Annotated in this window: 75 protein-coding genes; 22 read left to right on the top strand and 53 right to left on the bottom strand. The window is 39.0% G+C overall.

The annotated features are described in order from the left end of the window. Positions 1–129 precede the first annotated feature (129 nt). The gene (locus WA338_RS15575) at positions 130–1,959 is read right to left on the bottom strand and encodes an SLC13 family permease (RefSeq protein WP_273016279.1); all 1,830 of its coding nucleotides are present in this window, start codon (positions 1,957–1,959) and stop codon (positions 130–132) included. A 191-nt stretch (positions 1,960–2,150) separates the two neighbouring features. Between WA338_RS15575 and WA338_RS15570 the strand changes: the two genes are divergently transcribed. After that, positions 2,151–2,732 carry a Crp/Fnr family transcriptional regulator gene (locus WA338_RS15570; protein ID WP_009780067.1) on the top strand — a complete coding sequence of 194 codons (582 nt, stop codon included), beginning with the start codon at positions 2,151–2,153 and terminating at the stop codon, positions 2,730–2,732. Between the two features lie 111 nt (positions 2,733–2,843). Next, positions 2,844–3,587, top strand: coding sequence for an SDR family oxidoreductase (locus tag WA338_RS15565; protein WP_272985621.1), 744 nt, complete (start codon positions 2,844–2,846; stop codon positions 3,585–3,587). 96 nt (positions 3,588–3,683) lie between these two features. Here the strand turns inward: WA338_RS15565 and WA338_RS15560 are convergent, their stop codons facing one another. The 38 genes from WA338_RS15560 to WA338_RS15375 form a co-directional block, all read right to left on the bottom strand. Continuing rightward, a complete protein-coding gene (locus WA338_RS15560) occupies positions 3,684–4,058 on the bottom strand; it encodes a hypothetical protein (protein WP_009780069.1) in 375 nt (124 codons plus the stop codon). Beyond that, positions 4,042–4,506, bottom strand: a complete 465-nt coding sequence (locus tag WA338_RS15555; protein ID WP_009780070.1) for a hypothetical protein — start codon at positions 4,504–4,506, stop codon at positions 4,042–4,044. The genes WA338_RS15560 and WA338_RS15555 overlap by 17 nt, the downstream gene beginning before the upstream one ends. 132 nt (positions 4,507–4,638) lie before the next feature. After that, positions 4,639–5,478, bottom strand: coding sequence for an OmpA/MotB family protein (locus WA338_RS15550; protein ID WP_272985619.1), 840 nt, complete (start codon positions 5,476–5,478; stop codon positions 4,639–4,641). A gap of 164 nt (positions 5,479–5,642) precedes the next feature. After that, a complete protein-coding gene (locus WA338_RS15545; protein WP_009780072.1) occupies positions 5,643–6,095 on the bottom strand; it encodes an FKBP-type peptidyl-prolyl cis-trans isomerase in 453 nt (150 codons plus the stop codon). A 131-nt stretch (positions 6,096–6,226) separates the two neighbouring features. Further along, the gene (gene lepB, locus WA338_RS15540) at positions 6,227–7,798 is read right to left on the bottom strand and encodes a signal peptidase I (RefSeq protein ID WP_009780073.1); all 1,572 of its coding nucleotides are present in this window, start codon (positions 7,796–7,798) and stop codon (positions 6,227–6,229) included. A 52-nt stretch (positions 7,799–7,850) separates the two neighbouring features. Continuing rightward, complete coding sequence (gene dapB / locus WA338_RS15535; protein WP_009780074.1) at positions 7,851–8,552, bottom strand: 4-hydroxy-tetrahydrodipicolinate reductase; 702 nt, start codon at positions 8,550–8,552, stop codon at positions 7,851–7,853. Between the two features lie 3 nt (positions 8,553–8,555). Continuing rightward, a complete protein-coding gene (locus WA338_RS15530; protein WP_009780075.1) occupies positions 8,556–9,149 on the bottom strand; it encodes a DUF5683 domain-containing protein in 594 nt (197 codons plus the stop codon). After that, positions 9,139–10,044, bottom strand: a complete 906-nt coding sequence (locus WA338_RS15525) for a ParB/RepB/Spo0J family partition protein (protein ID WP_009780076.1) — start codon at positions 10,042–10,044, stop codon at positions 9,139–9,141. Before WA338_RS15525 ends, WA338_RS15530 begins: the two co-directional genes overlap by 11 nt. A gap of 2 nt (positions 10,045–10,046) precedes the next feature. Continuing rightward, positions 10,047–10,814 carry a ParA family protein gene (locus WA338_RS15520; RefSeq protein ID WP_009780077.1) on the bottom strand — a complete coding sequence of 256 codons (768 nt, stop codon included), beginning with the start codon at positions 10,812–10,814 and terminating at the stop codon, positions 10,047–10,049. A gap of 139 nt (positions 10,815–10,953) precedes the next feature. Continuing rightward, on the bottom strand, positions 10,954–11,835 hold the full coding sequence (locus WA338_RS15515) for an SDR family oxidoreductase (RefSeq protein WP_009780078.1): 882 nt from the start codon (positions 11,833–11,835) through the stop codon (positions 10,954–10,956). A gap of 21 nt (positions 11,836–11,856) precedes the next feature. Beyond that, positions 11,857–13,941 carry a methylmalonyl-CoA mutase gene (gene scpA / locus WA338_RS15510; protein WP_336094082.1) on the bottom strand — a complete coding sequence of 695 codons (2,085 nt, stop codon included), beginning with the start codon at positions 13,939–13,941 and terminating at the stop codon, positions 11,857–11,859. Then, on the bottom strand, positions 13,934–15,295 hold the full coding sequence (locus WA338_RS15505) for a methylmalonyl-CoA mutase subunit beta (RefSeq protein WP_273016280.1): 1,362 nt from the start codon (positions 15,293–15,295) through the stop codon (positions 13,934–13,936). The genes scpA and WA338_RS15505 overlap by 8 nt, the downstream gene beginning before the upstream one ends. Beyond that, on the bottom strand, positions 15,288–15,578 hold the full coding sequence (locus WA338_RS15500; RefSeq protein ID WP_009780081.1) for an FtsB family cell division protein: 291 nt from the start codon (positions 15,576–15,578) through the stop codon (positions 15,288–15,290). Before WA338_RS15500 ends, WA338_RS15505 begins: the two co-directional genes overlap by 8 nt. A gap of 61 nt (positions 15,579–15,639) precedes the next feature. Further along, a complete protein-coding gene (gene udk, locus WA338_RS15495) occupies positions 15,640–16,248 on the bottom strand; it encodes a uridine kinase (protein ID WP_272985610.1) in 609 nt (202 codons plus the stop codon). 208 nt (positions 16,249–16,456) lie between these two features. Beyond that, positions 16,457–16,870, bottom strand: coding sequence for a DUF6691 family protein (locus WA338_RS15490; RefSeq protein WP_009780083.1), 414 nt, complete (start codon positions 16,868–16,870; stop codon positions 16,457–16,459). Next, positions 16,870–17,427 (bottom strand): YeeE/YedE family protein, encoded by a 558-nt coding sequence (locus WA338_RS15485; protein WP_009780084.1) that lies wholly within the window; start codon positions 17,425–17,427, stop codon positions 16,870–16,872. Before WA338_RS15485 ends, WA338_RS15490 begins: the two co-directional genes overlap by 1 nt. Before the next feature lie 244 nt (positions 17,428–17,671). Next, positions 17,672–19,810 (bottom strand): glycoside hydrolase family 97 protein, encoded by a 2,139-nt coding sequence (locus WA338_RS15480; protein ID WP_336094077.1) that lies wholly within the window; start codon positions 19,808–19,810, stop codon positions 17,672–17,674. 182 nt (positions 19,811–19,992) lie between these two features. Continuing rightward, positions 19,993–20,358 carry a nuclear transport factor 2 family protein gene (locus tag WA338_RS15475; RefSeq protein ID WP_009780086.1) on the bottom strand — a complete coding sequence of 122 codons (366 nt, stop codon included), beginning with the start codon at positions 20,356–20,358 and terminating at the stop codon, positions 19,993–19,995. Positions 20,359–20,365: 7 nt separating this feature from the next. Then, positions 20,366–20,716, bottom strand: coding sequence for a DUF2200 domain-containing protein (locus WA338_RS15470; protein WP_009780087.1), 351 nt, complete (start codon positions 20,714–20,716; stop codon positions 20,366–20,368). A 31-nt stretch (positions 20,717–20,747) separates the two neighbouring features. Further along, positions 20,748–22,073, bottom strand: coding sequence for an ATP-binding protein (locus WA338_RS15465; RefSeq protein ID WP_009780088.1), 1,326 nt, complete (start codon positions 22,071–22,073; stop codon positions 20,748–20,750). Positions 22,074–22,078: 5 nt separating this feature from the next. Then, complete coding sequence (locus WA338_RS15460; RefSeq protein ID WP_336094074.1) at positions 22,079–22,900, bottom strand: N-acetylmuramidase family protein; 822 nt, start codon at positions 22,898–22,900, stop codon at positions 22,079–22,081. Between the two features lie 36 nt (positions 22,901–22,936). Further along, positions 22,937–27,490 (bottom strand): eCIS core domain-containing protein, encoded by a 4,554-nt coding sequence (locus WA338_RS15455; RefSeq protein WP_336094072.1) that lies wholly within the window; start codon positions 27,488–27,490, stop codon positions 22,937–22,939. Between the two features lie 12 nt (positions 27,491–27,502). Further along, positions 27,503–27,826 (bottom strand): hypothetical protein, encoded by a 324-nt coding sequence (locus WA338_RS15450; RefSeq protein ID WP_009780091.1) that lies wholly within the window; start codon positions 27,824–27,826, stop codon positions 27,503–27,505. 12 nt (positions 27,827–27,838) lie between these two features. After that, entirely contained in the window at positions 27,839–28,285 is a 447-nt protein-coding gene (locus tag WA338_RS15445) for a hypothetical protein (protein ID WP_009780092.1), read from the bottom strand. 10 nt (positions 28,286–28,295) lie between these two features. Then, entirely contained in the window at positions 28,296–29,822 is a 1,527-nt protein-coding gene (locus WA338_RS15440; RefSeq protein WP_336094069.1) for a contractile injection system tape measure protein, read from the bottom strand. A 3-nt stretch (positions 29,823–29,825) separates the two neighbouring features. Beyond that, on the bottom strand, positions 29,826–34,544 hold the full coding sequence (locus tag WA338_RS15435; RefSeq protein ID WP_272985596.1) for a hypothetical protein: 4,719 nt from the start codon (positions 34,542–34,544) through the stop codon (positions 29,826–29,828). A gap of 11 nt (positions 34,545–34,555) precedes the next feature. Continuing rightward, the gene (locus WA338_RS15430; RefSeq protein ID WP_272985595.1) at positions 34,556–37,258 is read right to left on the bottom strand and encodes a hypothetical protein; all 2,703 of its coding nucleotides are present in this window, start codon (positions 37,256–37,258) and stop codon (positions 34,556–34,558) included. Next, the gene (locus WA338_RS15425) at positions 37,252–40,335 is read right to left on the bottom strand and encodes a baseplate J/gp47 family protein (RefSeq protein ID WP_272985594.1); all 3,084 of its coding nucleotides are present in this window, start codon (positions 40,333–40,335) and stop codon (positions 37,252–37,254) included. The genes WA338_RS15430 and WA338_RS15425 overlap by 7 nt, the downstream gene beginning before the upstream one ends. Positions 40,336–40,338: 3 nt before the next feature. Beyond that, positions 40,339–40,752 (bottom strand): GPW/gp25 family protein, encoded by a 414-nt coding sequence (locus tag WA338_RS15420; RefSeq protein WP_272985593.1) that lies wholly within the window; start codon positions 40,750–40,752, stop codon positions 40,339–40,341. 10 nt (positions 40,753–40,762) lie between these two features. Next, positions 40,763–41,062 (bottom strand): PAAR domain-containing protein, encoded by a 300-nt coding sequence (locus WA338_RS15415; protein WP_272985592.1) that lies wholly within the window; start codon positions 41,060–41,062, stop codon positions 40,763–40,765. A 4-nt stretch (positions 41,063–41,066) separates the two neighbouring features. Beyond that, entirely contained in the window at positions 41,067–42,800 is a 1,734-nt protein-coding gene (vgrG, locus tag WA338_RS15410) for a type VI secretion system tip protein VgrG (RefSeq protein WP_272985590.1), read from the bottom strand. Positions 42,801–42,812: 12 nt separating this feature from the next. Continuing rightward, entirely contained in the window at positions 42,813–43,508 is a 696-nt protein-coding gene (locus tag WA338_RS15405; RefSeq protein ID WP_272985589.1) for a CIS tube protein, read from the bottom strand. Beyond that, entirely contained in the window at positions 43,509–43,670 is a 162-nt protein-coding gene (locus WA338_RS15400) for a DUF5908 family protein (RefSeq protein WP_164916923.1), read from the bottom strand. A 2-nt stretch (positions 43,671–43,672) separates the two neighbouring features. Continuing rightward, positions 43,673–44,107, bottom strand: coding sequence for a phage tail protein (locus tag WA338_RS15395; protein ID WP_272985586.1), 435 nt, complete (start codon positions 44,105–44,107; stop codon positions 43,673–43,675). Next, entirely contained in the window at positions 44,107–44,544 is a 438-nt protein-coding gene (locus WA338_RS15390; RefSeq protein ID WP_167596979.1) for a phage tail protein, read from the bottom strand. Before WA338_RS15390 ends, WA338_RS15395 begins: the two co-directional genes overlap by 1 nt. A 40-nt stretch (positions 44,545–44,584) precedes the next feature. Then, a complete protein-coding gene (locus tag WA338_RS15385) occupies positions 44,585–46,546 on the bottom strand; it encodes a phage tail sheath family protein (RefSeq protein WP_272985584.1) in 1,962 nt (653 codons plus the stop codon). A gap of 12 nt (positions 46,547–46,558) precedes the next feature. Beyond that, positions 46,559–47,410 carry a hypothetical protein gene (locus WA338_RS15380; RefSeq protein ID WP_272985583.1) on the bottom strand — a complete coding sequence of 284 codons (852 nt, stop codon included), beginning with the start codon at positions 47,408–47,410 and terminating at the stop codon, positions 46,559–46,561. Continuing rightward, complete coding sequence (locus WA338_RS15375; protein WP_272985581.1) at positions 47,407–48,009, bottom strand: DUF4255 domain-containing protein; 603 nt, start codon at positions 48,007–48,009, stop codon at positions 47,407–47,409. Before WA338_RS15375 ends, WA338_RS15380 begins: the two co-directional genes overlap by 4 nt. 218 nt (positions 48,010–48,227) lie before the next feature. Here WA338_RS15375 and WA338_RS15370 point away from each other — a divergent pair, with 218 nt between their 5' ends. The 4 genes from WA338_RS15370 to WA338_RS15355 are packed head-to-tail and all read left to right on the top strand — an operon-like array spanning position 48,228 to position 50,910. Then, on the top strand, positions 48,228–48,725 hold the full coding sequence (locus tag WA338_RS15370; RefSeq protein ID WP_272985579.1) for a hypothetical protein: 498 nt from the start codon (positions 48,228–48,230) through the stop codon (positions 48,723–48,725). A gap of 14 nt (positions 48,726–48,739) precedes the next feature. Beyond that, positions 48,740–49,399, top strand: a complete 660-nt coding sequence (locus tag WA338_RS15365; RefSeq protein ID WP_272985578.1) for a hypothetical protein — start codon at positions 48,740–48,742, stop codon at positions 49,397–49,399. A gap of 8 nt (positions 49,400–49,407) precedes the next feature. After that, the gene (locus WA338_RS15360; RefSeq protein WP_272985576.1) at positions 49,408–50,208 is read left to right on the top strand and encodes a sensor histidine kinase; all 801 of its coding nucleotides are present in this window, start codon (positions 49,408–49,410) and stop codon (positions 50,206–50,208) included. 54 nt (positions 50,209–50,262) lie between these two features. Continuing rightward, complete coding sequence (locus WA338_RS15355) at positions 50,263–50,910, top strand: response regulator (RefSeq protein WP_272985574.1); 648 nt, start codon at positions 50,263–50,265, stop codon at positions 50,908–50,910. On the opposite strand, the gene WA338_RS15350 is transcribed toward WA338_RS15355, so the two are convergent. From WA338_RS15350 to smpB, 3 genes are read right to left on the bottom strand one after another with little or no spacing between them, the layout of a single operon-like run. Next, the gene (locus tag WA338_RS15350; RefSeq protein ID WP_272985572.1) at positions 50,907–51,422 is read right to left on the bottom strand and encodes a DinB family protein; all 516 of its coding nucleotides are present in this window, start codon (positions 51,420–51,422) and stop codon (positions 50,907–50,909) included. The two genes, WA338_RS15355 and WA338_RS15350, sit on opposite strands and share 4 nt — an antisense overlap. A gap of 45 nt (positions 51,423–51,467) precedes the next feature. Beyond that, on the bottom strand, positions 51,468–53,924 hold the full coding sequence (locus WA338_RS15345; RefSeq protein WP_272985571.1) for a DUF5686 and carboxypeptidase regulatory-like domain-containing protein: 2,457 nt from the start codon (positions 53,922–53,924) through the stop codon (positions 51,468–51,470). 46 nt (positions 53,925–53,970) lie between these two features. Then, positions 53,971–54,435: an SsrA-binding protein SmpB gene (smpB, locus tag WA338_RS15340; protein WP_009780113.1), complete on the bottom strand. Its 465-nt coding sequence runs from the start codon at positions 54,433–54,435 to the stop codon at positions 53,971–53,973. Positions 54,436–54,545: 110 nt separating this feature from the next. Between smpB and WA338_RS15335 the strand changes: the two genes are divergently transcribed. Continuing rightward, positions 54,546–55,295 (top strand): DUF6503 family protein, encoded by a 750-nt coding sequence (locus WA338_RS15335; RefSeq protein WP_272985569.1) that lies wholly within the window; start codon positions 54,546–54,548, stop codon positions 55,293–55,295. Here the strand turns inward: WA338_RS15335 and WA338_RS15330 are convergent. Further along, complete coding sequence (locus tag WA338_RS15330) at positions 55,273–55,815, bottom strand: SixA phosphatase family protein (protein WP_272985568.1); 543 nt, start codon at positions 55,813–55,815, stop codon at positions 55,273–55,275. The genes WA338_RS15335 and WA338_RS15330 overlap by 23 nt on opposite strands. A gap of 117 nt (positions 55,816–55,932) precedes the next feature. On the opposite strand from WA338_RS15330, the gene WA338_RS15325 reads away from it, so the two are divergent. Both WA338_RS15325 and WA338_RS15320 read left to right on the top strand, forming a co-directional pair. After that, positions 55,933–56,118, top strand: coding sequence for a CsbD family protein (locus WA338_RS15325; protein WP_009780116.1), 186 nt, complete (start codon positions 55,933–55,935; stop codon positions 56,116–56,118). Between the two features lie 77 nt (positions 56,119–56,195). Next, positions 56,196–57,488 carry an anthranilate synthase component I family protein gene (locus WA338_RS15320; protein WP_272985566.1) on the top strand — a complete coding sequence of 431 codons (1,293 nt, stop codon included), beginning with the start codon at positions 56,196–56,198 and terminating at the stop codon, positions 57,486–57,488. On the opposite strand, the gene WA338_RS15315 is transcribed toward WA338_RS15320, so the two are convergent. Next, the gene (locus WA338_RS15315; RefSeq protein WP_272985564.1) at positions 57,485–58,120 is read right to left on the bottom strand and encodes a Crp/Fnr family transcriptional regulator; all 636 of its coding nucleotides are present in this window, start codon (positions 58,118–58,120) and stop codon (positions 57,485–57,487) included. The two genes, WA338_RS15320 and WA338_RS15315, sit on opposite strands and share 4 nt — an antisense overlap. Positions 58,121–58,250: 130 nt before the next feature. Here WA338_RS15315 and WA338_RS15310 point away from each other — a divergent pair, with 130 nt between their 5' ends. Then, positions 58,251–59,015: a YebC/PmpR family DNA-binding transcriptional regulator gene (locus WA338_RS15310; RefSeq protein ID WP_009780119.1), complete on the top strand. Its 765-nt coding sequence runs from the start codon at positions 58,251–58,253 to the stop codon at positions 59,013–59,015. A 32-nt stretch (positions 59,016–59,047) separates the two neighbouring features. Here the strand turns inward: WA338_RS15310 and WA338_RS15305 are convergent, their stop codons facing one another. Beyond that, positions 59,048–60,838, bottom strand: a complete 1,791-nt coding sequence (locus WA338_RS15305) for a mechanosensitive ion channel family protein (protein WP_272985563.1) — start codon at positions 60,836–60,838, stop codon at positions 59,048–59,050. Between the two features lie 320 nt (positions 60,839–61,158). On the opposite strand from WA338_RS15305, the gene WA338_RS15300 reads away from it, so the two are divergent. After that, the gene (locus WA338_RS15300; protein WP_272985561.1) at positions 61,159–62,694 is read left to right on the top strand and encodes a glycogen synthase; all 1,536 of its coding nucleotides are present in this window, start codon (positions 61,159–61,161) and stop codon (positions 62,692–62,694) included. Here WA338_RS15300 and moaA read toward each other — a convergent pair whose 3' ends face one another. The 8 genes from moaA to WA338_RS15260 are packed head-to-tail and all read right to left on the bottom strand — an operon-like array spanning position 62,695 to position 68,482. Continuing rightward, the gene (gene moaA, locus WA338_RS15295; protein ID WP_272985559.1) at positions 62,695–63,702 is read right to left on the bottom strand and encodes a GTP 3',8-cyclase MoaA; all 1,008 of its coding nucleotides are present in this window, start codon (positions 63,700–63,702) and stop codon (positions 62,695–62,697) included. Next, positions 63,695–64,612 carry a bifunctional molybdenum cofactor biosynthesis protein MoaC/MoaB gene (moaCB, locus tag WA338_RS15290; protein WP_272985557.1) on the bottom strand — a complete coding sequence of 306 codons (918 nt, stop codon included), beginning with the start codon at positions 64,610–64,612 and terminating at the stop codon, positions 63,695–63,697. The genes moaA and moaCB overlap by 8 nt, the downstream gene beginning before the upstream one ends. 39 nt (positions 64,613–64,651) lie before the next feature. After that, positions 64,652–65,080: a molybdenum cofactor biosynthesis protein MoaE gene (locus WA338_RS15285; RefSeq protein WP_272985555.1), complete on the bottom strand. Its 429-nt coding sequence runs from the start codon at positions 65,078–65,080 to the stop codon at positions 64,652–64,654. Positions 65,081–65,091: 11 nt separating this feature from the next. Then, the gene (locus WA338_RS15280; protein WP_272985553.1) at positions 65,092–66,135 is read right to left on the bottom strand and encodes a HesA/MoeB/ThiF family protein; all 1,044 of its coding nucleotides are present in this window, start codon (positions 66,133–66,135) and stop codon (positions 65,092–65,094) included. 9 nt (positions 66,136–66,144) lie between these two features. Next, positions 66,145–66,384 carry a MoaD/ThiS family protein gene (locus WA338_RS15275; protein ID WP_272985551.1) on the bottom strand — a complete coding sequence of 80 codons (240 nt, stop codon included), beginning with the start codon at positions 66,382–66,384 and terminating at the stop codon, positions 66,145–66,147. Further along, on the bottom strand, positions 66,385–66,963 hold the full coding sequence (locus WA338_RS15270) for a molybdenum cofactor guanylyltransferase (protein WP_272985550.1): 579 nt from the start codon (positions 66,961–66,963) through the stop codon (positions 66,385–66,387). A 3-nt stretch (positions 66,964–66,966) separates the two neighbouring features. Next, a complete protein-coding gene (locus tag WA338_RS15265) occupies positions 66,967–67,302 on the bottom strand; it encodes a winged helix-turn-helix domain-containing protein (RefSeq protein ID WP_272985548.1) in 336 nt (111 codons plus the stop codon). A 1-nt stretch (position 67,303) separates the two neighbouring features. Then, positions 67,304–68,482, bottom strand: coding sequence for a molybdopterin molybdotransferase MoeA (locus WA338_RS15260; RefSeq protein ID WP_272985546.1), 1,179 nt, complete (start codon positions 68,480–68,482; stop codon positions 67,304–67,306). A gap of 215 nt (positions 68,483–68,697) precedes the next feature. Here WA338_RS15260 and WA338_RS15255 point away from each other — a divergent pair, with 215 nt between their 5' ends. The 11 genes from WA338_RS15255 to pelA all read left to right on the top strand — a co-directional run bounded on the left by WA338_RS15255 (position 68,698) and on the right by pelA (position 90,918). After that, positions 68,698–71,034 carry an FdhF/YdeP family oxidoreductase gene (locus WA338_RS15255; protein WP_272985544.1) on the top strand — a complete coding sequence of 779 codons (2,337 nt, stop codon included), beginning with the start codon at positions 68,698–68,700 and terminating at the stop codon, positions 71,032–71,034. Between the two features lie 589 nt (positions 71,035–71,623). After that, positions 71,624–74,944: a SusC/RagA family TonB-linked outer membrane protein gene (locus WA338_RS15250; protein WP_272985543.1), complete on the top strand. Its 3,321-nt coding sequence runs from the start codon at positions 71,624–71,626 to the stop codon at positions 74,942–74,944. Positions 74,945–74,967: 23 nt separating this feature from the next. Beyond that, on the top strand, positions 74,968–77,082 hold the full coding sequence (locus tag WA338_RS15245) for a RagB/SusD family nutrient uptake outer membrane protein (RefSeq protein WP_272985541.1): 2,115 nt from the start codon (positions 74,968–74,970) through the stop codon (positions 77,080–77,082). Between the two features lie 14 nt (positions 77,083–77,096). Next, positions 77,097–78,335, top strand: a complete 1,239-nt coding sequence (locus tag WA338_RS15240; RefSeq protein WP_272985540.1) for a glycoside hydrolase family 88/105 protein — start codon at positions 77,097–77,099, stop codon at positions 78,333–78,335. Positions 78,336–78,452: 117 nt separating this feature from the next. Continuing rightward, the gene (locus WA338_RS15235; RefSeq protein ID WP_272985539.1) at positions 78,453–80,075 is read left to right on the top strand and encodes a glycoside hydrolase family 43 protein; all 1,623 of its coding nucleotides are present in this window, start codon (positions 78,453–78,455) and stop codon (positions 80,073–80,075) included. Position 80,076: 1 nt separating this feature from the next. Beyond that, a complete protein-coding gene (locus WA338_RS15230) occupies positions 80,077–81,945 on the top strand; it encodes a pectinesterase family protein (protein ID WP_272985537.1) in 1,869 nt (622 codons plus the stop codon). An 86-nt stretch (positions 81,946–82,031) separates the two neighbouring features. Further along, positions 82,032–84,446, top strand: a complete 2,415-nt coding sequence (locus tag WA338_RS15225) for a glycoside hydrolase family 95 protein (RefSeq protein ID WP_272985535.1) — start codon at positions 82,032–82,034, stop codon at positions 84,444–84,446. A 30-nt stretch (positions 84,447–84,476) separates the two neighbouring features. Beyond that, the gene (locus WA338_RS15220; protein ID WP_272985534.1) at positions 84,477–86,129 is read left to right on the top strand and encodes a glycoside hydrolase family 28 protein; all 1,653 of its coding nucleotides are present in this window, start codon (positions 84,477–84,479) and stop codon (positions 86,127–86,129) included. A 7-nt stretch (positions 86,130–86,136) separates the two neighbouring features. Further along, entirely contained in the window at positions 86,137–88,758 is a 2,622-nt protein-coding gene (locus WA338_RS15215) for a glycoside hydrolase family 3 C-terminal domain-containing protein (protein WP_273016261.1), read from the top strand. Positions 88,759–88,876: 118 nt separating this feature from the next. After that, on the top strand, positions 88,877–89,836 hold the full coding sequence (locus WA338_RS15210) for a pectinesterase family protein (protein ID WP_272985531.1): 960 nt from the start codon (positions 88,877–88,879) through the stop codon (positions 89,834–89,836). Further along, positions 89,836–90,918, top strand: a complete 1,083-nt coding sequence (gene pelA / locus WA338_RS15205) for a pectate lyase (RefSeq protein ID WP_272985529.1) — start codon at positions 89,836–89,838, stop codon at positions 90,916–90,918. The genes WA338_RS15210 and pelA overlap by 1 nt, the downstream gene beginning before the upstream one ends. Positions 90,919–91,007: the final 89 nt, after the last annotated feature.

The raw sequence follows: 91,007 nt of genomic DNA, 5'->3' as shown, positions 1-91,007 counted from the left end.
CAAACACCATATGTGGAAACCTTTAAATTTGCAGCATAAAAATTTGCACAAACCTTAGAATACAGACAGGCTTGCCATAATGTGGTTTACTGGCATCTGCTAAGGTTGATTACTGAAAGGTGGTTTAGTTTATAATAACGTAGCGAGTAGAAAGGTACCTGCTACACATAAAATGATTGATAGGATACCTCCTAAAATCAAAAAATGCTTGAAGCGATAAATACCAAGATTGTAGATCAATGTATTGGTTTGATATCCCACGGGTGTAAAAAAGCTAAAATTAGCCGCAAACATAACCGCCAGAATAAAAGGTTTAGCAGGTAGGTTGAGTCCGGATGCAACGGAAATTGCAATGGGTGCCATAATCACCGCGGTAGCATTGTTTGAAATACTTCCGCTAAGAATCATGGTGATCAAAAAAAGAGCTCCAAGAATAAACAAGTTATTTCTCCCTTCAAATAGGGCAAGTAAATGTTCAGAAAGCCAGAGGTCTGCACCGCTATTGGTCATTGCCACACCCAGCGGAATCATACCGGCCAGTAGAAAAAATATCTGCCAATCTACTTTATGATAAATTTTATTCATCTCAAGGCTATTTGTCGCCAAGAGTAATCCAATTCCTGTAAGTGAACTTGCTAGAATACTCAACAAACCGGAAGCAGCCATGGCGATCACGGCTAGTAAAATCGCTGCAGTAATATATTTACGCTTGTTATTTTTGGCTTTAAAAGGTTCGTGCATCTTTAAGATCACAATACCTTCAAGATTTTCCAAAGTATTCAACTCAGTTTGGGTAATCTCCAATAAAATGCGATCCCCGGGTTTAATGCGTATTTGATTCAGATCTTTACGGATAAGCCGCTCGGTGGTGTTCCTGATGTTTTTCCGTTTTTTAATAGCTATGGGTAAGGCGCCTTCAAGCTTAAGTCGTTTTAAATTATTGAGCGTGCTTCCTACAAAAGCAGAACCGGGCAGCACCAAGACTTCTATTAATTGAATTTGGGTTTCTTTGGACTCTTGTTCTGTTTTCTTCTTCTGATCTTTGGAGAAAGTTTCCGCAGTTTGAAGTGCTTTACTCGCTTGTGTCAGGTTCTCTTCTTGAGAGATACGCTCTATATTTTCAAGATCTGCCATCACGACCAGTTTATCTTGCTCTGCAAGCGTAATATATCTTCCTGGCGCATTGGTGACCACATGGTTGCGAATGAGTTTGAGCAAGGTTACCTCAGGATCTTTAAAAAGAAACGTATCCTGAATGGCTTTACCCACAAGCGGCGAGTTTGAGTTTATGGTGACGGTTGTAATCAGGTTGTTGATCTCGTAATCTACCTCTAAACGTTCTGAAACATTTTTCTTCGGAAGAAATTTTGAAGCAATGGTAACCACAACTATTCCTATTACCAGAAAGATCAAGCCAAACCAAGCAAATTCAAAAAAGCCAAGTTTTTCTATTCCGCGGTTTTGAGCCACAGAATTCACAATGAGATTGGTTGATGTTCCCATTAAGGTGCAGCTTCCGCCAAGAATTCCTGCAAAAGATACCGGTAGTAATAATTTACCCGCTGCTATTCCATAGCGCTCTGCAAGCTGAAAAATAATTTTTATAAAAACGATCACTACGGCTGTTGTACTTATAAAAGCACTTATACCGGCAGTTAGAAACATAAATGTGGGAATAAGCAGGAGTAAGGGGAAAATGCTCAAGCGCTGTAAACCGTCGGTAAACCATGCAATGACGCCATTATCCTCAAGCGCCACTGCAATGATCATCAAGGCCAAAACAGTGATCGTTGCAGTGTTTGAAAAACCACTTATACCTTCTTCGGGAGTGACTAAACCCAACAAAATCAAGGATACAATAATGAAAATAGCAATTTTGTCTACCGGAAATAATTCGGTGACAAATAAGAAAATAGTGACTCCGAGAATGATAAAAACTTCGAGTATTGCGAGATCCATACGATTAAAATAGAACGCTAAATTTACTAGGAAAGCTTAAAGCTTTTTGCCAAAGTTTATATAAACAATTAGTAAATCGTAGTTGAAGTATTATCCCTATTTTTAATCTTTGTGGTCATCCTTTGTTATTAAGGGCGCGTATTTTTGGCACCTCAGAAGGGTATAATACCCAAGATAATTTACGAGCAAATATGTTTGATTCTTTACGGAAGCACTTAGAACAGGTTATTGAAATTTCAGATCAGGAATTTGATGAATTTTGCGGTTTGCTTTCTCCGCAAAAATTCAAAAAAAGAGCTATCCTGATCCGTCCCGGCGATTTGGTTCAGTCAGAATTTTATGTGGTCTCCGGTTGTTTGCAAGTAGTTCATACTTCAGAAAACGGAGATGAGTCAATTTTACAATTTGCCATTGAAGATTGGTGGGTGAGTGATTTTGCTGCTTTTTTTAACGGTACACGGGCACGGTTGACGGTAAGCTGTATTGAAGATTCAACGGTGCTGGAATTGAATAAAAACTATCTCGAAGAGCTCTACGGACGAATACCAAAATTTGAACGTTTTTTTAGAATCAAATTAACAGGTGCTTTTGTTGCGCTCTATGAACGCATTCAGAATGGCTTAGAAAAAAACAGTACTGAACGGTATCAGGAATTCTGTGAGACCTATCCCAATATCGAGCAGCGCGTTCCCAACTATAAAATTGCGAGTTATCTTGGTATAAAACCAGAATCATTAAGCCGAATTCGAAGAGAACTTCAGGAGAAAACGTAATTCTTAACAAGGCTTAACAGGCTTTGTATATTCTTAACAGCTAAACCTAACATAGGTCAATGAACTCAAACGGGAAGGCTAAGTAAATTTGTCTAAACTAAAAATTAAATTATGAGTTTAGAGAACAAAACTGTGATCATAACCGGAGCCTCAAGTGGAATAGGAGAGGCGACGGCAAAAAAATTAGCCGGAGCCGGTGCTAAAGTTGTTATTACTGCACGACGTACAGAGCGCTTGAACGAACTTAAAGAAACTATTGAAAAAGAAGGTGGAACGGCTTTAGTCGTTACGGCAGATGTAACGAGTAAAGACGATTGGAAGAATATTATTGAAAAAACACACGAGACCTTTGGTAAAGTAGATGTTTTAGTAAACAATGCGGGACTGATGCCACTTTCTTTTGTAGAAAATTTGAAGACAGACGAATGGGACACTATGGTAGATGTAAACATCAAAGGTGTGCTTAATGGTGTTTCTAGTGTAGTGCCAGATATGAAAGAGAATAAATCAGGTCACATTATTAATATTTCATCTGTAGCCGGAAGAAAAATTATGCCTGCCGGATCTGTGTATTGTGCCACCAAATATGCGGTAAGAGCTTTGAGTGAAGGTATACGTCTAGAAATGGGACCAAAATATAATACCAAAGTAACTTCTATAGAACCAGGCTTTGTAGCAACCGAATTGACGCAAACCATTACTGATGATGATGTACAAGATATGTTATCACAGTTTGCCGACTTGAAGACTTTAGAAGCAGAAGATATAGCAAATTCTATACATTACGCCTTAACACAACCAGAGCACAGCAGTGTAAACGAGATCTTGATACGACCAACAAATCAGGATTTATAGAATATTCTCAATCTTATTATATAACCAAAAGGTCTGGCATTGCCAGACCTTTTTTTATTGACGCTGCCAAAGGATATAATAATCCCGGATTAGTTACTAGCAGATAAAGGCAATATTTAAGAGTCCTAATAATCCAAGAATCAGAGCTGTAATCCCAATGATTACTTGATACGGATTTAAAAATCCTGCTGCTTTATTGAAGAAATCTTGTAATGATGGGCTGTTCTGAAAAGTTCCTCCCAACAGTGCCAAGCCGGCAAGAATACCTACAATGTCTCTAAATGTACAGAAGGGTCTAAAGAGAAACCAAATACCTAAAATAAGGCATATGCCTCCAATGACGGCAGAAAAGGGGCGAAGAGCACTTGCAGCTTTAGTGAAGATTTGGGTGCTGCCGTCCCATTTGTCTAGTGTTGTTATTCCTAAAAGAATACCGGCGCAAATGAGTGCCAGTTCATAAAGTATTATCATGATGCTTTTGTGTTAGTTTCTCAAAATCGGTAACAGGATCTAACTTGTCACCTTTACGGATAAAATTAACCGCTTCGAGTAAACTCTCAAAAGAAAAAATTTCTCCTTTATAAAAAAAACGTTCGATAACTAAATTATAAATGGCTGTTTTGCGGTAAGTAACAACAGCAAAAACCTTAAATAGATCACGTTTGTTTAAATAGGCCAACCAATCTTGGGGTTTAATAGAATAATCATGAACGCGATTCGAGATGTAATTCACTTGGCTGCCTTTATTTTTATAAAATTTTTCACCAACCTCAAGCACTTTTTGAGCTTTATCCCACTCAAATAATTCGCCTTCATTAATTTCTGAAATGATAAAGTCATCAAAAAAGTAAAATGACCCAAAATTAAAACGATGTTCTTCTCTTATTAAATGTATTAAATGGGTGTTCTTTACTTTCATAGTCTTCAGCATTTTCTTTTTAAATTATCAAATCTTCAAAGAGATAGAAAATAGTTTAACAGACTTATACGATTAAGTATTAAAAAAAAGCCACCATTCGGTGGCTTTTTACAAGTATTTCTAAATATTATACTAGTCGGTCGAACTTACCATCGATAGGAATTTATCTAAATTAGGTAAGATGACAATTCTTGTACGGCGGTTCTTAGCACGATCTTCTTTAGTGGCATTATCTACAAGTGGTAAGTAACTACTGCGTCCTGCTGCGATCAGTTTAGCAGGATCAACATTATACTTGTCTTGTAACTCTCTAATGATCGCTGTAGAACGCTCTACTGAAAGTTCCCAATTGTCTTTAATGTAAGCACCGGGTTTTACCGTTTGGTCATCCGTATGACCTTCAACCATAACTTCGATTGCAGGTTCTGAATTGATGACATCTGCCAGGCGTTTTAATAAACCGTCTGCTTTATTACTTACACGATAGCTTCCGCTATTGAACAGCAATTTATCAGAAACATTGATCATTACCACAGTCTCATCGATATCGACCTGAATATCTTCATCTTCCCCCACAGAATCATCAAGATTCTTTTTAAGGTTATATGAGATCGCTAGGTTCATCGAATCTTCAAGACTCTTGGCTTGCGCCAATTCGTTTTGATCTACCTTGCTTAAGGTTTCACGCATTTTATCTTTAGTACTTTCAGACATAACAGCAAGATTTTCTACTAAGTCAAGCTTTTGATAGTTGTCATCTCTTAAAGAATTTATTTTGCTGTTGTAGTCAGCAACCCGGTTTTCGATGGCGCTGTATTTTGCTTCTAATTCTTCTTTCTCAACCTGAGTTTTGGTAAGCGAAACCCGCGTGTCGTCATATCTGGTTTCTAATTCGGTGTATTTTTTCTTAGACACACAAGATACAGTAAGTATGGTCGCGCTTAAAAGCGCAACAGTATTCATTTTTTTCATTATTCATAAATTTAGTTAGACCTCTATAACAGGTGCGTCCTAAATTTATTTTTTTCAAAATGCTATAATTCTGTTAAAGCATTTCGTCTAGCCTTATTGATTTGAATGAAAAAAGTCCGTAAACACAGATGTCTACGGACTTTCAAGATTTATTTAAAAAGCTATTATTTGATATCTACAACTTCCAGGTCAAAAATGAGATCCTGTCCTGCAAGTGGGTGATTGGCATCGATCACGATACTTTCATTACGCACTTCAGCTACACGAAGTTGACGCTCACTTCCGTCAGGATTTTTAGCAACTAAGCCCATTCCTACTTGAGGATCAATTTCCTGTGGAAGATCTGCTTTTGGTACTTCTTGAAAAAGATCTTTACGCACTTCGCCGTAGGCTTCTGCTTCTGGGATCGTGATCGTTTTCTTTTCACTAACTCCCATATCAATAAGACCTTTTTCAAAACCGGGAATGATTTGTCCCTGACCTAATTGAAATTCTAAAGGTTGCTTATCTACAGAGCTGTCAAAAATTTGACCATTTGTTAATTTTCCTGTGTAATGCACCTTTACGGTATCGTTATTTTTTACTGTACGTTGTGTATTTTTTTCCTGTGTTTCCATAGTGCGGAAGCTATAAAACAGGCTGTGCAATCCCTAAGCAATTGTGTTAAAATAAAAATTTTTATCAGTATAAAAACAAAAAGCATCAAACCTTTAAAATTTGATGCTTTTACGTGTTATTTGTTTAAATATTAGGATTTTGCTTTCCTGATCTTTATGACTTTTGAGATTACAATATAGCCAACTATGGCAATAATAAAGTAAATAAAGTAAGAAACCGGCTTGCCATCGCCACCAACCGTCGTAAACAAGCGTTCCCAACGAATTTTTTCCATAATACCGGTGCCATTACTGTCCCAACTAAACCAAATAAATACAGGTTTACCTACGATATGATTTTCAGGAACAAAGCCCCAAAAACGACTGTCTTCACTATTATGACGGTTATCACCCATCATCCAGTAATAATCTTGTTTAAATGTGTATTCGGTAAGTGGTTGACCGTTTAAGGCAACTTCAGTTCCATTTACAGTGATCTCGCGTTGTTCTCCCATTTCTTCACCCTCATAAACTTCAATTAGACGTTTATAAAGCGGAAGGTTTTCAACAGTAATTGGCGCTGTAGCTCCAGCTTTAGGAATATAAAAAGAAGCCATCTGATCGCGATTTCCTAAACTAGCATTCCCTTTCGGAAAGATAGAAGCATCTTTTTGACCTGGATCTGCAATTAACCGTTCAAGGGAAGCTACATTTGGATGATTGCGGAAGCGCTCTGCATTTTCAGCAGTAAGCGCCTGAGTATGAAATTGCGTTGAATTATAGAACGAAAGATTAGTTATCTTATATTGATCGTAAAGGTTCTTTGCATTAAATCCGCCACCTTTTGCTGTACCTATATAACTGTATTGTGGTTGTGCACGGCCAGGTAATTCCAGAGGAGCATTGTTTACAAAAACTTTTCCGTCAACGATTTTCAAACTATCCCCAGGTAAACCTACCGCACGTTTTACATAATTCGATTTTTTATCTATGGGTTTATGATAGTATTTTCCGTCATCCAAGCCGTAGAAGCGATTTACCGTATCTACCGGCCAGCTAAACACCACAATGTCGCTGCGCTCAATATCTTGAAACCCCGGAAGTCTAAAGTAGGGGAGTTGGGGTTTGTCTAAATAGGATTTGATCCCTACACCCGGAATGGTGTCATGAACCATCGGGAAACTTACGGTCGTCATTGGCGTACGTGCCCCATAATGAAACTTACTTACAAAAAGAAAATCTCCTATGAGTAGAGTGCGTTCTAATGAACCGGTAGGAATCGTAAAAGGTTGCATCACATAGGTGTGTACAATGGTTGCAGCCACAACTGCAAAAAGAATAGAACTAACCCACTCACCAACAGCACTTTTAGGCACTAATGAGCGCTCTGTTTTATAGGTTACCGGCGCAGCATAATTTAAATAATAGAGGTAGAAGCCCAGCGTGACAATAACAAGTACTGTGTCTGTCGTTGAGTTTTTACCAAAGCTTCTTGCAGTTTCTACCCAAATTACCGGAAACATAATCAGGTTTACGATGGGGATAAAAAGAAGAATGGTCCACCACCAAGGGCGACCAATTATACGCATTAGAATAACCGCATTATATATGGGAACGATAGCTTCCCAAGCCTGACGTCCTGCTTTTTTATATAATTTCCAGGTTCCTAAAAAGTGGATGACCTGAACCAGCAGGAAGAATAAAAACCATTGCATCATTGTCATAGGTTCGTATGTTTTGTTGTATTTGTATGTTTTTCTAGTAAGATGTTACTCATTATGATAAATTGAGTACATCTTTCATACTATAAACACCTGTTTTATCTTTTAACCATTCGGCAGCGATGATTGCACCTAAAGCAAAACCATTGCGGTTATGTGCCTTATGTTCGATAGTGATCTCATCAACTTGACTTTCATATTTTATAGTATGCGTTCCTGGAACTTCACCTTCGCGTTCTGCTTTAATGGTGATTTTGTTCGCTTCTTGCTCATCAAGAATCCAGTCGTTTTTCTCTGAATGCTCCAAAATCCCTTCTGCCAACGTTATTGCGGTTCCGCTAGGGGCATCTAATTTATGAATATGATGTACTTCTGTCATAGCTACATCATAGTCTTTAAGCCCCTGCATCATTTTGGCAAGCTGCTTATTCAGTTCAAAAAAGATGTTTACCCCTACGCTAAAGTTTGAGGCGTAAATAAAAGCCCCTTTATTTTGCTCGCATAGCGAAACCATCTCGTCATACTTATCAAGCCATCCCGTGGTTCCTGAAACTACCGGAATATTCGCTTCAAAACAGGCTGTGATATTTGCTACGGCAGCAGAAGGAATACTAAAATCGATAGCAACTTCGGCACCATTAAAATCATAAGAGTCATCAGCGGCATCGATGGTTTTCACGATCTCGTGACCGCGATCTGTTGCGAGTTGCGCTATAGTTTTTCCCATACGGCCATAACCAAGAAGGGCAATTTTCATAATCTAAAAAGTATAAGTGATACGCATCCCAAACGTGTTTGAGTAGTCAAATTCATTGCGTTGCATAAATGGAGCAAAGCTCAATCGGTCTTCCACTTCATATTGTGAAAGGTGAGCATCTACGTTTGCTTCAAGTATTTGCAATACATACAACCCTGCGGTAATGAGTATCGATAGTTCTTTGTTTCTTCGGTAAAAATCCTGGGCTCTCAACAATTGATCTTCTGTGAATAATTCACGCGTATTCCCATTTTCATCTACTATAGTAAATTCATCCATACGTCCTGCAATACGATCTTTGTATGCGGTACGATATTGTTGAAAGAGGTCGTGATTGTAAACGGCAATTCCTACACCGGTACCAATAGCACCGTATACGATAGGAATTTTCCAGTAATCTTTATTGTAAGCTTGTCCTAATCCCGGAAGCACCGCAGCGTAAAACGCAGCTTTGGCCGGTTTAAGCGCATCATATTCTTGAAAAGCGGCATCTATTTCTTCGGCTTCAATTTGAGGTTGTTCCTCAGATGGCGTTGATTGGCTTAAAGCTATACTGCAGAAAAGGAGGCAAGTAAATAGTATTAATTTATTCGGCACCAGATATTAATTTTTTAAGTCGCTTAAAATCTTCTTCTGAAGAAAACGGAATTATTAGTTTTCCATTGCCTTTTTGAGCAACTTTTACATCTACTTTGGCTCCAAAGTAAGAAGCAAATTCTTTTTTTCCTTCCTGAATGAAGTCAGGAACTTTAGATTTAACCGGAGTTGACTTCCCTGATTTTTTCCCTTCTTTATAATTTTTTACAAGGGCTTCTGTAGCTCTTACCGAAAGTGAATCCTGAAGGATCTTCTCGTATATATCGAGTTGGTCTGAAGTATTTTCAATATTAATCAGCGCACGACCGTGGCCCATAGACAGAAAACCATCACGCATTCCTGTTTGAACGATCGGGTCTAATTTCAACAAACGCAAATAGTTAGCAATCGTAGATCTGTTTTTACCTACACGCTCGCTCATTTGCTCTTGGGTAAGATTGATCTCTTCGATCAAACGCTCGTAAGAAAGTGCAATTTCTATGGGATCAAGATCTTCACGTTGAATGTTTTCAACAAGAGCCATCTCAAGCGACTCTTGATCATTAGCGATACGAATGTATGCCGGGATGGTCTCTAGACCAACTAATTTGGAAGCTCTAAAACGACGCTCTCCAGAAACCAATTGGTATTTACCAAACTCAATTTTACGAACGGTTATGGGTTGAATGACACCCAACTCACGAATGGACGACGCAAGCTCTTTTAAAGCATCTTCATTAAAACTGCTTCGGGGTTGAAACGGGTTTACTTCAATATTGGCAAGTTCTAGCTCTACAATATTGCCTACAACCTTATCTGCGCCTTTATCACCGGCGGTTTTTATATCATTGTCAGGATCTTTCAATAAAGCTGAAAGACCACGACCCAAAGCTTGTTTTTTAACTGCTTTAGCCATCTTTACGCGTCATTTTTAGTAATTATCTCCTGAGCTAAACTTAAGTAATTTGCGGCACCTTTGCTGCCTGCATCGTAATTAATTATGCTTTCACCATAACTTGGTGCTTCACTCAAGCGAACGTTTCTTTGGATAATGGTATCAAAAACCATCTCATCAAAATGCTTTTGTACTTCATCAACCACCTGATTTGAAAGTCTCAAACGAGAATCAAACATCGTTAATAAAAGCCCCTCAATATCTAATTTTTGATTGTGGATTTTCTGAACACTTTTGATCGTGTTCAACAATTTACCAAGACCTTCAAGTGCAAAATATTCACATTGAATAGGTATAATCACAGAGTCTGAAGCGGTAAGTGCATTGAGTGTTAATAATCCCAATGATGGGGCACAATCAATCAAGATGTAGTCATAAGAATCTTTCAAGTGTCTTATGGCACGCGCCATCATATATTCGCGTTGATCCATATCTACCAATTCGATCTCGATAGCTACCAAGTCGATATGTGCAGGAATCAAGTCGAGATTTGGAGACTCGGTCTTCATAATGGTTTCTTCGGCCTTGCTAGAATGTTCCAGCAGCTGATAGGTACCCATCTCGATCGTTTCAACATCTATACCCAATCCCGATGTGGCATTTGCCTGAGGATCTGCATCAATTAAAAGTACTTTTTTCTCAAGCACGCCTAGCGAGGCTGCAAGGTTAACCGATGTTGTAGTCTTGCCTACACCACCTTTTTGATTAGCAATTGCTATAATTTTGCCCATAGAGTATATTGAGGTATTGCACAGCGAAAATACGATTTATAACGGGCAATTAAAATGCTTTTTGTTAACAGGTTTTAATAGTTTTAGGAGAATCACTTTTATAAAACACAGGATTCGAGTTTAAAAATTCTTAAATCCTTTATTTATTGCGCTTTGCTTTAACCATTGCCTCCAATTGATCCCATAATTCTTCTGGAATATCTTGTAATAAATTGAATTGTCCCGCACCTTCAAGCCATTCACCACCATCAATGGTCACAACTTCACCGTTGATGTACGCTGAAAAGTCTGAAACTAAATACGCCGCGAGATTGGCAAGCTCCTGATGTGCTCCAACTCTGCGCAAGGGTACTTTCTTAGACAGATCAAATTTTTCAGCAAGATCTCCCGGAAGAAGCCGTTCCCAAGCACCTTTGGTAGGGAAGGGGCCAGGAGCGATCGCATTAGAACGTATACCGTATTTGGCCCATTCTACCGCTAGTGAGCGTGTCATAGCAAGCACTCCGGCTTTTGCCGTAGCACTGGGAACCACATAAGCAGAACCGGTCCAGGCATAGGTCGTAACGATGTTTAAGATGGTTTTGTTGGTTACCTTTTTATCAATCCAATGCTTACCAAAGGCGAGCGTGCAGTTTTTACTTCCTTTTAAGACGATATCAATAACCACATCAAAAGCGTTGGCAGAAAGTCTTTCAGTTGGAGAAATGAAATTACCTGCGGCATTATTCAACAGCACGTCAACACTACCAAATTGCTCAATTACCGCATCGCGCATCGCGACGACTTGCTCATAATCGCGTACGTCGCATTGCACCGGAAAGCAGGTTCCACAGGTTTCAGCTTCTAAAGCTTCGGCAGTAGTTTTAAGTTTTTCCAAATTTCGCGAAGTAATAGCAACCTGAGCCCCTAACTCCATAAAGTATTTGGTCATTGCTTTTCCCAGACCGCTTCCGCCGCCGGTTACCACAATTGTTTTTCCTTGAAGCGCATCGTCACGCAGCATTTTATTTTTAAAATTCATAGCTTTTATTTTTAGAGGGAATCAATCTTCAAAACTCTGCAGCAAAATCTCTAAAATAGAAATTGCTGCTTCACTTATTTTGGAGCCGGGTCCAAAGACTGCAACTGCTCCTGATTTAAACAGGAACTCATAATCTTTACGCGGAATCACACCGCCCACAATGACCATAATATCGTCGCGGCCTAAGTCTTGAAGGTGTTGAATTACCTGTGGAACCAAAGTTTTATGGCCGCCGGCTAAGGAGGAGATACCAAGAATATGCACATCGTTTTCTACGGCTTGTTTAGCCACCTCTGCCGGAGTTTGAAATAACGGACTGATATCAACGTCAAAACCTACATCTGCATAACTTGTAGCTACTACTTTTGCGCCTCGGTCGTGACCATCCTGACCCATTTTTGCGATCATAATGCGCGGGCGTCTGCCTTCGAGTTTAGCAAACTTATTGGCCAGCTCTTGGGCTTTTAAAAATGTCTGATCCTGTTTTACTTCTTTACTGTACACTCCGCTAAATGATTTTATTTGTGCTTTATAACGGCCAAATACATCTTCGAGCGCTTTTGATATTTCGCCTAAAGTCGCACGTTCTCGTGCCGCTGCAACACTTAAATTTAGCAAATTCCCGTTTCCTGATGTTGCACAAGCTGTTAATTGCTTCAGGGCTTCATCAACTTTTTTCTGATCTCGTTGGGCTTTTAGGTTTGCAAGACGTTCCAATTGTTGCTCACGAACTTTAACATTATCCACCTCAAGAATAGCGAGTTCATCCTCGTGTGCTAAAGCAAATTTATTGACACCAATGATGATGTCTTTTCCGCTATCTATGCGCGCTTGCTTACGTGCTGCCGCTTCTTCAATGCGCTGCTTAGGAATGCCTTTCTCAATAGCTTTGGTCATTCCGCCTAGTTTTTCGATCTCCTCGAGATGTTCCCAGGCTTTATCTGCAATTTCCTTAGTTAGTTTTTCAACATAATGACTGCCGGCCCAAGGATCTACTGTTCGCGTAATTTCGGTTTCTTTTTGAAGGTAGAGCTGTGTATTTCGCGCAATGCGTGCAGAAAAATCGGTTGGTAAAGCGATCGCTTCATCTAAAGCGTTTGTATGCAAACTTTGAGTTCCACCAAAAGCGGCCGCGGCAGCTTCAATCGTGGTGCGCGCCACATTATTAAAAGGATCTTGCTCTGTAAGCGACCAGCCACTGGTTTGACAATGTGTTCTAAGCGAAAGGGATTTTTGATTCTGAGGATTGAATTGTTTTACAATTTTTGCCCAAAGCATACGGGCAGCACGCATTTTTGCGATTTCCATAAAGTGATTCATTCCTATTCCCCAGAAAAAGGAGAGGCGCGGAGCAAAATCATCGATCTTTAATCCGGCTTCAATTCCTGTGCGGATATATTCGAGACCATCTGCCAAAGTATACGCTAATTCAATATCTGCAGTGGCACCTGCTTCTTGCATATGATAGCCCGAAATCGAAATGCTGTTAAACTTGGGCATATGCTCTGAGGTATATTTAAAAATATCAGAAATGATACGCATAGAAGGGGCTGGCGGATAGATGTACGTATTCCTAACCATAAATTCCTTCAGAATATCATTCTGAATCGTGCCTTGCAATTGTTTGGATTGAACGCCTTGTTCTTCGGCTGCTACGATGTAAAATGCTAAAACAGGAAGTACCGCGCCGTTCATCGTCATCGAAACGCTCATTTTGTCCAGCGGAATCTGATCAAACAATAACTTCATATCTTCCACTGAATCTATTGCCACACCGGCTTTTCCCACATCACCTTCTACGCGCTCGTGATCGCTATCATACCCGCGATGTGTAGCCAGGTCAAAAGCTACGGAAAGCCCTTTTTGACCGGCTTTTAAATTACGTCGGTAAAAAGCGTTGCTTTCTTCGGCAGTAGAAAATCCTGCATATTGCCTGATCGTCCAAGGTTTACGCACATACATCGTGCTATATGGGCCACGCAAGTACGGCGGAATTCCTGCAGCAAAATCCAAATGTTCTAAAGCTTCAGTAGAAGTATTCTTTTGAACCGAATCAGATTTGAAAGTATCTGTAATACGGAGATGTTGTATATCCTTTCTACTCATCTTTCAATCTTTTTTGTTCCATTTGTTCGGCTAAACGTTTTGGAATAATGGGTTCAATCAAGGTCTTACGCGGATTCATTTTTACAAATGGGTACAGTTCGAGTTCTGACTTCATTTTATCCTCGCTATTAATGAACGCATTAGTGCCTACCAAAACCTTTTGTTGTTCATCAAAAGCTTTCTGTTCTTTTGCAGCAGAATCCTTTATTTTCTTCTGAATTTTTCCTTCTATAAGTTGGGTTACCAATCCGCCGCCGGCTTCAATTTCTTTGAAGAGGGCTAAAGCCTTTTCTGCAAATTGTTTGGTGAGATTCTCGATATAATAAGTTCCATCTGCAGGATTTTCAATTTGATCAAAGTAACTTTCGTTCTTTAAGATCAGGAGTTGGTTACGCGCGATACGCTGTCCAAACTCATTGGTTTTATGATAAATCGCATCATAAGCGGTATTGCAAATAGTATCTGCAGTTCCCAGGATACCACTCATTGCTTCGGTGGTAGTGCGTAGCAGATTGGTGTTATAATCATAAAGTGTTTTGTTGCGTAATCCGGGAATAGCAAGAATATGACATTGCGTATTCAGGTTGTATTCATCAGCCAGCCTAGCAAAAAGTAAGCGTAAGGCTCTGAGTTTTGCAATCTCAAAAAAGTAATTACCCCCTAAGGCAACTTTAAAAGTTATTTGTTGGTTTCCTAAAAGAGCGCCGTAGTGATTGAAGTACTCATTTACGTGTGCAAGAGCGTAAGCAAGTTCTTGAATACTATGGGCTCCTGCATTATGATAAAGCGTCAGGTCAACGCCTATAACGTTATCGTTTTGGGGATTTAAAAAAAGTTGCTCTAAAGCTTTATGATCCTCTTTTTGAGAAGTATACCAGTTTCCTGAACATGCTAGATTACCCAGAATGTCAAGGTTAAGATGACATTGGAATCCTTTTGAAGCTGTTTGCTGCAACAGGGCCTCATTAAAGGCAGAATCTAAAAAGCTAAAGTTAAAATAGAGCACAAGTTCCTGTTGTGGTAATTGTTCAAGGAGTTGAGCAATGTCGAACTTGTTTTCAGCTTTAAAGAATAGGGCCTCCGCACCTTTGTCCAGTGCTTTTTTTGCTGTTGTAGCAGCTGTTTCAGCTTTTAAAATAAAAATCTCTTCTGCGATAGACCAGGTTTTGGGTTGGCCGGGGATAGGCAAAGCTTGAGTCTCTTCGCGGTGATAGAAAGGTTTAACCGAAATACCTTCTGCAGAATTCCAGACCAAGGTCTCGTTATATTCTGCACCATCAAGATCGTACTGGATCTTTTGTTTAAAGGCTTTTGCCGATACCGGTGAAAATTCAGAAAAAAGGGGTTTACTCATCATTTTTAGTTTTTAGGCTGTCTTCATATTCAATGATAAATAGTTCCTCGTTTTCCTTTTTCATATAATATTCTTCTCTGGCAAAACGCTCTAATTCTCGAGCGTCTTTTAGTTTATTGATCTGGTTTCGATCTGCTTTGATCTCCTGTTTGAAATAAGCTCGGTTACCTTCGAGTTTGTCAATCTCATCATTCAGTTCTTTGTGAATGAACCACGAATTGGTATCAAAAAAAACCATCCAAATGGTGAAGATCACCAAGATGAGCACGTATTTATTTCCCAAAATACGGAACCATTTTTTCTGACGAAGCTTTTTGAAAAAGGACACAGTTGAGCTTTTTGAATTATACCAAACGTTGATTTATAATACTACGAACGATATCTATCGCAACATTGTTATATCGGTTATAAGGTATGATAATATCTGCATATTCCTTAGTAGGTTCGATAAATTGTTGATGCATGGGTTTTAAGGTGGTCTGATAACGCGTTAAAACTTCTTCAAGGTCACGGCCACGCTCGGCAATGTCACGTTTCAATCTACGTATAAGACGCTCATCAGAATCTGCGTGAACAAAGATTTTAATGTCAAAAAGTTCGCGTATTTCAGGATGTGTTAAAATCAAAATTCCTTCTACGATAACTACTTTTCGCGGATGCGTGATCACTTTATCTTTGGTACGGTTGTGCTTTACAAAAGAATAAACCGGCTGTTCAATAGTTTCTCCATTTCTTAGCTGATCTAAATGCTTACAGAGCAATTCAAAATCTATAGATTTGGGATGGTCAAAATTAATTTTTACACGATCGTCGTAAGAAAGGTGTGAATTATCACGGTAGTAGGAATCTTGCGAGATTACCGTTACTTCACCTTCAGGTAATTCCTGAACAATTTGATTAACCACGGTCGTTTTACCGCTCCCGGTACCACCGGCGATTCCTATGATAAGCATAACTCTGAATTTTTTGCAAAAATAGGAAACTTAGACCATAAAGAAGCTTAAAAGCATTGGGGCTTCTCTTAAAAATAGCACGCAAAGCATTTGGGTGTGCTAAGTGTTGACCAACAGCAATATAGCCTTAAAAAAGAAAACTTCTCATAAGTCCTAGCGCATTAACTAAAAACTCAAGAGAAGTCTCAAATTATCAGTTGTACTTTTTCTAATGCGGAAGTTTATTTTTGACCATTCCGTAAACAAATGTGCCCAGGAGTGCGCCAAAAATAACGATGAGTATAGAAACATAACCTGCACCTGTAAGTACATACATAGGTCCGGGGCAGGCACCTGCCAACGCCCACCCTAAACCAAACAAAACCCCGCCAATAGCGTAGCGGGAAACACTCTTATTTTTTGGCTTAAGGTGCATGTCTTTGCCGCCTATAGCCTTTATGTTGAATTTTTTGATGATCTGAACGCCAATAACGCCCAGTACCAATGCAGAACCGATGATGCCATACATATGAAAAGCACCAAACTCAAACATTTCAAAAATGCGAAACCAAGATGCAGCTTCAGATTTGTACATTAAAATACCAAAAAAGGTTCCTATAAAGAGATATACTAGCGTTTTCATTATGCAAAAATTAAGGGAAAAATAAAATGAATCATCACAAGACCACCAACAAAGAAGCCTATAACAGCAATTAGAGATGGAAGCTGTAAATTACTCAATCCGGAAATGGCATGACCCGAGGTACAACCACCTGCATAGCGCGCACCAAAACCAACAAGAAACCCTCCAATGATCAAGATCAATAGGTTTTTAGGATTACTTAAAGCTTCAATGCTGAATAATTCTGTAGGTAAGTAGGCTTCTCCAGCGCTGTTTATTCCGTATCCCTGAAGGGTAGCGACCACGTCGTCTGCGATTTCAACCGTATTATTTGAGAGATACTGTGATGCAATGAAACCACCTATTACAGCACCTATCATAACGGTCAAATTCCAGCGTTCATTCTTCCAGTTAAACTTAAAAAAATCAGCTTTTTTACCACCACCGGCAGCAGAACATAATGTTCTTAGGTTTGAGGACATTCCAAATTGTTTACCTACAAAAAGCAGCACAAACATCGTAAGGGCAATAAGCGGACCTGATACATACCAAGGCCAAGGATCATAAATCCAATTCATAGTTTAGGGGTTTAAAATTCTTTGTTCATAGTTTTAACGATGCAAATAACCTAAAACTCGCAAGCTTTATACGTAACAAGTGTTACACTAGTTTTCTCGATTATCGAGATTGAATGCTGCGACGTTTCCTTTTAAATAAAACTGAATTTAAATGAAATGTTTTATGTGTTAGTTCTGAGGAGTTTGACTAAATAAAAAAGCCTTTGCAAGTGCAAAGGCTTTCTATTACAAAGTTTCAAAATTTTTATTCTGAATCCATCAGGCTTATAGCAAAACCGCCGCCGGCTGCCATTTGAATGGTATGTGTAGAATTTTTGGTCACTTCTTTTTCTTCAATCATATACTCTTGTGGATTATTTTCCCAATCGGCATCAGGACCATCTTTATAAATAAGGGCTTTATAGGTTTTATTTTCCTCTAGAAAATCAAAGTTTATCTTAAACGTTCTTGCGTTTTCATCAGTAATACCGCCTATAAACCAATTATCAGTTTCGCGCTCTTGTCTCGCAATAACTACATAATCGCCTACTTCGCCATCAAGAACTTTAGACTGTTGCCAATCAACGCCTACATCAGTAATGAATTGAAATGCCGGATGTACCTCACCATCAACCAAATAATGTTCGGGAAGGTCACACGCCATTTGAATAGGACTGTAAATCACTACATATAAACCCAACTGATGTGCAAGCGTAGTATTTACGCGATTTCCTTTCTTATAATCATCAAATTTGATGTTAAAAACACCAGGCGTAAAATCAATAGGACCAGAAAGCATTCGCGTGAAGGCGACTGTTGGCAAGTGTGCGGGTGGGTTACCACCGTCTGAGGCCCAAGCATTAAATTCTTGACCTCTCAAACCTTCGCGGGCAATAGCATTGGGATAGGTTCTGCGTTTTCCGGTCGCTTTTATAGGTTCGTGCGCATTGACTGCAATTTCTTTTTTTGCTGTTTCGTTTAAAACTTTTTGATAATGCTTCACCATCCACTGGCCGTGATGATATTCTCCTTTCGGAATAATTTCACCTACATAACCTGTTTTAACTGAGTTGATATCGTTTGCCTTCATAAAGTCGTAAGCAGCTTCCATCTGTTTCTCATAGGTGAGTGGGGCAGCTGACGTCTCGTGATGCATAATCACTTCAACACCTTTATCTTTTGCATAAGCCATTACTTCGTCAAAATCATAATCAGGGTAGGGTGTAATAAAGTCGAAAACGCCTTCACGGTCGTCGGTATTGATCCATTGATCCCAACCGGTATTCCAGCCTTCAACCAATAGTCCTTGGATCCCATTTTCAGCAGCAAAATCAATATATTTTTTAGCATTCTCAGTAGTTGCACCATGTTGTGAAGAACCTTTTTCTCCCACAGTGAAGGTATTCATGTCTTGGGTGCCTTCCATATCCCAGGTAGATTTACCGATGTGCATTTCCCACCAAATACCAACGTATTTCATTGGAGTAAAATAATCTACATTACCTAAGGCATTAGGATCGTTAAGGTTTAAAATCATTTTAGACTCGATGAGATCGCCGGCTTTGTCCGCTACTTGTATCGTGCGCCAAGGTGTGTTGAAGGGTAATTTAATTTTAGCTTTTCCGCCCAAACGCTCAGAGCCTACGAGTTCGCTCACCATTTTGTTTTCAGAAGGATGTATTTTTAAAGTCATTCCTGCATAATCGGTAAGATCAGCTTCGTGAAAACTCAAATATAAACCGTCTTCCGTTTTCATAGTTACAGGGGTGTTTACTGCGTTTTCTGGAATGTATGAAGCATTCAAATCTTCATTATTTGCTTTAGAAAGTGCATCTATTTCAGAAAACTTGGTCTCATTATAAAGATGCTCGTAGATATCCCAATCTCCCGGAATCCACCAAGTTTTATGATCGCCGGTTAAAGAGAACTCCGTGTTTTCATCAGTAATTAATAGTTCATCTAGATTGTCTTGCTGCGGAAATTCATAACGAAAACCCACACCATCGTCGTACACTTTGAAATGAATATTCAATTTTCGTTGCTCAGGAGTATTTTCTTCAAGATACACGATGAGTTCATTATACTGGTTTCTCACTTCAAGTTGTTCGCCCCAAGGCATAGCCCAGGTTTCATCTAGCCCGCCGGTTTTAGCATCTATAATGCTGAAATTTTTACTCAATGTATTCAGGTCTTTAAATTCAAAACCCATAGCAGAAGTATCTATTACAGTTTTTCCGTTGTGCTTGAGCGTGTAGGAAGGCTGACCATCTTCGGTTAGTTGGAAGGTGATTTGGTTTGAATCGTTAGGGGAGGAGACCTGTAAAGTCTCAAACTTGTTTTCTCTCTCGCAGGATGATAAACTTATAATAGTAAGCAAGGCGAAGGCGTATAAAAACTTATTCATAGTTGATAATTAAAAATAAAGATGGTAAAAACTGAATGTGTCTTAGATCTAGTATCAGATAAATTTCTAATAATGAAATAAAACCCTTCAGAAAATAGGCTATTTTAATTATTTAATAAAATTTAATCGTTGAAATTGAGGTTATTGTGATTTGAAGTCGCGTTTCTAGTAATACGTTAAACTCAAAATAACCCTAATTCATTTGGAGAATTTTTTTCGACTTCCTGCCCTATATCCCACATCTCAATGACCTTATTGTTCTGGAATTTAGAAATATGTACTACTACAATTTGCATTGTTTTCTTAGTCACCAGACTATGGGTGATGACCGTATCACCATCAGCATAAATTTTTTTAACCTCAAAACCTGTGTTAGGATTTGCTTGATGATCTTCTTTCATCGCTTGAATTAAGGCATCTCGTGAACCTTCGAAGTATTGATTGTGATGGATGAAATTCTCGGACACATATTTTGAAAATGCTTTATCAATATTGCCAAAGGCAACTTCCTTTAAGAACGCAGCAGAAATAAGTTTAAGGTTGGCCATGGCTTTCCTATTTTCTAAGAATTTTGTCCATAGATTTGCCCTTTGCTAACTCATCTATGAGCTTATCTAGATAGCGTACCTTTTTCATCAAGGGGTCTTCAATATTTTCAATGCGGTGCCCGCAAATTACTCCGGTAATCTTAGAAACATTAGGGTTGAGTTGAGGCGCTTCGTCAAAGAAGGTTTCAAAATTTGTCTTTTCAGATAAAATACGCTCCAAAGCGTTTTCATCATAACCGGTTAACCAAAAGATTATTTGATCAACCTCTTCTTTGCTTCGTCCTTTCTTTTCGGCTTTTGTGATGTAGTGCGGATAAACTCCGGAGAAGGCCATTGTGTCGATTCTGTGCTTTGCCATAGTGTGCCGTATAAGTCTTAATCAAATATAGCTAAAACATCTTTTCTTCTTTTTTGTATTCGCGCTTGAGTGCTCTGAGCAAAATGTCTTTAGTAATGATCTGGGTGTTTTGATCTAAAGCTTGTAAACAACAGTAATGCATAACATTGCTAATATGCGCACCCGTAATATCGTAGGTTTTTGCAATGATCTTTAGATCGATCGCTTTTTCAAATTTGAATCCTTTGGGCAGTGCTTTTTTCCAGAGAACCAAACGTTCCTCATATTCCGGCGGTGTAAAGTGAACCAATGCCTGAAAGCGTCTGGTAAATGCTGCATCAATATTATTTTTAAAATTGGAGGCTAAAATGACGAGTCCGGGATGCTCTTCTAAACGTTGTAGAAGATAGGAAACTTCTTGGTTGGCATATTTGTCATGCGCATCGCGCACTTGAGTGCGTTTACCAAAAATAGCATCGGCTTCGTCAAAGAAAAGAATCCAGTTTTTATACTGGGCTTTGTCAAAAAGTTTAGCCAAGTTTTTTTCGGTCTCACCGATGTATTTTGAAACTACGGTTGAAAGATCGATACGGTAAACTTCGCGGTCTGTATATTTTCCCAAGAGACTTGCGGTTAACGTCTTTCCTGTTCCGGGCGGACCGTGAAAAAGTACGCGATAGCCTTGCTTAAATCTGCTTGTCGTGTGGTGTTTTTGCTGAAGCGTTTCGTTATGTTTCAACCATATTTCAAGGTCCCGAATTTCTTGTCGGGTTTCGGCATTAAGAACCAAATCATCCCAGGTAAGTTGTGTTTCGATCTTTGAAGCAGGAAACTCAATGCTTAACTCAGGTTCTGGTATGTTACCTGTAATGAGCAAAGCCGTGTATTCAGCATCTAAAATCAATGCTCCACTCATTTTGGGTTCGTTCTTTTCGGGCTTTTCTAGTTGAATGATCTTATTTGCGATAAGTTTACTATGCTTATCAAAATATTGCCAGCTTTGGACTCTCGCTTCTATATTTACCCCTGCGATGAGAAACAGTGCAGTCTCTGCAGTGGGTAAGATGCCACGGTGATTTTTGCCTTGTATTCCTCCAAGTTCGGGAAGCTCGCCACCATCAGGGTAAACTTGATTCACACAAAATTTTAGAAGTTCTGGTGAAAGGTTAGGAGCCATCACAAGTAAGAGTATTGCGATTTCTGCAGAATCTAATTCTAAGACTATGATAAGTTGTTTTAATAGCGAGTCGGGGAGGGCTTTACGATCTAATTGTGGTGCTTCGTCAAAGCTCAAATCAGGATTTCTCAATCGCCAAATTACAAGCTCTTGCAAATGCTGCATAATTGTATCAAAACCTAAACGTTGTATTGTACTCATAAGGCTTATGAGTATTTAGCATAGGCTTTTGCCAGTTTAATATCGTATTTGTTTGCAGCGTAACCGGGACCGTTATAGCCTCTGGCGAAAGCTGCCCAATTTTTTGAGCGTAAATGTTTCAGGAGTTTATTGACCTCTAAAAACTTCCCAAAAGCCGCCAGATGTTCGCGCTCGTGTTCAAACATTTTTTCTACAAATGCATCAACCGAAGTATAGCCTAAACTTTTAAAATGATAGCCCATTATTTGAAACATCCCCCAAGATGCCGAAGCTTGAGCCGAAGCTTTAAAGTCAGGATGGTCACCTAAAGCCGCAGCTTTATTCATACGGTCGTATTCTCCCAAACCGCCCACATAATAAATGCGTGTCCATTTTTTATAAAGCACATTAGCGCTCTCTTCAGAAACATAGTTTTTGGGATCTATTCCTTTAGCTTCTAATTGTCGCCAAAAAATATGACCTTCAAAAAGAATACGCGGTTTATCACCTACCAGAAAACCTTTACCGTTACTCTCAATTTCATTGACAGCTTTTACCGCAGCCAATTCTAAGTCATAGCGCTGCGCGAAATCAATCAGATCTTGTTCACTAAGCAATTTTGAATTTGCATCAAAAATTTGATTTTCCTGAGCCAGCAGTTTACTCCAAGTCTTTAAGCCTACGATGCCGTCAACAACCAGATTATTTTTTTGCTGAAAGTCTTTAACAGCATTATTGGTGTCTAAGCCAAAATAGGTAGAGACGTAAACCTCATAACCTAATTTCTGCAGGAGTTCTTCTAAAAAATATACTTCTTGACCTCTAGAGCGATAGCGTAATGTTTTCATGGTGTTGATGGGTTAGTTTTTCAGACTTTAAATTAGTTATTTTTCTTTTAAAAGCTTGTTTATGAGATCTGTATATCCCGTGTCAATACCTATGCTTTTGGTGATGTTCTTTTCTTTCTCACCAGCTTCAGGATTATCTGAGTCCATAATTTTGCTATTAACTTTATAAAGCACATTTTGAAACTGTCCTGGTTTTCCTAAGATATCTTTTCTTACAAGTGTGGTAAGGTCGTTGGCCATATCTCTATTGATATCAGTCACCTGCAGTTCATTGTCTTTTTTAGCTTCTTCATTAATCATAGCTTGTAAAGCAGAACGATTTGCTTTTTCTCCTCGTATTGTAGCCTTTACAGACATATCAAAATTAGCTGTACGATGTGTCGAACTAGGGTTAGACAGAAGGTTGGCAATAGTATCTTCTTTACCTTTCATATCTTTTGTATTATATAGTGGTGAACTTGGGTAAATATTCATCGCACTATTTTTACCAGATCCTCCAAAGCGATCAGCGATAAGATGGGCATTGTGGAAACCTGCTTGTGCACTATCTGTTTTTCCTCTACCTCCACCAGTAGGCTTTAATTTGAGACGTTCTCCTTTTACTTGTCGTGTTTCAATTTCGTCAGGGCTGCCCTCTAAGGCCTGCGCGTAGGTAATGTCTATTCTAAATTTAGGATCAATCCCTTCTTTTATTTCTTTACCTTCATCATCATATTTCTTAGTATGATATTCGACAATATATTTTCCATTTTCTTCCCAGACTTTTTTCTTTTTTGGAATATAATTGGTGTGTTCTGGCGTACTTGAACCACTACTTGAACCTAACTTCAATTTTCCTTCCTCGTCAAAAGAGAGTTTAGGGAATGCATCGGAAGCTTCTTTTCGAACAATAATCTTTTTGTTATTGCTTGAGCTAAAATGATATCCACTGGTATTAACTAACGCTTCGTGATTTTGCCCATAGACGCTTAGCTCTGTATTATTCTTTTTGAGGTATTTTTTTCCTATCTCTTGTAACATTGCATTATCACCGGTTCCGACAGATCCTGGTTCTACTCCAATAGTTTCCAAATCATCTGCTGTAGAAATAAGCTTTTGTTCTAATTTCTCTTTACAGTTATCAATTTTAGTGGCGTCAGGTGCACCCTTAGCTTCTTCCTTGTTTATTTTTCTTGTAATTGCTCTGGTTTCACTTAAATAGGTATCAATATTAGCCTCGGCAACCAATCGTTTGTTTTTTTCTTCTCCATCATCCATGGCTTGTGTTTCTTGTTTTGCTTTGAGCAATCGCTCACCTACAAGCTGCTTTTCGCTTTGAACCATGATCTCTGTTTTTCCGCCTTTTTCCTCCAGAAAAACTTTGTGCGCTTTACCATCTTTTGTTTTAAAGCGTTTTTTGATACCTAACCAGTCTACAAATTTTCCAGCAGCTGCTTTTCCTTTACGCACTAATTTTGAAAACGCCTTCTTTGCCTTAAGAATCAGTTTATCAATAGCCTTGTCTATGCGTTGACGTATGCGCTGAATGAGGTTTTGTACTTTGCGAGCGAGTCCGCTGATGCCTAACAACGAAGCTAGGAAGCCAATGATTACGGGTACGGCACGCCCCAATGCTTCTTCAATTTTAGAGGCAATAGCCCCAACGTTTCCTGAAGCCACTGCTTTTACACCTTCGATAAATGCATTGACCAAAGCCATAATTTGACTTCCCCGTTCTATAAAGAATTTGACAATGTCGATGATCATCATCGCGGCTTTGACAAAGGCACCCGCCGGACTCATCAATCCTAAAACCCATTTGATTCCGGCGTCAACAACGGTGGTAATGATCATATCTTGTATGCCTTCGATCACCGTTTCTTTTAGATCAGTAAACTGTTCTTTAATGTATTCCCAAATACCGGCAATTCCTTCGGTTCTGATGATTTGAAAAAGTTCAAAACCCAGTTCTAAAGCTTGTACTACCGGTTCACCCAGAAGTTTTACTGCTTTTTGTCGCATATAATCCCAGGTGAGCCCGAGGACTTGCATTACCAGACTAAATATTCCTTTCAAGCTGAAGATGTCTTCCGGGATTGTAATTCCCATTGGCCCTAAGGCACCGGTTAACCACGTCACTAAACCATTCATCAAGTGCGTCATGATGTTGGTACCGAAATTCAAAAAGCCTTCTTTCACACCGCGTATCAAATTCATCAAAAACCCGATAGGATCAGATATGATCGCACCTATCGCTTCTAGTGCTGCACTCAATAAATTAGTGAGCATATTCTTGATATTGATGATCGTTTGAATGACGCCCATAACAGCACCCATCGCCATATCAATAAGTCCGCGATTTTCCGCTTGCATTTCTTCAATACGCGCATCTATTTCAGCAAGACTTTCCTGATATTGTTGTGCGAGAGATTCAATAAGTTCGTCTTGCTTGCTATTTACAGCATTTTCTAGGTCGTCAAACCTGCTTTGAATAGTTCCCGCGGCTTCCTCGGCGATATCCTGAAGCTCCTGAGGCTGACTTGCAACATAGTCTGCAATTTGTTGTTTGCCTTCAGTAATCTTGGTTTTTGCTTCGGTGAGTTTCTGAGCGATATATTCCGCCATACTTGTAAGCTCACTATCCATCGCTTCGATGTATTTTTCTCTGCCTTCTTCAAAAAAGGCATTGACTTCTTCGGGTAAACCGGTAAATGCATCTCCCACCCAAGTGACCGCACCACCTGGACCACTGTAGCGTTCAGCTTTATAAGCATCAATTTTGCGTGCTACATAATCCTCAAATACCTTCTTGGCCTTTTCTGCTGCAGTGGTAAACTTAGATGCAACCTGCTCTTCGAGTTCACTTAAAATAGTCTCAACTGCATTTTTTGTGCTTTCAAACAGCATATTGATTTCTGATGCAATGCGTTCTCGGGCAGCGCTGTTAGCAGTTGCTGTGTTTTGTTGCTCCAGTTGAGCACTTCCCAGCGAGGCAGCTCTGCTGTTATGCATAGCGTTAAGTTGGGAATTGCTGTTTTGCTGCGCAGAATTTTGTGCGGAAGTTAAACTTGCGTGCTCTGAGGCTCTAAATGCTGCAGGAGCTTGATTCGCGTGGTCACGAGCTTCGTTCGTTGCGTTTAATGCGTTACCGAAGGCAGGTTCGTTGCTGTTATGAAGCATATCGTCAGTGACTTGATTTGCCTCTAATTGCTGATCTATTTCATTTACGTTTTGTTGTAAAGGAGCCTGTACTTGACTGTCAGGACGGGGAGGAGGTGCAGCTGCGTTTGCGTTTACAGTTGCGGGTCGCTGACCTACGGGAGCCTCAGGAATGTTTGCAACCTCACGTTGTGCAACCGAATTAGGATCTGGTGCTGTGCTTGTCGCTTGGTTAATCGCTCCAGATGCTTGCTGACTTTCTGCATTGGCCATCCCAACTCCGGCTTGAGTGACCGAATCAATATCATTATTGCTCTCAAAGTCATCTGCCTCTTCTTCATTTGCCGGAAGTTGCATCGCCTCAATACGTTCCATCAGGCGATTTTTGAAACTTACAGCATCAAAAACTCCCGGTTCTTGCGCATTCATTACCTCAACTTGATTGGCTTGAGCACCGCCCATTTGTTCATTAGCAGCGCGTGGTGCAGCTGCCGCACCAGCTTGAGCAGAAACGTCGGCATCGGGCGTTGTTTGAGCAGCCCTTGATCTGTTTGTTATAGATTCGGTTAATTCCTGAAAGGCTTCATTTTCTTGAGCAGAAGTAGGGTATTTAGGATCTTGAGTTTCGGTTTGTGCTGAATTCTCTTGAGATTGAAACCCTTCTTTCTTTGTTTCTTCTGAATTTTGCTTCACAGGTTCTGAAATAGAATCCTGCTTTGGAACTGCTGTTTCCTTTGATGAAACAGTTGCCTTATTAGGTTTTACCGAATTGATTTTTATCGATTTGTTAGTAGCAATTGCACCTTGCTGAATCGTATGCGTCAATTCGTGTGCAAGCAAGCCATCACCTTCGGGTGATCCAGGCGTATATTTTCCCTCATTAAAGTAAATATCACGACCAGAAGTGAATGCTTGCGCTCCAAGATCTGCACTCATTTTTTGGGCATTGGCATCGGTGTGAATACGCACATCAGACAAGTTGGTGCCGAAATTCTGCTCCATTCTGGTTTGCGTAGCCGGAGCCATAGGTTCGCCATTATGCTTATTATTTTTTAACCGTTCCTGAATACTTGTAGATGGAGTGGCAGTAGTTTGCGATTTTGCTTGAAGGGTTTCTTCCTCATTTTCTTCAGTTTTAGCTTGTACTGTTTCCTCTTCTTCTTTTGCCTGAACAGTTTCTTCCTCTTCACTTTTTTTCTGAACCTGGTCTTCCTCCAGCGCTTTGAGTTGAATCCCCGGTTTTATGGTTTGTGCGAGCGGCTTCTGTTGGACTTTGGTTGCTGAATTTCCATGGGTGTTTTCAACAACTTGTTGCGCTACCGTATCTGCTTCCTGCTCATACTTATCTCCAGATTGCCCCATTTTGAGCTTTGCCTGAACTTTAAAAAAGGCAGCTTTAGAAGGTTTTTTGGTATCTGTAGACGGAGTTCTATTTTTAGCAAAAGCAGGCATAACTTAAACTTTTTACAGAATTAGGGTTACTGCTTTACTCACAATGAGTTTAATAGCGGCGTTCTTAAAAAGACCTATTTTTATCTTTGACACACCAGCTTTTTCAAGGGTTTGAATGATCAAAAGGTCTTTTTGACTTTGCAGTAAAAGTTCAAATTCTGCAGGAGTGATGGCACCTTGATTGAGTAATAAAACCCAGCGTTCTAATTTATCTTTTGACTGCTCTAAGAACAGATCAACATCGTTTTTAATAAGGCTGCTTTCTTCATCAAAGCGTTCTTTGACCAAATCAAGAATTCCCGCTTTTATCGATTTGTAGAGTTCTTTAAAATCCATAATTCAAATTTTTCACATCGTGATTAAGTCTAACAAAGCAAGCTTAGACTGTTCGTTCTTTTTATTTTCATAATTCGCCATCAGATCAAAGATCTTGGCAACTTGCGGCTTAAATTCAGCCTTAAAAGCAGTGCTTAAAGTGCCTTGTGTTTCCCATAAATCCAGAAATTGTTGGATGCTGCTTGCGTCGCTTTGCAAATACTGCCACATCTGTATGGTAATTTCATTCTTCGATTTAGCCTTTTCATAGCTTACCATCATATCAATTTTATTGATCAGTGCCTGAGCAGCGACTTTGTGTTGCTGGTATTCTTGATCTGAAACTTCAACCAGACTTAAGGCATTGGCTTTAGTCTCAAGGGTTTCAGTAAAACTGTATTGATCATAAAAAGAAGTGCCACAGCTCGATAGCAAAAAGCAGATGAGAAGGCTAGAACTTAATAATTTGAGTGTTTTCATAGCGTAGTATTTACCAGGTTACATAAATCATTTTTTTGAGCCAAGGGAGTTTTACCATAGACAGCCCCCAAGGCAATTGATCGAGTAGAATGTCTGCAGTTTGCCGCTCGATAAAGAGTTCGATTTTTTCATCGGTTGTGACCCATTTTCCAGAGCGGGTTAAAAATTGTCCGCGCAGTCCCGATGCCGTTGTATTTTTTAAGGCACTCCAATAGTTGAGTACGGTTTGAATGAGATTAAACGCTTCCTGTTTATGCTTTTCTAGCAAGACGCTTTCTTTTTTTATGGGGTACGAACTAGGAACACCACATAATTGTTTAGCGGCGCCAAGTTGCTGTTCACTTACATTTTCTTCACCTGTGGCAATAAAATGCAGTAATTGTACAACGAGATCATAATGTTCTTCAGCAATCTGTTTTTGCGGATTTAGTACACCTAATTCTTCAAATAAAATGGAGAGGAAGGGATGCAGCAAAATGAGACCGCAGTTGGGCAGAATCAAACCTTGAGATTCATCAGTTTCTACCGAATTGTTCTCGATTGATTGTTGTTGTTCAATAGTATCATCAGAATCAAGTGTTGGTCTTTGATGCTGAAATTTTACAGGAGTAGATTTCAGTCTTTTTTCGATCTCTTTTCTAGAGATATCGTTGCTTTTGTGGAAACTTATTTTTTCTGACGGCTGAAAAACCAAGGTCGCCTTTTCAAGATTTTGAAAAGAGGCTATTAAAACTGTTGGTGTAAAGCTTATATTAATTTTCAGGTTGAAAAAGTTAGAAAGACTCTGAAGCGTTTCAAGTGATAAACCGCTTTTTGATTTATAATGTTCAAAAAGCTTGATCAAGCGTCGTTCGCGTTCTAAAGCTGATAAGCGATCGTATTGAAACAGACTCGATCCTAATTCTTCAAATATGTTTTTTTCTTCAACTTTAGAGACTAAAGCGACCAAGCCATTGACTCTACTTTTCGGTATTTTTTTTAATTCGGCATAAGTACGCCAAACCGTCAACATAAATTTTGGATGCTCTGCAAATTGATATACTAATCGTTTTTGAGTTTCAGTTTTACTTAAACATTCGGTAAGTGAATGTGGCTGTGTTTCTTTTAAAAATAAAGTCAGTGCTACAAGATTCAAAGTTTCTCTTTCAGCAAAAAACCAAGGATACCTTCCATTTTCTAAGAAATAAATAAAAGCCTTATAGTTCCGCTCTTTTTTATCGTTAATCAGCTGATTGTTATTAGATAAGTCATTTCTATTTAAACTTAAAGTTTCAGTAGTTTTAGTGCTTATTTTACGGGTGATTTCCGATAAATTAGATTCTTTTAAAAAGTCTTTTTCAAAAGCGATAGCGACTTTATCTATAGTGTAAAACTCATCTGAAGTGTCTAATACGTCAAAAGCTTTACTTAAATGCGTACTGAGTTTTATAGTTATGAATTGGCCTATATTTTGTTTTAAGCGCAAAGCTTCCTCCATCGAGCTGCAATCGACTTCTACAAATACTTTATTGATGATATGTGTGGGCTGTGTAGTCATAGCTTAGCTTGTCCATCTCAGTAATTGATCAAAATGAATTTGATAGCGGTCTACTTTAAAATGAGCACTATACTCGTTAAGTAACGCGTACCAATTTTCATATTTAATTCCTTCAAGTAGACTTATGGCAATATCAAACTGTGGATTGAATTGGTTTTCAATTAAGTTTAAAATTGAGAAGATCAAGTCATTATCAAGAAACTGTTCGTCTCGGCAATAAATACTGAGATAAAATAATTCCTGCAGTTTGAGGTATAGGTTGAAATAAGGCTGGCGTTGTTCTGGTTTGTTACGGAATATTTGCTCAGCGATCTCAGAAAAAATTAGTTCTAATTTTTCTTTTAAACCGGTATCATAATCACCTTTGAAAAAGTCTGGCTGACTGATTAAAGCATCATAGATTTCTACAACTTGCTGCCCTATATCTCTGATATTTTGATCATCGATTTGTTTAAGTGCAGTTGTGAGCTCTTCCTTATTTTTATTCAGTTTTTCTAGCACTTCATTTGTGCAAGTATCAGGTTCTGGATCAGGTTCTGGATCAGGCTCGGGTGTTGGGTCTGGTTCTGGATCCGGATCAGGACTGTCTGTTTCTAAAGCCGGGATTATAACTTCTTGATATTCAGATTTAAGTGTGCCACAAGCTAAAGTTTTAACAACCACCTGTATTTTTAAGTGTTGCTCTCTTTCCTCTTGTGGAATTTCAAAAACAGGTTCTGCGGTGGATGCGAGTAGCTCTTCATCGTTAAACCAACTGAATTCTTCCGCCTGGATAGCTTCATTGACTTGTAAGACCATTACATTATCCTTTAATTCAGCCTCAAAACTTATGGTTTCCGGAGCATTATACACTTCAATGGTAATGGGATCAATTTCAGCAAAATAAATAGTGTGGTTGCCGGGACCTGCTTCGGCGGGAATAAAATACCAAGTATCATCTTCGTTGTATATCCCTTTTACGTCGTCATTTACAAGTTCAATTTCGCTTCCATCTGGAGTTATCGTAAACGGATGTTTATCTTCATCATTTGCGCAAAATGGGACATTCTCAATACTGACTCGTATTTCTTCCGGCGTATCGATAATAACTTCTAAGGTATATTCAATGGTCGTTGAATCACACAAATCGTTAGATAGCGTGAGTGTAACCGGTATTTCATGAATAGCACTATCAATACTTTGAGGAATAGGAAGATTCACTGTTGGACGTTCGTTAGAATAGGAGCTACCGTTTATGGTCCAATTAAAGCTAAACAAATCGGTATTGAAGTTATTCAGATTTTCGATAGTGAATTGAACGGGAGGTAACGTACTTCCCGGTAAGCCACTCACGCGCTCCGGATTTGTGGTTATGCGAGCTGCTGCTTTTTTGGTTGCTGTAAGGTTGGCTGTGGTCAATTGACCATTTACCGTAAACTGAATAGGTGTATCAAAGGCATTAAGCTGATACGGCGTAATAAAAAGTTCAGTTTCTGAAAAGCGAATACCTTCAATATTTTTATTGAGCAATGCTAAAATTCCATCGGCCGGACTTTTGGTAAAACCAATCTTAATTTCAGTTTCAGCATTGGTGTCTATACATATCCTACTTTGGTCTAGAATAAGGCTGCTGCTAGTCGCTGCGTCAGGAATTATAAAGCCTATAGGCGCACAATCTGAACAACACAAGTAAGGCAGTGCAAAATCTGCAACTACAGTGTTTCTGGGAATTTCTTTATCGTTGGAATTGCTTAAAGCACCCGTGTAAACCATAACGAAGGTTCCTCCAATGGGAACACCGGCTTTATGCTCAAGACCCGGATGTTTTCTCGCAAAGTTTGAGAAAATAAGTTCGTCAAGAATTTCTTCTTTTTTGGTCTGAATTTCATTCAGAATAATCTCTAAAGAAGATGCGGCACAGCAATTGGCTTCAAGACGGTCTAGCATAAACGTATAAAGCGTCTCATACCCAATATGTGTATATTCAGCTTTTGGATTGTAGAAGATCTCGTTGATGATCGCGCGAGACTTTTTAGCATAAGTACATAAGTCCTGCATCGCTGCACTGAATTTTTCTTTAAGATCATCGCTTACATCATCCAGATTTTCTGGAATGTAAGAACTTACGATCTGTAGACGTGAGAGAATTCCGTTAGGAATGGTAAAACCTACTTTCAACAGATTTTGTTGCTCAGGATCTATTCTGGGATAAAGTTCTTTTCGTTTAAGGTCTATGGCTTTTTCAATTTCGGTAGCGCTGCCAATAAATCCTTTATCAAGAATACTATTCATCACATAGCCAAGGTCTGTAGCTTCCTTTTTTAAATTCTCAGTAACGGTAGCATTCACCTTAGATTCTTTTACAAAGGGAGTGTAGGCCTTTACACCGGTATTGAGTAAAACATTAAAGCTAGATTCTGATTTCTTTTCAGTTTCCCTAGTGGATACTTTCATCAGTTTCGGCTGACTACTCACACGTTTAATAGCATCCTTAGTGTATATTTTAGCTTCATCTCTGTTGAGCACTTCAAGTTTCTCGCCTAAAACCAAAAACGGGGTTTGATATTCATTTAATACTTCTTCAATAGAAGCTCCTTTAGCGATGCTGTTTTGTGCTTTATCTAATAATGCAATTAAGGGTTCACGATCGCTTTTATCTCGTTCAGCTAACAAATCGGCATTGATATTAAGCTTTCCTAAAATGGATATTTGGTTATTAGAGAATAAAAAATCTTTTGGTTTTTTGATTTTATCCGGGTTAACCAAGACGTCTTTATCCAATAGATCATCGCGATCAAATTGCTCAAAAGCATAATTGTGATTACCTAGATCGTCAACATTGAAACCACTAAAAAACGCTGTAATATCTTTATTGATACAGTTTTGTTCTTCGCGCCAGGTTTTTAAATCGGTATGCAGGTAATTGAAATGACAATTGTATTCATCAAGATCGATGTCTTCAATTTCCTGATCAATATTGATCGCTTTTACGTCAAAATTGAGTCCGTACGTTTTCTTATACTGTTCTATTTCTTTTAAAGCTTCATCGTACGCCATACCGTGAATTCCTTCGATTCTTAAAAAATCAAAACTGCTTAGATCATATTTTAAAGGTTCCTGATAGGCGCTATGATTTGCTAAATACTTTTTATGATAACTCAACTGAAATGTTTCATTAAAGCTCTGGGTAAGTTTAAAATTCCACTGTAAGACCAAATCATCTGAAGGTGTATAGTAAAACGGAATAGCACCCCCGTCTGTATTTGAGGAATAACTTTGGGAAGGTGTGATTTCTAAACTCACAGGAACATTCCCCTCAAATGCTTTTAAGAGTAAGAGCATTTTGTGCAATAAGAATTCTGCTTTTTTAAGAGGAAGCCTGGCAGAAGCACCAACTGAAGCAGGGTAGAAGCGATGTCTATATTTTCTTAACCTTGATCTGTCGTTAGGTTTGCCTAAAATCAAATGCTTAGGAAAGGCTTCAATATCAGGACAACATTCACTTTGAATTTCTAAAAGCAATTCGCGTAGTGCATTGTAAACCGAAACCAAATCTGAAACGTGATCATATCGGTATTGTACATCAGTCATTTCATCCTCTACAACAGCATCCAGTGCTTTAATACTGGACTCCAGTAATGATGAAGCATTTGTGAAATTTAAGAGTGCTCCAAAATTCTCAAGTATAGTGGTTAAAGCTTCTTGCAACTGCGGAATTACAACTCTTATTTTTTCTTCATAAGTGTTTGCGAGCGCAACATAAGATTTAGTGTTAACCGTTGTTTCAGATTGTGTCTTAACACTATTTGAAGTAAAGGAACCAATTCGGTCAAAATTTCGCTCTAAGGTTTTTGCTCCCAGCGTGAGCGCAGGCTTTTTAGAAAAGTTGAAACCGCTTGTATAGTTCCCTATAATTTCTTTTTGATATTTACCGGTTAGCTGAAGGTCTTTTCTCAACTTGGATACATCTAACAAATCCATAAAATCAACCTTTATTGCCGTTTCAACCTCTTTTGCACCGCTGTTGAGTAAAACACGAGGCATTTTAATAGGCGCAAGCTTTTTATAGCTATCGAGAATATCATATTTGCGATAGATACTATCATTGGATAGCATTTGTTTCATATCTTCTTCAGCAACAAGTAAAACCCGTAATCGTTGAACTTGTTGTTCTCCTAAATTATCACAATTGGTTTCGGTACAAATGTCAGGAGTTTTAGGATAAGCTTCGAGGTAGAGCATCACCACTTTATCAGTTAAATCGAGTGTGGTGAGCGAACTATCAGTAGGTTTAGAATTTCCTTCAGAAACCAACTCGTAAAGCGGGATAGTATTTGATGAGTCGCTATCAGAAGTCCCAGCTTTAAAGGCTTTGTATCTGGCAAAATTATCATCAAAATTTCTGAAATGTGTATAGCTTACGGCTTCTTTCGCAAGGCTTTTAAAGGTGCTTGTTGATTGCGTTTCACTATCTGTGGTATTCTCTTCCGTGTTAACCAATAATTTGATTAAATCACCATCGGTAGTGATACCGCAGCCCGGAGTTATGGTAATGGTTTTATTGGCAGTATTCAAGCTTACTTCAAAACCACAGGTAATTCCCACCCCGTAAAGAAATACACGGGTTAGGCGGTGTTGATCCTCAAAGTATTCAAGAAATTCATTGAGTTGACCAGAAGTTAATACTTGGTCATCTACAAATGTTCTGTAATCTGGCGTTATTTGTTGAAGTAATGATCGCATAGCCATAGGTTTTAAAGTTTGCCAAGGTGGGTACGTCCCAGAATGACTTTTTGATTTGTTTTTTGCTCGTTAGCTTCAGACTCAGGGGGTGTACAATCGTAGAGGCGGCCTTGATGATAAATGGTGTGCAGACTGCTTATGATTTTATTCAGTGATGTAAGGGCGGCTTCGTCCTGTTTTTGACCACCGTTGGTCTTAGAAAGGAGCCAGTTCTTGTAGGCGGCTTCAAGTAAAACCATCTCGTTTTCTTCCGGTGGGTTTCCATCGGGGTCGGTGTAGTTTTTAGGGTAACCGATCCAGCATATTTTCGGTAGTATATGCGCAGGTAATTCTCTACAGATTAAATCCTCGACATATCTTCTAAAATCAATATTGCCAAAACGTTCGGTCCAACCTGGCAGTACGATACTCACTCTAAAGCTATAGGGATCAAGAGGTTCACACGCTTCTTCTATTTGTTCTTTACAGATGGGTAAAAATGTATCTTCTGCAGCTGTATTTTTGGTCACATCGGGTCGTAAAAGCATATGTTCTATTAAATACATCCCCTCATTACCACTAAAGGATTTGATCAGGTTAAGTACCGCTTTACTGGCTTTGAGTGCATTTGCTTTACTCTTATATTGGGCAATGCGCCGTGCGATGATATAATCTTCACTTTTAGTGTTGGTTACCGTTGGATTAACGAGAACGAAATACCATTTATCTGCATCCTCAGGATTCTTTTTCTTTATTTTTCTGAACTTATAATTGGCACTGTCTGTTGCATAGCGTTTAACCAGAATCAGCTCTTGATGTAAAGCTTCTAGCGTTTTATAATTTTTTGTTGCTGAAGATAAAATGGTTTTTGAACCGTCCTTGATGCGCCAGCGATACTCCAATTTATTATCGGAATCCTTCTCTTCGTAGATCTCGATATAATCTTCAGAAAGGTTTCTACGATCGATGTCTGTAATTCCAAGAAGGAGATACAAACGTTTTTGCAGTGCCGAAATATTGTCGGTATCCCATAAATTGGTTTCTGATTGTTGATACCAATTAAATGCTGCAGATCTTGAATAACTGGTTTCGGCATACTCGCTCAAAAAGCGTTCTTTTGTGGCCAGTACCGCATCATCGGCGAATTCTCCGTATATTTTTTGCATTAAGAAGGCATAATCACCAAAACTTTCTGCAAAACGCGCTAGTAAATGATCTAGAATTTCGTTTCGTTTTTTTTGATTACGATCATCAAAACCGGAGTAGAATAGTGCACTTAGTTGCTCCTCATCCTTATACTTTTCAGAATCTTTCAAGAGCTCTTGCAAGCCTTTGATGTCTGTAAGCGGTTGAGCGAAATAGTTTTGGGTCTTGGTTCCTTTTACCGCCAATACTTCGGAAACATGGCTTAAATGTTTGAAGTAATTTGCTAGGATTTGGTCAAAAAAGAGCAGATACGCCTTCAGTTGTTTTGCTTTCGCTTTATCTTCCGCCGAAGCGTTGCTTTTTAATCCGTACGGGCCAACCCCATAAACCTCGGGAAGATCGTTTTGTATGCTACTCGTTTCAGAAAGATCACTGTAATTGGCTTGAGGAATTTCTAGATGTTTACTCGCGTTACTTACTTTTAATAAATCCAGTTCTTCTGCCTCCTTCAGCTTTTCTTGAAAGGCTTCAACTTTTGCTTCATTTGGCACTATGGGAATAAAGCCTTTAAAAAAACTCCACGAACTCTTATCGCAAAGGGTTGGCTTCTTACCGTTATCAATACAAACCACCCAATTGTCAAGAGATGGTTTTTGATCGTTGCAGGCACCGATACTTATGGCTTTAATATTCTTGACGCCTTTAATAGTGTTGATGATGGCAATTAAATCACTTTGACGAACTTCTGTACGTAATTGCGCATTTTGAACTTCCTCATCAGCCAGAAAACCGTTTTCCAATAATGGACCGTTGAAAATCTCCTTACTTTCATATCCCATTTCAACGAGCTGCTTCAAGGTTTTAGGCCGTATACTCGGAGAAAAATAATTGTCAATAGCTTTAAGTAGAAGTGCTTTTACTTGATTTTCATCAGCCTCAGGGTAAAGCTCAATTTGTGCACAAACTTTAACCGGATGTTGAGTTACCTCAGTAATATGAATAAGATCTTCGCAAAGGTTACGATGCGCTTGATAGCGTCTCATCAGCTCAGGCCGCAGGCTGTTTATGCTGCGTGTTCCATCTAGATCAACAACGAGATCGTAAAGTCCGTTGAGTGATTTTACCTGTTCATCTTCAGCTTTCAGATGCGCATACGCAGAATTCTTTAGAAAGGAACGATAACTCAGTTTAGCATCTTTAGTATTGATATAAAGCTTTTTGTCATGCTTTAATAACCAGGCATTGCGCACGCCCGGAACGTCAATAAACAATTTACGGTAATCGAGATGCGTGACCGGTGAACATCCCAAAATAGCTGAAGCTTCATGAAATTGCTTAACTCCATTTTCTTCCTCTTTAGCAAGCAGCGCTTCTACCGGTAAACTCATACGTTGCCCGAGATCTGTAATGGCATAACACAAAGCCTCAAGTAGTGTAATTCCCGGGTCGTGGGTGTTATAATCTGTCCATAATTTGCTTCCTAAAGCTTCGATATAAGCAATGCCGCTTTTCCGTAGAAAATCAAAATCAAGATCATCGCGTGATGCGGTATCTTTCTTTATCGATATTGGTTTTTGAAGCGTTAGCATGAGATTTCGGTTTGATTTTCAATGATTGCGCAAGAGGTAGCAGCAAGCGCTATGTTGTGCATTTTGGCAGAAACAAGAATTGCCTTTGGCGTAGAAGGGATGATCTCATTTTTGGCCTTTTCCTGATGCATTAACACCACATCGGTTAGATAGTCTACATAGGGCAGCTGCTCAAGATGACTTATGAGCATACTTTTTATAACACTTACACCAAATATTAAGCTGGAAACATCTTCAAAAGCCCAAGGAGAAAGCCATTTTTTTATTGCTTCCTGCAATTCATTTTTATAATAGTAGTCATCATAACCTTTATGAAATTTCACCTTTAGTGAAACCGTAATGGGTTCGTAAACAGGATTTATAACTTGGGGCTTAACAAAGAATGAACTCCTGGCGTTTAGAAAGTCTTGAATTTCATTTAGAAGTGCCGTGCTACAGCGAGGTTCAAAAAGATCGTATGTGGGTTTGTTAATGGTGTTGGGAATAACCACTAAGGTTACATTTCCTGCTGATTTAAACTTTGTCTTGCAGGTATGATTGATGCATTTTACCTTATAAATGTCCGGAAAGTGTTGAAGAACAAGATGCTCATAATCCCAAAGCGTTAGGGCTCTGTCTTTATGGCGAAGACGTTCACTTATGCGTTTGTAGTAGGCCTCTTGAGATTCTTGAGTTTGACCATTAAAACTAGCATAAGGCTGTTTTACGCTTTTGATTTGAGCCAGTCTGGTATTTAATTTACTGATGGTCTCAGCTGGTAATCCATTTTTTAAATGATCTGTTGATGTGGTTGCTAATTGCGCTTTTGCAACTTGCGTATGAATGTTTAAAAACCTGCAAACGGCATCAAAATCACGTGGTGTATGTGCTTGTAACCAAATCTGACCTGATGGCAATAGACTCGATTCAAGTGTGCTGGACTCAGGAAGAGCGATCGTTACAATTCCCGTTTTTAAAAAGTTATCGGTTTCATCTCTAATTATTTCTTGTGTTGAAAGCGGCTTCCAACCTTCATCAGTAAGAACAGACCATTTTATCTTTTCATTTTCGGCAAATGATTCTTTTAAGGTGTTTTCGGTTCCTTCTTTTATTTCAAAAAGAAGATTGATTTGGTTGCCAGGTTTGGCATTGGTTAAACCTAAATGAAGAAAACCACCATGGTCGTATTTTGGAAAAAGTGAGGAGCTTTCAATAATTCCATAAGGATGTATTTGTAGAAGCTTTAGTTCATCTCCAGATTTTTCATCAATTGTCTTGCTTTTATAATCTAAATTTTGCGATGCGTGGTAGCTTAGCGCCAAAGATTCTAAAAGCGGAGTATAAGGCTCATTTGGGATGATCACCTCTGCATTTTGAGCAGCAAGAGCCAAAGCATAAAGTTTTGAATACTGCGCGTGGTAGAAACTTGTATTTAAAGAAATCTTGATCGCTTCCTCTTCAGCTTTTATTCCAGTAGCGCTTAAACTTTTTATATTGATGTCGGTTTCTGAAGATGCCTCCTCAAAAAGGGGATGTTCATTTTTTGAATAATTGGTAGAAAAGCTTTTGTTTTCATCACCTATAGTGATTTGTGCATTAAAATGTGCGCTGCTTTCAACAATTAAGTTTTCAGGATTATTGGTAAAACTTTCTGAAAGTTCAGTCAGATCCTGTAAATCGGTTTGGGAGTCTATGTTATAAATGCTTTTAACATAGGCTCTAGATGAATTGATCGTTCCGCTTCGGTATCCCAAATAATGGATTGCAAAATCATCAGGAAGATTAAGCCAATTCAATCTTAGATTGATTTCGTGCCAGTTTTTCTCATAAAGTTCCGGACATTTAATTTTGAAACTCGACTTTTCAAAGGGACGTGGTCCAAAAGGGTAGAAGGGCTTTGAAGCACTTAAATTCCCCACATCATTGCTGAGTTCGAGATCTGTTAAACCATCAACAGCTACTGTAACTTCTACTTCATTCAAGGAGCAATCCCCAAGTTGCTGTGCCAGATCATAAGCTTCAGGAGAAGTGATAGGAAGTTCAAACTTTACAACAGGATTTTCGTTAGAATAAGCTCCGCTATGAATATCAGCATTAAATTCTATTATTGACTTTTCTGTAGCTTCTATACGGAAAGCAAAATCTATAAAACCTATACCGGTACGCGTTATAAATTCAGGATAAAGGCTTTCGGTCTGTAGTTTAAATGGCCCCAACCATCCTTTTTCTCCTGTAATGTAAATGTTGATGAGCTCGATCAAAGCTTCTTCTGCAATGGTTTGATCTTCGTCAAATGAGGTATGAATACAAACTTGTCTTGTTCCCGAACTCATTTTTAGCACTGAAGCATTTACCGCAAACCCCAAGGTAGCATCAGGCAATGCGGGACGATTTTTAAAAGTATTGGGATATCCAAAGGGTAACCAGAAAGGTTCTTCTTTTAAATCTTCTTCAATACCGTCAAAACTGTTTGTTTTTTGGGTAGCCCTAATTACTTTTTCGGTAGGATCTTTATAAATGCTTTTAATACTTGTGAGCGTTGCTTTATTGAGAACTGTGGTTTGCTCGGTCTCATAAATCCGTGGAGTATTGTTTTCATCTTTTCCTGCTAAAAGCTGTGTTTGTTCAGGTAGGGCATATTGGTCAATATTCTTGGCAAGCTCAAATAGCAAATGCACTTGATCTTTTTGCGCCGGCCTCTTCTGTATCTGAAGTACTTCAGCATAATAAAAATCTAAGTGTCGCTGAGTTATGGCGTTGAACCGAAGTTTTGAATGTTCTAGGAGTTTTAAAAAGCATATGAATAGCGTGAGGTGCGGAGTGACATCTTTATTTATTTCTGCTTGATCTAAGAACGATTGAAGAGTTTCAGCATCTCCTGCCAAGAAAAATTTTTGCCAATCACCCGTTGGATTTTCAGGCGTATGTGTATTGAAAAAATGAATTTCTTTTGCAAAATTATGAGCAAGTTGCATATAATCTGTAAGTTCCAAATCATTCAGATTAACCTTTTTCGGGTCTAGGAATGTCGCAGATCGTTGCGCTTGAGAGGTGCCTCTCAAGTTCATTAAAAAAGTATCTATGCAGGTTGCTGTCATAATCTATTTTAATTCGGTTCCTTCATTGATGTAAAACGGGTAAACCATATTCCCTCTAGAATTGGTTAACCGCACCGTATAATGCACGATCATATGTACTTCTCCTTGAGCAATGCGTGTTTGATCAAAATCAATCTTATTGAGCTCAATGCGTCTTTCGTGATACAGAATAGCCATACGCACGCGGTCTGTTATATAAGTTTGCATACTCATATTGAGACCTTCAAAAACAAAATCACTCAAACTCGACCCGTAATTGGGCAGCATCACACGTTCGCCCAATTTTGTATTTAATAGAATATGGAGACTTTGATTGATATCTTCAATTCCGCTAACGGTCTTGACACTTTTATTCTCACTGCTAAACTCTGGAGGGAAACTCCATCCGGTACCTAAAAATGACTCTTCAATTTTCATAATCTTACTTTTATCCGCCTATATCAACTGTGGGAGCACCAATAGCAATACTGCCGCCGTGTGCTGTTGAGTCTCCCATTCTGGCCGCCGGCATTCCGCCAATCAAAACACTTGTTGAACCTGAAGCGATTACATCAGGAGGTCCTACGCAAACTGCATTGTCTCCAACGCGAGCTGCCGGCATTCCTTCAATAAGTACCGTAGGTTCTCCCGGACCTACTATGGGACCGCCTACGTGAGGCACAGGAGGTGTTCCCGGAGTTTGCATCGGGCAGGTATGCATATCGTTAAGTCGTGCTGCAAATGGCATAGGTTTAATTTATTTGTACTAGTGATCCTTTTAAAACAGCTACTGCAGAAGTTGAAAATTCGGCACCGGCAGCTCCTTCTGCTTTTAATTCTTGTTGGGCTTTTAGTGTAATATTTTGTCCTTCTAAGTTGAGGTCTCCTTGAGCATTTATTGAAATATCACCGCTACTGCTTAGGGCAATTCCATCGCTGTTGAGAGTGATCGTACTATTACCGTTATCATCAATAATGACTTCTTCTGTATCGTCGTTTATAAGCACACTGCGACCTCCCGGAGTTACAATAGAAACTGATTTGCTTTCATCGTTGAATAGCAACTGAATTCCGCTTTGGGTGAAAATTCCTTTTTCGTAATTGTCGTCTGAAGCTGTAAGCGGAGCAGGTTTTGCGCTGCTGTGTAATCCGCCTAAAATTACTGCGTCATTGGGGTCGTCATTGATAAAGCCTACAATGACTTCGTCGTCAATCTCAGGCCTAAACAAAATACCACGTTCTTCACCGGCATCCGGTAAGGCGATACGTGCCCAGATTCCTTCTTCAGCATTATTGATTATGGGAATTTTAACCATAATGCGTTCTTCGGCATTGGGATCATCCTGTATCTGGGTGACTTTACCTATTTGCAGGCCACTTACTGCAGGAACGATACCCGAAGCCGCAGGAGGATTCACATCAAAAGTTTCACTGAACCATTCCGGATTCAAACCATATTGAAGATTTGAGAACCAATTGCCCTCTGTGATTTCGTGGCTTACTGCGGTTATGTAAGCCTTTCCACTAAAGCGCGTGCCCAGGCCTTTCAATTCAACAGTTATTCCCGGTTTTGCAATTGCACTACCTTGCATTTTAATACGTCCTCTATTGTAGGATAGGAGGTGTAGCACCTTTTTAGCATCGGCCCATTCCTGAAGCTCTTCTTCGGTAAGGTTCCCACCGTGATCTAATTTATAATTGTCGAGACCAAGAATTGCTGCTAAATCTGCATTCGACAAATTTCCTTGTTGCACTTCACTAAGTTCTTGAGCTTCTTTTTCACTTACTTCTTGATTATTGCTGTTCCAGCTGTATGCTGTAATTGTTTTTAAAGCGTTACGCGCATCAATCTCTCCATCAAAATCATAAAGGTTGAGGCCATACTCAAGCGTGATAGCAGGATCTGCGGAAATGTCTGGTTTCTTTACTGTGACTGTTTGATCTTCTAGAAAACAAAGTTGACCGTTAATCTGTGCACGAAGGGCTAAAAAATCCCAATCTGAAGTCTGATATTGAATCAATTCGGGATGTACATAGGTTGAGCCTTCGACGGAAGCATTTATGCCAGCGTTTGACAGTATTTCTTCAATAATATCGCTATCGCTGCTCTCGTAGTAATACTTGCTTTTACGACCTAAAGTAAGCTTCACAGCTTCATGTTTACATTCTACAACTAGCACAGCAACCGATTCCCGAATTTTAATACTGTGGCGAATCACCTTACCTTTAAATACAGGCTCCACATCATTGGCGTAACCTGCTAATAGTTCGATCTCACTACCCGGAACAAAATCTTCAGACGAACTCAAATCAAAACTTCCACGAGATACGTCGCCATCAACCAAAACTATCGATGCATACGGAATTCGGTTAACTTCGTGATTGATTACCATAGACTTTACAGATAAAGAAGAACTTTTATCTGTGCCGTTTATCATCAATTTGAAACTAACAATTCCTGTATTTATGGTATTTGCAATGCTCATAAGTATGATGGATCAGGTTGTTTTTTCTAGAATAGGAGGAAAGAAAAGCTCTTGCCCCGGTCGTAATTTTCTAAAGTTGGTTAGCCCGTTTACTTGCGCTAGCTGTAAATAATATTTGGAATCGCCATAGATGCGATAGGCCATTAAGGGTAATGTATCGCCTTCTTCTACGGTGCGAATATGTGTTAGGTCTGGTGAATTTCTATTTTCATCTGCCAGACGCAATTCAGGGTCTATCGTCTCCTTAAATTTTGCTTTGATGACAGCCCTTAAGGGAGTTCCCTGAGGATTGAATAATTTGTATTCAATATTCATCTCAATTAAAATCCCTTTAAAAAGCAGACTGCCCCAACGGATTTCTAAATAATAGGGGCGATGTTCATCCCCAGAATATTCAAATGCTACTTCTTTAAATTGCTGAATATCATCGACCACTCCGGCGTCTTTATCTTGATTTTGATTGTGAGCAATTATGCCTGTACGATCAAACAAGAATTCAAGATCTAGATCTTTTGGAGGCATTTTTTCAAATCTGGGATCATTGCCACTAGACCCTGCAGCCTGATCATCATTGTATTCAATCTTGTACGCCAGCGTGTATTTTTCTGGATTAAGCAGAGATGTAAAAACTCCATCAGCTACTTTCTCACTATATTTTATATCGCTAAATGCGGTGATCTTCAATTTAAAAAGTTCTCCTAAGGCCATTTATCGTTCGTTTTTTCGTTCTTGAATACGCATAACTTGTTCTATGCATGCTTCGATGAGTTTTTCTTTTTTAGCAGAAGAGGTTGTCGAAGTCGCAGCGGTAGAGTTAGCGTTATCGCTAACATTAATTTTGATATGCAATTCTTTAATTTCAATGGGCATAATCAAGATTTAAAATAGTTATACGCTAGTTCTATGGTTTCTACAGCGATACTGTTTTGCTCTGCATTAAAATCTGAAACCGACCATTTTACGGGATACGCGTGAACTACATTCCAGGTCACCAGAGGTTCGTGTTCATTATTCAAAAGTTTGATCGTTACATCTGTAGGACTGAAATCAAAATTTTCTACAGCGTCCTTGCACCATTTAATAAGTTTTGAATCGCTTACGAGTCCGCGTTTGAGGACCAGATTAGGAAACTTGGTACGAACGGGTAATTTATGCTTAAACCTATTTTCTCCACCTTCGGCATATTCTTCCGTTTCTATATCTACTGAAAGTCCGCTCACAGATTGAAACTGGTGATCGATTTCTGGAGAAACCGCTCCAAATTCAACTTTAAAGTGAAAACCAACCGGCGGATAGTAGTTTGCCATTATGCACCGTTTTGTATTTCTAAACCTTCGTGCACAATCTCGATAGATTCTATAGCCACTTCATTGGCATCAGATTTCAAATCTGTTGACTGTACTTTTATAGGAAATGCATTTTTTACTTTCCAAACAACAACAGGCGCGTGCTCTTCATTTAGGAGACTGATAGTAATGTCACGTCGTTCTATGGTGTTGAGTTTTACACTATTCCACCAAGTGAAGTATTCATTGTCTGCTAAGAAAGTGCCGCGCTTCATCGTGATGTTGCTGTATTTTTGCATTCCCGGCATTTTAGTTTTGCTGTATTCCGGGCTTGCCCCGTGTCTGTATTCTATAGGTTCAATTTCCACATCAAGACCGGAGACTTCTGTAAAACCTACATTCGTTCCGCCCCAATCAACGAGGAAATGAAATTTTGCTAAAGGATATATTGCTGCCATTTTTACGATTTTTAATTACTAGGATTAGATGTTTAGTTTTTTATGATTCCTGCATTTTATGAGAGAATTTTAGGATGATGAATTCTGCAGGTCGTACTACTGCCATACCAATTTCGATCGCCATAATACCATTTAATATATCTTCAGCGGTCATCGTTTCTCCAAGCCCTACACGAACATAAAAAGCATCGTTAGGTTTTGCTCCGGCTAGAGCTCCGGCACGCCATTGAAGATTTAAAAAGTTTTCGATCATTGCGCGGACTTTTACCCAAGTGTTGGCGTCGTTACTTTCAAATACAAACTGTTCAGTTGCTTTTTTAACTGATTCTTCAACCATATTGAAAAAGCGACGTACAGGAACATAACGCCATTCGTTATCATTACCAGCAAGGGTACGAGCGCCCCATACCATAATACCTTTTCCGGTAAAGGGTCTAATAGCATTTATAGATTTTCCGGCAACGGTATCTACATTCAAGCCTTGCTGATCATCGTGATCTATAAGGTGTGTTACACCCACAACACTATTTAAAGAAGTGTTGGCTGGAGCTTTCCATACACCGCGGTTAGCATCTGTTCGTGCATAAACCCCCGCAATTGCTGCACCAGGTGGTAGCACGATGTATTCTCCTGCAATGGCACTTTTTATCGATTTCAGTGCCGGAATCATTTCGGTTGCGGCTGTTTCGTAAGTGCTTAAATAATTTGCTGTTGTGCTGCTGATATAGTCTAATGCCGATTTGATTTCAGTATAGAAACTACTCACCGTAGGGAGTAATGAAGCTATTTGGCTTGATTGACTTTCGCTATCTACAAAATAGGTTGTACTACTTGAGGATGGCGTATAATCCACGCCAGTTGTAGAATTAATTACATGGCTAGCGGTAAAAGTATCATTAAAACTTTTGAGCATTTCACCCATAGTCTCCGTAATGGTATGAATACTGCCATCAGTCAAACTTGTATTAAATACCGAATTTAAATGCGGTTGTAAGGCTTGGTCTGGAGGCGTTGCCGAAGTGTGTTTCAATTTATAATTATCGGTTCCCACTTCAACAATATCTCGTATAAAATCAATTGCATCAGCATAGAATTGAAAAAGACTGAGGAGGTTTGCGATGGAAGAACTCGTTGTGACCGTGGTAAGCAACTCCTGATATTGATTATCAACCGAGGAACTAGAGTCGGCAAGGTCACTCAGCTTTTCTGATACGAGTGCGCTGTCATCTATCAGTTCATCAAGTTGATTAGCAAGACTTTTTGCTTCTGCATCCTGAATCAAGTCAGCTAAACTAACCGAAACACCTCCTAAGCTTATTTCACCTTTTAAACTTTTGTAGTGAACGGTTCGCGGTAAATTTGCTTTTAACCAAGGTGTGTACGCAGCTCCATATTTTAGGCTGTTCATACCAGCGCCATTCCTAAAGGCACTTATATCTACCTCGAGATCTTCATTATCATTTTTAATACCTAACAAAGCAAAGCGATCACCTAATTTCCCGCATTGTTTTAATAATCCTTGATTAAAGGAGTCTAGATCAGCTTGATCTAATAAACAGGCATCGGGAGAAACTAAAATAGTCGGTTCATCTACCTTGGCGATTTTGGCTAAACCGCTTTCTAAATCTGTCAATGCAATATTATCTTCACCGCATTTGCCCACACTTACGATGTAGCAATCGCCGCCACCATTTGCGTAAAATAGCCTTAGCGCATCATACAAATAATAGGTATCCTCAATACTAAAGGAAGAGACCGATTTTGAAGCAGTAAGTTTTATGTCGCTAATATTAGCTTCAGGAGCACCTCCAAAGAGCGCCACAAACTCTAGCATAGAGCCGATTTTCTTTGGAGTTAGCAATAAATCGTGTTCGCTTTTATTTGAAACTTTATTAGTGTAACCTATAAAAGCCGGTATAGCCGTTTCGACCTGTGCTACCGAGGGAGGAAATACTGATATTTCTTCTACGTAAACTCCAGGCGTTTTGTAGGATGATGCCATAATAGAAAGTGTTTAATTAATATAGATGTTAGAATATGTTTTATTTATGGTGCCGTCGGGGTTACGTTCTTGAATAATTCTGCTGGGATTGGGAGCGGGGTAGTCGGTATTACCTTGATTTACTGGGATAATTCCATTTTTTACTAGTGGCATTTCGTCGGGATCCGTTGAAAAAAGTAAATTTTTTGAGCTTCCTGAAAAGTAGCGCCAGATCGTTTTGCGGTTATGAAAAACGATTTTAAAGTGTGGCATTACCTGTGGAAGATTTCCGTTATTGAGTATTAAATTCAAGCCTGATCTTGAGTTTCGCATTTGTAAAGAAATCAAGACGAGTTTGTTTATTTTCAATTCTGGGTATTTCTTGTAAAGATGCGCTTGCATCAGTGCTGATGTACGGTGATTTTTTGCATTAGAGGAATTGTTGTAAGGAGCAATAAATACCGGATCTGCAGCATTATAAAGCGTATTATAATTACTTATAAAAAGCGGAAGCTCGCTAGAAACATCTAAATCGGTGAAATTGAAGAATTGAGCGTCTGTAAGCTGTATATAAAAGTCAAGTATAAGTTCTGGATCAAGCGTTACCAATGGCTTAAAAGTAGTAGGGTCATCGCTTACTTTTTCAGTTTCAGTAAGCACTAAAAAGCCTTCCTGAGTTTGCTTCAGTAACATTCTATGATTTTTGAGAAGTGCCGAAGTTTGTGGAGTAGGTATGACCTTTCCGAAGCTATTCCAATTGTAGTTAGCCAATTGTTTTTTCTGAAGGAGTTCGTTATCATCAAACGCAGTTAAACCATCATCTAAAAAATATTTGTGATATATGGCAACCTCAAATAAAGGGCGATATTGTGACGCAATACTCATGACGTGATCTGATTATATTGTGTATGAACCTGCGTAAGTAAAGCTCCTTCATCCTGAATATGTTCTCTTTGGAGTTTGATAATGTTGAGTTTGTACATCGCCGCCGGATAGGCTTTACCGCCGAGCATACTCCAGATATAATTGAGTTCTTCAAAGGAAGGTGTAAAAAGCTCTGTGGTAAATTGAAACTCGGTAACCGACTGCATCACTTGAGTATTGCGGGAAAAAAGTGTGTTTTTATGATTAAAACTGTTCTTCCCTTGAAAGAAACTTATGATTGAGGCTAAAGAACGAAGGGAAAACGCATAGTCACTTCTGTTACACGTAAACAGGATATAAGCATTCAGATTTACCGGCGCATTACGATAAACAGGTTTACCGGCTTCTATCGTGTAATTGCGTTGGTTTTTGAGCGCCATCTCTTCCTGAAGATTGAGTAAAGAAAGAATGACTTTATTATCTAGAGGTTCATTATCTCTATTTGTATTATCTATAAAATGAGCAATAGAATCTAATACTACAATATTAGATCCTAAGCCCATCTCTTCGAGATAATTTGCTACTTGCTCTCGTAATATTTCGAGCGATTCGTAGAGCATAAATTGGAGAATTTAGATTTTTTGCACTTCAAAGCTAGAGATATAATTTGTTGATTTTCAGTGGTTAATTTCCTGAATCCGTATGCTGTATAAAACCCTTTTTTAATTTCAGTATTTGCCCTAAGCGCAATGGGGAATTTCCCCCTATTTAACCTGCTGTCAATCTATTTGTTAGCAAAAGTTTTACTTTAGTTTCACTAATTGAAAATTCTAAAACTATGCGCAACACGCTATTTATTATTTTATCGTTGTTCGCTGTATCTACTTTTATAAGTTGTGCAGAACAAGGTAATTCGAGTAAACCTCCTGAAGGAGTAATTTCTATTGAAGAGGCTAAAATTCTAGACCGAACCTTTACTAAGACCAGAGCTAATGTGATTAACGAAGCTATTGGGATGCCCGACAGCCGATCAAGTTGGTGGTCTATTGAAGACTTGGAGCAATACATTGCTTATGCCAAAAGTTTAGCTAATGAAAAAGGCTACTCAGTAAATGGATTGCGTGTGTATTATGGGGCGTATCCTAAGGATCATCATGATGAATCGGTAGCAGGATATTCTACCTTATTTATTGTCCCGACAGGAGTAAAAGCTGTTTCTAACGAAGCTTCAATGATTAATTTTAATGCATATCTTCAAACAGATGAAGAAGATTTAGATGTGCCTCCACTAAATATGGGACATTTAAGAAAACCACCACCAGAAGATTATCAATAATTAAAAATAGGGCTATGGAAGCATTGAGCTCCTATTCTCAGTATTTAGAACTTATAGCCCTTGTAATTGGTATTATAAGGTATAAAGAGTTTAAAAATCACAAATTTAAATACGTACTCTATTTTTTGTTTTATGTGGTTGTGAACGAGTTTGTTGCTGGGTTTTCTTATGAACTATTCAGTATCCCAAATACACTACCATATAATATTTATATTTTAGTTCACTTCGCTTTTTTCCTAGCGTGGTTTCATTCAATACTCGCATCTGCACAGCGTAGAAAGATCATTAAAGTATTTTTTATAATTTATGTTGTCTTTTGGTTTGTAGATGCGCTCTTGAGTGGATCGATAGCTGATAATTATCTATCCTACTCGTTTTCTTTAGGTACTTTATTGTTGATCGCTGCAGTTGCTTTTTATTTTGTAGAAATGTTAAGCAGAGAAGTAGTGCTCAATATTACACAGTCTCCCTATTTTTGGGTTTGTTTTGGGATTCTTATTTATTGCGTAACCTACTTGCCATTTTATATCACACTGATCTTTTTTCTACAAGAGAATCCCGTTATACTGAGCGTTGTTTTATTTTTAATCAACTGTATTCAGTATTGTTGTATTGCGATTGCATTTATAAAAGCAAATCGTCGTACTATTGAACATCCGCTTGAAACCAATTGAGCGTAGTTATGAAACTCACGTTTGATGAAAATATCTCCCAATCTTTTGAGCAGCTCATTATTGTTTGCTCTCTTGTTCTTTTAGCGTTTTTGATCGTTGTAGTTTTTTTATTTGTAGTTTTTCAAAAACGTAAAATTAAATTTATTACCGAGCGCAACGAAGCAATTCTAAAATACCAGGAGGAAGTAGCACGTACGCAGTTGGAGATTCAAGAAGTAACCTTAAAAAATGTAGGTAGAGAACTTCACGATAATATAGGCCAGTTGCTTTCCGTCGCTAATTTGGAGCTCAACATTTTCACTTCAAAAAATAAACTGAATTCAGACGACGACCTCACAGAAATCAAAGGGTTGATTGGTAAATCACTACGTGAGATCAGAGCTTTATCCAAGAATCTAAATAATGAAGTTATTCATCAAGTGGGACTTGTTGAAAGTACAAAGAACGAACTCAATCGTCTTGAACGTCTGAAGTTTCTTAAAACAGAATTTACACTCGAAGGGAATGCGTTTGATTTGCCTAAGGATGATATGGTAATTCTATTTAGAATTATTCAGGAATTTTTAAGCAATGTCATAAAACATGCAAAAGCCACCCATTTAAGTATCTGTTTTTTATATACCCCAAATGAACTTAAAATTACCGCCGAAGATGATGGTGTAGGCTTTGAAATTGAAAAAATCACGAGGAGTTCTGGCCTTGTAAATATGAAAAGCAGAGCACAATTAATTGCTGCAGATTTTGATATTCAATCAGAGAAGCAGAAGGGTACTTTATTGCAAATCAAATACCTAAAGAAACAAGTATAAATAATAATGACTACCTTTAGTAAAGAAGTTAATCAAACTAATAAGACAATCTCTATGGAAAATTGTATCGTAGGTGTTGTTGATGACCATGTTCTTTTTGCACAGTCGTTGCAGGGCCTTATAAATAGTTTTGATGGTTTTGAAGTAGCCTTAATGGCGCGTAATGGCAATGATCTTATCAACAAATTGAGCACGGTGAATAAAGAACCAAGTATTATTCTTCTCGATATAAATATGCCTATTATGAATGGTTTTGAAACCATAGCTTGGTTAAATGAACACAAGCCAAACATTAAGGTGATCACCCTTTCTATGGATGATGATGAAGAGACGATAATTAAAATGCTTAAGGCCGGGAGTAAAGGTTATTTACTAAAAGATATTCATCCAGATACCTTACATCTTGCTCTTACCGAAGTGCTCACCAAAGGCCATTTTTATACCGATAATGTGACAACAGCACTACTTCGAGGTGTCTCAAAAAAGGATGAGGAATCTCTTTTAGAAAATTTTTCTAGCAGAGAACTTGAATTTATGGAATTGGCTTGTTCTGATAAAACATATAAAGAGATTGCCAATGAGATGTGTCTAAGTCCTAAAACGATCGATAATTATAGAGACACATTATTTAAAAAGCTAGAAGTTAAAAGTCGCATAGGTTTGGTGCTCTATGCGTTAAAAAACAAAATAGTAAATAATTAATTGGCCTTTACAAAACTCACAGTAGCGATCAATTGACCCAAGTGACGCTGACTGTGCTCTGCAGCGTGAAAGAGTAATCCAATTACTGTAGAAGGCAATTCTTTTCGGCCTACAGTTCTAGCACTTTTTATGGTAGACTCATCTAAAGTTTTAAAATAGGCCAGTGCTTGTACCACTTTTTGCTGAAAATTTGCAATAAGTTCTTCGGTGGTACTGGTTTCATCTTGTATTCCTTCTGATTTTAAGTAATCAAATTGCTCTTGGGTTAAAGCCCTGCCTTGAGCGTAGCTAAGCATTCTATCCAAAACACCGGTTAGATGTTTCAAATGAAAACCTACCGAAGCTCTTCCTGCTGGTTTCTCCCACAATTGCTCATCCGGAAATTCATCTAACCAGTAGGGTAATTCTTCAGAGGTCTGTAGCAAAGCGTGGGCAGCAGGTTGCAAAAGCTGTGGTATTTCTTCAATAGGACCACGAAGCCAAACTTCAGGTTGTTTCAGTTTCTTTGTCATTGAAAATAGTAGTTAAGATTCTATTATTTGAGAACTGTTTTAGTTTTAAAAACTAAGACCGAAAACAAACGCACCATCTTTGTTTGGTCCGTTGAATGATCTTACATAATCCACACGTAAGAATTTAAATTTTCCGAAGCCTAGATTTCCAATTCCTGCCGAAAACTCGTAATACGGTTTTTGCGCTGTATAAAGTGTATGTCCGGCTAAAATAAGATTTGCATTTAATGCACGTATTCCTGGTATTTTTCCTAGAACAAAACCTTTAAAATTATGTTCTACGTGCCCTTCAAAATAACTGGTATTGGTACTAAAATCGTAATACGGAAGTAAATTAAATCCGTTTAAATGGCGTCCATCTAGCTGCACTCTCGTCTGATTGCCTTGAAAGTGCTGGTAGTCTACAAAACTTATGTCGTCTGCATTGAACAAGGTTCCTCCACGTAAAGTGTATCCAAAATTTCCCTTATTTGAAATATCAAATTCTTGCTTTAATTGAGCTGCAACCTGAGTGAAATTATAAGCCGCATCAGAAGCAGCAAAAGTTTGTTCAAGATCTAATGTCAACGTAGGGAATTTAGATTCATTCATATTGAATTTACCATCAGGATAACTCATATACTTCTGGCCAAAATTGATAACTGCTCTTGCATTGAGTTTTGCCAACTCGTGAGTTTGTATTGCAGCGGTATTGAAATCTTGTGGTAGCAAAGGGTTGTTAGAAGTATATGCGACAGGATTTTTGATCCAAACTTGATCTGTGGTATTAAATAAGGGGGAGCGCTTTTCATAGCCCGCATTGGCGTAAAGCTGAAGACCATTTACAAGCTCTTCACTGTAACTGAATCTTGCATAATCCAATTCATATAATTTTATATAATTCCGTTCCCAGAAAAGTGTCGAAATACTGTTTACAAGATTTGAAATGGGGTCTCGGGCATTAAACTGCTGGACTTTGGTTCCTCCTTCGATGGCAAAAGTACGATTGTTGATTCGGTTAAAGCGTTTGGCTATACGGCTGGTAAAGCGCAATTTATCATCATCAATCCCATAGTTTGCATTAAGATTGGCATAGGTTGCTTGGGTAGAGTTCTCAGACCACGTATTGTAAAATAAACCTGCTGTAGCGTTAAAACCTTGAACAGTATTGAAATTGAGCGTAGTCAACGGACCGTTATAACCCACACGCCAGCGCTCATAGGAATTGGTATAACTATAGCCAAGTAACGGATCTAAAATTCCGGGGGTGTTTTGCACGCGATCAACAGAATCTTTATAGGGTTTAGACTCACGAATTTCCTGAATACTGTCTTTAAGCGTGTAATCTGATCGTTCTTCAATAGTAAGCGGAATGGGACGTATTTTGTTCCAGAAAATACTGTCTTTTTTATTGGCTTCAGGTTTAAAACTTAGTACTTCATTGGTAAATGTACTGCGATCAAATTCGGGCAAAAAGTTATAATTACTGTAGACTGCTGTAAATCTTCCATTACCTCCAAAGCCAAAAAGTTTAAAGCTAAAATCAATACTCTGCGAGATTTTCACCCATAAATCGGTTTGGCTGTCGTATTTAAAATTATGTTTAAAAACTAGCGATTCTACAAAAGGTACTTGAATCGCAGCTCCCGTAGTTGTAAGTTCTACACCATAAAGTTGCCAATCATCTTCGACGATGTAAATAACACCTTGAAATATGCGATCATTAGCTCGCTTGGGTGTTACTTCTATTTTGTTGATCAGTTTGTCACCTTCTCTAAAGGTTCCTATAAGTTTATACCGATAATAATTAAAAGCGTTATCAGCTAATGGTGAGATCAACTGAGTATTTATCTCCAAGGTATTATTATAAAAAGAATATTCTGCTTCTTGCGCACTATTGAAACTAAAACCGTTATCATCACCACTTACTTTACTAGCGGTTATGGTTTCTTTAAAATCATCGGGTGCATGATAGGCGATCTTCGAAATGGTCTCACTTAAATAAACAATACCTGTTCTTGTCGAATCTAAACCGCCTCCCAGATCACCTATTTCCTGACCAAGAATTTTCTCTGGAGCATTCTCAACTCGCCATAAACCTCTGGAGTAGAAGTCTGCGGTATACGCGTTTTGTTTTTTTAGTATCTCGGGCTTTTTTGCAATTACAGCCTCAACGATTCGATTTGCGGGATTTTCATTGGCGTTGATCAGTACTTCATCTAAAGAGGTCGTTTCTTCAGTTAAGGTGACGTTGAGTGTATACGGAAATGTCTCAACGCTAACAGTCTTTTCTTGAGTAGTATATCCTAAAAATTGAAAAACTAGCGTATACGTTCCCGGAGCAGAGATGTCTAATTGATAAATTCCATCCCCATTGGTCGTGGTACCTCTAGCATTATTTTTTAGATAGATGTTTACAAAGGAAAGAGGTTCGTCATTTTCACTGGTTACCAATCCGTTGATTTGGCTATTGGCAGAACAAGTGATCAATAAAAAGAAGCAAAAAAGTAGCTTTTGGATCATAAGAGAAGTTTTATCTAAAGACGTAAGCTACTTTATGCGTGTTGCATTAATTGTTGAAAGCCTTTTTAATTTGTCCTAAACGTTTTTTAGAATCACGTTCTTTGATGGCTTCGCGCTTATCATACAACTTTTTACCTTTTGCCAGTGCAATTTGCATTTTAGCAAGTCCGCGATCGTTTATGAATAGGCGTAGTGGAACAATAGTCAATCCGCTATTACGCACTTCTTTATGCAGTTTATTAAGCTCTCTTCGGTTTAATAAAAGCTTGCGACTGTTTTTCGGATTGTGATTAAAATAGGTTGCGTGCGAGTATTCTTGAATCGTCATATTGATCACAAACAATTCATTATCCTGAAATTCACAAAAGCTCTCTGCAATAGATGCTTTTCCCTCGCGTATCGATTTGATTTCAGTACCGGCAAGTTTTATTCCGGCGGTATATTTATCAAGCAGCTCATATTCAAAGCGTGCTTTTTTATTTTTGATGTTTATGGTATTTGCTTGTTTCATAGATTTTTTGGCCTTCTAAGTGCTTGCACACTTTATTACAAAAATACTAATTTCTACGCGGGCTTTCTATTGCTTTAAATATCTTTAATTTTGTGCTTCAATTTTAAGAGATGAAAAAACTAGTTCTACTTTTTATACTTACGCTTTTAACTGCTTGTAACGAAACGTCCAAAGAATTGGATGCAGAGGCTATTGTAGCGCACGCGATTGAGGCCGCCGGCGGAAAAACAATAGATACCGCCTTGATTTCTTTTAAGTTTAGAGACAAATTTTATAGTGCTGATCGAAATAACGGAAGATTTAAACTGGAGCGTTGCACAGATCCCGGCTGTAAAGACACTTTAGACCAGTTGAGTAATTCTGATTTTAAGCGTTTTATAAATGAGACTGAAGTTGTTGTTCCTGACAGTTTGATTACTTCACTATCGGGCGGTGTAAATTCGGTACATTATTTTTCGGTTTTACCGTATGGATTGGATGCTGAAGCCGTTCATGCTGAAAAAGTAGGTCAAGCTAGCATCAACGGAAAAACCTATTTTGAGATCAAGGTAACCTTTAGCGAAGAGGGTGGAGGTGAAGATTTTGAAGACACCTATATGTATTGGATCAATACCGAAGATTTTTCGGTAGATTTTCTAGCTTATAATTATCACGTTAATGAAGGGGGAACCCGTTTTAGAGAGGCCTATAATGAGCGAACGATTAACGGGGTGCGCTTTGTAGATTATCGCAACTTCAAGCCACAAGAACAATTTCCGCCTTTGCAATCCTTAGACAGTTTATTTACAACAGGAAATCTTGAACTGCTGTCAAAAATAGATTTAGAACAGGTTGAAGTTAATCCTTGCTCCAGCTGTTAAAATCTTTGATTTCTGCAGTAGCAGAACCATTTTTTACTCGAACCACATAGAGGAAACCATAAAGAGCATCATCGATGTCATCATATTTAGGTTCTCCTAGAATTTCATTTACAAATGCCGGTGTTGTATTACTATGGCCAACGACCAAAACGGTTTTACCTGCTGTTTCCTGCTGAAATGCTGCACTGTACAACTCGGTAGGATCATACAATTGCACTTCCAGATCATTAGCTTCTGCGGTTGGAGCTGCTGTTTTTAAGGTTCGTTTATAATCTGTACTGTAAACCGCGTCAAAAGAAACCTCCTTTAATTCTTCTGCCCAAAATTGCGCTCTTGCTTGTCCGGTCTCATTCAATTCAGGATCAGAACCGGCGTTTGGGCCGCGCACTTTATCAGCGTGTCTTATAAGATAATAGGTTGCATCTGCCGGTTTTAAAGAAGCAGACGCGGTTTCTTTTGCCTTTTCTTTACAAGAACATAGCACGAGAAAGATTGCTAGAAATGCGATAGTGTTTTTCATAGGTTCCAATTTAGACAAATTTAACTCAAGCCGCATAAACATTAGCGTTTTATTGACGCACAAGGGCAGAAGCAAAATGTAATTTTAAGTAATACTAATAACAAAAAATATAAAGCTATGAATTCTGATCAATTAGAAGGAAAATGGAAACAAGTAAAAGGAAAATTCAAAGAAGAATACGGTGACGTTACCGAAGATGATACGACGCATGCAGAAGGTAAATTTGACCAGATGCTAGGAAAGCTTCAGGAAAAAACCGGTAAAACTAAAGAAGAGATCAAAGATTGGATCGATAAGCAATAAGACTTAATTCAATCAATAGAAATCAACCGCTAGCAATAGCGGTTTTTTTATTTTCTAAACTGTAATTTCGCAGCGCTATGCGCAGTATTGAAACAAGAGAAATCCCTGCATCTTTTGATGTTTTGTCTAGATTGGTAAATTGGGCTAATCGGGCGACAGTAAGTTGTTTGCTTACCTCAAACCAAAACAAAGACCGTTATGGTGCTTTTGATATGTTGCTGGGTGTAGAGGCGCATACACAGCTTGTAACTTCAACAGGCTTAGCTTTTGATAAGTTGTCTCAATACAGAAAGAAAACTCAGGACTACATTCTGGGATTTCTCACCTATGATTTAAAGAACGAACTTGAAGATCTAGATTCTAATAATCCGGATCATTTAGAGTTTCCTGAGCTCTATTTTTTTCAGCCTGAAAAACTTGTTAAGCTTAACGGCAATCAAATCACTTTTATGTATTTGCCACACGTTGCACATGAAATAGAAGCCGATTATCAAGGGCTATTATCGCAACACGAATTCAAAAATCAAGCTGCGCCAATAACAAAGCCTAAAATTCAAGTGCGTTTTAATCGCGATGCCTACTGCTCACAGGTTAATAAAATGCTTGATCATATTCACCGCGGTGATATTTACGAAGCCAATTTTTGTCAGGAATTTTATGCGAAGGCTGCTATTGACCCTGTAAAAAGCTTTTTACATCTTAATGAGATTTCAGAAGCGCCTTTTGCTGCTTTTTTTAAGAAAGATGTGCAATTTGCTTTGTGCTCCTCTCCCGAACGCTTTTTAGTCAAAAGAGGCACCAAACTGATAAGTCAGCCAATTAAAGGAACTGCTCCAAGGCACATGGATCATAAGCTAGATACTAAACTTGCAAGTATGCTCGCTCAAGACGCCAAAGAGCGTTCAGAAAATATTATGATTACCGATCTCGTACGAAATGATCTGTCTAAAAATGCGCGTAAAGGAAGCGTTGTTGTAGAAGAGCTTTGTAAAGTCTACAGTTTTAAGCAGGTGCATCAAATGATCTCTACGATAAGTGCAGAAGTTGATCTGCAAGAAGATCCTGTCGAATTATTGAAAATGGCATATCCTATGGGAAGTATGACTGGTGCCCCAAAGGTTTCGGCTATGCAGATCATTGAAGAATTAGAAAATCACCAGCGCGGACTTTACAGCGGCAGTATAGGTTACTTTGAACCCAATGGTGATTTTGATTTTAACGTAGTGATTAGAAGTATACTTTATAATGCCGCAAAACCTTATGTTTCGTTCTCGGTGGGTAGTGCGATCACTGCTCCGGCCACTGCATCAAAAGAATATGAAGAATGTCTCCTAAAAGCCAAAGCGATGCGGGAGGCACTCGAGATTTAATCCAGATCTATCAATTCAATCTTATTTCGCTGAATTTTAATACGTCCTTCGAGTTCCAGCTTTTTAAGTAATCTAGAAATAACCACACGAGATGTGTGAAGTTCGTAGGCAATATCTTGGTGTGTACTTGTAATGGTATCGCTTTGTACTAGTTTTTGTTTGTCTCTGAGGTAGCGTAATAGCCGCTCATCCATACGCATAAATGCGATACTATCGATTGTGTCAAGCATCTCCATCAAGCGGTTTTGGTAGCTGTCAAAAATAAAATTACGCCAAGACTTGTATTTTGAACTCCATTCTTCCATCTTTTGAATAGGAACCATAATCAATACGGTATCCAACTCAGCAATTGCGCGTATTTCACTTTTGCGTTGTCCGCGATTGAAAGAAAGCGTCAAAGCACACGTGTCGCCCTTTTCTAGGAAGTAGAGTAGAAGTTCATCACCGTCAGAATCTTCTCGAAGAATTTTAATCGCTCCTGAAATTAACAAAGGCATAGCGGTCATATACTGACCGATTTCCATAAGTTTTTCACCTTCAGTCACTTCTCTTAAAACGCCAACTTCTGCAATTTCTTTTAGAAGTTCAGGTTCAAAAATATGTGCATAATGTTGCTTCAGTAATTCTTCCATAGTTCAAATGTAAACCGAAAATATATAATTATGTCTTCAGTATTACGCGGAAAACTTTAAAAAAGGGTTAAAGTGCTTGTGCTGTATTTATAATCTTTTAAATTATCTCTTAGACAAAACTAACTAGAACATGGCAGGACATAGTAAATGGGCCAATATTAAGCACAGAAAAGGAGCCCAGGATAAGAAAAGAGCAAAACAATTTACGCGAGCGATCAAAGAGATTACCGTTGCGATTAAAGAGAATAATCAGAATGGAGACCCCGATTCTAATCCAGCCTTGCGTAACGCAATACAAAATGCCAAAGGTGTAAATATGCCTAAGGATACGATCGAGCGTGCGATTAAAAAAGCTTCAGGAGCAGATGCCGATAGTTATGAGCAAATGACTTTTGAAGGTTACGGTCCACACGGAATAGCTTTTTTTATAGAATGTACTACGGATAATACTAATCGTACTATTGCTTCGGTACGCTCTATATTTTCTAAAAATGGTGGAAGTTTAGGTACAAACGGTTCGTTGGAATTCTTGTTTGACCGAAAAGGTGTATTTACGCTTGATAAAGCGGTTATTGAACGTGATTGGGAAATGCTTCAACTAGAATTGATCGAAGGAGGAGCGGAATCTTTTGAAAATCACGAAGATGTTTTTGTGATTTATACCGAGTTTACAGATTTCGGTAAGATGGCTCAGCACCTTGAAGAATTGAATATTGAAACTAAAAACGCCGAACTACAGCGCATTCCATTGAATACTGTTGAATTGCCCATAAATCAAGCACAACAAATTCTCAATCTAGCTGAAAAATTTGAAGACGATGACGATGTTCAAAATGTCTTCCATACCCTCGAACTTTCAGAAGAATTAGCAATGGCGCTAGATGAAGAGGAGTAGGTTTTAAGTCATTTTCTTCTGTAAAAGGGGAATTATTCCTCCTTTTTCTCTTCTTCCTTTGTTGGATCTGTTTCAGATGTTTGAGTTATCAAGGTGTTTTCAAATTGAACACGAGATTTTGAAAGATGTTTTCCATCTTCTAATGAACAGATATAGGTAATGAGTTTTTCACGCAGTCTACAATGTAGATCCCAAGTTGTAGAGGCATCTTTTGAACTACAAAGCGCTCGTAATTCTAATGCTTTTTCTGTAACATCTACCACTTGCACAGTCGGCGGATTTTCTTCATCCCAATCTTCTTCAGCTTCTAGAAGTTCTACAAATTTATTGCGTACGAGATCAACATCTATTTTATAATCTGCATATAAAATTATAGGTCGCACTTGATGCGCGCTGGTCATCGACCAGTTTTCAAAAGTGTTACTGATAATAGTTTTGAGCGGAACAACCAATCTGCGTAAATCCCACGTGCGCACAACCATATACGTAAACCGAATATCTTCAACATAACCCCAATCATCTTTAATGATCACAGTATCGCCTATACGCGCCGGTCTGGTGATCGCAATTTGAATACCGGCAATGATATTTCCTAAGGTACTTTGAGCGGCTACACCTAGTATTACAGTAGCTAAACCGGCAGAAGCAATAAGTGAAATCCCTAATTTTTCTAACGATCTAAACTGTGAGAGAATCACCGAGATACCTACGATAATAACCACAAAGGTAATTACCCTGCGCGCTACAGAAATATAGGTCATCATCATTCGGGCTTCATTGTTCTCTTCGGGATTGGCATCACCTATTTTAGTCTCAGCAACATAAACCATGAACGAGTCTATAAAGCGCATGATGAACCAAGTGATCGTACCAATGACAGCGATTAATAGAATGGCGTAAAGCGTGCTTGCAAAACTACCTCCAAAGGAAATAAGTTTGTTAAGCGAAACGTAAAAAAACAACACTCCAATGGCCCAACCTGCAGGAGTCGCCAGTCGCTTTGCGATTGTATTTACCCAAGCTTTTTTCGATTTTCTGAAGAGCTTTCTAAAAATTCCAATACTTACTCTTCCTAAAAAATAGCTGAGTAGAATGAGAATGATGGTTCCTACAACTTTCCAAACAGGCATGTTTAGGAAGCGTACGCGTGCCCAATCGGGCATCATTCGGTCTAACTCTCGCGGACCATAAGCTTCATATAGTCCGTCTATATTTTCAACAGTATTTGCAGAGATCAGCCAGAATGCGCCAAACTCTTTATACTTTACCCGTTGAAGTCGTAGAACAACGTCTTTTCCGTTAAGATCCACTTCGCCAAAAACCACGCTACGCATCGGTTTTCCGGCAATCGCTTGGTTGGTTGTTGTGCTTATATCTATTTGTCCATCCGGTCTATCAGACAAGCTTCCCCAATCAATTTTCACACGCTGATTCAAAACGAAATAGAGTTTTTCGGCTAAAGTCGCGGCTTGTTCTTTTGAGAGATTGTCTGGAAGCAAGTTTAAATTCAGCGCATATGAAGCATCTTGAAAATTAGCATTTCGCGCTTTGACAATAAAATGTTCCAATGTAGCCTGAGGCGACTGAAAATTGAAGTTATTGGGTGGAAGCCCGATGGGTCTGTTTAAGCGATTTAAAACAAAATACGCATCATTATATTCTTGAATGGCATTGGGCAAATAATCTCCTTTCTGAGGAACTGTGGCTTCGCTAGAGGGTAAGTCTTTACCAGAAACGGTGGCCGTACTATCCTGTGCGTTACACAGAATAACATTCAAATTTAACAATAGAATAAAGAGAAGGTAGAATTGGTTAGATTTCATAATCTGAAATTTACGGTCAAATTTTCACCTCAAGTATTAGGGTTTCGTTAAAAACTGAGTTGAATACTAACGTAGTGTAAAATTTCACATGCTTTTATGAATAATAAATGTATATACGACGTTTATTTATGATTGAAATATTATTTTTAGTGATGCATAGCAAGTACATAGCAGTAAATTATATAGCGGTTTTAAGCAACATCAACTTATCTTAGTTAATTAAGCATATAAATAAAATGCTTTTACAAAGTAATATTGCTCTAAGAAGCTATTTAGTTTGCTTAAAAATAGAGGGTAACGCATAAATTTTAATTCAGTAGATGAAGAATTTCTTATTTGTTTCAGCCGAAAATGATGCTTTGGCAAATTGTAAAGCCGGCGGTATGGCAGATGTTGTTAGAGATGTGCCCAGGCAAATCGCTACTACCGGCGATCACGTTCACGTGGTAGTACCTGCGTATAACCGACTTCATAAAAACGGGTGCCTTATTTCAGAATTGAAATTTAATATTTGCGGGGAAGCAACCGTCGCCACCATTTATGAGGTCGCTCCTAAAAAGAAAATTGAAGGAATCACCCATTATGTGATTGATCATCCTGAGATCGTTGAAGGCAACATCGCACATATTTATAATGATGATCCTGAAGAGCCTTTTTTTACTGATGCAGTTAAATATTTTATTTTTAATACAGCTGTTGCTCAAGCGGTAAAACAGAATATTTTTGATCACGTAGATGTGGTGCATTTACATGATTGGCACACAGCGCTTTTGGCATTTCATAAAGCCTTTCATCAGGATTTTACCATATTAAAAGAGAGTTGGTTTGTATACAGTATTCATAATTTGAGTTTACAAGGAATCAGACCGCTCAACGATAATTTTGCTTCGATCAATAATTTCTTTCCAGAGTTGGGTTATGACTATGAGAAGATCAAAGATCCACGTTATAATGATTGTATCAATCTTATGGCGGTTGGGATCAGACTTTCTGATAAAGTACATACGGTGAGTCCGTCTTATATGCAAGACATCATGCGACCTAGTCACAAGCCTGAATTCATTGGGGGAGAAGGATTGGAAGAAGATTTGCGCATTGCTTTTGCTGAAGGCAGACTTCACGGGATCCTCAATGGCGTGAATTATAAGAATATGCGCGTTGCGAAAAAAGGCAATTTGTATGCAAATATTCTCATTCAGATCTTTAAATGGATTCAGGAAGAATCTAAAAAATACAAATCAGATATTCTGGCTAATACTGGCGAAAAAGTAGTGCATCTGCTACTGAATCCGCCGAGTTTTGTTGCTTCGAGTGTCGCGCGAATGACCGAGCAAAAGTTTTACTTCTTCAAAAGAAACCCGGAAGCATTAAAAGAAATCCTTAAAAATTTAGAAGCTAAAAACGGCATTTTCATTCTTTTAGGAACAGGCGAGCCCGAATATGAACGCTTAATGCGTGACATCAGTTATGAGCACGCCAATTTTATTTTTATCAATGGGCAATCTGAAGATATAATCGACTCTATTTACCTAGAGTCTAATCTTTACTTTATGCCAAGTCTTTTTGAACCTTGCGGGATCAGTCAGATGCTCGCTATGCGCAATGGCGTGCTTTGTTTGGTGCATCACACGGGCGGACTTATCGATACCGTGCGAGACGGGGTTGACGGTTTTGCCTTTTATGGTTCACACATAGATGAGACGGTAAGCAATATGGTAAAAGCATTTGATCACTGTATTGATGTGTATCAAAATGACCGTAAGCGCTGGGGTGTCATGCGTAGAAAAGCCAAAGCCGTCCGCTTTTCTTGGGAAGATTCCGTTAAAAGATATTACGATAAATTGTACACCTATTAATTAACCTCCAATCGCGATCATACTGCGATTATTGCTGTGCAGATCAGGGTTGGTGAGTTGATCAAAATCAGTCATTCCGGCGCGTACCGCTTTCTTTTTATTGAGCGCTTCATCAATGAGTTGTTCTAATTTTTCGCCTTCGCGAAAGGGTTTCAATAAATTAGTTTCTTCATTTGAAAAAAGACAGTTTTTCAACTTACCATCTGCTGTAAGCCGAATACGGTTACAGCTGTCACAAAACGGATTGGTCACCGAACTAATAATACCGAAACTTCCCGTAAAACCTTCAATTCTAAAATTACGTGCAGTAAAGTTCTTTTCATTAGGAAGCGGTTGCAAAGCTTCAACCCCAAAATGATCGGTAACACGATTTATGATTTCAGCCTGAGATACGAGTTTATCTTTGTTCCAGGCATTTCCATCAAAAGGCATAAACTCTATAAACCGCACATTAATATCACGCTCTTTAGTGAGTTTGATAAATTCTACGATTTCATCTTCATTAAAATTTTTCATCAAAACCGCATTGATCTTGACATTAAAACCTTCCTTAATGAGTTGTTCAATATTGGTAAATGCTTTTTTATACTGATCGCGGCGCGTGATAAACTTGAATTTTTCAGCATTCAAGCTGTCTAAACTCACATTGATATCCTTGAGTCCGTATTTTTTAAAATCGGCTATAAAACGATGGGTAAGTAGAGCATTGGTGGTGATCGATAACTTTACAGGAAGTTTGGCCAGACGCCCTAGAATATCACTAAAATCTTTCCGTACCAAGGGTTCACCACCTGTAAGTCTAATTTTATCCACTCCATACTCCACAAACACTTTGGCAAAAGCTTCGATCTCCTCTGCGCTCATCAAATTGGCACGCGGACTCAACGGAATTCCGTCGTGCGGCATACAATAAGTGCAGCGCAGGTTGCATTTTTCGCTTAGCGAAATACGCAGATAATTGTGCTTGCGGCCGTGAGTATCGGTTAATATAGCGGTGGTTTTATTCATCGGCATTATGTTGGGCTCCTCTTAATATTTTGAATACGTGCAACAGATGCGGAAAAACAGCATCCATACTTTCTTTGGCTCCGTTAGTTGAACCCGGTAATGCCAAAACAAGGCAATTACCCAAGGTTCCTGCAACGCTGCGTGAGAGCATCGCATAAGGCATTCTATCTTGACCGTACTTGCGTATAGCCTCCTCAACCCCCGGTATACGGCGCTCCAGAATAGGTTCTAAAGCTTCAGGCGTGACGTCGCGCATACTTAAACCGGTTCCGCCGGTGTAGATTAAAAGATTAACAGTATCAGAAAGTTCAATAGCTTTATTGCGAATGGTTTGCAAATCATCGGGAATGATCTCATATCCTTGAATTTGAACATCGCTCGCCTGAAGTTTTTCCATAATGGCTTTGCCTGCTTTATCTTCTTTTTTTCCTTCAGAAATAGAATCTGAACAGACGATGATATGCGCGCTGAGTCGCGACGGATTTTGATCTTTAAAGCTGCTTTTTCCTCCTTTTTTGTGGAGCAACTTCACGTTGTTGATTTCAATTCCTTTGTCAATAGGCTTTAGCATATCATACATCGTAAGCGCGATTACCGAAGCACCGTGCATAGCTTCAACTTCTACACCGGTTTTGTAAACGGTTTTTACGGTAATCTCAATGAAGATATCTAAACCTTCGATACGATAGTCAACTGCTGTGTATTCTACCGGCAAAGGATGGCAATCGGGAATACTTGTGTGTGTATTCTTTACTGCGAATAATCCGGCGGTTTTTGCCATTTCAAAAACATTGCCTTTAGGCACTGCATTGCGCTGCAGCGCATCAATCGTTTCTTGCTTGCTAACACTTACTGTAGCTTGTGCAGTAGCAGTTCTTAGCGTGTTTATTTTGTGGGTTATATCAACCATAAGTTTTTGTATTCAGGATTTTTTAAAGAAGTATTTAAACTAACTATTCACCTTCCATTGGTGTGTTTCATCTTCAAAAATCTCTTTACCGTAAATTGGCGTGTGTTCTTTAACTTGGTTTACCAGCCATTCTGTAGCTGCATAAACTTCTTTTCTTCGGGTAGCTGAAACAAAAACGAAAAAGCAAATCTCACCGGTTTTTATAGTGCCCAAACTGTGATAGATATGCATACAGATCAGGTCAAATTTTTCAAATGCCGCTTCTCTAATTTCGTGCAGTTTGGTATTTGCCAACTCCTCATAACATGTATACTCAATTGCCGCAACCTTTTTACCATCAACGTCATCAGCGCGCACCTGACCCAGAAAAATATTGTGTGCACCAATGCTCGTTTTGCTTTGATGTTTTGCTATTGAATCACCAATAAATTCACTGCTGATGGGGCCTTGTATAAATACTTGTTTCATTTTATTTTAATTTAAACCGAAGCTGTTGCGATCAGCTTTTGGAGTTGAGCAGCACCTTCTGTAAGTGCTTTTGCGTTAATATGTTTATGTTTTTTTAGAAGTTGAACCGCTTGTAGCGCCCGTGCGCCGCTTTGACAAAAGAAATAATAGTCTTTTGACGATTCAAAATCCTGTACTTTATAGTTTAGCTCTTGCAAAGGAATTTCCAAAACAGAAGCATTTGCGATTTTAGGTTGTTCTTCTTTCGTTCGTACATCAACCAAAATTCCATTTACGAGTAGATCAATGCTGAAAGAAACTTTAGGTGAATCATTGTTTTTATGCGCTGCGTTAAACGATTCTTGAGTTATTTGGATGTTCTCATTCTTTTTAAATTTAAACCGGTCTTGCGTAGCCGTGAGTGTGTTGTAAACGAGCAATTCGCCTGAAAGTACATTACCGGTTTCCAGAATGATTTTTAGTACTTCAGCGGCTTGTAACATTCCGATTAGGCCAACGCTTGTTCCTAAAACACCCGCTTCTTCGCAGCTCGGCACTTCAACGGCTTTAGGGAACAGACATCTGTAAGTAGGCCCATTTATATAATTGAAAACCGAAACTTGTCCTTCAAAACGATGAATACTACCATAAACCACAGGTTTATTCGTGATTATCGCAGCATCATTTATGAGATACCGCACTTCAATACGATCGGTAGCATCAATGATGATATCATAGTTTTTAAATAGACCAAGTGCATTTTCTCCACTTAAATATTCCGCATATGCGGTACAATGAAGCTCCGGTTGTTGCGCTTTCAAAAAAGCTTTTGCTGCTTCTGCTTTGTATTCGCCAATATTCTTCGGAGTATAGAGAATTTGTCTGTGAAGATTACTTTCTTCAACCTGATCACCATCAATAATACCTAGATTTCCAATACCGGCCGCAGCTAAATAGGGTAGAAGCGCACAACCCAGTCCACCAGCGCCTACGATAAGCACGCGGGCTTCAGCTAATTTTTGCTGCCCGTTAATCCCAACTTGGGGTAAAATGGTTTGTCTTTGGTACTTATTCATTTTTATAATTTATCCACCGGCATAAGGCGGAAGTAATGCAATCACGTCACCGTCGTGGAGACTTACAGCTTCATCTTGATCAATTAGTTTTTGATTGATCGCCAACTGAAAAGGAATGTGACTTATCGCGTTATTCTTTTTTAACTGTTCAAGCAAGGCCATTGTGGTGGAGCAATCTACAGGTCTCTTTTCTTCGTGTGTCCCCATAACATCTACCAGCTGACCAAAATATTTCAGTGTAATTTCCATTTAGACTAAATTTTTTTCCAAACGCGCTAAAATTGCAGGCGTATTAATATTGGTAAACGCCGCCTCATCTATAAAATTAACAGCTTTATAATTTTGCTCTTTGATAAAATCAATCAATTTGAGTTTGTTTTGCTTTAGATTCTCTTCAACTTCAGGTAGCAAACATTTAGCATAAATGCCTATCAAAGGATGCCATTTTTTTTCAGTTTTTGCGAAGACAATATCTGCTGAATTTTTAAACCTAAGTAGTTCTTCAATAACATAAGATTTTAAAAGTGGTATATCACAACTGAATACCAAAATTTGCGATTCTTCCGTATGCTGAAGTGCTGCGTGAATTCCTCCCAATGGACCTTTTTCAGCATAAATATCTTGTATTATGGGAAGTCTGAAACGACCATATTCTTTATTCTTGGTGACTAGAACTATTGAATCTGTAATGTTTTTTAAAGTATTGATTATGTGCGAAATAAATTCATTTTCCTGAAGCGTTACTAGACCTTTGTCTTGTCCCATTCTTGAACTTCTACCTCCACATAAAATGTAAGCCGGAATGTTATTTTTTAAAGGATCAATCATCAGTTAGGCTTCTTTTAAATCGTCATATTTTTCATCCAAAAAAGTCTCGCAAGCCGTATTGAGTTTTTCAAATTCAGCAATCATTGATTTACCATACGCAGTCAAAACAGTCCCACCGCCAGACTTGCCACCGGTGTTAGTAATCACAAGGGGAGTGTCTGAAAGCGTATTCATCGAATTGATAAGACTCCAAGCTTTTTTATAAGACATGTTCATCGCCTTGGCCGCTGCACTTATCGATTGCGTTTTTTCAATATTTTTTAATAGTTCAACACGCCCGTAACCAAGAAATACTTGACCATCTTCTTCAATCCAAACTCTACTTTTTACCGCTCTCATCTTAAAAGTTCAAATCAATATAAGTAACCCAATCACCTTCTTTGAGAATTTCTTTTTCTTCAGGAATCATCAGCAAGGCATTACTCAGCGCATAGGTATTAAGCATGGAACTTGCTTGCCCGGTATATGGTGTAATCTTATCTCGAGTCACACCGGCTTTTAAAAACAGGGTTTTGCCATGAATGTTTTTAATGGTCGTTGTAAGCCTTGCTTTGCGCTGTGGTAGAAAAGGATCTAGACTTCCCATACGTGCTCTTAAATGAGGCAAAACATAAACGTAAAAAGCAGTCAAGCTGGAAGCCGGATTTCCTGGAAGTCCAAAAACCGACTTTTCTTCTTTAGTCCCAAACCAAAGCGGCTTTCCAGGTTTCTGATTTACTTTATAAAAATGTTCTTTAACCTCATTTGTGATCAAAGCATCTTGCACAAAATCATAATCTCCAACCGAAATTCCACCGGAAACTAATAGCACATCTGCATTTTCAAGCGTACTTTTTACCATTTTGATGGTAGCCTCTAAAGTATCTTCAACTTTTAAAAGTTCGATGCTATCAATGCCTATACGCTTTAAAGCACTTTTGAGCATAATACCGTTACTCTCATAAATATGATTGGGTTTGAGTTTGCTTCCCGGCGCCTGCAATTCATCACCTGTCATCAGCACGGCAACTTTTGGTTTTCTGTAAACCTCAATTTCTGTAAGTCCAAGGCCCGCCATAAAACCAATTGAAGCTTCATTGACCTGATGGCCTTGTTTTAAGACCACAACTCCTTTTTCAATTTGCTCACCAATAGGTCTAATGTTTGCGCCTTTTACAGGTAGTTTTTCTATGAAAAGTTGATCGCGTTCAAGTTGTGTGTGCTCTTGAATGATAACCGTATCTGCTTCTGCAGGAACCGCTGCTCCCGTAAAAATTCGAATGGCTTCTCCTTTTTTCAACTTAGGAACTTCCGCAGCCCCGGCTTGTACTTTTCCAACAACTTTTAAAGACGTGCAATTCTCATCATAAATGAAGGCATATCCATCCATCGCCGATTGACGAAATGGAGGCAATGAGAGGGGAGCAATGATGTCTTGTGCCAAGAACTGATTACTGCTAGCACTCAATTCTACCTTTAGTTTTGGTAAAAGCGCAGCATTATCGATAACCGACTTTTGAGCTTGAGCAACTGAAATCATTCTTATAAGCGTTATGTTTTAGCGAATATAACGAAAGACTGAGGAGGGAGATAAAATAGTTTCGTGATTAACACGCTTTTAATATCCCTGCTTCAATCTTCTGCATTTATTTAGTTTTTCCTTAATAGATCACCGCACAATTATTATTTAACTTGAGATTTCTTAGGAGCGTTCAAGCTGCTTAAACCGTTATAATTTCAAAGAATCGTACTATTATGTCAAAGCCTTTAAGACGAGGAGTTTCAATCACCGGAATCGAAGAATTTACCAATATTAAACTCGGAGATCCTGTACGCGATGCCGCAGGAATGCTAGGCGTAAAAGAAGCTCTAAAGCACGGTTTTAAAGAAATGGGAGTTTTACGCTCTATGGGCGCTTTGCTTAAGATGAATCAAAAAGATGGTTTTGATTGCCCGAGTTGTGCCTGGCCAGACCCAGAAAATAGATCTCCTGTTGCCGAATATTGTGAGAATGGAGCAAAAGCGCTGGCGGATGAAGCAACCACTGCAAAGGCTGATAAAAACCTATTCAAAAAGTGGAGCGTAGCAGAGCTTTCGCAGTTGTCTGATTACGAACTCAATAAATTTGGTCGTCTTACCGAACCTTTGGTTTTAAAACCGGGGAGTAATCATTATGAACCCATATCCTGGCAAGGAGCTTATGACTTGATCGCCAAGCACCTCAAAGCATTAAATGCTCCTGATGAAGCCATTTTCTATACTTCGGGACGCTCGAGCAATGAAGCTGCATTTTTGTATGGAACTTTTGCACGTGCGCTAGGCACTAACAATTTACCGGATTGTTCTAATATGTGTCACGAGTCTAGCGGTGTTGCGCTTGGAGAAACCTTAGGAATAGGGAAGGGGTCTACCGTTTTAGAAGATTTATATGAAGCTGAAGTGATCTTGATCGCGGGTCAAAATCCGGGAACCAATCACCCGCGTATGATGTCTGCCCTAGAAAAATGTAAAAACAACGGCGGAAAAGTGATAAGCATAAATCCGTTAGAAGAGTCAGGTTTAGTCAATTTTAAAAATCCGCAGCATTTAAGCGGAACCATTGGAAGCGGAGTGCAAATGGCAGATTTGCATTTACCGGTAAAAATCAATCAGGATATTCCGTTGATGAAGTTGATCCTAAAGAAACTAGCGACTTTAGACAGTATAGATCATCAAGTTTTTGATCACGCTTTTATTGAAAAATACACTTCGGGCTATCAAAGCTTTATGAATGATTTGGCGCAATACGATGAAGAAGATCTTCTGGCGCGTTGCGGCGTGAGTGAAGCTTCGATCAATAAGGCGGTGGCGATGCTTCGGAAATCTAAGAAGATCATTGTGTGTTGGGCAATGGGACTTACACAACATAAAAATGGTGTAGAAAATATACGTGAATTCGTCAATTTACTTTTACTGAAAGGAGCTTTAGGAAAGTCCGGAGCAGGAACCTGTCCCGTACGAGGGCATAGCAACGTGCAAGGCGATAGAAGTGTCGGGATACAGCATTTTGTAGACGAAGCGATGAATGAGCGCATTAGAAAGCATATGGCTTTTGAACCACCCGCTCATAAAGGTTGGGATGTGGTAGAATCTATTCAAGCTATGCACGAAGGTAAAGCCAAAGCTTTTTTCTGTTTAGGCGGAAATTTTTTAATGGCCGCATCTGATACGCAATATACCGCCGAAGCTATTGAGCAATGTGAGTTGACCGTTCAGATAAGTACGAAACTCAACAGAACCCATTTAGTAACCGGAAAAACCGCATTGATTCTGCCTACATTAGGAAGGTCTGAAAAGGATATGAATGGCGATACCAAACGTTATTTTACTGTGGAAAACAGTATGGGAAAGGTGAGTCAGTCTAAGGGAATTCTCAAACCTGCTACAGGAAATTTACGCAGCGAACCGCAAATTATTGCAGAAATAGCTAATACCTATTTCGATTATCATCCACTTGACTGGAAACGTTTAGGGGAAGATTATGATTTGATTCGCGAGTATATTGATAAAGTGGCAAAAGGTTTTGAAGATACTTCCAAACGCTCTGAAGGTCACGGTTTTTATCTGCCTAATAATGTACGTAATCTTGATTTTAGTATGCTCCCGGAAGGAAAAGCTCAACTTACCGTCAATAAATTACCTGAGCATACTTTAGATTCTGATGAATTTATGCTGATGACGATGCGCTCTCACGATCAATTCAACACGACAATCTATGGATTAGATGACCGCTACCGAGGTGTTTATAATGAGCGTCGCGTGGTATTTATTAATAAAGAGGATATGAAGGATTTAGGTCTTCAAAAGCTTGATGTCGTCAATCTTACCAGTACCTATGACGGTGTTGTGCGCACCGCCAGAAAGTTTTTAATTGTTCCTTATAACATTCCTAAAGGAAATGTCGCAGCCTATTTCCCGGAAACTAATATTCTTGTTCCCTACAATCATTTTGCAGAGCGCAGTCAGACACCAATAAGTAAATCTGTAAAGGTGCGGATTGAAAAAGTAGCTGCAGCCGAGCAACGCCTCATCGATTCTTCAGAGCTGGATTAATTTTTTATTCATTCTAAAGTAGCGAATATACAAGGATAGGGCGTCATTTTCGCAGCCTCTCACCAAACAAAATACTTTCAACGAAACCATCTGGTCTTGGCCAAGAAAAATCGTCAAAGCAAGTTCTGAAGAATTCTGTATAGAATATTTCAGAAAAGCTTTTTTAAGGATACCGGCTAGTAAACGATGGCTCCTTGTGAAAATAGATGCAATAAATTGAATGTATTGTTGGTAATAATAAGAGTTGTTTCCATCGTTAGTATGTTTAATAATCATCTTTCCGTGCCTATCTAAAGATAAAATCTTCCAGTAGGAAAAACGTTTTATTTAAGACTTCTTCTTCGTGTTTTTTATAAACAGCTAAAAATTAATAGAGTGTAAGCATAATTTTTAGAAAAATTAACGTTTTAATTTGTAGGTCAATATATTTTGATTATACTTGTAGTCAAATATACCATTAGTTGTATTTTGAAAAACTTGTTGTACTGCTCGCTAAACCTAGGTTTGGTGATGATTTTAGTATTATTTAAATCAATATCTATTTTTTCAAAATACAATCGATTGTAGAAACTAATTTAAAACTTATGCAATGAAAATTACATCTTCACCAAAGTTGTTTAAAGGCCGATTCAGGTCGGTCTGTATTGTTTTTGCACTGTTCCTTTTTCAAGTGGGCTTTGCTCAGGACATGCGTAGTGTAACCGGTTCGGTAACTTCAAAAGACGACGGAATGCCTTTACCAGGCGTTAATATTTTTGTCGAAGACACCAATTATGCAGCGGTAACCGATTTTGACGGAAATTTTACTATTGAACTGCCTGCTTCAACAATGGTTCTTACTGTTTCTTCTGTTGGTTTTATTACGAAATCGATTGAGGTATCGCCAACGCAGCAAAATTTGTCCATTATTCTGGAAACTGATGTCGCAGCACTCGAAGAAGTTGTCGTTATTGGTTACGGAACTTCCTCCCGTCGTAATGTAACTGGTGCTATAGCATCAATTTCAGGAGAAGAGGTCGCAAAAGTACCGGTGGCCGATGCAACACAGGCTTTACAAGGTAAGCTTGCCGGTGTTAACATCAGCACTCAGGATGGTCGTCCGGGAGCAGACGTTCGCGTTCGTGTACGTGGTGGCGGATCGATCTCTCAAAGTAATCAACCTTTATTTATTGTAGATGGTTTTCCGGTAAGTTCAATAAGTAATATCCCGGGGAATCAGATTAAAAGTATTGATGTTTTAAAAGATGCTTCTTCAACCGCTATTTATGGTTCTCGAGGTGCAAACGGTGTAATTATCGTAACTACAAAGAGTGGTAGTGCCGGCAAAACGCGCATTACCTATGATGGTTTTGCGCAATACAGCTATATTCCGGAGTACATCCCCGTGATGAATGGCTATGACTATATCGCTTATAACTGGGCGTATGCCGATGCAATTGGTGATCAATATGCTGACGCCTGGGAGCAACTTTGGGCAATAGGAAGATATCAAGAGGGTAATCCTGAGGGAATCGATTACTATAGAAATGTAGATAGCAAAGATTTTACTAAAGAATTGTTCAATTCTGCATATACGCATAACCACAACTTGAACATCTCCAGTGGTACCGAAAAAACTAAATATCTTTTAGCCTTAAACCATATCGATCAAGATGGTAATAAAACTCGTTCTTTTTATAAACGAAGTAATGTGCAGTTCAAACTTGATCAGGAAATAAGCAGTCGTCTCGATTTTACCATTAACACGCGATTTGTTGATGTAAGAGAAGGAAATAATCAAGGTAATTCTAATGCATATTGGTTTAGACCCATTGCAAGTGAAGATATTCTCGGAGAGTCTGATGTCACCGTGAATACTCAACTTGGAGATTATAACCAAGTTCTACAGGATTTTTACAATCCGGTGGCACTGCTGAACGATACCGATAGTGATCAGCGTTCAAGATCGCTTGTGGCAAATACCGCGATCAATTGGGAAATTATAGACGGTTTAACTGCAAAAACCAATTTCAGCATTAGTGCCAACTGGTCACGTGCTAAATATTGGGAGGGAGCGATCGTAAATAATTATCTAGATAACGCCGGGAATGTTACCTATAGCGGAGATGCCCGTATTCGCGCTGCAGAAGGATGGAATTTGAGATGGATCAATACGTTGAACTACGAAGTTCAGGGCTTAGGTGAGGATCACCAGTTGAGTGTACTTGCCGGTATGGAAATTTCAGATTCAGGTTCAGAATTTACAGATATTCGTGGTAATGAATTTCCAGCGTCTTACGATGCTACAAGAGCCTGGGCAAATATGAATGATTTTTTACGCCGAGAGGATCAAGAAAACTTTCAGCTGGGATCACAGATCGGAATTCCTAATCGACTTCAATCGTATTTTGGAAGGTTTAATTATTCTTATCTAGACCGTTATTTATTTACAGGAACGTTCCGTGCAGATGGTTCATCGCGTTTTGCACCTAGCAATCGCTGGGGGTATTTTCCAGCGGGAGCTTTTGCCTGGAGACTTTCAGAAGAAGAGTTTTTAAGCAATACCTCGTGGATTGATGATTTAAAACTTCGATTGGCCTATGGTGCCGTGGGTAGTGATGCGATCAGTTCTGAATTATGGAAACAAAGCTGGGCATCAGCTACAGGAACCTATTCGATTAATGAAACGATTCAGCCGCTTTACAGACCGGCATCTTCGCTTATTGCAAATCCAGATTTGAAGTGGGAGACCACCATTACACGTAATATAGGTTTAGACTTTACCCTTTTTGACCGAAAAGTTTCCGGTAGTCTAGAACTTTATAAAAACACGGTTAAAGATTTATTACTCGTGCGAGATGTTTCCCCATTAACCGGTTTTTCATTTACTCAGGAAAACATAGGACAAACCAGTAATAAGGGTATCGAGCTGACTTTGAGTACAGATATTGTCACTTCAGAAAATTTCAACCTTCAAGGTGGCTTTAATATCAGTATTAACAGAGGAAATATCGATGAATTAGCTGAAGGTATTGATGGGCAATACGGGTCTAACTGGGGGAGTGTAGCGCAAAACCCACGTGAAGATTATGTTTTCCAAGTTGGTCAACCAGTCGGACTTATTCGCGGTTATATTTATGATGGCTGGTATACTACAGATGATTTTAACTACGATCCAGATACACAAACCTATACGTTAAAAGACGGCGTTGCAGATTATGCGAGTGGTGTCTTGGGTAACGTTTATGGTACGGCAAGTAACAAGCCAGGAGCACAAACGGCTTATCCTGGCGTACAAAAAGTTAAGGACACAAATGGTGACGGTGTGATCGATGATTTAGATATCGGTATTATTGGAGACACCAATCCTGTACACACCGGTGGTTTCAATTTTAGTGGAAATTACAAAGCCATTGATTTTGCTTTAAACTTTAACTGGAGTTATGGTAATGATCTTTATAATGTTACGCATCAGGCAGCTTATTTAGGAAATAAAGAAGCTGGATTGTTTCGCAATCGATTTCAAGAATTGGCAGGGCATTATAAAATCTATGATATTGTCGATGGGCAGTTAAATCAGGTTGTTGAGCCAGCCGCGCTAGATGCTTTGAATGAGAATGCGACAACTTTCTTGCCTTATCCTGAAAATGCTGTGGTTTCAACCTTTGCGATAGAGGATGGTTCATTCTTAAGATTAAACACCTTAACGATAGGATATACCTTACCTAATCCAGAGAAATTGGGAATTACCAGATTGCGTTTTTACGGTTCGGTATTTAACGTATTTACCTTGACAGGTTATAGCGGTTATGACCCGGAAGTGAATGTAGATGAGACCGGTAGAAGTTCGTATTACCCAACACCGGGATTTGATTATCAGGCATATCCACGACCAAGAACAGTAACTCTTGGACTCAATCTTGAATTTTAAAAATTTTTAATCCAGTATAGATTATGAAAAAGCTATTAATAATATTAGGCGTAATTAGTTTTCTAATTACCTCTTGTGAAGATGATTATTTAGACGTTACGGCTCCTTCAAATGTAGATGAGGATTTTGTTTTTGCCTCTCCCGCAGATGCGCAAAAAGTAATGAACGGTATCTATGACCTGTGGTACGATTTAGATCGTAGGATGTATTATGATACTGAAGTTGTAGGTTCTGATTCAGAAAGACATCCTGAAAACTACAGTGCACAACAGCGGCATATTCCAGAAGGACTCTTTGCTTCAGAATTTGATATTGACTACGGAAGTTCAAAAGATACTTGGACTGAATGTTACCAGATCATCAATCGTTGCAATATTATGATTGAAAGTATTGAAGCTAAAGAAGAATATCAAAATGATGTTGCCGCAGGAGAGCCTAGCCCATGGACGCAAGTTTACGGTGAAGCTGTTGCAGCACGCGCAACCTGCTATAAACTTTTGGTTCGGTATTTTGGGGATGTTCCTTATTTCAATTATGCGATACGTACCACAGCTCAAACCGATTCCTTAGGATTAAGTTCTAGAGATTTGATTTATGATAGTGAAATCGAAGCTTTACAAGCTGCAGCACCTTTGATGTATCGTTTAGGTGAAAATAACATCAACGCAGAGCGCTTTTCAGGAACGTATGCAGATGCGGTAATTGGTCGTATGGCTTTTGATGCTGCCGGATATCAGTTGCGTCGTACAGATTTTGATTACGGAAGTGTAACCTTTGATCAAATAGGGGTAGAGAATGGAACCTGGCAAGCCAAATACGTACGTCGATCAGACTGGCAACGTTATATGGAACTCGCAAAAACGCATTACCTTAATGTAGTTAACAATCCGGGTTCTGCACGTTTGATCGAGAATGACGATCGTGGAGAAGGTTACAACAACCCATTTCAACGTAACTTTCAATACTTGATGGATTTACAGGTTAGTCCGGAATCTATTTACGAATCTGGCTATACAAGAGGATTTAATTCAGATTTCCCATACTCATTTGGTAGACCATCTGGTGGTGGTGGCTCTAATGCTTATCCAACAAAAAATTACGGTCAGGCGCGTATTTATGCAAGTTTCTATTATGGAGATTTCGTTCCTGAAGATAAGCGTAGAGATGTTACAGCTTGTGTTACTGCCAATTCAGGTGCAGCTTCAGAGCGCTTAATTGATTTTTCACCGGGAAGTCGTGAAAAAGGTGGCCTCGCATTAAACAAATTAGATGAAGCACGTTTTGCAGATCCGTATATCGCCGCACAGCGTAGATCAGGTTGTAACTGGCAACAATTGCGTATGGCAGATGTAATGTTAGATTTAGCTTACGCTTCTGCAGCAACAGGAGATGAGGCTACAGCAAAAACCTATCTAACACAGGTGCGTAGTAGAGCTTTTGATGCAGAAGATCAAACTGAATTTGTCACCAATTACGTAAATGCACTTTCTGGAAATGCGCTTCTTGACGCGATCGCTTTTGAACGTAAATTGGAATTGGCCGGTGAAGGTAAAACCCGTTGGGATATGACACTTTATGGCGATATGCCAGAGCGAATAGTCGCCTTAAGAGATCGTCAAATTGCGATGGTTAATGGCTTAAAAACTGATGGATTCTACACGTTTCCAGAAACCGGTGTCACGATTTCAAGCTACATCTGGACCAAGTTTGTAGACATTAAAGATATAGATCCTACATTGAACTTGCTTACAACAGAAACCCCAGACGGCTTGGTTCCTTCAGATCCTACGTATCCCGTACTAGTTCCCGGATGGAGAGGAACGAGCGATTTATGGACCGATTACATCAGCACGCTTCCTAGCGACGAAGTGAATTTAGCGATTAGAGGTTTATATGAGTACATCGATCCTGATGGCACTTTAGCTGCCCAATTGGAGGCTGAAGGTTATCAACGTTCTCCTTGGGGAATCAATATGATCGAAAATGAGAGTCACTATACCTCAGACATTTTTAAAGGCTACCCAGATTCTTATTATGCTTCTGGTGAACCACCTAGATATATTATGCCAATTCCTTCGGAAACCTTATCGCAATCTAATGGATTGATCACACAAGGTTATGGTCACGCATCTCAATAATTACTAAGAAAAAAATGAAGAAAAAGAAACTAATTTATTTATTAAATAGCCTTGCTTTTGTTTTCCTTACACTGCTTAGTGCGTGTAAGGAAAAGCAAAAGGAGATTGAAACTTCAACTGAAGAAACACAACTGGTAAGTGAAGACCTTAAATGGTCAGAACGTATGTTGTTATCAGAAATGCATCGATTTCCAGAATCCTGGATGCTTGACTTTCATGATAAACCTAAATGGAGTTATCCTAACGGTCTAGTCTTAAATGCGGCGCGTCGGGTTTATGAAGAAACCGGAAAGGAAAAATACTACGATTATATTTACGGATATCCTGATACGATGGTAAATGAAGACGGAAGCATTAAAACCTACGGACTAGAAAAGCAAAATCTTGATATGCTAAAGTCGGGTGATGTTTTGCTCTACGTTTATGATAAAACTCAAGAAGAACGCTTTAAAAAAGCAATTGACTTACTTCGAAAACAAATAGACTCCCAACCTCGCACGAGTGATGGTGGTTTTTGGCATAAAAAACGCTATCCGCATCAAATGTGGCTAGACGGTCTTTTCATGGCAGAACCCTTCTATGCGGCTTACACCCAAACCTATGTTGATGGGGAGGATGCTCAAAAAGCATATGATGATATTGTGCATCAATTTGATTTGATTCAAGAACATAATTATGATGCTGAGACCGGACTTTTATACCACGGGTGGGATGAAAGTAAAGAACAGATTTGGGCAGATGAAGAAACCGGAACTTCTCCAAACTTTTGGTCTAGAGCGATGGGCTGGTACGGAATGGCGCTCGTTGATGTGTTAGATTATCTACCTGAGGATTACGAAGGGAGAACACGCTTGATCACGTATCTCAATCAATTTGCCGAAGCAATTGCCAAGGTTCAGAATGAAGAAACTGGTTTGTGGTATCAAGTATTAGATCAGGGAGATCGTGAAGGAAATTATTTGGAAGCGACCGGATCGTCTATGTTTACCTATACACTTGCTAAGGGTGTAAACAAAGGCTATTTACCTCAAGATTATATGAATGTAGCAAAGAAAGGTTTTAACGGGATTACCCAAGAGCTTATTTCAGTTGAAGAAAATGGGGTCGTGAATCTTAATCAATGTTGTGCTGTAGCAGGTTTAAGCGCAGATCGCGATGGCTCTTTTGAATATTACATCAATGAACAAAAACGTTCTAATGATCCCAAAGGAACCGGCGCATTCATTTTGGCAAGTTTAGAGTTAGATAAATAATTCTCGAGACAAGCTCTGAGCCATTCGCTGGGAATAATTATCCAGTTTCGAGACATCTCGATAGTTATCGGGGACGTAATCTCAAACCCATTGATGCTACAATAAATAAGAAATACAATGAATTACCTACGCTTACTTATTTTTCTATGTTCAAGTTGCTTAATCGCGCAACAAAAAACCTATGTTTCTGAAGTTTGGATTGCAGACCAAGGAGATGGAACGTATAAAAATCCCATCATTCACGCAGATTATTCAGATCCTGACGTCGTGCAGTGGGGGGATGATTATTTTATGACTTCCTCAAGCTTTAATGCAGCACCGGGCTTACCCATTTTGCATTCTAAAGATCTTGTAAACTGGGAACTGGTTAATTATGCGCTTCCTAAACAAGTACCTGTAAAACATTTTAATACGCCACAACACGGAAATGGCGTCTGGGCGCCTTCTATACGGGTGCACAATAACGAACTCTATATCTACTGGGGCGATCCTGATTTTGGCATTTATATGGTTAAAACAGATGATCCTTTTGGCAATTGGGAGGAACCTGTTTTGATGATGGAAGCCAAAGGGGCAATTGATCCATCTCCTTTATGGGATGAAGATGGAAAGGCCTATTTAGTTCATGCCTGGGCAGGAAGTAGAGCAGGAGTAAAAAGTATTCTTACCGTGCATAAAATGAATGCTGAAGGTACAAAAGTGCTAGACTATGGCCGACACGTTTTTGACGGGCACGAGAACCATCCTACAGTTGAAGGCTCTAAATTTTATAAACGCAACGGATACTATTACATTTTTGCACCGGCTGGCGGCGTTTCTACCGGGTGGCAATTGGTGCTTCGGTCAAAGAATATTTACGGTCCCTATGAGGAGAAAGTGGTATTAGAACAAGGAGCAACCGCTATCAATGGTCCGCATCAGGGTGCTTGGGTAACAACAGATACCGGCGAGGATTGGTTTTTTCATTTTCAAGATGTTGATGCCTACGGAAGGATCGTTCACCTACAACCGATGCATTGGAAAAATGACTGGCCGGTTATGGGTAAAGATCAAAACGGAAACGGAATCGGAGAACCAGTACTTCAGCATAAAAAACCGAATGTTGGTGAACAATACGCAATTCAAACCCCTAGAGAAACCGACAATTTTGAACAGGATAGTTTAGGCTTACAATGGCAATGGAATGCCAATCCTAACGTACTTTGGTCGGCTAAATTACCCGGTAATGATTTTTTAAGGTTGTACAGTATCGCTCCTCCAGAGCAGATGAACAGTTTATGGGATGTTCCCAATTTACTGTTACAAAAATTTCCGGCTCCAGAGTTCAACGTGGCTACAAAAATCTCCTTAATTCCCGGTGATGGAAAAGAACAACGCAAGACCGGTTTAATCATTATGGGGCGCGATTACGCGGCGGTTACGCTAACAGAAAAAGAAGGGACTTTTTATCTTCAGAATACACAGGCTATAAAGGCTGATGAAGGAGCAAAAGAGGAGGTGTTAGAAGAAATAGCTTTGAAGTCAAATACTGTTTATTTAAAAGTAGCGGTAAGTGCTCCTGATGCGATGTGTCAATTTAGTTTCAGTGAGAATGGACGCAATTTCAAGAAATTTGGTACGCCTTTTAAAGCCAGAGTAGGAAAATGGATAGGAGCCAAAGTGGGCCTTTTTAGTATCAGCACTCCCGAAGCTTCTCGTGGAGGCTATGCAGATGTAGAATATTTTAGAATTACAAAATAGTATGAACAGATTTATCCATTTAACAATTCTAATTCAAATTCTTGCAACATCATTTACCTACAGTCAAAAGGAAAAACTAAATCTGCGACCCTACAGTATTGAAACTACTTATGAGCATTTAAAAAATGATCATCCTTTTATTAAAAGTATCACTCCATTAAACGATACGCTTTACGAGGCTCAAACCGATGTGGTTTACAAGAAGACTGAAACTTCTGATTTAAAATTAGATGCGTATTATCCTAAAGATGCGCTTGATCAAACCTATCCCGGTGTTTTGCTCATACACGGTGGGGGATGGTTTTCAGGAAGTAAGGAGAATGAGCGTGTAATGGCGCAGCATTTGGCTGCAAACGGTTATGTTGCAGTCACCGCATCTTACAGGTTGGGAAGGGAAGCGATTTATCCGGCCGGAGTCCTGGATCTGAAAGATGCATTGCGTTGGATGCAAGCAAACGCTGCACAGCTTCATTTAGATAAAAATAGAATTGCAACGCTGGGTGCTTCAGCAGGTGCACAGCTGGCTATGCTTTTGGGAGTAACACCTAATTCCAAGACTTTTAATGAAACCGAAGAGCGGTATTCAACACAGGTTCAAGCGATCGTTAATGTAGACGGAGTAACTTCATTTGTGCATCCGGAAGCCGGAAAAGGAGCCTTGCTAGATGCCTGGCTTGGCTACACCTTTGAAGAAAATCCAGAGATTTGGGCAGAAGCGTCACCGTTAGAATATGTAAGTGAGGCTACACCGCCAACGCTTTTTATCAATAGTGCACAACCTCGTTTTCACGCCGGTCGCGATGATTACACCGCGCAATTGGACGTCTATGGTATCTACAATGAAGTCCATACATTACCCAAAACACCACATTCTTTTTGGTTGATGCATCCTTGGTTTGAGCCTACTTTGAGGTATACCTTAAATTTTTTAGACAAAACTTTAAAAGCACCATTTGAAGATCCTTACCGAGTCATCACTGTTGGAAAAGAGGATCAAGCAGATTTTACGAGCATACAAGATGCGGTGAATTCTATTCGGGCTTTTGGGCCGGGCGAAGTATTGATCTCAATAAAACCCGGAGTCTACAAGGAAAAATTGGTCATTCCTGCCTATGTATCTAACGTTACCTTACAAGGTTCAGGTGTCGGAGAAACAAGAATCACCTTTGATGATCATTCCGGTAAAATGGATCCGGTAACGGGAAATGAACACGGGACATTTACTTCCCATACGGTAATTGTACAGGGAGCAGATATTCATTTTAAAAATTTAACTATTGCCAATAGCTCGTGTAATCAAGGGCAGGCAGTCGCTTTACACGTAGAAGGGGATCGTTTTATTGCTGAAGATTGCGCGATCATCGGTTGTCAAGACACGCTTTATACAGCTACCGAAGGCGGCAGACAGTTTTATAAAAATTGTTATATCGAAGGTACTACCGATTTTATTTTTGGTCAGGCGACTGTTGTTTTTCAAGATTGCGAAATTCACAGCACCGCAAATTCCTATATCACCGCAGCTGCAACTCCGCAGGATCAAGAGTATGGTTACGTGTTTTTTAACTGCAAGCTTACGGCAGCAGATAACGTTGAACGCGTCTATCTTGGTCGGCCTTGGAGGCCTTATGCGCGCACAGTTTTTATCGATACCGAAATGGATAAGCATATCGTATCTGAAGGTTGGCATGCCTGGCCCGGCGATGCGATGTTTCCCAATAAAGAAAAAACGGCATACTATGCAGAATATAAAAGTACCGGAGCTGGAGCAAGTCCCGCAACACGTGTTTATTGGTCAAAACAGCTGAGCGAGTGGACACGCGATCAATATACCTTTAAGAACATATTTAAAGATTGGGTGCCGAATTATTAATCAATAATATCAGATAAAAAAGAATTAATCTCAGAATAATAAATAGAATGATTCTCAGAAAATTTATATACCTAATTTTTTCTACGATGTTTTTGACTACATACGGTCAAGAGTTATGGTACGATAAGCCTGCTTCTAATTGGAATGAAGCCCTTCCTGTCGGTAATGGAAGAATTGGAGCTATGCTTTTTGGAGGAACTGATATTGATAAGATTCAGTTGAATGAAGAGACGGTCTGGGCCGGTGAACCGGGAAATAATATACCTAATAGAGTCTTTCCTCACATTCAGAAAATTAGACAGTTATTATTTCAGGGCAAAAATAAAGAAGCTCAGGAATTGGCAAAAGTGGTTTTTCCACGTCAGGCACCCAAAAATTTGAATTATGGAATGCCTTATCAAACCGTAGGAAATCTTGAGCTTGATTTTGGTCACAAGGTAATCTCTAATTACAAGCGTAGTCTTGATCTGAATAACGCCGTTTCACAAGTAAGTTATGTTTATGACGGGGTTACTTATAAGCGTTCTTACTTTATTTCATATCCTGACCAAGTAATGGTTGTTCACTTAAAGGCATCAGCTCCGGGGAAACTTTCATTTGGCTTACAATTCAATTCAAAACAAGATGAACAGGATTTACATGTTATGTCTGATAGACTAATACTAGATTGTAAAACCAGCAGTATTGACAATAAAGACGGCAAAGTACGTTTTGAGTCTATAATCAAACCTGTGCTCAAGTCGGGTAAATTAGAGAAAAGAAATAATGGACTTTACGTTCAAGAAGCAGATGAGGTTACCTTATTTGTAAGCATTGGAACCAATTTTAAGAATTATAAAAGCTTAAGCAATAATGCCCATGATATAGCTTTAGGTCATTTGAATGCTGTACAGAATAAAACCTTTAGTAATCTTAAAGAAACACATATTAAAGACTATCAAAATTTATATGATAGAGTAGCATTAAAACTTGGTACAAATGAGAAAAGTGAATTTGATCAATTTACTACTAGAGAGCGTTTAGATGCTTTTGATGGAAGTGACCTTGATTTGGTGGCGCTTTACTTTCAGTTTGGCAGATATCTTTTAATTTCTAGCTCACGTCCCGGTGGCCAGCCAGCAAATCTACAAGGAATATGGAATGCGGAATTGACTCCTCCTTGGGATAGTAAATACACGGTAAATATTAATACTGAGATGAATTACTGGCCTGCAGAAGTAACAAATCTTTCTGAATTACATCAACCTTTATTTACGATGCTAAAGGAGCTGGCCGAAACAGGAAAGGAGAGTGCTTCAAAAATGTATAATGCATCAGGCTGGAATATGCATCATAATACTGATTTGTGGCGAGTCACAGGTGTTATTGATGGAGGGTTCTATGGGATGTGGCCTATGGGTGGGGCTTGGCTTACACAACATATATGGCAACATTATTTATACACAGGAGATCAAAGTTTTCTTGAGGAATATTATTCTGTTCTTAAAGGTTGCGCTCAGTTTTATGCAGATGTTTTGCAAGAAGAGCCAGAACATAATTGGCTTGTAGTAGCCCCTTCAATGTCGCCTGAAAACAAATATGAGGACGGTGTAGGAATCTCTTATGGAACCACGATGGATAATCAACTGGTTTTTGACGTGTTCTCTAATCTAATCAAAGCTTCAGAAATTTTAGATAAGGATGAAGCATTTAGGCAAGAAGTAATCAATAAACGTAAACGATTACCACCTATGCAAATAGGAAAACACAATCAATTGCAAGAGTGGATCAAAGATTGGGATCGTACCGATGATCATCACAGACACATATCGCATTTATATGGTTTACATCCTTCAAATCAGATTTCACCATTTAGAAACCCAAAGTTGTTTCAGGCAGCTCAGAACACGCTCACATATCGGGGTGACAAATCTACAGGATGGTCGATGGGCTGGAAAGTAAATTTTTGGGCACGTTTGTTAAACGGAAACAGAGCCTATGATCTTATTAAAACGCAATTACATCTTGTAGAAGATGGAACCGAAGAAGGAGGAACATATCCTAATTTATTAGATGCGCATCCGCCGTTTCAAATCGATGGAAATTTTGGTTGTACCGCAGGGATTGCAGAAATGCTATTACAATCTCAGGATGAAGCGATTCATCTGCTTCCTGCATTACCAGATGCTTGGGCGACCGGGACCGTAAAGGGATTAAAGACTAGAGGTGGTTTTATATGTGACTTCGAGTGGAAAGAGAATCAACTTGAAACAATTAGAATCAAATCACAATTAGGCGGGGTTTGCCGCTTAAGATCAAAAATACAATTGGTTGACCAGCGAGGAATAGCCTTAAAAGAGGCACAAGGAACTAACGACAATCCATTTTTTCAAAACTCAAAAGTCAGTGATCCTTTAATGGCTAAAACTGTCGAAATAAGTACACCTGATTTAGGGCCGTACTATCTCTATGATATAGAAACTGTCAAGGGAGAAACGCTTGTGTTGAAGGCATTTAAATAGAAGTGTAGAAAACATTAGAATATCGATTATATGAATAGAATCAAACATAGTGCACTCATACTACTTTTTTGCTTTTTCGTACTTGAAGGTCTAGCACAAGAAGTTGATATGAAATCAATTTACGCTGATGTAGAATTTAAAATGGAACAAATCATTGAACCAAAATTTAAGAGAACAGAATATCTCATAACCGATTTTGGAGCTAAAGGTGACGGTCAGTTTAAAAATACCGAAGCTTTTCACAAGGCTATTGCTAAGGCATTTTCCCAAGGAGGTGGTACCGTTGTAGTTCCGGAAGGCATTTGGTATACCGGTCCGATAACATTAAAAAGCAATATCAATTTACATTTAAAGCAAGGAGCGCTTATTCTCTTTAGTGATCAATTTGACGATTATCCACTGGTTGAAACCAGTTATGAAGGACTCAAATCGGCACGATCAACTTCTCCTATAAATGCTTTAGGAGCAAAAAACATCGCCATTACCGGTAAAGGAATTATAGATGGAAATGGAGGAGCTTGGAGACCGGTAAAAAAATCTAAAATGACCCAGCATCAATGGAACGCTTTAATTTCGTCTGGCGGTGTGCTTTCAGATAATAAATCGGTTTGGTATCCTGATGAGGCAGCACTTAAAGGAAGTAAATCAGATTTGAATGACTGGACGATTGAGCAACTTCAAACAGTGCGAAGCTTTCTAAGACCGGTTATGGTGAGTTTGGTCGACTGTGAAAATATCCTTTTGGATGGCCCAACCTTTCAAAATTCACCGGCGTGGAATATTCATCCACTAATGAGTAAAAATATTATTGTACGGAATCTTACCGTAAGAAATCCGTGGTATGCGCAAAACGGTGATGGACTCGATCTTGAGTCTTGTGAAAATGTATTGGTGTATAATAACACGTTTGATGTAGGCGATGATGCGATATGTATTAAATCTGGAAAGAACGAAGACGGACGTAAACGGAATATGCCTACTAAGAATGTAATAATCAAAAATAACACTGTTTACCACGGTCACGGAGGTTTTGTCGTTGGGAGTGAAATGTCTGGAGGCGTTTCAAAAATTCATATATCGCACTGCAATTTTATAGGCACTGATACCGGATTGCGTTTTAAAAGCACACGTGGTCGCGGCGGCGTGGTCGAGCAAATCTATATTTCTCATATTTATATGAACGAAATTAAGACCGATGCCATACGCTTCAATTTGTATTATGGTGGTCAGGCACCCGATTTATCAAATGATTTAGCAGAAAATAAAGAGGATCGTGATATACCCGAAGTCACAATAGAAACTCCTTCATTTAAAGACATCTATATATCAGATATTACTTCGGTAAAAGCGCATAAGTCTGGGTTCTTTATGGGGCTTCCTGAGATGAATATTCAAAATGTGTCGATTAAAAATTCACAGTTTCACGGAGAGGAAGGTTTTACACTTATTGATTCTGATCAGGTGCACTTCAATAATGTTAAAATAGAAGCTACGGAAGCGCCGATGCAATTGCATAACACCAAAAATTTGGTGTTGGAGCAGCTTCATTTTTTATCTAAAGAATCAACCAATATTCAGATTTCAGGAGCAAAAACAAAAAATATAAGCCTGAAATATTCCGGAGCAACGCAGGATTATCAAATAAAATCCGGAGTTGAATCTTCTGAAATAACGGTAAAATAAAAGGCTTATGACTAAATATGTTTATACCTTTCTCATAGTTTTTTGCTGCTGTACACAGATTGAGGCACAAAAGCAATTTCCTTTTCAAAATGAGCAATTGGATCTTGAAACCCGATTGAATGATTTGGTCAGCCGAATGACCTTAGAAGAGAAAATCTCGCAATTGATGTCAGACGCTCCAGCGATCGAGCGTTTGAACATCCCAAAATACAATTGGTGGAATGAAAGCTTGCACGGTGTTGCTCGTGCGGGTTATGCCACGGTTTTTCCACAATCTATAAGCATTGCAGCTTCCTGGGATGCTCAATTGGTGCGAGAAGTGGCTACAGCAATTTCTAATGAAGCACGCGCCAAACATCACGAGTATCTAAGACGCGATCAGCATGATATTTATCAAGGTTTAACGATGTGGTCGCCCAACATCAATATTTTTAGAGATCCGCGATGGGGAAGAGGCCACGAGACGTATGGGGAAGATCCATTTCTTACCGGCACTTTGGGAGCGCAATACGTAAAAGGTTTACAAGGCGATGATCCTGAATATCTAAAAGTTGTTGCCACGGCTAAGCACTTTGCAGTGCATAGTGGTCCTGAGGAATCTAGACATTATTTTGACGCCAATACTTCGGAGCGTGATCTTTGGGAAACGTATTTGCCTGCTTTTAGAATGTTGGTTAAAGACGCTCAGGTACAATCTGTAATGACGGCGTACAATCGCTTTAGAGGAGAAGCGGCGAGCTCTAATAAGTTATTGTTTGATATTTTAAGAAACAAATGGGGATTTGATGGATATGTGGTTTCAGATTGTGGCGCTATCAACGATATTTGGGAAGATCATAAGATTACAGCAGACGCGGCTTCAGCTTCTGCTTTGGCTCTAGAAACAGGAACCGATTTAAACTGCGGAGCTACGTATAAATCCCTTGAAGAAGCCATAGCCAACGGATTAATTACTGAAGAAAAGATCAATATTGCTATTGAGCGCTTGTTTCGGGCGCGCTTAAAGCTGGGAATGTTTGATACTGAAGAAAACCTTAGGTATGCGACAATTCCTTTTTCAGTAAATACCAATGCTTCACATACCGCTTTAGCAAGAAAAGCAGCACAAGAAAGTATCGTGCTTTTAAAAAATGAAGCACGTATGCTTCCGCTTTCAAAAGACTTGAAACAAATTTCGGTAATTGGTCCCAATGCCCATAATGTGCAGTCGCTATGGGGAAATTACAACGGTACCCCAAAAAATCCGGTAACGGTCGTTCAGGGAATTCGCAATAAAGTGGCGCCACAAGTAAAGGTTGTGTATGAAGAAGGCGCTTCTCTCGCTCAAGGAATGCCTACGATGCAGGTAATTCCATCTATCTATTTTAGAACAGCTTCCGGAAAGCAAGGATTAGACGCTGCATATTTTGATAATACCAAATGGAAGGGTGATCCTTTGTTTACACAAATTGATGATAACGTTGATTTTACTTGGGACATCAATACGCCTGATCCACGATTGGCGCTTCAGGAATACAGTGTGCGCTGGTCAGGGTTTTTAAGCGTGCCGGAGACCGGAACGTATTATTTTAGCGATTGGGGAAAACCGTACCTGGATTTCCAAATTGAAGACTTGGTTTCAGGCGGAGGAAAGCATACGCATCATCCTTCTATTAATGCCAAAGAAGTATATCTAGAAGCCGGAAAAGATTATGCGATTACTATAAAATACAGCAACCTCTACGGTAATGCCGAAGCACGTATGCTTTGGTCAACTCCTGAAAAAAACAAGTTAGAACGCGCTGTGAATCTTGCTGAAGATTCAGATGTAACTGTTTTGGTTTTGGGCCTCAATGAGCGACTAGAAGGTGAAGAAATGCGTATTGATGTTGAAGGTTTTTCAAAAGGCGATCGTACAGCCTTAGATCTTCCTCTAGAGCAACGCGAACTTATGCGTGCTCTCGTAGCCACCGGAAAACCAATAGTATTGGTTCTACTCAACGGTAGTGCGCTTGCGATTAATTATGCTCAGGAGCATGTACCTTCGATATTAAGTGCAGGTTATCCCGGGCAAGAAGGTGGTAATGCCATAGCCGATGTGTTGTTTGGGGATTATAATCCCGCGGGAAGACTTCCGGTTACCTATTATAAGTCGGTTGATGATCTACCCGATTTTGAAGATTACAGTATGAAAGGGCGTACCTATCGTTATTTTGAAGGAGAAGCTTTGTATCCCTTTGGTTACGGCTTAAGCTATACGCAATTTTCGTATGATGCGATCAAGACTTCTGGAAGGCTTGCAGCAGATAATATTTTGAACGTTCAGGTAACTGTTACCAATTCTGGAGATCACGATGGGGATGAAGTCGTCCAATTGTATTTAAAAGATGAAGTGGCCAGTACTACGCGGCCGCAAGTGCAGCTGGTTGGTTTTAAACGAATTCATCTTCAAAAGGGCGAAACACAAACCGTAAAATTTCGTATTGATGCACGTCAGTTTTCAATGATCAATGATCAAGAACAACTGGTCGTAGAACCGGGGTGGTTTACGCTTTATGCCGGCGGCGGTCAACCTAATAAAAAGCAAACCGAATCTAGTGTTAGTGCACGTTACAAAGTAACCGGTAAACCAATGCCTATAGCTTTTTAACGTACTAACTGGTTAAGTAAAGAATAGAGTTCAATTGTGTGTGTATTGAATTTTTTAGGGTACGACTGCGGTCGTACCCTTTCTTTAAATTTTTTAAGTTATAAATCCAAAAGAAAAAATGATGTCGAACACGAAAGACCGAATAGTTGCTTTATTTATTGCTGTGCTCCTGTGCAGCACGACTTTGATAAAAGCACAAGAGCCAACCTATGATTTTATTGTAGCTAAAGATGGTACAGGCGATTATAGCACGGTACAAGAGGCCATCATGGCTGTTCCTGATTTCAGAAAGTCAAAAACCCAGATTTTAATTAAAAATGGTATTTATAAGGAAAAGCTGGTTTTGCCTGCATCTAAAACCAACGTTACCTTTATTGGTGAATCTAGAGATCAAGTGTATCTGACTTTTGATGATTATGCCAGTAAACAAAATAGGTTTGGAGAAGAAATGGGAACCACAGGATCTTCCTCCTTTTTTGTTTTTGGTAGTGATTTTACGGCAAAGAATATAACTTTTGAGAACAGTGCAGGTCCCGTGGGTCAAGCAGTAGCTGTACGCGTGGATGGCGACAACGCATTCTTTGAGAATTGTAGTTTTTTAGGATTTCAAGACACTTTATATGTGCACGGAAGGGATTCTAAACAATATTATAAAAACTGTTATATCGAAGGCACCACAGATTTTATATTCGGTTGGTCTCAGGCTGTATTTGAAGATTGTGAGATATATTCAAAAGAGGGAGGTTCTTACATCACAGCGGCCTCAACCGAAGAAGGAGCAGCTTTTGGTTTGGTTTTTATCAATTGTAAACTTACGGGTGACGCTCCTGAAAATTCGGTGTACCTAGGCAGGCCTTGGCGTAATTATGCGCAAACCGTGTTTATCAATTGTGAAATGCAAGCTCACATAAAAACTGAAGGTTGGCATAATTGGTCAAAACCAGAAGCAGAACAAACTGTTTTTTATGCAGAATTTGGTTCAACCGGAGCAGGCGCTTCAAACGAACGTGTGCCTTGGGCAACCAAATTATCTAAGGAGGAAGCGCAGAAGTTTCAATCAAAAAACTTACTCAAATAATGATATTTAGAACGGTAAATGCGACCATTTTAAAGCTCGTTGTTGTGCTTGGGTTCGTACTCTCAAATCCAACTTTTGCTCAGAATACCTCTTGGGGAGAAATTCTAAGACAGGATCGTTCTTGGTATACTTCAGCAGAAGCACAGCGCATTGCAGACCAAGTGGTACAATTTCAATTTGCCAATGGCGGATGGGCAAAGAACATTGATATGGCTCAAGATCTTTCTGATCAAGCTATAGACTTAATCAAAGAGAATCAACATACTACAATAGATAATGGCGCTACACATACGCAACTCCGTTTTTTGGCTAAGATACTTCAGCATAATGAAGATATTGTCTATAAAGAAGCGTTTAATAAAGGAATCGATTATTTACTGGAAGCACAGTATAATAATGGTGGTTGGCCTCAATTCTATCCTTTGCGGGAGGGATATTACAGCCACATAACTTTTAATGACAACGCAATGATCGGCGTGCTCAATTTATTTTATGATCTTGTGTATTTTCCCGATTATGCTTTGGTTACTTCAGCAAAAAAATCAAAAATAGAGCAAGCACTTTTAAAAGGAGTTGACGCAATTTTAGATATGCAAATAACGATAGATGATACATTGACGGTTTGGTGTGCGCAACACGATGAGCACACTTTAAAACCAGCAAAAGCAAGAGCATACGAGTTACCTTCTTTAAGTGGAGGAGAAAGCGTGGGAATTTTAGAATTTTTGATGCGTTTTGAAAAACCAACACTGCGGATGCAGCGTGCGATTAAGGCAGGTGTGATATGGTTTAAAAATCATAAGATCGAAAATAAGCGTGTAAAATGGATCGATGTTCAAACAGACTCAGGAGTTGTAAAAGATAGAGTAGTGGTCAAAGAACAAGGAGCTCCGTCACTCTGGGCAAGATTTTATGATCTAGAAACACAAGAACCCATATTTGTTGGTCGTGATGGTATCATAAAAAGTAAACTGGCTGAAATTGAGCGGGAGCGACGTACAGGCTATAATTACATTTCAAGATACGCCAATGATCTCCTTGAAACGAGCTATCCGCAATGGCGCTCTAAATTGCAAAATTGATTTTTGGTAGTATGGAATTACTACATTAGACTGGACATAGAGTTGAATGAATATTATTGCAAGTTGTTAACTTAGCAATCATGAGACGT

It is taken from the genome of Leeuwenhoekiella sp. CH_XMU1409-2, from assembly GCF_037029365.1.
GTDB lineage: Bacteria > Bacteroidota > Bacteroidia > Flavobacteriales > Flavobacteriaceae > Leeuwenhoekiella > Leeuwenhoekiella blandensis.
The sequence above is the reverse complement of the archived record's forward strand: the minus strand, read 5'-3'. Positions and strand labels throughout refer to the sequence as shown.

Excerpts from the sequence above, each read along its gene's own strand:
- WA338_RS15555 (WP_009780070.1), bottom strand. The coding sequence starts at position 4,506 with ATGAAAGTAAAGAACACCCATTTAATACATTTAATAAGAGAAGAACAT.
- WA338_RS15300 (WP_272985561.1), top strand. The coding sequence starts at position 61,159 with ATGAAGAATTTCTTATTTGTTTCAGCCGAAAATGATGCTTTGGCAAAT.
- WA338_RS15395 (WP_272985586.1), bottom strand. The coding sequence starts at position 44,107 with ATGGCAAACTACTATCCGCCGGTTGGTTTTCACTTTAAAGTTGAATTT.
- WA338_RS15250 (WP_272985543.1), top strand. The coding sequence starts at position 71,624 with ATGAAAATTACATCTTCACCAAAGTTGTTTAAAGGCCGATTCAGGTCG.
- WA338_RS15440 (WP_336094069.1), bottom strand. The coding sequence starts at position 29,822 with ATGACTACACAGCCCACACATATCATCAATAAAGTATTTGTAGAAGTC.
- WA338_RS15570 (WP_009780067.1), top strand. The coding sequence starts at position 2,151 with ATGTTTGATTCTTTACGGAAGCACTTAGAACAGGTTATTGAAATTTCA.
- WA338_RS15345 (WP_272985571.1), bottom strand. The coding sequence starts at position 53,924 with ATGATCCAAAAGCTACTTTTTTGCTTCTTTTTATTGATCACTTGTTCT.
- WA338_RS15310 (WP_009780119.1), top strand. The coding sequence starts at position 58,251 with ATGGCAGGACATAGTAAATGGGCCAATATTAAGCACAGAAAAGGAGCC.
- WA338_RS15450 (WP_009780091.1), bottom strand. The coding sequence starts at position 27,826 with ATGGATTTTAAAGAACTCTACAAATCGATAAAAGCGGGAATTCTTGAT.
- WA338_RS15415 (WP_272985592.1), bottom strand. The coding sequence starts at position 41,062 with ATGCCATTTGCAGCACGACTTAACGATATGCATACCTGCCCGATGCAA.
- scpA (WP_336094082.1), bottom strand. The coding sequence starts at position 13,941 with ATGAGTAGAAAGGATATACAACATCTCCGTATTACAGATACTTTCAAA.
- WA338_RS15330 (WP_272985568.1), bottom strand. The coding sequence starts at position 55,815 with ATGAAAAACACTATCGCATTTCTAGCAATCTTTCTCGTGCTATGTTCT.
- moaA (WP_272985559.1), bottom strand. The coding sequence starts at position 63,702 with ATGAATAAAACCACCGCTATATTAACCGATACTCACGGCCGCAAGCAC.
- WA338_RS15505 (WP_273016280.1), bottom strand. The coding sequence starts at position 15,295 with ATGAGTAAACCCCTTTTTTCTGAATTTTCACCGGTATCGGCAAAAGCC.
- WA338_RS15525 (WP_009780076.1), bottom strand. The coding sequence starts at position 10,044 with ATGGCTAAAGCAGTTAAAAAACAAGCTTTGGGTCGTGGTCTTTCAGCT.
- WA338_RS15390 (WP_167596979.1), bottom strand. The coding sequence starts at position 44,544 with ATGGCAGCAATATATCCTTTAGCAAAATTTCATTTCCTCGTTGATTGG.
- WA338_RS15445 (WP_009780092.1), bottom strand. The coding sequence starts at position 28,285 with ATGAAAACACTCAAATTATTAAGTTCTAGCCTTCTCATCTGCTTTTTG.
- WA338_RS15230 (WP_272985537.1), top strand. The coding sequence starts at position 80,077 with ATGAACAGATTTATCCATTTAACAATTCTAATTCAAATTCTTGCAACA.
- WA338_RS15350 (WP_272985572.1), bottom strand. The coding sequence starts at position 51,422 with ATGACAAAGAAACTGAAACAACCTGAAGTTTGGCTTCGTGGTCCTATT.
- WA338_RS15550 (WP_272985619.1), bottom strand. The coding sequence starts at position 5,478 with ATGAAAAAAATGAATACTGTTGCGCTTTTAAGCGCGACCATACTTACT.
- WA338_RS15485 (WP_009780084.1), bottom strand. The coding sequence starts at position 17,427 with ATGAATTGGATTTATGATCCTTGGCCTTGGTATGTATCAGGTCCGCTT.
- WA338_RS15305 (WP_272985563.1), bottom strand. The coding sequence starts at position 60,838 with ATGAAATCTAACCAATTCTACCTTCTCTTTATTCTATTGTTAAATTTG.
- WA338_RS15455 (WP_336094072.1), bottom strand. The coding sequence starts at position 27,490 with ATGCCTGCTTTTGCTAAAAATAGAACTCCGTCTACAGATACCAAAAAA.
- WA338_RS15355 (WP_272985574.1), top strand. The coding sequence starts at position 50,263 with ATGGAAAATTGTATCGTAGGTGTTGTTGATGACCATGTTCTTTTTGCA.
- WA338_RS15215 (WP_273016261.1), top strand. The coding sequence starts at position 86,137 with ATGACTAAATATGTTTATACCTTTCTCATAGTTTTTTGCTGCTGTACA.
- WA338_RS15365 (WP_272985578.1), top strand. The coding sequence starts at position 48,740 with ATGGAAGCATTGAGCTCCTATTCTCAGTATTTAGAACTTATAGCCCTT.
- WA338_RS15545 (WP_009780072.1), bottom strand. The coding sequence starts at position 6,095 with ATGGAAACACAGGAAAAAAATACACAACGTACAGTAAAAAATAACGAT.
- WA338_RS15465 (WP_009780088.1), bottom strand. The coding sequence starts at position 22,073 with ATGAGTACAATACAACGTTTAGGTTTTGATACAATTATGCAGCATTTG.
- WA338_RS15325 (WP_009780116.1), top strand. The coding sequence starts at position 55,933 with ATGAATTCTGATCAATTAGAAGGAAAATGGAAACAAGTAAAAGGAAAA.
- WA338_RS15425 (WP_272985594.1), bottom strand. The coding sequence starts at position 40,335 with ATGACAGCAACCTGCATAGATACTTTTTTAATGAACTTGAGAGGCACC.
- lepB (WP_009780073.1), bottom strand. The coding sequence starts at position 7,798 with ATGACAATGATGCAATGGTTTTTATTCTTCCTGCTGGTTCAGGTCATC.
- WA338_RS15400 (WP_164916923.1), bottom strand. The coding sequence starts at position 43,670 with ATGCCCATTGAAATTAAAGAATTGCATATCAAAATTAATGTTAGCGAT.
- WA338_RS15515 (WP_009780078.1), bottom strand. The coding sequence starts at position 11,835 with ATGAATTTTAAAAATAAAATGCTGCGTGACGATGCGCTTCAAGGAAAA.
- WA338_RS15320 (WP_272985566.1), top strand. The coding sequence starts at position 56,196 with ATGCGCAGTATTGAAACAAGAGAAATCCCTGCATCTTTTGATGTTTTG.
- WA338_RS15240 (WP_272985540.1), top strand. The coding sequence starts at position 77,097 with ATGAAGAAAAAGAAACTAATTTATTTATTAAATAGCCTTGCTTTTGTT.
- WA338_RS15265 (WP_272985548.1), bottom strand. The coding sequence starts at position 67,302 with ATGAGAGCGGTAAAAAGTAGAGTTTGGATTGAAGAAGATGGTCAAGTA.
- WA338_RS15385 (WP_272985584.1), bottom strand. The coding sequence starts at position 46,546 with ATGGCATCATCCTACAAAACGCCTGGAGTTTACGTAGAAGAAATATCA.
- WA338_RS15430 (WP_272985595.1), bottom strand. The coding sequence starts at position 37,258 with ATGCTAACGCTTCAAAAACCAATATCGATAAAGAAAGATACCGCATCA.
- WA338_RS15375 (WP_272985581.1), bottom strand. The coding sequence starts at position 48,009 with ATGCTCTACGAATCGCTCGAAATATTACGAGAGCAAGTAGCAAATTAT.
- WA338_RS15380 (WP_272985583.1), bottom strand. The coding sequence starts at position 47,410 with ATGAGTATTGCGTCACAATATCGCCCTTTATTTGAGGTTGCCATATAT.
- WA338_RS15285 (WP_272985555.1), bottom strand. The coding sequence starts at position 65,080 with ATGAAACAAGTATTTATACAAGGCCCCATCAGCAGTGAATTTATTGGT.
- vgrG (WP_272985590.1), bottom strand. The coding sequence starts at position 42,800 with ATGAGCATTGCAAATACCATAAATACAGGAATTGTTAGTTTCAAATTG.
- pelA (WP_272985529.1), top strand. The coding sequence starts at position 89,836 with ATGATATTTAGAACGGTAAATGCGACCATTTTAAAGCTCGTTGTTGTG.
- moaCB (WP_272985557.1), bottom strand. The coding sequence starts at position 64,612 with ATGGTTGATATAACCCACAAAATAAACACGCTAAGAACTGCTACTGCA.
- WA338_RS15460 (WP_336094074.1), bottom strand. The coding sequence starts at position 22,900 with ATGAAAACATTACGCTATCGCTCTAGAGGTCAAGAAGTATATTTTTTA.
- WA338_RS15480 (WP_336094077.1), bottom strand. The coding sequence starts at position 19,810 with ATGAATAAGTTTTTATACGCCTTCGCCTTGCTTACTATTATAAGTTTA.
- WA338_RS15235 (WP_272985539.1), top strand. The coding sequence starts at position 78,453 with ATGAATTACCTACGCTTACTTATTTTTCTATGTTCAAGTTGCTTAATC.
- WA338_RS15280 (WP_272985553.1), bottom strand. The coding sequence starts at position 66,135 with ATGAATAAGTACCAAAGACAAACCATTTTACCCCAAGTTGGGATTAAC.
- WA338_RS15270 (WP_272985550.1), bottom strand. The coding sequence starts at position 66,963 with ATGATTGATCCTTTAAAAAATAACATTCCGGCTTACATTTTATGTGGA.
- udk (WP_272985610.1), bottom strand. The coding sequence starts at position 16,248 with ATGCTTATCATAGGAATCGCCGGTGGTACCGGGAGCGGTAAAACGACC.
- WA338_RS15210 (WP_272985531.1), top strand. The coding sequence starts at position 88,877 with ATGATGTCGAACACGAAAGACCGAATAGTTGCTTTATTTATTGCTGTG.
- WA338_RS15560 (WP_009780069.1), bottom strand. The coding sequence starts at position 4,058 with ATGATAATACTTTATGAACTGGCACTCATTTGCGCCGGTATTCTTTTA.
- WA338_RS15435 (WP_272985596.1), bottom strand. The coding sequence starts at position 34,544 with ATGCGATCATTACTTCAACAAATAACGCCAGATTACAGAACATTTGTA.
- WA338_RS15370 (WP_272985579.1), top strand. The coding sequence starts at position 48,228 with ATGCGCAACACGCTATTTATTATTTTATCGTTGTTCGCTGTATCTACT.
- WA338_RS15220 (WP_272985534.1), top strand. The coding sequence starts at position 84,477 with ATGAATAGAATCAAACATAGTGCACTCATACTACTTTTTTGCTTTTTC.
- dapB (WP_009780074.1), bottom strand. The coding sequence starts at position 8,552 with ATGAAAATTGCCCTTCTTGGTTATGGCCGTATGGGAAAAACTATAGCG.
- WA338_RS15360 (WP_272985576.1), top strand. The coding sequence starts at position 49,408 with ATGAAACTCACGTTTGATGAAAATATCTCCCAATCTTTTGAGCAGCTC.
- WA338_RS15470 (WP_009780087.1), bottom strand. The coding sequence starts at position 20,716 with ATGGCAAAGCACAGAATCGACACAATGGCCTTCTCCGGAGTTTATCCG.
- WA338_RS15565 (WP_272985621.1), top strand. The coding sequence starts at position 2,844 with ATGAGTTTAGAGAACAAAACTGTGATCATAACCGGAGCCTCAAGTGGA.
- WA338_RS15335 (WP_272985569.1), top strand. The coding sequence starts at position 54,546 with ATGAAAAAACTAGTTCTACTTTTTATACTTACGCTTTTAACTGCTTGT.
- WA338_RS15520 (WP_009780077.1), bottom strand. The coding sequence starts at position 10,814 with ATGGGCAAAATTATAGCAATTGCTAATCAAAAAGGTGGTGTAGGCAAG.
- WA338_RS15255 (WP_272985544.1), top strand. The coding sequence starts at position 68,698 with ATGTCAAAGCCTTTAAGACGAGGAGTTTCAATCACCGGAATCGAAGAA.
- WA338_RS15575 (WP_273016279.1), bottom strand. The coding sequence starts at position 1,959 with ATGGATCTCGCAATACTCGAAGTTTTTATCATTCTCGGAGTCACTATT.
- WA338_RS15225 (WP_272985535.1), top strand. The coding sequence starts at position 82,032 with ATGTTTTTGACTACATACGGTCAAGAGTTATGGTACGATAAGCCTGCT.
- WA338_RS15490 (WP_009780083.1), bottom strand. The coding sequence starts at position 16,870 with ATGAAAACGCTAGTATATCTCTTTATAGGAACCTTTTTTGGTATTTTA.
- WA338_RS15405 (WP_272985589.1), bottom strand. The coding sequence starts at position 43,508 with ATGGCCTTAGGAGAACTTTTTAAATTGAAGATCACCGCATTTAGCGAT.
- smpB (WP_009780113.1), bottom strand. The coding sequence starts at position 54,435 with ATGAAACAAGCAAATACCATAAACATCAAAAATAAAAAAGCACGCTTT.
- WA338_RS15275 (WP_272985551.1), bottom strand. The coding sequence starts at position 66,384 with ATGGAAATTACACTGAAATATTTTGGTCAGCTGGTAGATGTTATGGGG.
- WA338_RS15420 (WP_272985593.1), bottom strand. The coding sequence starts at position 40,752 with ATGAAAATTGAAGAGTCATTTTTAGGTACCGGATGGAGTTTCCCTCCA.
- WA338_RS15315 (WP_272985564.1), bottom strand. The coding sequence starts at position 58,120 with ATGGAAGAATTACTGAAGCAACATTATGCACATATTTTTGAACCTGAA.
- WA338_RS15475 (WP_009780086.1), bottom strand. The coding sequence starts at position 20,358 with ATGGCCAACCTTAAACTTATTTCTGCTGCGTTCTTAAAGGAAGTTGCC.
- WA338_RS15245 (WP_272985541.1), top strand. The coding sequence starts at position 74,968 with ATGAAAAAGCTATTAATAATATTAGGCGTAATTAGTTTTCTAATTACC.
- WA338_RS15260 (WP_272985546.1), bottom strand. The coding sequence starts at position 68,482 with ATGATTTCAGTTGCTCAAGCTCAAAAGTCGGTTATCGATAATGCTGCG.